Origin of the sequence: Burkholderia sp. Bp8986, from assembly GCF_003854225.1 — a bacterium.
In the GTDB taxonomy this organism is placed as follows: Bacteria; Pseudomonadota; Gammaproteobacteria; order Burkholderiales; family Burkholderiaceae; genus Burkholderia.
The window spans coordinates 113,679-225,356 of the sequence record NZ_QTQM01000004.1 but is presented as its reverse complement, the minus strand read 5'-3'; the positions used below and the strand labels follow the sequence as shown (position 1 = coordinate 225,356).

Sequence of the window (111,678 nt, the reverse complement as noted above, 5' to 3'; positions counted from 1 at the left end):
GCAACGTTCTTCCAGGGCAGCAATGTCGGCCTGACGACCGCGCTCGCGGTGCTGCGCAGCGGCTTCGTGCTGGTCGGCAACGTGCCGGCACCGGACGGCAAGACCGTGGTCCCCCCGGGCTCGCTGCTCGTCATCGGTCCGCAAGGCAATCTCGTCACGCAACTGTCGAGCACCACACTGCTCGACGGACCGTGGGACATGACCGTGATCGACCGCGGCCAGCGCGTGACCGCGTTCGTGTCGAACGTGCTGAACGGGACGGTCGCACGGATCGAGCTGATGATCGGCAGCGACGGCGTCAGGATGCTGCCGGGCTCGCAGATCATCGCATCGGGCTACGTGAACCGGACCGATCCCGCTGCGCTCGTCGTCGGCCCGACCGGCCTCGCGTACGATCCCGACATCGACGTCCTGTATGTCGCCTCGACCGGCGACAACGCGGTGTTCGCGATCCAGAATGCCGCGACGACGAATCGCAACGGCGGCGTCGGACGGATGATCTACTTCGATGCGGCGCACCTGCACGGCCCGCTCGCGCTGGCGCTCGCGCCGAACGGCCATCTCGTGACCGCGAACGGCGACGCGGTCAACCCCGACCCGCTGCAACCGAGCGAGATCGTCGAATTCACGGTGGACGGGCGCTTCGTCGCGCAGATGCAGGTCGATACCGTGCCGGGCGCGGCATTCGGGCTCGCGTTCGGGCGCGGCAGCAAAGGCCAGCCGGAATTCGCGGCCGTCGACGACAACACGAATACCGCGACGGTCTGGACACTGCGTTCGGACAACGGCAACGCACAATGACGCATCACGCGAACGGGCCGCGTGCGGCCCGTTCGAACCTGCGCGATCGACACATGCGATTCGCAGACGCCGGGCACCATGCCGCCTGACCGACGCCGCCCGGCGTCACCCGCCCCAACGATTGCCACCGCTCGCGCGAACCTGCGACACTGCCGGATCGTTGCCATCGTTGCCGGCCGACACGCCACCGAGGACGCTCGCGCATGACGATCCCCCTCAAATCGCTGATCCTGCGCGGTGCCGCCGTCGCGCTCGCCGCCGCGCTCGGCTACACCGGCTACATGCTGTCGCGGCTCGCGCCGATCGCGACGGGCTATGCCGCGAAGGCGCTGTGTTCGGGCGTGTTCGTGTCGGGCCGTCCGGCCGCGTCGGTGATCGACGTCGACATCATGGCCGGCGTGCATCCGCTGCTGAAGCTGGTGCGTCCGTCGATCGATCCCGAGCATCATCGCGCCGTCGCGACCTTCGCCGGATTCGCGCAACGCGAGGCGGACTTCCGGCCCGGGCTCGGCTGCACGCTCGCGCTCGGACCGTCGCCCGGCGGGCTGCCGGCCGCGCTGCCGCCCGTCCCCGATCCGCCGCCCGCGCACGAAGCGGCGCCGGCCGCACCGCCCGCCGGCATCGACGCACGCAAGCTGCAGGCCGCGCTCGACCGCGCGTTCGACGAACCCGATCCGGCGCGGCCGCGGCGCACCCGCGCGGTCGTCGTGATGTGGCGCGGCCAGGTGATCGCCGAACGCTATGCGCCCGGCTTCGCGGCCGACACGCCGCTGCCCGGCTGGTCGATGACGAAGACCGTGACGGCCGCGCTGGCCGGCATGCTCGTCGCGCAGCACAAGCTGTCGCCGGACGCGTCGGCGCTGCTGCCCGAATGGCGCGACAGCGGCGATCCGCGCGCGGCGATCACGCTCGACGAGCTGCTGCGGATGACGAGCGGCCTGCAATTCAACGAGGACTACGACGACCCGCTGTCCGACGTCGCCGTGATGCTGTTCACGCAGCCGGACACCGCGCGTTTCGCGTCGGCCATGCCGCTCGCCGCGCAGCCCGGCACGCAGTGGTACTACTCGAGCGGCACGAGCGCGATCGTCGCGCGCGTGATGCGCGAGGCGATGGGCGGCACCGAAGGCGACTACCTCGCGTTTCCGCGCCGCGCGCTGTTCGCGCCGCTCGGCATGCGCAGCGCGGTGTTCGAGCCCGATGCGGCCGGCACGCTCGGCAGCGCGTCGTTCATGTATGCAAGCGCGCGCGACTGGGCGCGCTTCGGGGAGCTTCTGCGGCAGGACGGGGTGTGGGACGGGCAGCGGCTGCTGCCGCAAGGCTGGGTGCGCTACCTGACGCGCGCGACGCCGCTGTCGACGCGCCAGGAATTCGGCGCGCATCTGTGGGTGAAGGTGCCGGAGCCGTTCAACGATCGCGATGCGCACGCGAGCCCGCTGCCCGTCGACGCGTTTCATGCGGTCGGCCATGAAGGCCAGTTCGTGAGCGTGGTGCCGAGTCGCGAGCTGGTGGTCGTGCGGCTCGGGCTGTCGCGGCCGGAATCCGCATGGAATCACGAGGCGTTTCTCGCGCGCGTGCTCGAGGCCGTACCGGCATCGGGCTCGTGACGGCCGCGGCGCGGCGGCGCTGCGGCGGCAAATCACGCCGCCGCGCCGCGCGCGACATGCGATGCGTTACGGGTTCGCGCTGCCCGCGTACTGCTGGAAACCTTCGCGCGTCGCCAGGCGCTCGATGTAGCGCTTCACTGCCGGGAAATCCGGATGCTCGAACGGCGTGCCGAACCAGCGGTTCACCGACAGGCCGATCGGAATGTCCGCGAGCGTGAAGTGGTCGCCGGCCACGAACGCGCCGGTCGCTTCGAGCTGCGCGTTCAGTATCTGCATGTGCTTCGTCCAGCCCGCGATCGACTGCGCGATCGCCGCCGGGTCCTGGTGATCCGGCGACTTGCGCACGAGGCCGAGGAACGCGCCGACCCACGAGCGGTTCAGGTCCGTGCCCTGCCAGTCGATCCACTGATCGACCCGCGCGCGCGCCTGCGGCTCGGCCGGATAGAGCGCGTCGCCGCCATAGCGGTTCGCGAGATAGCGGATGATCGTGTTCGACTCCCACAATACGAAGTCGTCGTCCTTGATGACCGGCACGAGGCCGTTCGGATTCAGCGCGAGGTAGGCCGGGTCGTTGGTCGTGCGAAAGCCCGCGCCCCAGTCTTCCTGTTCGAACGGCAGGTTCAGTTCGGTGCACAGCCACAGCACCTTGCGGACGTTGATGGACGGGATCTTGCCGAGGATGTGCAGCATGCAGGCTCCTTGTGAGGTCGAATGCGAAGCGTTCGGGAGGCGCGACACGGCCCGGACGCGCTCCCGTCGAAGTTATACACGAGCCCGCGAGAATCGACAGCGCGTCAGGCGAAATCGCCGTTGCAGGCCGCGCTGCCTCGCTCACATCGGCTTGAGCACCATCAGGAAATAAACGCTCAGCATCGCGAAGAACGCCGGATAGCCGAGCAGCTCCCAGCGCTTCGCATAGCGCCAGTACCGTTCCGGCAGCGCGGCATCGCCGTTCGCATGCGCGAGCTTCGCCATCGCGGCCAGTTCGATCTGCAGCCATACGACCGGCAGCCAGCACGCGCCCGCGACCGCATACAGCACGATCGACGCGACCAGCCACGGCGTCGTCCACGGCCAGCCGGCCGTATGCGCGAGCCACAGCCCGGATGCGGGCTGGAACAGCACGGCCGGCGTCGTGAACCACCAGTCCGCGCGCACGACGAGGCGCGACACGGCGGCGATCGCCGGCACCGAGCGCGTGCGGTTCGCGAAGAATAGATAGAACGCGGTGCCGAAACCCGTGCCGACCATCAGCACCGAGGACAGGATATGCAGCGTCTTGATCACGAGATAGGTGTTCATGCGTGTTCTTCTTCTGAAAAGAGGATCAACAGGATCGCCAGAATCGGCACGTTCTTGAGCACGGGGCCGAACGGCTCGGCGAGCAGGCCGGGCATCGTGACCGCGATGACGGCCGAATACGCGACGATCAGCGCGCCCTGCGCGGCCCACAGCCGGCGGGACGGCGCGACGACGGTCGCCACGCCGAACGCGAAGTCAAGCGCGCAGGCCGCGTAGAGCGCGATCAGCGCGGGCAAGCCAGTCAGGTGCGCGCGGGCGAGCATCGCGAGGCTGTCGTGCCGCGGATGGATGAACGCGCTGACGATGGCCGTCCAGATCCAGACGATCGCGAGCGCGCCCAGCAGCAGCGGCCGCCGCCACATCGCGAGCGCGTCGCGGCGCAGCGCGGCCGCGTCCGCGCCGATGAAATGCCGCAGCCCGCGCGGCGGCCGGCCGAGCACGGCCGCGAGCGCCGCGGGGTCGCCGGTGTTGCCGCCGCGCAGCATCGTCCACGTGTCGCGGGTCAGCATCGCGCCCGGCAGCGCGCCGAGCAGCGCGGCCGCCGCCCCGACCAGCGGGCCCGGCAGCGCGATGCGCGCCGCCGGCGGGAAGCCCAGCGCGGCGCGATAGACGCTCAGCATCTCGCGATACTCGACTTCGTCGCCGCCGACCGCGTCGATGACCGGGTTGCCGGCCGCCGGCGCATCGACGAGCCGCGCGACGAGTTCGGCGAGATCGTCGATGTGCACGGGGCGCAGCCGCTGATGGCCGCCCGCCGGCAATACGTGCACGGGCAGGCTCGCGAGCATCCGGAAGAACCGTGCCGACGTGCCGGAAGCGCCGTAGACGAGCGCCGGGCGCACGATCCGGTAATCGAGCGGCAGCGTCCGCAGGAAGGTGTCGGCTGCGTATTTGCTGGCGAAATACGGCGTGTCGCCGCGCTCGACGCCCAGCGCCGAGATCTGGATCACGCGTCGCACGCGGGCACGACAGCACGCGGTGAAGAGCGCGCAGGGCGCCGCGCGATGCACGGCGTCGAACGTCGCGTCACGCCGGTCCGCAAGGATCCCGACCGCATTGATCACCACGTCGACGCCGTCGAGCCGGGCGAGCCACGCATCGGGATCGACGTCCTTCGTGAAGTCGATCGCGACGTCGTGCGGACCGACCGCATGCCGCACGCCGCGCAGCACGCGATGGCCGCCGGCTTCGAGCCGCGCGCCCAGCGCCCGCCCGATGAAGCCGTTCGCGCCACAGACGAGGATGTTCATGTCGCACTCCGCGGTGCGGCATGCCGGCGGGTCGATCGCGATACCCTGTCCATTTTCGTCCTTTACCTACAGTTATTTCTGTAAATACAGAAATTTCAATTTCAAAAAAAGCGGGCTGCGTGCCCGCACGTCCGGTACCGCTTACTTCGACGACTTGCGCCTGACCGTCTGGCTGATCTTCGCGCCGATGCCGAGCGCCTTCATCAGCGTGTCGGGCTTGAGCCGCAGCATCTCGTCCGACCAGGTCGTGAGCGTCTCGACGAACTGCAGCGTGTCGCGGATGCGCTGTTCGGTTTCGCGGCTCTCGTCGGCGATCTCCGGGCTCGTCAGGCAATCGCGCAGCACCGTGAGCGTCGGTTCGATCTCGCGCTGCCGCCGCCCTTCGACGATCAGCTTGAACAGTTCCCAGATGTCGGTCGACGTCTCGAAGTGGTCGCGCCGGTCGCCCAGCACGTGCACGACCTTCGCGAGCCGCCATGCCTGCAGTTCCTTCAGGCTCGTGCTGACGTTGGAACGCGCGACGTTGAGCGTCTCGGCGATCTCGTCGGCCGCAACCGGCCGGCCGGCCAGGTACAGCAGCGCGTGAATCTGCGAGACGGTGCGGTTGACGCCCCAGCGCGAGCCCATTTCGCCCCAGTGGAGGATGAATCGTTCGGCAATCGGTGTGAGTTCCATGTCGGGGAATTTAGTTTTTTCAGTTATTTCTGTCAAGAGAGAAATAGCGGGCGGCGACGCGAATGGCTGCCTCGACCGTCCCGCCCGCGGGCGACTGCGACCGCGGCCACGGCTCACCTTTCCCGCCGTTGCGCCCGCTTCCATTACAATGCGCGGGATTTTTCCGATTTCAGGCCGTCCGCGCCTTTCTGACTAGAGGTTCTCCCATGATCATCAAACCGCGCGTGCGTGGCTTCATCTGCGTGACGACTCATCCGGTCGGCTGCGAAGCCAACGTCAAGGAACAGATCGACTACGTGACTTCGCACGGCCCGATCGCCAACGGTCCGAAGAAGGTGCTCGTGATCGGCGCGTCGACGGGCTACGGCCTCGCCGCCCGGATCTCGGCCGCATTCGGCTCGGGCGCGGACACGCTGGGCGTGTTCTTCGAGCGCGCCGGCAGCGAGACGAAGCCGGGCACCGCCGGCTGGTACAACAGCGCCGCGTTCGAGAAATTCGCCGCCGAAAAGGGGCTCTATGCGCGCAGCATCAACGGCGACGCCTTCTCCGACAAGGTCAAGCAGATCACGATCGACACCATCAAGCAGGATCTCGGCAAGGTCGACCTGGTCGTCTACAGCCTCGCGGCACCGCGCCGCACGCACCCGAAGACGGGCGAAACGATCAGCTCGACGCTGAAGCCGGTCGGCAAGTCGGTCACGTTCCGCGGCCTCGACACCGACAAGGAAGTGATCCGCGAAGTGTCGCTCGAGCCGGCGACGCAGGAAGAGATCGACGGCACCGTCGCCGTGATGGGCGGCGAGGACTGGCAGATGTGGATTGACGCGCTCGATGAAGCCGGCGTGCTGGCCGACGGCGCGAAGACGACCGCGTTCACGTATCTCGGCGAGCAGATCACGCACGACATCTACTGGAACGGCTCGATCGGCGAAGCGAAGAAGGATCTCGACAAGAAGGTGCTGTCGATCCGCGACAAGCTGGCCGCGCATGGCGGCGACGCGCGCGTGTCGGTGCTGAAGGCCGTCGTCACGCAGGCGAGCTCGGCGATCCCGATGATGCCGCTCTACCTGTCGCTGCTGTTCAAGGTGATGAAGGAAAAGGGCACGCACGAAGGCTGCATCGAGCAGGTGTACGGGCTCCTGAAGGACAGCCTGTACGGCGCGACGCCGCACATCGACGAGGAAGGCCGCCTGCGCGCGGACTACAAGGAGCTCGACCCGCAAGTGCAGGACAAGGTCGTCGCGATGTGGGACAAGGTCACCAACGAGAACCTGTACGAAATGACCGACTTCGCGGGCTACAAGACGGAATTCCTGCGCCTGTTCGGCTTTGAGATCGCCGGCGTCGACTACGACGCGGACGTGAACCCGGACGTGAAGATCCCGGGCATCATCGACACGACGGTCTGACGAAACGCCCCGCCGCCGCGCTCATCGAGCGGGCGGCGGGGTCGCGTTGCCGGCCGCGTCAACGCGGCGCCGGCTCCTCCAGATAGACGCCCGACGACAGCGTGGCCTTCACCTGCCGCGTGAACTCGTCGGTCGACACTTCCTCCTCCCCTGCTTCGATTGCCTCGTAGGCCTGGCGCACGACGTCGGCCGGCGTGGCCTTCGGCACGTCGAGGCCGGCCGTCAGGTCGGTATCGATGAACCCCGCATGCAGCCCGACGACCTGCGTATGCTGTTCGCGCAGCGAATGCCGCAGCCCGTTGGTCAGCGCCCACGCGGCCGACTTCGACACGCCGTAGCCCGACAGGATCGGCCGGTTCACCCAGCTCGCGACCGACAGCACGTTCAGGATCGCGCCGCCGCCGTGGCCGGCCAGCGTTCCCGCGAAGGCGCGCGACATCGCCAGCATTCCGAACACGTTGGTTTCGAAGTGATCGCGCAACGCGTCGAGCGCGCCGTCGTCGGTCAGGCTGCCGAGTCGCGCGATGCCCGCGTTGTTGATCAGCAGCGTGACGTCGCGCGCGATATCGGCGGCCGCGGCGACCGTCGCCGGATCGGTCACGTCGAGCCTCACGGGCACCACGCCCGGCAGCGTCACGCTGGCCGGATCGCGCGCGCCCGCATAGACCTTGCGCGCCCCGCGTTCGAGCGCCTGCTTCGCGAACTCGCGGCCGAGCCCGCGGTTCGCGCCCGTGACGAACACCACTGCACCTTCGATCTTCATGCTCGTTCCTTTCGGAGAAAGGATCCCGCTCGCGCCGGTTCGCCGCGCGCCCGGGATCCGGTGATAAACCACGCCGCCATCGCGGACCGAACCGTTGCTCCGCCGGTGCCGTGCCGGAAGCCGGGCAGTCCGCCGCCCACGCCACGCCGCACCGGGACCGATATCCATCCGTGCCGCGCCGGTCGCTTCGCTTCATTCGCGAAGTCGGCTACACTCGATGTCAATGTCGATCACCATTGTCTTTGCGGTGCATTGTGTCAGCGCGATTCCGACACGTCAATGGCGATCACCATTGTGTTTTTCAATCGACGCAATTGCCGGAATGAGGGAGGGATCGATGGGCGTCTCGAGACAACAGGCCGCCGAAAACCGCAACGCGATCGTCGCGGCCGCCGAGCGGCTGTTCCGGGTGCGCGGTGTCGACGCGGTGGGGTTGACGGAGCTGATGAAGGAAGCCGGCTTCACGCAAGGCGGCTTCTACAACCACTTCAAATCGAAGGATGCGCTGGTCGCCGCGGTGATGGAGAAAGCGATCCAGGACCGCGCGGATTCACCGAACGCCGGCAGCGTCGCGAAGCAGGCGACGGCGTACCTGTCGGCCGCGCATCGCGACAACGTCGAAGCCGGTTGCCCGCTGTCGGGTTTCGCGGGCGATGCGCCCCGGCTGACCGACGCGGCGCGCGCGTGCTACGCGCACGGCGTCGCCGCGTATCTCGACCGGCTGGAACGGATGGTGGCCGCCGAAGGCCCGGCCGCGGCGGACACGCGCCGCGACGCGATCGCCGTCTTCAGCCAGATGGTCGGTGCGCTCGTGCTGTCGCGCGCGATCGCCGGCACCGATCCGGCGCTGGCCGACGAGATCCTCGACGCGGGTCGGCGCACGCTCGGCGCGCAGCCCGACGATCCGGCCGTACCGGCGTAGCGGCACGACGGGCGCCGGTCGCGCGCGATCGCTATTGGACGGCCCTCGCGGCGTCCCACAACGGCCGCTGGCCGAGCGCCGCATGCCACGCTGCGAATTGCGTGCGCCACGACTCGAACGGCTCCTTCAGCGGATGACGCGGATCGTCGCTCAACGCATACGCCATCCCCTCGATCAGCCAGCGCGGCTTGGTGGCGACCGCGAGGTTGCCGAGCACTTCGGCCTGCCGGTGGTGGATCAGCTCGTGGGCAAGAAAGTAGGTCTGCCAGCCGCGCGGCGCGACGACCACGCCGAAATCCCCGAGCGTCAGTGCCGCGCGTTCGCCGAGACCGAACTGGTCGGCGCACGCGCGCGTCGAGCAGAACACGACGCGCGGCGCGTCGCGAAACGGGCCGACGGCCGCGGCCGCGCGCGCGTAGCCGTCGCGATAGAGCTGCTGCGCGATGCCGAGCTTCGCGGCATCGTCGGTGCAGATGTCCGCGCTCGGGCATGACACGCCGGGCAGCAGCGCGGGCGCGACGACGCGCAGCGGCTTGACGAGCGCGTAGGCGGCGATCGGCACCGCGACGAGCAGGCCCGTGAGGGCGAAGGCGATACGGGAGCGTTTCATCGAGGCGGCAATTCCGTTGGCGTGGCGGTGAGGTGTTCCAGCACGAATATATCGGAGCCGCGGCGGCGCCGGCCGGCTTTTCCGGTTCGCCCGGCGCTGCGCCGCCGCGCATGCGCGCCGGTCGCGACCCGGATCATGGAATGCCGCCGTGCGGTCGCACCCCGCGCAACGTCGGCGAAGCCCGGCAACACGACGCCCGGCCCGGTCGGCGGGTGTTACCTCCCCATCATCCTAAGCGACGAAAATTCTCGTTGCATTGCCTATACTTAGCCGCATGGCTAACTTTGAACCCGGCATCACCGACGTATTCCAGGCGCTCGCCGATCCGACGCGCTGCGCGATCGTCAGCGCGCTCGGCAACGGCGTGCGGACCGTTTCGGAACTGGCCGCGCCGTTCGACATGGCGCTGCCGTCGCTGATGAAGCATGTCGCGGTGCTCGAGCGCAGCGGCCTCGTCACGACCCGGAAAACCGGCCGCGCGCGCACCTGCGAGCTGGTCGGCGGCCGGCTGGCCGAAGCCGAGCAGTGGCTCGCCGCGCAGCGCGCACTGTGGGAAGCGCGCGCCGATCGCCTGGTGGAATTCGTCGAACGCCGCCACCAGGAGGAGCACGCGCATGTCAACCCACCACGTCGACCCCGCCGAAGCTCATGACCTCGTCATCACACGCACGCTGCATGCGCCGCGCCAGGCGCTCTGGCGCGCGTGGACCGATCCCGAACTGCTGAAGGAATGGTGGTGCCCGAAACCGTGGACCACCGAAGTCCGCGCGTTCGACCTGCGCCCGGGCGGCGCCTTCCACACGTTCATGCGCGGCCCCGACGGCGGCACGAGCGACAACCCCGGGTGCTTCCTCGACATCGTGCCGGAAGCGCGCATCGCGTTCACGTCGATGCTCGCGGGCGGCTGGCGGCCGCAGGTGCCGTGGCTGGGCTTCACGGCGATCATCACGATGGCGGATGACGCCGCCGGTTGCCGCTACGAGGCACGCGTGATGCATCCCGACGCCGCGACGCGCGAGCGTCACGAGGCACTCGGCTTCTTCGAGGGCTGGAACACCTGCATCACGCAGCTCGACGAATTCGCGTCCGCATTGCGCTGAATCCGCACGTGCGCGGGCCATTGCATGCCGCCGCGCGCGCGCCTAGGATTCCTGAAGGAAGCGTGACGACACGCCGGCATCCGGCGTGCACCGTCGCGCGCGCTCCGCGGGAGGCCACATGCTGCAGATGCACACGCATTCGACCCGGGTCAGCCGGCACCTGAACGCACCGCGCGGGCGCGTCTACCGCGCGCTGCTCGATCCGCACGCCGTCGAACAATGGAAGGTGCCGGACGGCATGACGTGCCGAGTGCTCGCCTACGACGCGCGCGAAGGCGGCGCGCTGCGCGTGTCGCTGACCTACGACGAACCGTCGGACGGCACCGGCAAGACCACCGCGCACACCGACACCTATCACGGCCGCTTCGTGACGCTCGTGCCCGACGAACGGATCGTCGAAATCGACGTGTTCGAAACCGACGATCCGATGCTGCGCGGCGCGATGACGATCACGATCACGCTGTCCGACGAAGCTGGCGGCACACGCGTCGACGCGGTGCACGACGGTGTGCCGCCAGGCGTGCCGGCGGCCGACAACGAGACCGGCTGGCGCATGGCGCTCGCCCGGCTGGCGGCGCTGGTCGAGACGGGCTAGCAGCGCGACGCGACGTGCTCGGTATGCGTCAACCGAGCCGGTACGCGTGCGAGACGGTCCCGCGGAACAGCGCATCGCGCTCGTCCGGGCTCGCGTGTGCGGCCAGCCGCTTGAACGCGTTCCAGCCGTTCACGTACGAATACGAGCCCTTGTCGACCGGAAAATTGCTCTCGAACATGCAGCGCTTCGCGCCGAACGCCTCGATGCACGTGAGCATCCACGGCTTCCACGCGGCGGCGAGCTGTTCGGACGACGGCGGCCGCGCGCCCTTCTCGAAATCGAACCCGTTGATCCGCATGCCGAGGCCCCCGACCTTCACGAATACGTTCGGCAGCCGCGCGAGTTCGCGCATCGATGCCGACCAGCGCTGGAAGACTTCCGGCCGCTGGTCCGCGTAGCTCGCGATCCGCACGACGCCGCCGCAGTGATTGACGACGATCCGCGTGTCGGGGTTCGCCTTCGCCAGATCGAACAGCTCGGGCAATTGAGGAAAGAACAGCCACGCGTCGTACGATAGTCCGAGCGGCGCGAGCTGCGCGACGCCGGCCCGGTACGCGGGGTCGAGCAACAGCCCGCGCGGCACCGCCGACAACGGGTTGGCGAGCGTCGGATCGGCATCCCAGGTACTCAGGTGTCGAACGCCGCGAAAGCGTCCGCGCCCCGCGTCGACGTGCGCTTCGAGCACGTCGCGCACGCGCTCGCCGAGCCGCAGGTCCGCGTGCCCGACGATGCCTTTCGCGACGGCCGGGCCGCTGCGTTGCAGCGGCTCCGTCACGCCGGCGACGTAGGCCGTCTCGCCGACCGGCTTCAGTTCGGCCGGGCCCGCGTCGCGATAGCGCGTCAGCGCCTGCATGTAGACGGATGCCTGGACGTTGTGGCCGGATCGCGCGTCCTGCAGATAGTCGTCGAGCATGTAGATCCAGCCCGGCCGCTCGTAGAAGTGATGATGCGCATCGACGATCGGCAGATCCGGATCGAGTGCGGGTTCGAGCGCAGATGCGAGCCAGTCGCTTCGCACTGCGAGATAGTTGCCTTGGGTCGTCATGCGGGAAGGTCCGTTTTCAGCCGGCGCGCGCGTATCGGCCCATGCAGGGAGCGCGAGCGATGCGGCGGCCGCACCGAGCAACCGGCGTCGTTTGATCGAAATGGTCGCATCCATGTCATTCGCTCCGGTCGAATGCGTACAGCGACAGCGTGAGCAGCGTCGTGATCGCCAGCACGATCGCGAGGCCGAGCATCCCGGCCGTGAAGGTGCCGAAGCCGTCCTTCAGGTAGCCGACGAGATAAGGGCCCGCGAATCCGCCGAGCGCGCCGATCGAATTGATCAGCGCGAGCCCGCCGGCCGCCGCCTGGCCGGACAGGAAGCGCGAGGGCAGCGTATAGAAGATCGTGCGACCGGCAATCGTGCCAATCAGCGCGAGCGTGATGCCGACGAGTGCGGGCCCGAGCGTCAGGAAGTGGGTCGACACGCCGAGCGCCACCGCGCCGATGGCCAGCCCGATCGCCAGGTTCGCGACCGGGCCGCCGCGCCGGTCCACCCGCTTCGCCCACCACAGCAGCGCGACGGTCGCGAAGAAGTACGGCACCGCGGAAAGCCAGCCCGTCTGCATCGTCGACATGCCGTGTGCCTTGAGCATCTGCGGCAACCAGATGCCGATCCCGTAAGAACCCATCGTGAAGCCGAACGAGATCAGCGCGAGCACGTACACGCGCACGTCGCGCAGCGCGACGCCGAAGTGCTTCTTGCGGCCGGCGGCCGCGCCTTCGCGCTCGAACGCGCGCTGCAGCGCGGCACGCTCGTCGCTCGACAGCCACGCGGCATCTGCGGGCGAATCGGACAGCAGCTTCAGCACGAGAAAGCCGAGCGCGCACGCGGGCAGCCCTTCGACGATGAACATCCACTTCCAGCCCGCAAGGCCGAGCACGCCGTCGAGCTGCAGCAGCCACGTCGACAACGGGCCGCCGATCAGCGACGACAGTGGTGTCGACACGGTGAACCACGCCAGCACCCGCGTGCGGTAACTCGCCGGAAACCACACGGCGAGGAAAAAGATCACGCCCGGAAAGAAGCCCGCTTCGCCGATGCCGAGCAGCAGCCGGATCGCATAGAAACTCGTCGGCCCGGTCGCGAGCGCGGTCGCGGCCGCCATCAGCCCCCACGTGATCATGATGCGCGCGAGCCAGCGCCGCGCGCCGAAGCGGTACAGCGCGAGATTGCTCGGCACCTCGAACACGCAGTAGCCCGCGAACATGATCCCCGCGCCCCAGCCGAACTGCGTCGCGGTCAAGCCGAGGTCGCGGTTCATGGTCAGCGCCGCGAACCCGACGCTCGTGCGGTCGAGGTAGTTGAAGAAGTACGCGAGCGCGAGCAGCGGAATGAAACGCCACGCGGCCTTGCGCACGGCCCGTTGCTCGATCGACGCGTCGGTTTCGCGATCGGCGGCCAGCGCCGGGGAAGCGGATGTCATGGTTGTCTCCGTGGATGCGGCGCTCCTCGCCCGCGCGATCGCACGGGCAGGACGCCTTTTGTTCGTTCGATGGATCGCGGCGGCGCTACGCGCTCGCTACTTCGTTCGGCGAAGGCGTATCGGCCGCCACGCCCGGCGGTTGGCCGTCCGCGCCGTGTCCGTGCGACCCGGCAACGACGCCGGCTGCGATCAGCGCCCGGGCCTCGTCCGGCGTATAGCCGAGTTCGCCGAGCAACGCGCACGTGTCCTGACCGAGCGCGGGCGGCGCCGCGCGCAGCCGCAGGCGCTCGCCCGCGAGCGTGAGCGGCAGCAGCGCGGTGCGCGTGTCGACCGGCCGGCCGGCGCTGCTCGCGTCGGCCGGCAGCGTCACGGCTTCGAGCCCGCCCGTCGCGAGCAGATGCGGATCGTCGAACAGGTCCTGCGGCTTCGTGATCGGCGCATACGGCAGGCCGATCGATTCGAAGATCGCGCCGATCTCCGCGGCCGAATGCGCGGCGAGCCGCGCACGCAGTTCGGGCAGCAGCCACTCGCGGGCCTGCACGCGCAAGTTATTGGTTGCAAGACGCGCATCGTCCTTCAGCGCGGCGAGGCCGAATGCATCGCAGAACAGCGCCCATTGCGTGTCCGATACGACCGCGAGAAAGATCTGCTCGCCGTCCTTCACCGAAAACACGTCATAGACCGCCCACGCGGAAATGCGGCTCGGCATCGGCGACGCGGCCTGCCCCGTCACCGCGAACTGCATCATGTGCTGCGCGACGAGGAACACGTTGTTCTCGAACAGCGAACTCTGCACTTGCTGGCCGCGGCCGGTGCGTTCGCGCTGTGCGAGCGCGGCCATCGCGCCGATCGCGCCGAACATCCCGCCCATGATGTCGTTCACGCTCGAGCCCGCACGCAACGGCCGGCCTTCGGGGCCCGTCATGTACGCGAGACCGCCCATCATCTGCACCACTTCGTCGAGCGCGGTGCGATGTTCGTACGGCCCCGGCAGGAAACCCTTGTGCGACACGTACACCAGGCGCGGATTCAGCGCGGACAACGCGGCATGGCCGAGACCCAGCCGATCCATCGTGCCGCTCTTGAAGTTCTCGCTGAACACGTCCGCCGTCGCGACGAGCCGCCGCACGATCTCGAGCCCGCGCGGATCCTTCACGTCGACCGCGAGGCTCTTCTTGTTGCGGTTGAACATCCCGAAGAAGCCCGCGCCGGAACCGCGCAGCGCACGCGTGCTGTCGCCCGCGATCGGTTCGATCTTGATGACTTCCGCGCCGAGATCGGCGAGCAGCATGCCGCAGGTCGGGCCCATCACCATGTGCGTCATCTCGATCACGCGCACGCCTTCGTACGGCAGCGCCGCAGCCGGTTGGCGATCGTTCATTGCGCGACTCCCGTCAGGCAACCTTCCGGCTGGGCCGCCGACGGCGCACGGCCGTCCGCGTAACGGAATCCCTTCGGCAGCCCCGCGTCCGGCACGTGGCCGTACAGCGGCTCGGCAGGCAGCGCCGCGTGCAGGATCGCGCGCGCGGCGAGCAGCGCATCGGCGTCGATGCCCGTGTCGATCCCCATCGACTCCAGCAGGAACACGAGATCCTCGGTGACGATGTTGCCGGTCGCGCCCGGTGCATACGGGCAGCCGCCGAGACCGCCCTGGCTCGCGTCGATCGTCGTCACGCCGGCGTCGAGCGCCGCGACGACGTTGGCGAGCCCCTGCCCGCGGGTGTTGTGGAAGTGCGCGCCGCCCGCCTTGTCGCCGACTTCGCGTTGCAGGCGCTGGAACAGCCGGCGCACCTGCACCGGATTCGCATAGCCGCTCGTATCGGACAGACCGATCTCGTCGACCCCGCATTCGGCCATCGCAGCCGCCATCGCGATCGTCTCGTCGTCGGAGACAGCGCCGGCGATCGTGCAGCCGAACGCGACCGACACGCCGGCCTCGATCTGCACCGACGGAAACCGCGCATCGCGCAGCGCGACGATCGCGCGCACCTCGTCGATCATCTGCGCCGGCGTCTTGCGGATGTTCGCCAGCGAGTGCGCCTCGGTCACCGAGACCGGCAACGTCAGCTTGTGGACGCCCGCCTCGAACGCGCTTTCGGCGCCGCGCAGGTTCGGCGCGAGCGCGGCGACGTGCAGCCCGGGGATCGTCAGCGCATGCGCGACGACTTCCCGCACGTCGGCCATCTGCGGCAACAGCCGCGCGGGCACGAACGACCCGACCTCGATCTCGCGCAGGCCGGCCGCGGCGAGCGCGGTGATCCAGCGCAACTTGTCGGCCGTCTGCATCACGGCCTTGATGCTCTGCAGGCCGTCTCGCGGCCCGACCTCGCTGACCAGCACCTCTGGGTACCCGGAAACGCTCATTCGACACCTCATGGTTCTATCTAAAAGAACATCGTTCTGTTTGACGGAACTTTAGAGGCGCGTCGAATCGGCTGTAAGCGGGGTATACCCGTGAAATTGCGATTTTCTGGAACTTGTGTTCTATCAGGCAGAACGATATAGTGGATCGACCGTCACCCAAGGACCTGCAAGCCGTGCCTCCGACCTCGCTCCCCGCAGAACCCACCGGCACCGCCCCCGACTCGTCGGCCGACGCCTCCAGCGGCGTCGCCGTCCTCGATCGCGCGTTCGCGATCCTCCATGCCTTCGGGCAAACCGACGACCGGCTGTCGCTCGCGGAACTGTCGCGCCGCACCGGGCTGTACAAGAGCACGATCCTGCGCCTGCTCGCCGCGCTCGAGCACGGCGGCTTCATGCGCAAGCTCGACGACGGCCAGTACGCGGTCGGACACGAGCCGTTGCGGCTCGCCGCGCTGTATCAGCGCTCGTTCCGGGTCGGTCCGGTCGTCGAACCGTTGCTCGAGACGCTGAGCCGCGAACTCGGCGAAACGGCGTCGTTCTACGTGCGCCACGGCGAGATGCGCTCGGTGCTCTACCGCGTCGAACCCGCGCGCACGGTGCGCGTGTCGATCCGGGTCGGCGAGGAGTTTCCGGTTCACCAGGGGGCGTCCGGGAAGGTGCTGCTCGCGTTCACCGACCCGCACGATGCGCGCTGGAACGACATACGCGAACAGTTGTGGGCCGCGTCGTACGGCGAGCGCGACCCGGAGACGGCTTCGGCGTCCGTGCCGGTGTTCGGCGCGGCCGGCGATTGCGTCGGCGCGCTCACGGTGTCCGGGCCGAAATCGCGGCTGGCCGCCGCGCCGGCGATGGCCGCGGCGCTCGCGCTGCTGTTGCCGCTCGCGCAGAAGGCGACCGTCGCGCTCGGTGGCGCCGGCGCGCGCTACGACGCGCAGGCCGTGCGCGACAGTCTCGCGCGCTTCACCGCGGCCGCGGACGAACCCGCGCAGCCCTAGCCGGCACGCGCGTCCGGCGACGCGGCAGCGCAAACGCCGGCCGCATGCGACACTGGCCGCTGCCGCATGCAGCGCGCCGCCCGCCGGCGCGGCACATGCCACTGCCGTCCGGACACGCACAAGGGAACCCACGATGAACGCCCCGCGCACCGCCACCTGGTATTTCGATTTCGTCTCGCCGTTCGCCTACCTGCAGCAGGAACGGTTCGACGAGTTGCCGCCGGCTGCCGCCTACGAGCCGAAACCGATCGTGCTCGGCGCCGTGCTCACGCACTGGGGCCAGAAAGCGCCGGCCGAGATCGCGGCGAAGCGCATCTTCACCTATCGCCACGCGCAGTACCGCGCGGACAAGCTCGGCATTCCATTCCGGATGCCGCCCGCGCATCCGTTCAACCCGATCCGGCCGCTGCGTCTCGCGCTCGCGATGGGCAACACGCCCGATGCGATCCGGCGAATCTTCCGGCACATCTGGCGCGACGGCCAGGACGTATCGACGCCAGAGGGTTTCGCCGCGCTGTGCGAGGCGGTGGGCTTTCCGGAAGGCGTGACGGCCGTCGACGCGCAAGCGGTGAAGGACGCGCTGCGCGCGAACACCGATCAGGCGATCGCACATAGCGTGTTCGGCGTGCCGACCTTCGAACTCGATGGCGACCTGTTCTGGGGCGACGATGCGACCGACATGTTCGTCGATTGCGCGACGTCCCGCGCGTGGCTCGACTCGCCCGAAGTGCGCCGCATCAGCGCGCTGCCCGAAGGCATCCGGCGCGGCTGACGGCGCGCCTCGGCGCTGGCGGCTCACGTGTCGCGTCGTTCGACGCGCAGCCGCCTCGACGCGGTGCTGTTCTCGGCATGTTCATCGGGATGACGAGCGGCGCCGCGCTCGGCGGTTCGTTGCTCGCGCAACTTGACCGGCATGCGGTGATCGCGCCGGCGCCGACAACGTCGCCACCGGCACTGGCCGTGTGCACGTGGCGCCGTCGATTTTCGGCAGTGCGATTGCACGGCAGGCGGGTCCGCAGGGCTTGCCCGCCTTTTCTTTTATTTTCGATCGGTGCTGTGCGGCCCCGCGCGGCACGGCCGATTCGTGCGAGAGACAGCCGGCATTCGTTCATCCGATGCAATACTCGGAACGCGTCGCCGGATTGCGCAGTTCAACCGATTATTTTTTCGCGCGCGCCCGGCCCCCGCGCGCAATCATCGGATCATTTCTCACGGCCGCACCGCACGGCCCTCCCGAATCCGGCCCCATCGGCAAAGTAGATTTTCTCAGGGGATTCCCGGTATTTTTTCCCATTTTCTTCGAAATTACCGGTGACATACTTGCCCCCCATTGCGCTCCGGTGCGAGCGCGCTTCCTGATCCCTGCCGGTCGCATGTCCTGTGCTGCGTGTCCGCCGGGGTCGCAGAACATGAACAATTTCGACACCACGATCCAGATCTTCCTCACCCACATTACGTTCGGACCGCTGATGAATCATGCGATCCGCGTGATCGCCGGCCTCTATACGTTCAAGGGCTTCGTCCTGATCCCCGTGCTGTGCTGGCTGTGGTTCCAGCCGGGACCGCAGCGCGAACGGCAACGCGAGCTGGTCATCGCGACGGTCGCGAGCGGGCTCGTCGCGCTCGCGTTCGGCCGGTTGCTCGCGAAAGTCCTGCCGTTCCGCGTGCGGCCGATCTACAACCCCGACCTGCACCTGCACTTCCCGTCCGAGGAATTGCGTGCGGCCACGCTGCAGGCCTGGAGTTCGTTTCCGAGCGATCACGCGATGCTGTGGATGGCGATCGCGACGGGCATCTTCATCATCGCGCGACGCGCCGGCGTGTTCTCGCTGCTGTACGCGGTCGTGTTCATCTGCGTGCCGCGCGCGTATCTCGGCTATCACTACCCCACCGACCTGATCGCCGGTGCCGCGATCGGCATCGCGCTCGCGTGGCTGCTGACGCGCGATGCGATTCGATCGCGCTTCGCGCCGCAGGTGCTGGAGGCGATCCGGCGCTTCCCCGCGCCGGCCTATACGCTCGCGTTCCTGCTGTGCTTCGAGCTGATCACGCAGTTCGACGAACTGCTGACGCTCGCGCAGTCGGTCAAGCATACGGCGATGTAACGGGACGGCGCCGCCATGCATCCGCTGCTGTCGACACGACGCCCGGGCACACGCTGCCGGCCCTGCGCGGCGGCATCGCGCCCGGCGCGCGCCGCCGTCCGGATCGTCGCCGCCGCGGCGACGGCGGCCGCGCACGTCAGTCGTGGTCGGGCGCCCCGAGCGGGAAGAACGCGCGATACGGCCGCGCTTCGTCGACCGCACGCGCGAACGACGGCCGCGCAAGCAGCCGCCGGCGATATGCGATCACGTTCGCGAACGACGGATCGATCCGGTGCGTCCAGTCCGCGTAGAACAGGAACGGCGCCGCGCCGCAGTCGGCGAGGCTGAAGCGGTCGCCGGCCGCCCATTCGCGATCGGCCATCGTGCGATCCAGCCATGCGTACGACGTTTCGAGCATCGCGCGCGCATCGGCGACACCCCGCGCATCGCGCTCGTGTTCCGGCCGCAACGCATCGAACACGACCTTCTGCTGCGGGGTCGCGACATAGTTGTCGAAGAAACGATCCATCATCCGCACTTCCAGCGCCGCGCGCCGGTCGTCGGGCACCAGCCGCGCGGGGCCCGGGTGGTAGAGATCGAGATACTCGATGATGATCGTCGCCTCGATCACGGTACGGCCCGCGTCGACGAGCACCGGGAAGCGCTTCAGCGGCCACAGCGCGGCCAGTTCCTGCATCGGCTTCGGATCGTCGTGCGCGAGCACGCGATAGTCGAACGGCGTGCCGTTCTCGTACAGCGCGGTCAGCACCTTCTGGCAATAGGACGAAAAGGGATGGGCGTAAAGCGTCGGCGTCATCGCGGGTCTCTCGGGGTTTCGGCGCCGCGTCATGCAGCGCCACGTGATCGGATACCTTGACGACGAACGGCGCCGGGCCGAATCGACACCGGGCCGAACATTTTTTTCCGTTGCGCGGCATCGCGCCGCTACGACCGGCCATCCATCACGACGCGGCCTTCGCCGCGCCAGCGCAGCATCCCGCCGCCGAGGTTCGCGACGGCATCGAAGCCGGCCTTCAGCAGGATCACGGTCGCCTGCGCGGAGCGGCCGCCCGCGCGGCACACGGTCACGATCGGCCGGTCGCGCGCGAGTTCGCCGGTGCGCGCGGCCAGTTCGCCGAGCGGAATCGGCGTCGCGCCCGGCAGGTGGCCGAGCGGGCCGGTGAATTCGTCCGGCTCGCGCACGTCGACGACCTGCACCGCCGGCAGGTGATCCTCGAGCCACTGCGGATCGATTTCCCAGAATCCGGCGAACGTATAGACGAGCGGCGCCCAGTCGGGCGCCGCCTGCACGTCGGGCGCATTCGCGGCGAGTCCGCACTGCAGATTCGCGGGCACCGCGACGTCGATCTGGCGCGGATGCGCGAGCCCGAGGTTGCGCATGTAGCCCGCGAAATCGTCCTCGCTGAGATCGCCGCCGAGGCGCGGATTGAAACGCCGCTCCTCGCCGACGCTCGTGACCGTGAGCCCGCGATAGTCGTGCGCGGGATACAGCAGGCATGCGGCCGGCAGCGTGAAAAGCCGGCCGTGCACCGCGCGATACAGCGCGCGCGGGTCACCCTGCTGGAAGTCGGTACGGCCGGTGCCGCGAATCAGCAGGCAGTCGCCGGTAAACGCCATCGATTCATCGTCGAGCACGAGGCTGATGCAGCCGCTCGTGTGGCCCGGCGTCGCGCACACGGTCAGGTAGCGCGGGCCGAATGCGCAGCGATCGCCGTCGTTCAGGTAGCGGTCGGCGCCCTGCGCGCCGCTCGCGGCCGAAATCGCGATCGCGCTGCCGGTGCGCTGCTTCAGCAGCCACGCACCCGTCACGTGATCGGCGTGCACGTGCGTATCGACGGTCGCGACGAGCCGCAGCCCGAGCTCGTCGAGCAGCGCCGCATCGCGGCGCACCTGCTCGAACACCGGGTCGATCAGCAGCGCCTCGCGCGATGGGCGGTCGGCGAGCAGGTACGTGTAGGTCGACGATTGCGGGTCGAAGAGTTGCCGGAAGATCATCGCGAAGTCGCTCCGTCGGCTGGGCGTGTCGGTCGGGTGAAGGGTGCGGGTCGTGCAACCCGCACCGCGTGTGGCGCCGGCTCGCGGCGCACACGTTCATACAGCGTAGTTCAAAACACGCGCGCCACCGGCGTCGTTGCACGCGGCGAGACGTCACGCCGCATCCGGTCCGTCGCGCGTGCTGCCTTACACTACCGCCTGTTCTCGTCTTACGTTCACAAGAATTGCGTCGACATGTCTCTGACGATCGATCCGAAGCAAGCCGCCGCGCTGCTGGCCGTCGCCGACACCGGCAGCTTCGAGCAGGCCGCCGTGCGCCTGCACGTGACCGCGTCCGCCGTCACGCAACGGGTCCGCGCGCTGGAGGCGAGCCTCGGCGCGCCGCTCGTGCTGCGCACGCGGCCGTGCCGGCCGACGGCGGCCGGGCAGCGCGTGCTGCAGCACCTGCGCCGCGTCGCGCTGTTGCAGGCCGACCTGCAAAGCACGCTCGCGACCGAGCGCGAATCGCCGATCTCGGTCACGATCGCGCTGAACTCCGACAGCCTCGGCACCTGGTTCCTGCCCGCATTGACGTCGGTGCTCGCGGGCGATCGCATCCTGTTCGAGCTGATCGTCGAGGACCAGGACCACACGTTCGCGCTGCTCGAAAGCGGGATGGCCGTCGGCTGCGTGACGACCGAGCCGAAGCCGATGCGCGGCTGCGTCGCGACTCCGCTCGGCACGATGCGCTACCGGCTGCTCGCGGCCGCCGCGTTCGCGCTGCGCTGGTTTCCGCGCGGCCTGAACCGCACGGGCGCGCGCCATGCGCCGGTCGTCGCGTATTCGCGGCGCGACACGCTGCAGTCCTCGTTCCTGAAGGAGAAGTTCGGGTTGCCCGAAGGCGCGTATCCGTGCCACTACGTGCCGGGCACGCACGCGCATTTCGCGGCGGTGCGGCACGGGCTCGGCTACGCGATGGTGCCGGAACCGCTGCTCGGCGGCGCACCGCTCGACGCGCAGGGGCTCGTCGATCTCGCGCCGCTGCATCCGACCGACATCACGCTGTACTGGCACGCATGGACCGTGCAATCGCCGACGATGGCGTCGCTGTCCGCACGGGTGGTCGAAGCGGCGCGCCGGTTGCTCGCGCCGCTGCCGTGACGAACGGGTGATCGACACCGCCGGCGCGGCACGTCGCGCGGCATGCGTGGCCAAGAGAAACGCCGCCGCGCCGCCTATACTTTTTCCATCGGCCCCGCGAACGCGCCGCGCGGCCGATCACGCACATCCGGCCGTTCCCTTTCCCGTGAGGAGAACATCATGCCCCGCCGCTATATCGATTGCCGCGAGTTTCCCAGCGCGATGAATTGCTCGGTCGCAATTTCCGCCGACTCCGACGACGAACTGCTGGAGGCCGCCGTGCAACACGCGGTCTCGGTGCACCAGCACACCGACAGCGCCGAACTGCGCACGCAACTGAAAACACTGTTCCGCGACGGCACGCCGCCCGCCGACATGCTCCGGCAAGCGTAACCCGCCGGCACGCCAGATATCGACAAACGGGCTGCATCGCCGCCCCCGTCGCCTCCCTGCTCCTGCTTCGCGCCACGACGCGCCGGCGCCCCCGCCGGCCGGCGCACTCGGCTTTAAGTACGCCGCTGCGCGAAATACGCGCCGACCGCATCGATGAAGGTATCGATGTCCGCGCGCGACACGTCGCAGTGCGTGACGAAGCGCGACGCGTACAGCATCTGCGTGAGGATCCCGCGCGCCTTGAGCCATGCCTCGAGCGGCGCGCAATCGGCTTCGGGGAATTGCGCGAACACCATGTTCGTCGCATGCGACAGCACCTTCACCGGCTCGATGCGCGCGAGGCCTGCCGCGAGATGCGCGGCGTTCGCGTGATCGTCGGCCAGCCGCTCGACATTGTGGTCGAGCGCATACAGGCAGGCCGCCGCGAGAATGCCAGACTGCCGCATCCCGCCGCCCAGCACCTTGCGCCAGCGCTGCGCGCGCTCGACCAGCGCGCGATTGCCGACCAGCACCGAACCGACCGGCGCGCCGAGCCCTTTCGAGAAGCAGATCGACACGGTATCGAACGGCGCGCACAGTTCCGCGATCGGACGGCCCGACGCGACGGCCGCATTGCACACGCGCGCGCCGTCGAGGTGCGTGGCCAGCCCGCGGCTGCGCGCGAGCGCGACGGCTTCCTGCACATAGCCGTCCGGCAACACCTGGCCGCCGATCGTGTTTTCGAGCGCGAGCAGGCGCGTGCGGGCGAAGTGATTGTCGAGCGGCTTGATCGCCGCGGCGATCTTCGCGAGCGGCAGCGTGCCGTCGGGCGCGTTCTCGATCGGCTGCGGCTGGATGCTGCCGAGCACGGCCGCGCCGCCGCCTTCGTACTTGTAGGTGTGCGCGAGCTGGCCGACGATGTATTCGTCGCCGCGTTCGCAATGGGCCATCAGCGCGGCGAGGTTGCTCTGCGTGCCGCTCGGGAAGAACAGGCCGGCTTCCTTGCCGGCCCGCTCGGCCGCGACCGCCTGCAGGCGCAGCACGGTCGGGTCGTCGCCCCATACGTCGTCGCCGACTTCGGCGGCAGTCATCGCGGCCAGCATCGCCTGGCTCGGACGTGTTACGGTATCGCTGCGTAAATCGATCATCTTCGTGCCCTGAGTGAACGCGGACCGGTACCGATGCGCCCGGCCCTGCCGAAACGAGACTCAGAGTGTACGCAATTCGCGCAGCGCTTGCCGATGCTTCGCGCCGGGCGAAAGCCACGTGACCGGGCGCCGCAGGTGCACGATCCGGATACAACCGGCACGACGCGACGCGGTCCACGCCGGCGCGGCATCGTCAACAACGCGGCGGCGGCCGGACACCCGGCATCGGCATAGGCATAGGCCGCGCGTGCCAACGCGCGGCACCTTCGCGCACGCCGCATCGTTCCCGTGATGCGACGCGCCATATTGCCGCACGTGCGGCAGACCGCCACGCCACGGTCGCCTGCGGCGCGCGCCGCGATCTTGATACGAATCAACGATTTATCTCGAAACCGCGCGCGCCGGGCTGGACATCTGCGACGAGTTGGCGCATTTCGCGGCGCAACATCGCGGCACATACTCCAGCCAACCCCGATGCCCCCTCTGGCCGGGGTCCGCCGGCACCCCGCCGGCGGGTATCGTCAAGCCTCGGTCAACTGGTATGGACACCGCATTTTCGGCCCTCGATCTGGCCCGCCTGCAATTCGCGTTCACCGTCTCCTTTCACATCGTCTTCCCGGCGCTGAGCATCGGCCTCGCCAGCTTCATCGCCGTGCTCGAATATCGCTGGCTGAAGACCGGCAAGCAGTACTACAAGACACTCTGCCTGTTCTGGTCGAAGATCTTCGCGGTCGCGTTCGGAATGGGCGTGGTTTCCGGCGTCGTGATGAGCTATCAGTTCGGCACCAACTGGTCGGGCTTCTCGAGCTTCGCCGGCTCGGTCACCGGCCCGCTGCTGATGTACGAGGTGATGACGGCGTTCTTCCTCGAAGCCGGCTTCCTCGGCATCATGCTGTTCGGCTGGAACCGCGTCAGCCCGCGCGCGCACTTCGGCGCGACGCTGATGGTCGCGATCGGCACGCTGATCTCGACGTTCTGGATCCTCGCGTCGAACAGCTGGATGCAGACGCCGCAAGGTTTCGAGATCGTCGACGGCCGCATCGTGCCGACCGACTGGTTCGCGATCGTCTTCAACCCGTCGTTCCCGTACCGCCTGTTCCACATGGCGATCGCCGCGTTCATCGTCGCCGCGCTGGTGGTGGCCGCGACGGGCGCGTGGCACCTGCTGAAGGGCCGCCGCGACAAGGGCGTGAAGAAGATGTTCTCGATGGCGCTGTGGCTGCTGCTGGTGCTCGCGCCGCTGCAGGCCGTGATCGGCGACCAGCACGGCATCAACACGCTGAAGCACCAGCCCGCGAAGATCGCCGCGATCGAAGGGCTGTGGGAAACCGAAAAGGGCGGCACGGCGCTCAACCTGTTCGGCATTCCGGACATGAAGGCCGAAACGACCCGCTACGCGGTCCAGGTGCCGCACCTCGGCAGCCTGATCCTCACGCACAGCTGGGACGGCGAGATCCGCGGGCTGAAGGAATTCCGCCCCGAGGATCGGCCGAACTCGACGGTCGTGTTCTGGAGCTTCCGGATCATGGTCGGCCTCGGCTTCGCGATGATCGGCCTCGCCGCGCTCGCGTGGCTGCTGCGCCGCCGCGGCAGCCTGTATGAATCGAAGTGGTTCCAGCGCTTCGCGCTCGTGATGGGCCCGACCGGCTTCGTATCGCTGCTCGCGGGCTGGGTGACGACCGAAGCGGGCCGCCAGCCGTGGGTCGTGTATGGCGTGATGCGCACCGCGCAGGCCGTGTCGCCGCTGTCGGTGCAGCAGGTCAGCCTGTCGATGATGACGTTCGTGATCGTCTACTTCCTCGTGTTCGGCACCGGCGTGTACTACATGCTGAAGCTGATGAAGGCCGGCCCCGCGCTGCCCGACGTCAAGCACGACGCGCGGCACGGCGAGCCCGACACGCGCCCCGATCACACCGCGCGCCGCCCGATGTCGGCCGTCGACGAGCTGATCGAGACCGTCTGAGCCCCCCACTTTCGCAAACGAGAAAACCTATGGACGTCACCGTAATCTGGGCCGCGATCATCGCATTGGGGCTCTTCATGTACGTCGTGCTCGACGGCTTCGACCTCGGCATCGGCATCGTCTTCCCGTTCTTCCCGGACGAGAAGGAACGCGACCTGATGATGAACACCGTCGCGCCCGTGTGGGACGGCAACGAGACGTGGCTCGTGCTCGGCGGCGCCGGGCTGTTCGCGGTGTTCCCGATCGTCTATTCGACGGTGCTGTCGGCGCTGTACCTGCCGCTGATCTTCATGCTGGTGTGCCTGATCTTCCGCGGCGTGTCGTTCGAGATCCGCGCGAAGGCGCGGCGCACGAAGCAGCTGTGGGATCTCGCGTTCATCGGCGGCTCGGCCGGCGCGACGCTGTTCCAGGGGATCGCGCTCGGCGCGTTCCTGCAGGGCATCGACGTGAAGGACGGCGTGTACGCCGGCGGCGCATTCGACTGGCTCACGCCGTTCAGCCTGCTGACGGGCCTCGGGTTGATCGTCACGTACGCGCTGCTCGGCTGCTGCTGGCTCGTCGCGAAGACGGAAGGCGACCTGCAGCGGCGCCTGCATCGCGTCGTGTGGCCGCTGACCGTCGTGCTGCTCGGCTTCATCGCGGTCGTCAGCCTGTGGACGCCGCTGCAGGATCCGGCGGTCGCGCAGCGCTGGTTCGATTCGGGGCTGTTCTGGCGCCTGCTGCCGGTGCCGTTCCTGGTCGCCGGGTGCGCGGTGTGGATGCGTCGCGCGGTACGCAACCGGCACGACATGACGCCGTTCGTGCTCGCGCTGGCACTCGTGCTGCTCGGCTACGTCGGCCTGCTCGTCACGATGTTCCCGTATGCGATTCCTCAGACGATGACGATCTGGGAAGCGGCGGCGCCGCGGTCGAGCCAGACCTTCACGCTGGTCGGCGCAGCGGTTATCCTCCCGATCATCATCGCCTACACGACGATGGGTTACTGGGTATTCCGAGGCAAGGTGCGCCATGAAGACCAGCATTACTACCACCACTGATCCCGCCGCCCGCCGGCCCGACGCGCCGCGGCCGCGGATGCGCGGCTGGATGTGGTTCGTCGTCCTGTGGGCGGGCGGCGTGCTCGGCGCCGTCACGCTCGGCTATGCGTTCAAGATCTTCATGAACCTGACGCTGTTCGCGGTGAAGTAAAAGGCAGCGCGCCGGCCGGGCGATCGCGTCACGCGCGCGGCCCGGGCGCGGCGCGCATCGATCGCCCGATGGATGCGTGATCCGCTGCCTCTTCCTCCGCGTGCGTTATTGCGGCGCCCGCCGCACGACGCCGAGCTTCAATCCCAGCATGCCGAATATGCGGTTCATCGTCTGAACCGTCCCGTCGCTGCGGCCCTGCTCGATATCCTGAATCGTCTTTGTCGACACACCGGCGAGCTTCGCCATTTCGGCGCTCGTCAGCCGCATCGTCTGCTTCAGATGACGCACGGATTCGCGCAGCGACCACTCGGGATGCGCGAGAACGTCCTCGATCGCTTGCCGGCGCAACGCGAGCTGATCGGGAAGCGACATCGCGTTATAGCGTTTGTCCATCGTGTCGCCCTCGCCTAGCGCAGTGCATCCAGTTCGCGGGCGAGCCGCTCGATGCCCGGTTTCAGGAAAGCATGCACATCGTGCTCCAGTCCGAGATCGACACCCCGATCGGCGATCTCCTGCAAGCGCGGCGCCATTGCGTGCAGCCGTGCCCGCAATGCGTCGCGATCCAGCGCGGCATGCGCCTCCCCCGCCTGCGGCTCGCTCGACCGGACAACCGCATCGAGTACCCGCGCCCAGTCTGGCTGACCACCGTCATTTCCTTCCCAGCGGATGCGCCGTGCGATGCCGTCGGGATGCAGATACATCGGTGCGAAGTCGTACAGCGGCGTCAACGCAACGCGTCCATCGAAGTCGCGTTGCAATGCCGTGTTCCGTGCATGATTGTCTTTGTTCCCCAACGCGAGATTCGCGACGTCGCGGCACAGATACTCGGCCACCTCGGCTTGAGGATCCGTGCATCGGCGCACGAGATGCCCGCACACCTCGTCGTGACTCGGCACGACGCCGAAGCCGGCTTTTCCGGTCAGCGACGCAATACTTTCCTGAGCGAACCGGACAACGCTGCCACCAACGCGCGCGCGATCGAACCGCGGAATGAATAGCGACCGATCGCGCAGCGTCAGCGGCGCATGCACCCGCAATCCAAGACGCTGGGCCAATGCCATGTAGGGCGCTTCGTGACGAAGGATTTGTGCAAGACGCTCGTTCGTGCCACGTCCGAACTTGACGATGTAGTGCGCGACCGCGCGCGCATCGGGCAGCGTGTGATCGAGATAGAGCAGTCCGTCGTCGGCACGGGTCAGCAGCAGCTTCGGCCACTCGCCCTGCACACCCGAGGAGCCCGCGACGAAGAATCCATGTTCGGCGAGGTATTCGCTGAATGCGTCTCCGCGTGCGACAACGTCATCGTCGGTAAATCCTTGCCGCGGCCCCTGGCGCTCGGCGAGCCACTGCGCGGCTTCCTTGATCCGCAGATTGCCGATCGAGTTACCGGCTCCCGCGAGCAGCAACGGCCAGTCGGCACGCTCCTCGGCTGTTTCCGGCAGATCGAGGCGGCGCAACAACTCCTGACGGCCGAAGCCTTGCGGCAGCAAATCGATCAGGAAAATCGGCCAATGGGGCGTCACCAGTGGCTCGAGATCGACCGGAAAACCGCATGCCATCGCGTGCGCATCGCGGGCGAATTGATGTCGAACGATCCATTCGACGTCGTAACCCGTATAGGCACGACTGCGCCAGCTCTCGTCAGGCTCGCCGAAAAGGGTGACGACGCCGACGTCGCGCCAAATACCATCGGCGTGGAGCTGGATCGTGCAGGAAGCGTTCATTTCAGCAGAAATCTATACAAATCGCGCCGTTCATCGTAGCTGAATTATATAAATTTCTACCGAAATAGAAATCGAGCCCCTTGAACTCCGGAAGCAGCGGTCGAGGGAAACTGCCGCCGCTTACCGCCGCTCGCGCAGCGCCGCCTCGATCTTGCGATCGGTCTTGTACTGGCTCAGCGCATACACCGACCAGATCGCGGCCGGCAGCCAGCCGATGATCGTGAGCTGCAGGATCAGGCAGATCACGCCGGCGATCGGGCGGCCGATCGTGAAAAACTGGAACCACGGCAGCAAGAGGGCAAGCAGCAGACGCATCGGATTTCCTTTTCGCATCGTTGAAGAACAGCGTACGCGGCCAATATGGCGCGTCACGCACCCCATTTCAAGCCGGCGCGCCTGGCACGCAGCCGACGCTCCGCGCCGGAACGTCCGCACCGCACCACCTTCTTCACCCGCCGGCCGCAGAAAAAAACGGCCCTCGCATCGCGCGAGAGCCGTATCGGAATCGCTGGAGAAGGTACCGCGCCGCGCCCGGAACATGTGCCGCATGCCGCTCCGCACGCGCGTCCGCGTGTTCCCGTCAGCCGGGATGCCGACCTACGCCGAACCGGACAGCCACTGCGCGACCCGCGCGACGAGCAAGTCCGCTTCGTCGAAACGCTCGACGCCCGCGACCTGCGGCGCGTCGCAGATCGCGAACACCGGCTTGCCCCATTGCAGCCCCAGCGCGATTTCGGACAGCGTGCCGAGACCGCCGCCGACCGCGATCAGGCACAGCGACGCGCGTGCGATCAGCGCATTGCGCGTGATGCCGAGCCCGGTCGGCAGCGCGACCGACAGGTACGGATTCGCGTCCCGCGCATCGTTCTCGGGCAGCAGCCCGATCGCGCATCCGCCCGCGGCCCGCGCGCCGCGCGCCGCGGCCTCCATCACACCCTGCTTGCCGCCGCCGACGATCGCGATGCCCGTCCCCGCGATCGCGTGCGCGATCCGCTCGGCGACGGCGAGCTGCGCGTCGGTCGCGTCGCGCGGCCCGATCACGCCGACCGGCATCCGGTGCCGGCGTGCGCCGCGCTGTCGCTGTGCGAGCTGCGCCAGCGCGCCGCGCGTGTCGTCCGACCATTCAATGACGTCGTTGCCGTGCAAGTCCTTCCCCCAGTGCAAGAACGCAGGTGCAAAGCGCCGTCAGCACGATCGACAGTACGGCGGCCTGCGAGAAATCGGTCTGTCCGTCGGACAGCTTCAGGTACATCAGCAGCGGCAGGATGTTGACCTGCGTGCCGGCCAGCGCGAGCGCCGTGCCGTACGTGCCGAGCGCGATCGCACCAACGAGGCACCACGCCGACGCGATCGACGGCCACAGCTCGCGCCACGCGACGTCGAACCACGCGCGCCACGGCCGGGCACCGAGCGTCAGCGCCGCCTCGAGCGGCCGCCGGTCGAGATTCGCGAGCGCCGGGTAGAGCATCAGCGCGACGCGCGGGATCAGGTAGTACGCGTAGGCGAACGCGAGCCCCGGCGTCGTGTAGATCGCGCCGCCGACCACGGTCGGGTCCGCGCCGAGCGACGCCAGCAGCATCGTCACGAAGCCGGCGCGGCCGAACACGAGGATGAAGCCGTACGCGATCACGAGGCCGGAGAAGGCAAGCGGCACGCCGAGCAGCGCGAGCGACCAGCGGCGCCGCGCCGGCGACTGCCCGGCCAGCACGAACGCGACCGGCACGCCGACGGCGACCGACAGCGTGCCGGCGCCGATCGCGAGCGCCAGCGAGCGCACGATCGCGTCGGCGACGAGCGGATCGCCGAACACCGCGGCGAACGCACGGCCGCCGCCGTCGAACGCGGCGCCGACGAGCGCGGCGAGCGGCAGCACGAAGCACACCGCGAACAGCCCGGCCGCCGGCACCGCGCCGTAGCGGCGCAGGACGCCGCGCTGCATGGACGAAACCCGCATCGCGCGCCCCTTACTTGCCGAGCGTGGCCTGCGACCAGAGCTGGTCGACTTCGGCCTTGTGCGCCGCGGCCTTCGCGACGTCGAGCGGACGCACCTGCGGCGCGTTCGGCAGCTTCGCGGCGACATCCTGCGCCACCGGCGTGCCGGGTACGGCCGGACGCACGAAACCCTGCGCGAACAACCCCTGCCCAACGTCGCTCATCACGAGGTTGAGCCACAGCTGCGCGGCGGCCGGATTCGGGCCGTTCTTCACGAGACTCATCGCGTACGGCGCCGACACGCTGCCGTCCTGCGGAATCACGACTTCGGCCGCGTCACCCATGCCGTCCGCGTACTTGGCCTTGAGCCCGTCGTTCTCGTAGCCGATCAGGACCGGAATCTCGCCCTTGACGAATTTCGCGTACGGCGTCGTCCCCTCGACGCGCAGCACGTTGCCCGCCTGCTTCAGCTTGCCGAAGAAATCCGCGCCCGGCTTCGGGTTGTCGACGCTGCCGCCGTTCGCATAGGCGGCGGCGAACACGGCGACCTGCCCCTGCCCGGTCGAGCGCGGATCGAGATAGACGACCGCATTGCGATATTCGGGCTTCAGCAGGTCCGACCAGCGCTGCGGCACGTTCTTCACGAGCTTCTTGTTGACGAGCAGCGCGATGTTCAGCGAATGCACCGCGAACCAGCGGCCGTCGGCCGCGCGGAACACCGTGGGCAGCTTGTCGAAATTGACCGGCTTGAACGGCGCGACGACGTCCTTGGCCGTCGCATCGAGCGCCGACGCCGCGAAGTAGTACGCCGTGTCGGCCTGCGGGCGGCGTCGCGACTTGTCGAGCGCGACGACCGTGGCCGCCGAGCCGATGTCGTTGTACGTGATCTCGACCTTCGGGTAGCGCTTGCGGAATTCGGCGAACAGCGACTTCCAGTTCGCCCATTCCGGGCCCGTGTCGAACGACACGACGAGCCCTTCGTCGGCGGCCTTCTCGTACAGCGCGTCCTCGCCGGGATACAGCGGCGCGGCATGGGCCAGCGCCGGCGCGAGGGTCGCGAACGCGCAGAGCGCCAGCAGGCGGCGGCGCGTCGCATGAAGGAAATGGCGGCGTGCAGACATCGTGATTCTCCGTTGAATGAATGGGTCGCCCGCGCTCACGCGGCGGGCAGCACGAGCAGATGGCGCGGCTCGATCGACACGCAGCGCGCGGGCAGCTCGCGCCCTTCGCCGAGCAGTGCGTCGGTCGCGCCGGCCGGTACGAAGTCGAAGCGCTGTGTCGCGCCGAAGTAGCGCACCTCGCCGACCCGGCCGTCGATGCGGTTCGCGACGGACTCGGGCGGATCGGGCTGCAGGTGTTCCGGCCGGATCAGCACCTCGACCGGGTCGCCCGGCCGGTGCGCACCCGTATCCGCGCGCAGCGTCGTGAACCGCACGTCGACCGCGCCATGCGCGAGCACGCGGCCGCGCAGCAGCGTCGAATGGCCGACGAACCGCGCGACCTGCGCGGTCGCCGGACACTCGTACAGGTCGCGCGGGGTGCCGGCCTGCAGCATGCGTCCGCCGTCGACGATCGCCACGCGATCGGCCATGCTGAGCGCTTCGTCCTGGTCGTGCGTGACGAGCAGCGTCGTCGCGCCGCATGCGCGCTGCAGCGCGCGGATCTCGTCGCGCAGCTGGTGGCGAATGCCGGCGTCGAGCGCCGCAAGCGGCTCGTCGAGCAGCAGCAGTTTCGGTTCGATCACGAGCGCGCGAGCCAGCGCGACGCGCTGCTGCTGCCCCCCGGACAGCAGCGCCGTGCTGCGTCCGGCCTGCGCGGCGAGGCCGACGCGTTCGAGCATCTCGAGCGCGCGGCGGCGGCGCGGTGCCGCGGCCATGCCGCGCATCTTCAGGCCGTAGGCGACGTTGTCGACGACCGACAGGTTCGGAAACAGCGCGTAGTGCTGGAACACCATTCCGACCTCGCGCTGCCACACCGGCACGCCGGCCATGTCGCGGCCGCCGATCGCGATACGGCCGTCGTACCCGTCGAGCAGGCCGGCGGCGAGGCGCAGCAGCGTAGATTTGCCGGAGCCGCTGCGGCCCATCACGGCGAGCAGTTCGCCCTGGGCCGCGGACAGCGTGACCGCGTCGACGCCGTGACGGGCGCCCGGATACTGGAAGCTGACGTTTTCGAAATCGAGACTCATGACGGTTTCACTTCAGGCGTGGCACGGTGAGGACGGAGGCGAGCGTCGCGAGCACGGCAAGGACGAGCAGCACGACGGTGGCCGCGCAGGCCATCCCGGACGCGCCGTAGAACGCCTGCAGCAGCACGATCGGATAGTTGCGGTAACGGAAGCCCGCGATCAGGTTCGAGATCTGGAATTCGCCGATCGACAGCGCGGCGACCATCACGAGGCCGGAAAACAGGCTGTGCCGCAGGTTCGGCAGCACGATCGTGAAGAACTGGCGCAGCGGCGTCGCACCGAGCGTCGCCGCGCACGCCTCGAGATGCGCGAGCCCCAGGTGGCGCAGGTCGCTCAGCAGCGTCTGCAGCAGGTACGGCAGCGTCAGCATCGCGTGCGCGGCGATCATCAGCGGCAGCGTGCCGAGCCACGGCAGCGCATCGCCGCTGAAGATCGCGATGTAGCCGAACCCGAGTGTCAGCGCCGGCACCGCGATCGGCATCAGCATCACGATGCGCGCCGCGAAGCCGCGGCCGGCCAGTGCGCGGTGATGCAGCGCATAGGCGAGCGGCAGCGCCAGCACGGCATTGATCGCGCAGCAGGCGAGCGCGACGACGAGGCTCGTGCCGAATGCGCGGGTGAAGCTGCGATTCGCGGCCAGGTCCGCGAACCAGTGCGACGTGATGCCGGTCGGCAGCAGCGTGTTCGTCCACGACTGGCCGACCGAGCCGATCAGCAGCAGCACGATCGGCAACGCGAGGTACAGCCCGAAGACCGCGACGAGCGCCTGCAGCAGCAGGCGTCCCGCGATCGCGCGCGGCCGTTTGTTACGACGAATCGGAATAGCTTCGGCAAGGGCCGGAGCGGCTGGCGGATGCATGGCGAATCTCGCTTACGGACACGGAACGGGTCACGCAACGCCCGCCGGGCAGGGCCGGCACGCGTTGTCATGACGGCCGCAGTGTGCGGATCCGACATGGCATCGTCATGAAAAAAACGTACAACGCCCGCATCGATCTGTGCGCGCAAGGAATAGTTCGCCGTGAAGCACCTGTTTCCCAACGTCGCGGAGCTGCACGCGTTCGCGACTTCCGTGAAGTACCTGAACTTCTCGTATGCGGCGCGCGAGCTCGGCCTGACGCCGAGCGCGGTCAGCCGGCAGATCGCGAATCTCGAGACGCTGTTCGGGGTGAAGCTGTTCGTGCGCGAGGGGCGCAATCTCGCGCTCACGCGGGCCGGGCAGGTTTATCACGCACGCGTGATCGGCCCGCTGCGCGAGATCGGCAACGCGTCGATCGAATTGCTGAGCGCGCGCGAGGACAGCGACCTGCTGACGATCGCAAGCGTGCCGACCTTCACGACGAAGTGGCTGGTGCCGCGCCTCGCGCGCTTTCTGGCCGGCGCGCCGGACGTCACGCTGAGTTTTCGCCGCCATCTCGCGCACGGCGACGTGTTTCCGTTCGGACTCGACGCGGCGATACGCTATGGCGACGGCGCATGGGAAGGCGTCCGCTGCGATTACCTGGACGGCCGCACGTTCGTGCCGGTCTGTTCCCGCGAATTCGCGGCACGACATGCGCTGCGCACGCCCGCCGACACGGCCGCCGCGCCGCGGCTCGTGCATGAGCAGGCGGAAATCGCGTGGTCCCTCTGGGCGGAACGCCATCGCGTCGCCCGGATGAACGCGCTGGCCGGGCCGCGCTTCGAACAGTATTCCGTGCTGATCCAGGCCGCGCAAGCCGGGCTCGGGCTCGCGCTCGTGCCGCGCTTCCTGATCGTCGACACGCTCGCGAGCGGCGCGCTCGTCGAACCGTTCGACGCGCCCGTCGACGTCGACGCGCAGGGGCACTACCTGTGCTATGCGCCGGAGCGCCTGGAGACGAGCGCCGCGTTGCGGCGCTTCAGGGAATGGATCCTCGGCGCATGCGCGGAGCGCTGAGCGTGCCCGGCATGGCCGGGCACGCCCGGACGGCACGGCGGCGCCGGTAACACGGCGCCGTGCCGCCCGTCCCGTTGCGTCAGTGGTCGATGCCGAGCCCCGGCAGCACGTGCGTGTTCTCGGCCACGACCGCGTGCAGCAGCTTCGGTTCGGCGCCGAGCAGCCCGAGGATCGTCGGCGCGACCTGCTTCGTGCCGACCACATCGCTCACGGTACGCGCACGATGGAGGCCCGGGTACGACACGAGCAGGCCGAGGTGGCTGTCGTCCGGCGCGTTGCCGCCGTGTTCCTCGTCCTTCTTCGTGCTCGACGTGTAGATCACGCCCGGATTCGGCTGGACGATGATGTCCGGCGTGCGGCCGTTGGCCGGATCGCCGAACCGGTCGGCCAGCGCCGCGCCGTACAGGATGGATGCCTGCGGGCCGTCGGCGCAGATCCCCGGCGCGTTGCAGCCGAGGTTCGCCTTCAGCGTCTGCACCACGGCCGTGCGCTGGCTGCGGTCGCGCAGCCAGATCAGGCCGACGTCGTCGGTCTGCACGAAGCCCGTGCCGACCAGGCCCGAGCCGTCGTTCAGGTTGCCCGTCGTCGTGTTGTTCTGGCCGAAGTTGCCGTTCGGGTCGAGATAGCCGTTCGCTTCGAGCAGCTTCGTCAGCGTGTCGCCGTTCTTCACGAGCTTCGTGTGATCGGTCGGCGACTGGCCGTGCTTCGCCGTGACGATCACGGCCGTCGACGTGTACAGGTTGCGCTGCTTCAGCTCGGCGACGATGCGGCCGATCGAGTTGTCGACGTACGTGATCGCGTTCGCGACCTGGCCGTTCGGCGTGAAGTTCGCGTCGAGGTAGCCGCCGCCCTTCGCGACCGGCGCCTTCTGCGCGACGCTCAGCGTCTGGAAGTTGGCGCCGAACAGCGTCGGCACCGGCGCGTTCTTCGTGCCCGTCGAATCGCGGCCGTCGATCTGGTTGACCAGCGCCTGCACGTGCAGGTTGTCGAAGCGCGCCGTGTGCGAATAGACGTCGGTGTAGGCCGTGTTCGTCGCCGGGTCGATCGAGTTGATCTCGGTGCGCATCAGATCGTCGACGCCGGTGCCCGACGGGCCGTTCAGCCAGTCGTAGCCCCACGCGTGCTTGTCCGCCCACGCGGTGTAGGCGTTCGGCACGCCGGCCTTGACGGCCTCGAACACCGTGTTGGTCTTCACGTAGTTGTGCGGATAGACCGGCACGCACTGGCCGTCGACCTTCGCATGCGGAATCGCCTGCGGATTGAATGCGCCGCCGCCGTCGAGGTGCACGAGCGCGCCGCCGTTGAACGCATCGATGCCGGTCGTCTCGTCGAACACGACGTTCCAGCCCTGCTTGCCCGAGCAGGTCGTGTCGCTCGGCGCGTACAGGTTGCGGTCGTACGACACGTCGTAGAACAGGCCGGCCGTCTTCGGCGAGCCGCCCGTCACGAGCGCGGCGAGCCCCGGGAACGAGTCCGACAGGCCGGGCGTGTAGGCGTTCGTGTACGTGACGCCGCTTTGTGCGAGCACGGCGAGGTTCGGACACGTGTTCGCGCCGATGCAGCGTGCGAGATCCTGCTCGTGCAGGCCGTCGACGCTGATCAGCAGCACGTGCTTCACGACGCGCCGGCCGTGGCCGGCGTCATCGCCCTGGCTGTTGCCGTCCTGCTGCGCCGCGTAGGCGCCGGCGCTTGCGAGCGCCAGCGCGCCCGCCACCATCACCGCCATTTTTCGTTGCTTAGCGAACCTGGAAATCATCACCCCACCTCATCGATTGACGTTGAACTGCGTGACCTGCCATCAGGCGCGCAAAATATCGCCGCGCCGTGGGGCGCTCGCGTGAAGCGGGGCTTTCTGTTTTCTGTCAAACGTAACCAATCGCAAGTGACACGACGCGGTCGCAAAACGAGGCGACCCGGCGCACGCCGCGACGTGTGCGCGCGAGGTTCGCACCGGATCGGTGCATCGGGCGCGCCGTCGCCAGCCGCGCGAATTTTTTTCACGCTTGGCGTATGACTATTGGCGTGTGATAAAGGGTTTTCCCTGACCCGGAGCACGAGTATGTCGACCCTGGAAGCTCTCCGGTTCGTGCTGGACGATGCACGCACCCCCGAAATCATTCGCCACCACGTCGTCGACGCGCTGCAGTACGCGTTGCGCAACTACGGCCAGGTGTTCACCGCGAAGGAAGTCGAATGGCTCACGCATTGGGACGATGCGCGCCTGCCGCTGGCCGCGAGGAAGGAACTGGACAAGCGCGAACCGGCGATCGAGGTGCGCTGACGGGAAGCGCGCCGCCGCGCCCGATTGCCGATCGGACGCGGCGGCGGCGGATGAGGGCGTAACGCTTACTGCAGTCCGAAGTCGACGCGCGTCGTCGCGCCCTTGTCCTCGATGCCCTTCGCATCGAGCTTCGGCGCCACGACGAACATGCGGCTCGCATCGATCTTGCCGTCGAGGTACTGGCGCACGGCCTGCGCGCGCTGCTGCGCGAGCGCACGCAGCGCGTTGTCGTCGGCCGGCGCGTGATCGGCGAGCGCCTGCTTCATGTCCGCATCGGGCAGCGTCTTCTGCAGGCCGATCAGGTTGCGCGGCTTCTTGAAGTCGGCGTCCTTGTACGCGCGCGTCAGGTACTTGGTGTACTCGGCCGGTTCGACCTTCACCGACATCGGATCGATGCTCTCGCCCTGGCCGACCACGTCCTTCAGCTTCTGCTGGCGAACCAGCCGTTCGACGTACGCGTCGCGCAGCCCCGGCGTGTCCTTCGCCGGATCGACGCGGCCGATCAGGTCCAGCCGGATCGACGGCTTCTCGGTCAGCATCTTCACGACGGTATCGAGCTTCTTCTGCTGCGCGTCGGTCAGCTCGTACGCGCCCGGCGCGAACTCGACGTAGCCGAGATCCTCGCCGCCGCTGCCGCCGAACGCATTCGCGAGCAGCGTGAACGGCGACGTGACGGCCTTCGCGATCAGGTTCAGCACCGCGCGCCAGATCAGCCCGCCGACGCTGAACTCCGGATTCGACAGCGAGCCCGACACCGGCAGGTTCACGTCGATCTGGCCGCGCGTGTTCTTCAGGAGCGAGATCGCGAGCTTCACCGGCAGCTTGGTCGCCGTGTCGTTTTCGACGTGATCGCCGAACGTGAGCTGATCGATGAAGATGTGGTTGTTCGCCTGAAGCTGGTCGTTCGCGAGCTGGTAGTGCAGGTCGACGTTGAGCTTGCCCTTCGTGATCGGGTAGCCGGCGTACTTCGCCGAATACGGCGTCAGGTTGGTCAGCTCGATGTCGTGCGCGGTCGCCGTGAGATCCAGCGCGGGCTTGTCGATCAGCGGGTTCACCGAGCCCTTGATCGAGATCGGTCCGTTGCCCGCGAGGTTCGCGGCGACGTCGACTGGCGCGGACGTCGTCGAGTCCGTGCCGAACGCGCCGACCGTCCCCTTGATCGCGACCAGGTTCGCCGTGTAGTTCGGCTTGATGAAGTTGTCGGTGTAGGTCACGCGGCCGTCCTGCAGCAGGAGCTCGCCGAAATGCATGCGCACCGGATTCTGCGGCGGCGGCGCGGCCTTCACGACGACCGGCGCCGATGCGGCGGCCGGCGCCGACGCCTGCTGCGCGGCCGCGGCCGACGAGGCCTGCGCGGCGGCGGCCGGCGGCGTCATGCCCGGCGACAGCGGCACCGGTTCGGGCTTGCTCGCGTCGCGCGTCAGCGACTGCGCGGGGCCCGTCTCCTTCGCGACGACGTCCTTCAGGTTCAGCCGACCCTGCGCATCGAGCAGCACGCGGCCGTAGAAGTTCGAGAACGTCACGCGCGCGGCGTCGACGTCGGTGCCCTTCTCGTCGTGGTTCACCTTCAGGTTCGACAGCGCGAGCGAGCGCCAGCCGGCGAACGGGTCGGACGTCGCCTTGTCGAGCATCCGCACGTCGACCAGCGCGACATCGCCGCGATAGGTCGCGCGCGGCGTGTCCTTCACCTGCGCGAACGTCAGGTTGCCCTGCGCGTTGAGCAGCGCGCTCGCGATGGTCGCGTTCAGCGCGCTGCCGAAGTACGGCTCGAACGCGGCCGCGTCGAGGCGGTTGCCGTTGATCTTCAGGCCGAGCTTCAGCGGCTGCGCGGTCACGTCGCCCGACACGTTCACCGAGCCCTTGCGGTTCAGCGTCGCCTTCAGCTGCACCGGGAGCGGCTTCGTCAGGTCGTCGCTGATCTTCTGCACCGACAGGTCGAGCGGCTTGATCGCGAGCTTCACCGGGCGCGGCGTCGACAGGTCCGTGAAGTTCGCGGACGATTCCTTCACGTTCAGCGCGTCGATCCGGTAATGCCACGACGGCGCGGCCGCCGCGGCCTTGCGCGCGACCGTGCGCCTGGGCACCGCCGCCTGCGCGGGTTCGGCCAGCGCCGCCAGGTCGATCTTGCCGTCCTTCAGGCGCTTCACGTCGAGCGCGAGCCCGGTCGCGTCGACGCTCGCGATTTCCGCGCTGCGCGCGGCGACGTCGACCTTCGTGATCTTCGCGCTCGCGTCGGGCAGCACGATCGCGGGCGCCTTCGCGTCCGGCGTCGCGAGCTTCAGCGACTTCAGGCTCACCGTGCTGTCGGCGACCTGCGCGTCGAGCGGCGTCTTGCCCCAGTCGGCCTTCGCGTTGACGCTCGCGCCGAGCGTGCCGTCGAGCACGCGCGCGCGGGTCGCCTCGCCGAGATACGGCTGCAGCGCCGGCAGCGCGAGCGCATCGACCGTCAGCTTCGTGTCGGCCTGCTTCGCCGCCAGGCTGAACGCGCCTTCGGCCTTCAGGTCGCCGCCGCGCGACAACGACGTCGACAACGTGTATTTCGCGGGCGTCTTGCCCTGCAGCGTGAAGCCGTCGAGCGTCGCGGCCAGCTTCGTCAGCGACAGCGCGGTCGGCGTCGCCGGCACGCGGTCGTCGACGTTGATCGTGCCGCCGTCGATCGCGAAATGACGGATCGTCAGATCGAGCGGCGGCGCTTCCTTCGCGACGGCTTCGGCCTTCGCGCCGCTCGCGGCGGCGACGGCGGCGGCTTCGCTCGATGCGGCGGCACCCGATGCGGCAGCGGCCGACGAGGCGGCGGCCGGCTTGCCGGCGGCCGCCTTCGGCGCGGCAGACGGCTGGCCGGCGAGCTTCTCGACGTTCAGCACGCCCTGCTTGTCGCGCGCCAGGTCGACGACCGGCTGGTCGAGCCGGATCTCGTCGAAATGCAGCACGTTGCGCAGCGGCTCGAGACCGGCGGCCGCGACGTGCACGCCGCGCGCGGCGAACAGCGGCGCGGACGCGCGGTCGGTCACCTTCGCGTCGTTGAGATCGACGGTGCCCGACACGCGCAGCGCGGGTGTGTCGCCGCTCATCACGAAGTTCAGCTTCAGGTCGCTGCTCAGGAGGCCGCTCGTGACGATCACCGGCAGCTTCGCCGGCGCGTACGAAATCAGCTTCGGCACGTCGAGCCGGTCGAACGTCAGCGCGACTTCCGACTCGCGCGACTGCGCAAACGGCTTCGTCCTGCCGTCGATCGCGATCGGGCTGCCGTCGAACCGCGCGCGCAGCTTCGGCTGCACGAAGATGTCGGTCTTCGACGGCAGCGTCGCGATGAACGGGATGCCGAGCATCCAGTTGTCGACCACGTGCTTTTCGTTCAGCAGGCGGTCGTCGAAGTCGATCCGGCCGTCGTTGACCTGGATGTTCGACACCGAGAAAAGTGTCGGCTTGCTTTCGGGTTTGGACGGCGTCGAGAACTTCTCGATCAGGTCGGTGAAGTTGAAGCGCTGCGCGTCGTAACGGACGATATGGAAGCGCGGCGAGTCGACGCGCACTTCGTTGACGATCGGCGCGCCGCGGAACAGCGACGACCACGACGGCCTGACGACGAGCTTGCCGATGTCGATGAAGTCGCCCTGGCCGCCGCGCTCGCCGACGTGCACGCCGTCGGCTTCGAGGTTCAGCGTGTACGGGTTCAGCGCGACGCGCCGGACCGAGGACGGCCGGCCGAGCTGCTGGCTCAGTTGCTGTTCGGCGATGTGGCGGATCAGCGGCGGCGCCGCGAAGAACCCGAGCAGTCCGAATAAAACGAGGAAGATCAGCACGCCGAGGCCGATACGCCGGGTCCGGCGCGAGCGTGCAACGCCGCCGAGGGCATGGAGGGTCGAGGGTACGGTTTCTTTGTCTGCGCTTGCCATGCTTGGATGCCTCGGGAATGGATGCCTGGCCGCGCCGGAAAACCGGCACGGCCGTGCACGCTATCCCGAAAGTATAGGCTCAGGTGGTAACGGAACGACGTTCGGGCGCGGCCGCCGCGCCCGCGGATCGGACAGCGGCGGCGCCCGTCGGTTCATTTCCGGACGACGACGGGCGGCATCCACGAGCCGTCGCTCGCTTGCGGCTTCGGCGCGTACAGCCGCAGCGCGAGCGCGAAATCGGTGCGCGGCGCCGGCAGCCAGTTGGCCGCATGCGTGCCGCCCGGCGATGCCGACACGACCACGTCGATCGAGCCGTCGTGGTTGCGGCGCAGCCGGTCGCGGTCGCCGAGCGAGCGGCGCGCCGAGCCGACGTCGGGCAGCGCACCGTTCGTCGCGTACGGCGTGAGCGTCCAGAACCCGCGCACCGGCGGCAGCGCGCCCGGCGCGAAGTGCAGCACGTAGCGGTTCGCGCCGTTCAGCGCATGGCCGTCGCTGTCGACGCGCACGAACGCGAGCGTTTCGTCGTCGCGCGTCGCGGTGCCGAACTGCGTGTAGGCCGCGTACGCGCGCAGCGTGTAATCCTGACCGTACTTGCCGGCCGTGTCGCCGATCCAGCTCCAGCCGTTCGCGTTGAGCAGGTTCGACGGCGGTGTCGCGAGCCGCGCGCGCGCCTCGGCGACGCCGGCCGTCGCGGCGTTCAGGCGATCGCCCGTCCACAGCACCGGGTAGCCGGCCGTCACGCCGATGTCCTTCAGCTGTTCTTGCGCGTGCGCATCGTCGGCCGGTGCCGGGTTGTCCTGCAGCGCCTGCGCGAAGCGCGTGAAGAACGCCTTCGGGTCGAGCGCGGCCACCTGCTCGGCCGGCGTGCCGCCGCTCGCCGCTTCCGACGGCGCGCTGCCCGCATGGACCGCGACCGACGCGCCGCGCGCGCTGCCCGTATAGACGGACAGCGGCACCACGCGGATCGTCCGCTGCAGTTTCTTCACGTTCGTGAGGTCGCGCCCGCCGCTCGTCTGCAGCCGCACTTCGAGCCACGCATTGGCCGACGGCACGTCGATCCGCAATGCGCCCTTCGGCAGCGTGCCTTGCCAGTCCTTCGCGGCGAAGGCAATCGTTTGCGCTCGCACGGCGCCGCGAGCGCCACGCGCCGCCACGCTCGACGCCGACCACAGCACGTTCGTCCACATGTCGAGCGCGCGCGCATCCCAGTAACGGCCGCGGGTGTCCGGCAGCGTCACGATTACCGGCTCGGCGCCGACGTCGAGCCAGCCGGTCGAGTCGAGCGTGTCGACGCCCGGCAGCGGCGGGTTCAGCGCGCCGACGGGCGGCAGCGCCTGCGCGTGACGCAGCGTGTTGAGCGGCGCCTGGCCCGGCTGAGCGCCGTCGCCGCCCGTCGCGGCTTCCTTCGCGACGTCCATCAGCACGAGCGGATACGCGTATACATAAGAGTCGGCCACTTCGGCGCGCATCCAGCCGGTTTTCCGCTGGATCGCATCCGGTTGCGACGCGCATCCTGCCAGCAGCATCGCCAGGGCCAGCGACGCGCCTGCCGCGCGCCGCAGAGAAATTGATTCTCGTAGGTTTTCAATCATTGAGTACTGGCCGAATATCGTTCTTGTCAGTCAACGCCTTGTTCGACTCACGATCGGCGAAGGCAAGGCACCCCAGCCTGCCCGGTCGCCGCTTCGCCGGGCGGACGCTGATGTCAGGCCGGTATCATAGCGCCTGAGGGCATCCCCCAATATGCCGAATAACGGGCGCAGCAGTAGCCGGCCTGTCGTCAGCCTGAATCTCCGCTGATCCGGCCCCTTGTACGAAGCGGTCCGCCGCCTGCGCTGGCCGGGCATGACAGGCGAGAATGCGTTGGCCGTCGACACGATCCTGTATTGCATCCCCCCTTGACCTTCCCATCATGGGAATGTTGATACTGACATCACTCGCGGCTCGATCCGCGCTCCTGGGGAATCCGACATGACTGAACCACTCGCCTCCGCAGCCCTGCAAACGGTCGAACTGACCGTCGACGGCATGCATTGCGGCGGCTGCACCGGCCGTGTGCAACGTGCGCTGGCTGCGGTGCCGGGCGTCGTCGAGGCCGCGGTCGATCTCGACGCGCATGCGGCCACGGTCACCGCGCATGATGCGGTCACGCCGGCGCAGCTCGTCGACGCGGTCGGCGCCGCCGGCTATCGCGCTGCCGTGCGCGAAGCGACGGGCGCAGCCGTGGGGGCCTCGCCCGCGGGGCACGCGACGCGCGTCGCAGCACTGCCGGTAACGGCAACGCCCGCCACCGCCACCGCCACCGCCACCACGATCGAACTCGATATCGACGGCATGACCTGCGCGTCGTGCGTGTCGCGCGTGGAGAAAGCACTCGCGAAAGTGCCGGGCGTCACGCGCGCAACGGTCAACCTCGCGACCGAACGCGCGACGGTCGACGCCGCAGCGGACGTTTCCGCGTCGCAACTGGCGGATGCCGTCAGGCAGGCCGGCTATGGTGCGACGCCGCTCGCGCCGGATACCGCCGCCCTCCCTGCCCCGTCCGCGTCTCCGGCATCCGCCAGCCTCGAACTCGCCATCGACGGGATGACCTGCGCGTCATGCGTGTCGCGCGTCGAAAAGGCGCTGGAGAAGGTGCCGGGCGTCACGCATGCGTCGGTCAATCTCGCGACCGAACGCGCATCGGTGCATGGCGCCGGCGCGCTCGACGCCGCCACGCTGATCGCGGCGGTCACGACGGCCGGCTATCGGGCGTCGCTCGCCGCCTCGCCGGACGTGGGCGCCTCGACCGACGCCACCGCCCGCGCCGGCAGCGGCGCCGCCGCGCAAGCCCCCGACGCCCGCAAGCAACGCGAAGCGATCCGCGAGCGCAATCTCGTGATCGGCTCGGCCGTGCTGAGCGCGCCGCTCGTCGTGCCGATGCTCGTCGCGCCGTTCGGTTTCGACGCGATGCTGCCCGGCTGGCTGCAGCTCGTGCTCGCGTCGATCGTCCAGTTCGGCTTCGGCGCGCGCTTCTACCGCGCTGCCTGGCATGCGGTGAAGGCACGCACGGGCAACATGGACCTGCTCGTCGCACTCGGCACGTCGGCCGCGTTCGGCCTGAGCCTGTGGATGCTGCTGCGCGACCCCGCGCACCCCGGCCACCTGTATTTCGAGGCATCGGCCGTCATCGTCACGCTGGTGCGCTTCGGCAAATGGCTCGAAGCGCGCGCGAAACGCCAGACGACGGAGGCGATCCGCGCACTGAACGCACTGCGCCCGGACCGTGCGCGCGTCGTCGAGCACGGCGTCGAACGCGACGTGCCGCTCGCGCAGGTGCGCGTCGGCACGACCGTCAGCATCCGTCCCGGCGAGCGTGTGCCCGTCGATGGCCGGATCGTGTCGGGCCGCTCGCACGTTGACGAATCGCTGATCACCGGTGAAAGCCTGCCGGTGCCGAAGGACGACGGCGACCCGGTCACGGCCGGGTCGATCAACGGCGAAGGCGCGCTCGTCGTCGAAACCACCGCGATCGGCGCGGAAACAACGCTCGCACGCATCATCCGCCTCGTCGAATCCGCCCAGGCGGAGAAAGCGCCGATCCAGCGGCTCGTGGATCGCGTCAGCGAAGTGTTCGTGCCGGCGATCCTCGGCATCGCCGTGCTGACGCTGATCGGCTGGCTGATCGCCGGCGCCGGCACCGAAACGGCGATCCTCAACGCGGTCGCGGTGCTCGTCATCGCGTGCCCGTGCGCGCTCGGCCTCGCGACGCCCGCGGCGATCATGGCCGGCACCGGCGTCGCGGCCCGCCACGGCGTGCTGATCAAGGACGCCCAGGCGCTCGAACTCGCGCAGCGTACCACCGTGATCGCGTTCGACAAGACCGGCACGCTGACCGAAGGCAAGCCATCCGTGACGGCGTTCGACGCCGTCGGCATCCCGCGCGAGCAGGCGCTCGCGCTCGCGGCCGCGGTCCAGCGGCAAAGCGATCACCCGCTCGCGCGCGCGGTGGTCGCCGCACACGATGCTGACATCCTGGCTCGCGGCGGCGGCGGCGCGGGTTCGGCCGAGATCGTCGCGGCCGATGCGCGCGCGGTGGCCGGACGCGGCGTCGAAGCGCGTGTCGACGGGCAGCTTCTCGCACTCGGCAGCACCCGCTGGCGCGACGAACTCGGTATCGTCGTGCCGCCCGAACTCGACGCGCGTGCCGCGGAACTCGAACGCGCGGGCAACACGATTTCGTGGCTGATGCGCGCCGATGCGCCGCGTGCGCTGCTCGCGCTGATCGCGTTCGGCGACACCGTGAAGCCCGGCGCGCGCGACGCGGTCGCGGCCCTGTCGGCACGGGGCGTCGCGAGCGTGCTCGTGACGGGCGACAACCGCGGCAGCGCCACGGCCGTCGCGGCGACGCTCGGGATCGGCGAAGTGCATGCGCAGGTGCTGCCCGACGACAAGGCACGCGTGGTGGCCGAACTGAAGCGGACGCACGGCGGAATCGTCGCGATGGTCGGCGACGGGATCAACGACGCGCCCGCGCTCGCCGCGGCCGATGTCGGCATCGCGATGGCCACCGGCACCGACGTCGCGATGCACACGGCCGGCATCACGCTGATGCGCGGCGACCCGGCGCTCGTCGCCGATGCGATCGACATCTCGAAGCGGACGTACCGGAAGATCCAGCAGAACCTGTTCTGGGCGTTCGTCTACAACCTGATCGGCGTGCCGCTCGCGGCGCTCGGCTGGTTGAATCCGGTGATCGCGGGGGCAGCGATGGCGTTTTCCAGCGTCAGCGTCGTGACGAATGCGTTGCTGCTGAGGAGATGGAAAGGGCGGGCGCGATGAGCCGGCGCGGCGCGAAAACGGGCGGGACTGCAACCCGCACGCTCGCCGCCGCGCGCAGGATTCAACGGCTTCGACGAATCCAGAAACAATACGCGCCGATCGCGACCAGCATTGCGCCATCGACAATACCCAGCAACGGGAGCGGATTCGTCCACTTGTCCATATTGGTCGTCCGCGCGTAGTAGGGTGGTCCGTCGCCGTATGCCTCTTCGAGATTGATCGCGTTGAACGCAAAAACGAGCAGGATCGAAATCAGCAGCGCCACACCAATCAAGATATGCAACGGGCGTTTTCGCATGTCAGTATTGAATCGTCAGTGGAACGTAGCACTCGGGCGCGTCCTTCGTCGCCGCCTCGATGTCTCGAACGAAATTTTCCATTCCGGAATGAAGATTGATGCATCCGGCAGATCCCGCGTTCGTGCCACCATGGATGAAGAATCCACCGCGACCGAACGCTCGGGTTCCGGGCATGACATGAATGGTCAGTCGGTGATCGCCCCATGCTGCGTATGAGTACGCCAAACTGTTGGCCCGCTCATCATAGGATCCACACGGGATTTCGGTTGCCATGCCGGCTGGGGGGCCCCGCGTTCAAAAGGCCAAATCGGACTCGCAGGCCCATCCAGAGCGCACCACGGCCCGCGTGTGCGCTGACGTGAAATCGTGTCGAAACGAAAACGTTGCGCCTGCGGTGTCGAATCTTCGTCGTTAGCCAGAGACGACCGGCTTGATCAGCGTCGTCGTGATCGGCGCGAAGCCGCACGCCCGATACAGCGCACGGGCAGCCGTGTTGTGATTGAACACCGACAACCCGATCTCGGTGACGCCATGGCGGCGTGCCTCGGCCTCCAGCGCATCGAGCGCGCGCGTGGCCCAGCCCTGGCGGCGCCGGGACGGGACGATGTCGAGGTCGTAGATGAACAGCGTGCGGTTCGGCCCTTCGGGCACGATCGCGTACCAGAGATCGCCGACCGTGTCGCCGCTGGCAGCGTCGATCAGTTGGACGAGTGTCTGGCCGGAAGTGAGCAGGCCGTCAGGCAGCAGCGTATCGAAGCAGGCGCGGGCGCGGCTCGCCGCGTCGTCGGCCGCATTCTGCCCGGACGACACGAGATCGCGCGCGTAGCCGTCGATGGCGCGCGTGCGGTATGCGTGGAATTCACCGGCCGTCATCGGCCGCATCTGCAGCATGGCCCGGGTGTCGCGAGGGAAGTCGGACTTCCAGTGTAGCGGGACGGTCACACCGGCGCGCGATGCGACGGCGGAAAGCGGGCAGGCAGTTGCAGCGAGCGCTGCGCCGGATCAGCGGATCAGCGGATCAGCGGATCAGCGGATCAGCGGATCAGCGGATCAGCGGATCAGCGACGGTACAGGACGATCGGCACGAGGTTCGCACGACGCACGCGCTCGGCTTCGGCGCGACGCGCAGCGTACGAATATTCCGCGTCGAGCGGCAGGTGCGGGGAGACGAACAGGTCGTCGATCTTTTGCAGCAGGGCAAGAATGAAGCTCATGTGAGACTCCTGACAGATGGCGCTAGGGTTTTCCCTTAGACGGACTTCATTCTAAGGGTTTTCCCTGAACTCTGCCAGCGCGCCGCATCAGTTTGCCGCACCCGTGCAACCGCCAACGGTCGGTCTCCCGCGACGCGCCTTGCCAGGCCGGGGTTTGCAGGTAGGGTCGGACGATTTAGTGCGTTCGACGCACGCGCTTCGCGGCCGCCGCCTCGCGGTTCGCATTGCGTTGCAGCCGGTCGACCTGTGACAGCATCGCTTCGTGGTGTTCCGCGAGCGTCATCAGCGTTGCCTGCTGCGTCGACAGATCGGCAGCCAGCCGGTCGATCCGCTGTTGCCGGGCATCCAGTTCCTGCTTCAGGTGCGCGATCTGCCGTGTTTGCAGCACCAGTGCGGTGAGCCCCGCGAACACGACGATCGCCAGTGCCAGCAGCAGCCGGTTGACGCGACGCATCTCGCGATCGGCCGCCTGCTTCATGCCGGCCGTGTCGGCCTGCAGGGTGGCGAGCCGATCCGACAGCGGGCGCAGATGCGTGTCGGGATCGAAGGCTGGCCCGCTCGACGCGGCCGGTTGCGCGCGATCCGCCGACGGCTTCGTCACGAACGACGCCGCGGACGCCACCGGCTGCACGACCGGCGAGGCCGGCGCTGGGGCTGCTCGCGCAGCATCACGGGTACTCGCGGCAATCGCGGCAGCGACCGGCCCGGCCGGTTCGGCGGTCGCTTGCGGTTCGGCGGACGGCGGAGTGTGCTGCGCCGGAGGCGCCTCCGCCCCGGCGCCGACAGCCGCTGCTCCCGGCACACTACGCACCGCTGGCGCTGCCGCTTCGCGCGTGCCGGCAGTCGCACGTCGCTTGCCGCCGGAGGATGCGCGACGCCCCTTCGTGGTCTCGCCGGGCGCCCGCGCCGCGTCATCGTGTGTGACCGGCACGGCGGCACCTTCGGCCTCCCCGCCCGCTTTCACGAGACGATCGGCGATGGCCGCATCGACCGCACCACCCACCGCATCGGCATTCGCGGTCGAACGATCGGCGCTCGTCCCGGCCGCGCCGCCGGCTTCCGACACGCTGCCGGCCTTCATCTGGCCGCCGCCCGTTGCCGGCTCACCAGCTGCGCGCGCGCCGCCACCATCGGACAGCCGCGCCCCGCCAGGTTTCGTCGTGTCTGCAGCGGGCGCGGGCACGACATCGGCATCGACCGCATCGCCGTTTCCACGCGTCGAAGCAGACTCCGTCGTCGTCGCGACGTCGGGAGCCGGCTCGGCCGTATCGGCAGCGGCGCCCGGCGTCGCGAATCCATCCAGCGTCGCCTGCCGAGCGGCGTCCTCGCCGTCCGCAACGGCGGCCACCGTCTCGGCGTCCGCCACCGCGTCATCACGCGAGACGGCCGGCGCACGCGCAGCCGGCTCGCGCACCGGATCGCCGAACAGGTCGAGCGTGTGTTCGTCCCGCGGCGCATCGCCGCCCGCGTTGCCGGACCGCGCGGTTGCCTTGGCGGCGGTGTCTGCCGCGGCCGCGGCGGAACGCGGGCGCGAACGGGCCGATGAACGGTCGGAGCGGGAATGGGAACGGGAGCGAGGCACGGAAACGGATTCGGTCATGGAGTCGGATTGCAGGCCCGCGAGCGCGGAACCGAAGGTCGAACGGAATCAGTGACCGGCCATTGTCGCATGACCGATCGCCGATCCGGCCGATCGGATGCCGTCTATTCGTCGCCCGGCAAGCCGCCGCCTTGCTCGAATCGCGTCACGCACGACAGCCCGCGCAGCTTGTCGCAGATCGCGCGGTATTCGAGATCCGACACGCGCCCGAGCGCGATGCGCACCTCGTCGTGCTCGCCCGTGTCGTCGGCGCGCTGCACGATGAATTGCTTCACGCGCGCGCTGTCGGGGCCGAGCGCCGCGTGCAGCGAATCGAACGTCAGCGCGCCGCTCACCACCGTCAGCGCGAGCTGGCGCCGCTGCCGCACCGTGAAGTAGCGCCGCTCGAGCGGCTTGATGCCGGCCAGGATGATCAGGATGATGAGCGTCGCGGCAATCGCCGCGATGTACAGGCCGCCGCCCACCGCGAGGCCGATCGCGGCGACCGACCACAGGCTCGCGGCCGTCGTCAGCCCGCGCACGATCTCGCCGCGCAGCAGGATCGAGCCCGCGCCGAGAAAACCGATCCCCGATACCACCTGCGCGGCGATCCGCGACGGATCGAGCACGACGTGGTCGCTGCTGCCCAGCACATCGGCGAAACCGAATGCCGATACGATCATGATGAGCGTCGAACCGACACAGACCAGCATGTGCGTGCGCAGGCCGGCCGCCCAGGAAAGGCGCTCGCGCTCGATGCCGATGACGCTGCCGAGCGCAGCCGCGAGAACCAGCCGCATCACGAGTTCCAGGTTGCCGAGCATCCGATTTCTCTCCTTTTTTGGCGTCGGCCGCGCGGAATGTTTTATCCTTGGCCCCGGCCGCGCCGATCCTCCGGGCCGCGCCGACACGTTTCGATCCAAGCGCATAACCCCGTCATGTCCGTTTCCGACTCCGCTTCCGCCCAGGCCGCCCAGCTGCGCCGTCATTTCGCGCACGTCGTCTTGCCGATCTGGCAGGGTTCAGGGTTCGACCACACGCTGCGGCTACCGTTCGAGGCCGTCGACCCGGCCAGCCATGCACCGCTGCCCGTCACCCGTTATCGCGCCATGGCCTGCGCGCGGCAGCTGTTCGTGTTCGCGCAGGCCGGCAACATCGCGCACGCGGCCACGCTGTTCGATTCGCTGTGCGGCCGCTTCCGCGACCCGCGCCACGGCGGCTGGTTCTACAGCGTCGACGCGCAAGGCGCGCCGCTCGACACGACCAAGGACCTCTATACGCACGCGTTCGTCGTGTTCGCGTGTGCCGCGTGGCATGCGGCGTCGGGCGACGCCGCGGCACGCGCGGCCGCCGAGGACACCGCCGCGCTGATCCAGGACCGCTTCGCGCCGCAGCCGGGCGACGCGCTGCTCGACGCCGCGCGTCACGCCGATTTCTCGTCGTCGGGCAGCGGCGCGCTGCAAAACCCGCTGATGCACCTGACCGAAGCGTGGCTCGCGGCCGCCGATGCGTTCGGCGACGCGGCGTTCGACGATGCGCTCGCGCGCACCGCGCAGGCCGTCGAACGCACGTTCGTCGATACCGCGACCGGCTGCGTCGCCGAGCTGCCGCTCGGGGCGGCCGACAACCGCTTCGAGCCCGGCCATCAGTTCGAGTGGTTCTATCTGGTCGACGCGGCCGGCGCGCGCCTCGCGCAAACCGGGCTGCCCGGCGCACTCGCGCGCGCGTTCGCGTTCGCCGAGCAGCACGGGGTCGATCCGCAGACGGGCGCCGTGTGCGCGGCGGTCGACGCACGAGGCGCATGCCTCGACGGCACGCAGCGGATCTGGGCGCAGACCGAATACCTGCGCGCGCTCGCGACGCACGGCGGCACGCCGGCGTCCGCGCCGCTCGCGCGGCAGATCGAGCGCTTCGCCGCGCGCTTCCTGCATCCGCGCGGCTGGTTCGAGTGCAAGACGGCCGACGGGCAGGTGTCGCGCGCCGACATGCCGTCGACGACGCCCTACCACCTCGCGACCGCTTACGCGGCGCTGCCCGCCGTTTCGTAACCGGCGTCGGCCGGCGACGGCGACCCGCGCTCGTCGCGAACCCCGCGAGCCGCGCGCGCGTCGCCCAGTTCGAACACCGACACCGCCTGCATCAGGTGCGCGGTCTGGTCGTTCAGCGACGCAGCCGCCGCCGCGACTTCCTCCACCAGTGCCGCGTTCTGCTGCGTCAGCTGGTCCATCTGCGTGACGGCCTGGTTGACCTGCTCGATGCCGACGGTCTGCTCGACCGACGCGGCCGTGATCTCCGACATCGTCTGCACGACCCGCGTGATCGACGCCGAAACCGTCCGCATCGCGTCGCCGGCCCGTTCGACGAGTTCCGAGCCGCCGTCGATCTGCGCGACCGACTCCTCGATCAGCGCCTTGATCTCCTTCGCCGATTGCGCGCTGCGCTGCGCGAGCGAGCGCACTTCGCCCGCGACCACCGCGAAGCCGCGGCCCTGCTCGCCGGCCCGCGCGGCTTCGACCGCCGCGTTCAGCGCGAGGATGTTGGTCTGGAAGGCGATGCCGTCGATCACCGAAATGATCTCCGCGATCCGCCCGGAGCTCTGGGCGATGCCGCGCATCCGGTCGATCACGCTGTCGACCACGCCGCCGCCGTGGCGCGTCGCGTCGAGCGCCGCGTCGGCCAGCGCGCTGGCCGCACGTGCGCTGTCGGTGTTCTGGCGCACCGTCGCGGTCAGTTCCTCCATGCTCGCGGCGGTTTCCTCGAGCGACGCAGCCTGCGTGCCCGTGCGCGCGGACAGGTCCGCGTTGCCGCCGGCGATCTCGCCCGCGCCGAGGTGGATCGCGTCGGACGCGTGACGCACGGTGCGCACGGTGTCCGCGATGCTCGCCTGCATCGCGGCGAGGCCGCGCAGCATCCGGTCGATCTCGAACACGCCGCCCGCCCGCACGGCTTCGTCGAGCCGGCCCTGCGCGATCCGCTCGAAATGGCGGCCGGCTTCGTCCAGCGGCGCGACCACCGCGCGCCGCGCGGCCGCGTAGATGGCCGCGCTCGCCACGAGCATCGCCACGAGCAGCACGATGCCGACCCACTTGAACCACTGCATCCCGCTGTCGATCGTGGCGAGCGCGTCGCGGCTCGACGCGCCGCCGTAGTCGGCGAAGCGGTGCAGTTCGGCGAGGTACGCGTCCTGGAAGCCTTGGGTCGGCTGGTCGAGGAACGCCTGGATGTTGTCGGCATCGAGGAACTGCACGAGTTCGCCCAGCGCGCCGCGCAGCGCGCGATAGCGCTCGGCGAGCGCGGCGACGCGCGCGCGGTTCGTCGCGTCGACGGCCTGTGCGGCCGTCAGCGCGGCGAACGCCTTGTCCGCTTCGCCGAGCGAAGCGCTGGCATGACGGATGATCTCGTCGGGCTTCGGGCCGCCGCGCACCATCCGCGTGCCGGCGCGCGACAGGTTCACGCGGGCGTCGAGCAGGCGCTCGGTCGCCTGGCTGGCCGCGTCGACCTGCGCGATCGCGACGTTCGACAGATCGTCGACGCCGCTGCGCGTCGACGCGAGCGCCCAGAAGCCGAGCGCCTCGATCGCGAACAGAAAGAGGCAAAACACGGTCAACACGCCGAGCAGACCCGACGCGAGCTTGATTTTTCCGAACATGGGGGAGATTCCTGGAGAGCCGACGATGAAGCAATGCCCCGGCATTAGCGGCATTTCTTCGTCGGACTTTAGGAACATCCGGCGAGAGGCGCCCGGCCAGTGCCCGCCATTCCCGTCGAATCGCCGGCAAACGAGGACAATGCGCGCGTTCGACGCAATCATCACGTCGCATCGCGCCGGCATCTGCGCGAAATGCGGACGAATTTCCTTGCTTATCCGCGGCCCCCTTCCTAGAGTTCAGCGCAAGCGGACACGCATTGGGGAAGTCGATGACGGACATCACGGACCACGCGCGCGGCGCATTGCGCGCGCAACCGTTCAGCATGCTGCTGGGCACGGAGCTGATGCATATCGGCGACAACGAAGTGTCGCTGTGCCTGCCCGTGCGGGAAGAACTGCGGCAGCAGCACGGCTTCGTGCACGGCGGCGTGATCGGCTATCTCGCCGACAACGCGCTGACGTTCGCCGGCGCGCTGGTGCTCGGACCGCGCGTCATCACCGCCGAATACAAGATCAACTACCTGCGGCCGGCCGTGAACGGCACGCTCGTTGCGCGCGCGAAGGTCGTCTACGCGGGCCGGCACCAGGCGACCTGCCAGTGTCATGTGTTCGTCATCGACGGGGACCACGAGCGGCTCGTCGCGATCGCGCAAGGCACGATCAACCGCGTCGGAGACGGCAAGATGCCGGATGCGCGGGAGGAGACGGCGTGACGGGCGCCGCCGGCCGGCTCGATGAGATAAGCCGCGAAACGCCGAAGCCGCAACGCGTGTCGCGCTAGCGTTTCATCGCAGCGAGATAGACGGCATCGCGCTCGCGACGCCCCACAGCGACCACCAGCACCACAACCTCCGCCTCGCGCACTTCGTACACGAGGCGATAGCCGACACTGCGTAGCTTGATCTTGTAGCGGTCCGGATGACCGTGCAGTTTCGCCGAAGGAATGCGCGGATTTTCGAGCCGTTCGGCAATTCTCGCCTTGAACTGATCGCGAACGGTGCGATCGAGCTTCTTCCACTCCTTCAATGCAGGTTCGAGAAAGGCGAGCTCAAAGGTCATTCAGGTTGACCTTGACGACTTTCCCCTTGGCGCGTGAATCGGCGAGCGCGTTGTCTTCAATATCTTCGAGACGTTCGACCATCGCCTCCCATGTCTTCGCCGGGATGCAATAGAACGCGGGTTCGTTGTGATTCAGGATCGCGACCGGGAAGCCCTCGCCCGCCGCCACGGTTCCCATCGGGTTCCGCTTCAGCTCCGAAACGCTCGCCGTCACGCTGGCCAGAATGGTGTGGGGCATGCTCGCTCCTGGTTCGATTGAATTTTTATTGTACCTTATTTAGCACCAAATTTAGCCCCATCCTGAATGCTCTACGGACCACACCAGGTTTGCTCCCGAACCGTGAGGTTCGACGCGCTACTCGGCCCCATCGCCCGCCAGTGGCAAAAAACGCGGCGCCACACGCGCCCGCACGTTCCCGTTCTCGTCAGTTCGATAGATCCCGCGCGCCGCATTGTGCGGATGCTCCAGCGCGTCGGCCACGCTCAGCACCGGCGCAAAGCATGCGTCCGTCCCTTCGAGCAGCGCGCGCCAGTGCGCGGACGGCTGCTGTGCGAACACCTCCGCGAAACGCGCCTTCAGCGCCGGCCAGCGCGCCCGATCGTACTGCGACGCCGGATCGACATCGCTCAACCCGAGCCGCTCGACCAGCAACGCATAGAACGGCGGCTCGAGCGCGCCGATCGTCACGCATTCGCCGTCCTCGCAGCGATACACGTCGTAGAACGGCGCATCGTGGAAGAGGCTCGGCTGCGCGCCATCGAGCTGCCCGTTCGCGCGTGCCCACAACGCGAGCGAGCCGAGCATCGACACGATGTCGACGATCGCGCCGTCGACCACGCGCCCCGGGCCGCCGCCGCGCACGTCGAACAGCGCGCAGACGATCCCGAACGCGAGCCCGAGCGCGCCGCCCGCATCGCCGACGACGGTCGGCGGCACGCCGGGCCGGCCGTCGCGCGGTGCCGACAGCGACAGCAGCCCCGTCAGCGCGACGTAGTTCAGGTCGTGCCCGGCGGCCGTCGCGAGCGGTCCGTCCTGGCCCCAGCCCGTCATGCGTCCATACACGAGCTTCGGGTTGTGGCGCGCGCAATCGTCGGGCCCGAGGCCGAGGCGCTCCATCACGCCGGGCCGCAGCCCTTCGATCAGCGCGTCGGCCTGCGCGATCAGCGCGAGCGCCGCGTCGCGGCCCGCCGGCGTCTTCAGATCGAGCTCGACGATCGTCTTGCCTTCGCGCAGCAGGTCGCCGTCGCGGCCCTGCAGCGCGTTCGGTGCGCTGGTGCGGCCGGCCGGACGTGCGATCAGCGTGATGCGCGCGCCCATCCCGGCGAGCATCCAGCCCGCGAGCGGGCCGGGGCCGAGGCCTTCGAATTCGACGATGTGGACGCCGGAAAGCGGCGCATCAAGCGACATGCGATTCTCCTGTCGATCCACGTTAGCGCTTTAGCGCTTACGTGGATCCCATGCTTCGCGGTCGATCCACGTTAGCGCTTTAGCGCTTACGTGGATCCCATGCTTCGCGGTCGATCCACGTTAGCGCTTTAGCGCTTACGTGGGTCCCATGCTTCGCGGTCGATCCGCGTTAGCGCTTTAGTGCTCACGTGGGTCCCACGCTTTGGGATCGATCTGCGATGACTCACGCCAGCGCGGATCCGTGCATCACGACCGGAGTGCGCTTCCGCGCACCGGTACGGTCACCGATCCCACGCGTTGAATAGCGAATTGCCTTCGTCACGCATGCGCCAAACGAAAAAATCCCTGCGCAGCGGGTCCGCTTCGCAGGGATCGGTCCGGTTCAGCGCTGCAGGGTTGCACGCACGAACCGCGGCATGCTCAGAACGCATCCCCCGGCACCCGCACCCAGCCTTCCATCAGCACGCGCGCGCTGCGGCTCATGATCGCCTTCGTGACGGTCCATTCGCCGTTCTCGAGCTGCGCTTCTGCGCCGACGCGCAGCGTGCCCGACGGATGCCCGAAGCGCACCGCGTTGCGTTCGCCGCCGCCCGCCGCAAGGTTGACGAGCGTGCCGGGAATCGCCGCGGCCGTGCCGATCGCGACCGCCGCCGTGCCCATCATCGCGTGGTGCAGCTTGCCCATCGACATCGCCCGCACCAGCAGGTCGACGTCGCCCGCATTCACGCGCTTGCCGCTCGACGCGACATAGTCGGCCGGCTTCGCGACGAACGCGACCTTCGGCGTGTGCTGCCGCGTCGCGATCTCGTCGAGCGTGTCGATCAGGCCCATGCGCAGCGCGCCGTGCGCGCGGATCGTCTCGAACTTCTCGAGCGCCTTCGGGTCGCCGTTGATCGCGTCCTGCAGCTCCGTGCCCGTATAGCCGATCGCCTCCGCCTCGACGAAGATGGTCGGAATCCCCGCATTGATCATCGTCGCCTTCAGCGTGCCGATGCCCGGCACGGCGAGGTCGTCGACCAGGTTGCCGGTCGGGAACATCGAGCCGCCCGCGCCCTCTTCGTCGGCGGCCGGGTCCATGAACTCGAGCTGCACTTCGGCGGCCGGGAACGTGACGCCGTCCAGCTCGAAATCGCCCGTCTCCTGCACCGCGCCATTTGTGATCGGCACGTGCGCGACGATCGTCTTGCCGATGTTCGCCTGCCAGATCCGCACGGTCGCGACGCCGTCGCGCGGCACGCGCGACGCATCGACGAGGCCGCCGCTGATCGCGAACGGGCCGACCGCCGCCGACAGGTTGCCGCAGTTGCCGGTCCAGTCGACGAACGCGCGGTCGATCGCGACCTGCCCGAACAGGTAGTCGACATCATGCCCCGGCCGCGTGCTCTTCGACACGATCACCGTCTTGCTGGTGGACGACGTCGCGCCGCCCATCCCGTCGATCTGCTTGCCGTACGGATCGGGGCTGCCGATCACGCGCAAGAGCAGCGCGTCGCGCGCGGCGCCCGGCGCCTGCGCGGCGTCCGGCAGGTCCTGCAGCCGGAAGAACACGCCCTTGCTGGTGCCGCCGCGCATGTAGGTCGCGGGAATCCTGATTTGAGGAATGTGAGCCATGTTTGCGTTGTCCCTGTATGACCCGGTCAAGCCGCCTGCGACGATTCGAGGAAGTCCTGCGCGAAACGCTGCAGCACGCCGCCCGCGTCGTAGATCGACACTTCCTCGGCCGTATCGAGCCGGCACGTCACCGGCACCTCGACGCGCTCGCCGTTCTTGCGGTGAATCACCAGCGTGAGATCGGCACGCGGCGTACGCTCGCCGATCACGTCGAAGGTCTCGGTGCCGTCGATGCCGAGCGTCGTGCGGTTCGTGCCCGGCTTGAACTCGAGCGGCAGCACGCCCATCCCGATCAGGTTCGTGCGGTGGATCCGCTCGAAGCCTTCGGCGACGATCGCCTCGACGCCCGCGAGCCGCACGCCCTTCGCGGCCCAGTCGCGCGACGAGCCCTGGCCGTAGTCGGCGCCCGCGATCACGATCAGCGGCTGCTTGCGATTCATGTACGTCTCGATCGCTTCCCACATCCGCATGACCTTGCCTTCCGGCTCGACGCGCGCGAGCGAGCCCTTCTTCACCGCGCCGTCGACGACCGCCATCTCGTTGATCAGCGTCGGGTTCGCGAAGGTCGCGCGCTGCGCGGTCAGGTGGTCTCCCCGGTGCGTCGCGTACGAGTTGAAGTCTTCTTCAGGCAGGCCCATCTTCGCGAGGTATTCGCCGGCCGCGCTGTTCGCGAGGATCGCGTTCGATGGCGACAGGTGGTCGGTCGTGATATTGTCGCCGAGCACCGCGAGCGGGCGCATGCCCTTGAGCGTGCGCTCGCCGGCCAGCGCGCCTTCCCAATACGGCGGGCGGCGGATGTACGTGCTCTGCGCGCGCCAGTCGTACAGCGGCGCCGCGCGCTCGCCCGCATCGGCCGCGCGCGCGAACATCGGTTCGTAGACCTTGCGGAATTGCTCGGGCTTCACGCTCGATGCGACGATCGCATCGATCTCCTCGTCGGTCGGCCAGATGTCCTTCAGCGTGACGGGCTTGCCGTCCTGGTCGTGGCCCAGCACGTCCTTCTCGATGTCGAAGCGGATCGTGCCGGCGATCGCATACGCGACGACGAGCGGCGGCGACGCGAGGAACGCCTGCTTCGCATACGGGTGGATACGGCCGTCGAAGTTGCGGTTGCCCGACAGCACGGCCGTCGCGTACAGGTCGCGCTCGACGATCTCCTGCTGGATCTTCGGATCGAGCGCGCCCGACATCCCGTTGCAGGTCGTGCACGCGAACGCGACGATGCCGAAGCCGAGCTTCTCGAGCTCCGGCAGCAGGTTCGCTTCTTCCAGATACAGCTCGACCGCCTTCGAGCCCGGCGCGAGCGAGCTCTTCACCCACGGCTTGCGCGTGAGGCCGCGCGCGTTCGCGTTGCGCGCGAGCAAGGCGGCCGCGATCACGTTGCGCGGGTTGCTGGTGTTCGTGCAGCTCGTGATCGCGGCGATGATCACCGCGCCGTCAGGCATCTCGCCCGCCTTCTCTTCCCACTGGCCGGCGATCCCGCGCGCGGCGAGGTCGGACGTCGGCAGCCGCTTGTGCGGGTTCGACGGGCCGGCCATGTTGCGCACCACGCTCGACAGGTCGAACGTCAGCGTGCGCTCGTACTGCGCATCGTTCAGCGTATCGGCCCACAGGCCCGCCGCCTTCGCGTAGGTCTCGACCAGCTTCACCTGCTCGTCGCTGCGGCCGGTGAGGCGCAGGTAGTCGGTCGTCTGGCCGTCGATGAAGAACATCGCGGCCGTCGCGCCATATTCGGGCGCCATGTTCGAGATCGTCGCGCGATCGCCAAGCGTGAGGCTCGCGGCGCCTTCGCCACGGAATTCCAGATACGCGCCGACCACCTTTTCCTTGCGCAGGAACTCGGTCAGCGCGAGCACCACGTCGGTCGCGGTGATGCCGGGCTGGCGCTTGCCGGTCAGCTCGACGCCGACGATGTCGGGCAGGCGCATCCACGACGCGCGGCCCAGCATCACGTTCTCCGCTTCCAGCCCGCCCACGCCGATCGCGATCACGCCGAGCGCGTCGACGTGCGGCGTGTGGCTGTCGGTGCCGACGCAGGTGTCCGGGAACGCGACGCCGTCCTGCGCCTGGATCACCGGCGACATCTTCTCGAGGTTGATCTGGTGCATGATGCCGTTGCCCGGCGGGATCACGTCGACGTTCTCGAACGACCGCTTGGTCCATTCGATGAAGTGGAAGCGATCCTCGTTGCGGCGATCCTCGATCGCGCGGTTCTTCGCGAACGCGTCCGGATCGAAGCCGCCGCACTCGACGGCGAGCGAGTGGTCGACGATCAGCTGCACGGGCACGACCGGGTTCACCTTGGCCGGGTCGCCGCCGCGCTCGGCGATCGCGTCGCGCAGGCCCGCGAGGTCGACGAGCGCCGTCTGGCCGAGGATGTCGTGGCACACCACGCGCGCCGGGAACCACGGGAAGTCGCGTTCGCGCTTGCGCTCGATGATCTGCTTCAGCGAATCGGCGAGGATCGCCGGATCGCAGCGGCGCACGAGGTTTTCGGCGAGCACGCGCGACGTGTACGGCAGCGTGTCGTATGCGCCGGGAGCGATCGCTTCGACCGCGGCACGCGCGTCGAAGTAGTCCAGCGACGTGCCGGGCAGGGGTTTGCGGTTGGCGGTATTCATGATGTGGGGCGGAATTCGGGGTAAGACGTTGCGCGCGCGCCGGCGGCCCGCATCACGGGCGCCGGCGCGCGCGGCCGAAGATCAGCGCTTCTCGATCGGCACGAACTGCAGGTCTTCCGGACCCGTGTAGTTCGCGCTCGGGCGGATGATCTTGTTGTCGACGCGCTGCTCGATGATGTGCGCGCTCCAGCCGGACGTGCGCGAGATCACGAACAGCGGCGTGAACATCGCGGTCGGCACGCCCATCATGTGATACGACACCGCGCTGAACCAGTCGAGGTTCGGGAACATCTTCTTCGCGTCCCACATCACCGATTCCAGGCGCTCGGCGATGCTGTACAGCTTCAGGTCGCCCGCTTCCTTCGACAGCTTGTGCGCGACGCCCTTGATCACCTTGTTGCGCGGATCGGAGATCGTGTAGACCGGGTGGCCGAAACCGATCACGACTTCCTTGTTCTCGACGCGGCGGCGGATGTCGGCTTCGGCGTCGTCCGGCGAGCTGTAGCGGCTCTGGATTTCGTACGCGACTTCGTTCGCGCCGCCGTGCTTCGGACCGCGCAGCGCGCCGATCGCGCCGGTGATCGCCGAATAGATGTCCGAGCCCGTGCCCGCGATCACACGGCCGGTGAACGTCGACGCGTTGAATTCGTGCTCCGCGTACAGGATCAGCGACGTGTGCATCGCCTCGACCCACGACTTCGACGGCGTCTTGCCGTGCAGCAGGTGCAGGAAGTGGCCGCCGATCGAGTCGTCGTCGGTTTCCGTCTCGATGCGCTTGCCGTTGTGCGAGAAGTGATACCAGTAAAGCAGCATCGAGCCGAGCGACGCCATCAGGCGGTCGGCGATGTCGCGCGCGCCCGGCAGGTTGTGATCGTCCTTCTCCGGCAGCACGGTGCCGAGCACCGACACGCCGGTGCGCATCACGTCCATCGGATGAGCCGACGCCGGGATCTGCTCGAGCGCGGCCTTCAGCGCGCTCGGCAGGCCGCGCAGCGCGCGCAGCTTGGTCTTGTACGCGGCGAGTTCGGTCAGGTTCGGCAGCGTGCCGTGCACGAGCAGGTGCGCGATTTCCTCGAATTCGCACGATTCGGCGACGTCGAGAATGTCGTAGCCGCGGTAGTGCAGGTCGTTGCCGGTCTTGCCGACCGTGCACAGCGCCGTGTTGCCGGCCGTCACGCCCGACAGCGCCACCGACTTCTTCGGCTTGAATGCGCCTGCGGCGGCCGGTGCTGCTGCGTCTTTCGTCTCGCTCATGTTTCCGTTCTCCAATGGGTATCTGGGGTGTCACGTCGGCCGGGCGCCGCGCTCGTGCGCGCGGCCCGGCTTCATGCAAAGCGTTCCGGGAACCGTGTCCCGGCGCGCGGGCCGCGTTACTTCTTGCCCTGCGCGAACAGTTCGTCGAGCTTCTGCTCGTACGCGTGATAGCCGAGGAAGTCGTACAGCTCGGCGCGGGTCTGCATGGTCGGCACCGCCGCCTTCTGCGTGCCGTCGCGGCGCAGCGTCTCGTAGAAATTCAGCGCGGCCTTGTTCATCGCGCGATACGCGCCGCAGCAGTACAGCGCGATGTCGACGTTCGCCTCGCGCAGCTCGTCGAGTGTGAACAGCGGCGTCGAGCCGAACTCGGTCAGGTTCGCGAGGATCGGCACCTTCACCGCGGCCTTGAAGCGGCGATAGTCGTCGAGCGTCTTCATCGCTTCCGGGAAGATCATGTCCGCGCCGGCTTCCACGTAGGCGATCGCGCGCTCGATCGCGGCGTCGATCCCTTCTGCAGCGGCCGCGTCGGTGCGGGCCATGATCACGAACTGGTCGTCGGTGCGCGCGTCGACCGCGGCCTTCACGCGATCGACCATTTCGTCGGTCGGCACGACTTCCTTGCCCGGACGGTGGCCGCAGCGCTTCTGGCCGACCTGGTCCTCGAGGTGCACGGCCGCGACACCGGCCTTGATGAACGAACGGACCGTGCGCGCGATGTTGAACGCGCCGCCCCAGCCCGTATCGATGTCGACGAGCAGCGGCAGGTCGGTCGCGTTGGTGATCCGGTTCGCGTCGATGAGCACGTCTTCCATCGTGCTGATGCCGAGATCGGGAATGCCGAGCGAATTCGCGGCGACGCCGCCGCCCGACAGGTACACGGCCTTGAAGCCGACGGCCTGCGCCATCTTGGCTGCGTACGCGGTGATCGCGCCGACCACCTGCAGCGGCTGTTCGGCCGCGACTGCCGCGCGGAATTTCGCGCCGGCGCTCTGAAGATGCGTGTTGCTCATGAACGGCCTCCTGAAGGAATGACCATGAACAGCAAGGACCGGGCCAGCTCGTGAATCGGGGCTAACCCACTGATTCTTAAGCAACCGGCACGGGCGAGGCAGCGCCCGATGATTTCATTTCAGCAATTTCATGTTTCAAAAATGAAATCGCGCGCGCATAATCGGTCGCCATGGACCTCTCCTCGACCAAGCCCGTCGGCCCGGCCGACCGCACGGTGCGTCCGCGCATCTGGGCGATGGGCATCAGCCGCCTGCGCGACCTGTTTCGCGAGATCGCCGGCGAATTCGACGAACGCGCCGACGTGCGCATCGTCACGCGCGCGTACGAAGACGCATTGAGCGCGATCGCGGAGGCCGGCACCGCGCGCCCCGACGTGATCGTCGCGGCCGGCTCGAACGGCGGCTTCCTGAAAACGCGTGCGCAGGTGCCGGTCGTGGTCGTGTCGCCGACCGGCTTCGACGTGATGCAGGCGCTCGCGCGCGCGCGGCGCGACGCGTCGCGGATCGCGCTCGTCAGCGCCGGCGAGACGCCGCCCGAAGTGCGCCGCTTCGTCGCCGCCTACGGCCTCGACGTGCAGTTTGCGTCATATCAGTCCGCGCAGGAAGCGGAAGCCTGCGTGCACGACCTGCACGACCGCGGCATCGAGACGATCGTCGGCCCCGGCCTCGTCACCGATCTCGCGGCGAGCGCCGGCATGGGCGCGGTGTTCCTGTATTCGCACGCGTCGGTGCGCAAGGCGGTCGAGACGGCGCTCGAGGTCGCGTACGCGACGCACGCCGAGGCGTTTCGCCGCCAGCGGCTCGACAACCTGCTGCAGCACCTGCGCGACGGCGTGGTCGCGCTCGACGCGCGCGGCCACGTCGAAGCCATCAACGAGCGGCTCGCGTCGGCGCTCGGGGTCGAACCCGCGGCGGCCGTCGGCCGCGCGCTCGTCGACCTGCGCCCGGAACTGCGCACGCTGCGCGGCGAGGACGGCGACGCGCTCGCGACCGTGCGCGGTGTGCGCTACGTCGTGCATCGCGGGCCGCTCGTCGATCGCGGCGTCACGTCGGGCAGCGTGCTGACGTTCCAGGAATCGCGCGCGGTCGAACGGCTCGACCGCGCGCTGCGTTCGCAGCCGAACACGCAGCAGTTCGCGGCGCGCTACACGCTCGACGACGTGGTCGGCGCGTCCGCGCCGATGGCGCGCGTGCGCGATCTCGTGCGCCGCTACGCGAAATCCGATGCGACCGTGCTCGTGCTCGGCGAAAGCGGCACCGGCAAGGAAATGATCGCGCAGAGCCTGCACGCGCTGTCGGTGCGGCGCAGCTATCCGTTCGTCGCGATCAACTGCGGCGCGTTTCCGGAGGCGCTGCTCGAGAGCGAGCTGTTCGGTTACGAGGAAGGCGCGTTCACCGGCGCGCGGCGCGGTGGCAAGACCGGGCTGTTCGAGGCCGCGCACCGCGGCACGCTGTTTCTCGACGAGATCGGCGAGATGCCGCCGTCGCTGCAAAGCCGGCTGCTGCGCGTGCTGCAGGAGCGCGAGGTGATCCGTCTCGGCTCGACAGAGCCGATCCGCATCGACGTGCGCGTGATCGCCGCGACGCACCGGCCGCTGCTCGCGGCCGTCGAGGCCGGCACGTTCCGCGCGGACCTGTATTACCGGCTCAACATCCTGAACGTCGGCCTGCCGCCGCTGCGCGAGCGCGCCGCCGACATTCCGGCGCTCGCGGCCACGCTGCTCGTGCAGGCCGCGCGGCGCGAGCCGCGGCTGGCCGAACGCGTGCGCGAGGCCGACGATGCGATGCGCGTGCTCGGCGCGACGCAGGCGACGCTCGCGCGCTACCGCTGGCCCGGCAACGTGCGGGAACTGCAGAACGTGATCGAGCGGATCGCGGTGGAACTGGCCGAGGAGGTCGACGAGCACGATCCGGGTGCTGCGTGCGCGGCACTCGCGCCCGATGCGCTGCAGGCGATCGCACCCGAGCTGTTCGCGGCGCCGCCCGATGCGGCCGATGCCGACGCCACCGACGCGCAGACGCTCCACGCGCGCCGCCGTCGCGCGGAAGCCGACGAGATCCGCGCGGTGCTCGATGCGTGCGGCGGCGATCGCGATCGCGCGTGCGCGATGCTCGGCATCAGCAAGACGACGCTGTGGCGGAAGCTGTCGGCGAAATAGGTTCGGGCGGGATGGGCGCGATCGACGCGTGACGCACCGGGACGCGCGCTGCCGTCAATCGGCCTTGTGATAGTGGCGGTACGCCTTCGCGCGATTGCCGCAGGACGACATCGAGCACCAGCGGCGGCTGCCGTTCTTGCTGTCGTCGATGAACAGCCACTGGCATGCGTCGTTCGCGCAGCGCTTGACCTTCGCGAGGCGCGCGCCGCCCAGCAGATCGGTCGCCGACCACAGCACCGGGCTCAGCAGCCCCGCGAGCGTCGCGCCCGCTGCCCCGATCCGCCACGCGTAACCGCCGTCGATCCGCGCGAGCGCGACGCGCGGCGCCGCTTCCGCCAGAAAACCGCCCAGCAGCGCGAGATCGTCGGCTTGCGGCTCGCGCCGCTCGGCCTGCGCGTGAAAGAGCCGGTACAACGCCTCGCGCAGCGCGAGCGCGCGCGTCAGCATCGCCGGCGCGTCCTCCTTCTCGTTCTCTTGTGCTCGTGCGCGACACGCGTCGGCCAGGCCGGCCGGCACGCCAGCCTGCTCGCGGCACCACGTGAACAGGTCGTCCAGCGTGCCGAAGGTTTCGGTCGGCACGTCGGCGCCACGCCAGTACAGCGTGTTCGCGAAATCGATGCTCAGCGTTTCGGACGGCGCCGGAACCAGGCAGTCCGTCGTGACGGAAGGTTGCGTTTTGCTCATGACGCGATCGTATCTAACCACCATGCCGGTTGACAAGCATCCGGACGCTTCCTAACATAACCAGCATGGTGGTTAAAAGCCGGTTTGCTGCTGTGATGTCCCCTCTTTAGTTCAAGGAGCCACAGATGATCGATCGTTTTTCGCACGACGTTGTCCACACCGGCCGCAGCCGCGCATTCCACGACAGCATGCTCGGCGCGCTTCGTCACAAGCGGATGGCCTGGTGGTTATAAACAGGTTTGCTGCACTGATGCCCCCCTTCAGTTCAAGGAGCCACAGATGATCGATCACCTTTCGTTCGGCGTTGCCCACATCGACCGCAGCCGCGCGTTCTACGACAGCACGCTCGGCGCGCTCGGCTACAAGCGGCTGTACAGCGACGACGGATCCCTCGGCTACGGCACCAGCGAACCGGTGCTGTGGTTGCAGCACGCGGCACGTCCGGTCGTCGCCGATCCCGATTCAGGGTTGCACCTGTCGTTTCGCGCGGCGTCGCCGGTGGAAGTCGATGCGTTCTACCGCGCCGCGCTGCAGCACGGCGGACAGGACAACGGCGGGCCGGGCAAACGCGAGCACTACGGCCCCGGCTATTACGCGGCGTTCGTCATCGATCCCGACGGGTATCGCCTCGAAGCCCATTGCGAGCTGGGCAACGTCGTCTGATCCGCCGAGTCCCAACGCGGATGAACGACAAGGGCCCGGTTCCGCGTCATGCGGAACCGGGCCCTTGTCTTTGTTGCACCGGGGTCGGCGTTCGACTCGCGTCGGTCGCCGCCGGCGATCCGGCGACGGGTCCGGCGGCGCTGGCGGATAGCCAGCCGGTTACGTCCGCCAGCCTCGCCCGCGCCGCGCGAGCGCTCACTGCGCGTTGCGCGTGCTCTGTAACTGCTCGCCGAGCCCCGCGATCCCGAGGCGCACCGTCTGACCCGCCTTCAGGAACACCGGCGACGGCTTGATGCCCATCCCGACGCCCGGCGGCGTACCGGTCGTGATCACGTCGCCCGGTTGCAGCGTCATGCAGGTCGACAGGTAGGCGATCAGTTGCGCGACGGTGAACACCATCGTGCGCGTGTTGCCGTTCTGATAGCGGTGGCCGTCGATCTCGAGCCACAGGTCGAGGCGCTGCGGATCGGGCACCTCGTCGCGCGTGACGAGCCACGGGCCGATCGGGCCGAACGTGTCGAAGCCCTTGCCCTTGTCCCACTGGCCGCCGCGCTCGATCTGCCACTCGCGCTCGGACACGTCGTTGACGACGCAGTAGCCGGCGACGTAATCCAGCGCGCGCGCTTCGTCGACGTCCTTGCACGTCGCGCCGATCACGACGCCCAGTTCGACTTCCCAGTCCGTCTTCACGGAGCCCTTCGGGATGTCGATGCCGTCGTTCGGGCCGCAGATCGAACTGGTCCACTTGCCGAACACCACGGGTTCCTTCGGCACCGGCATGCCGGCTTCGGCTGCGTGATCGGCATAGTTGAGACCAATGCCGATGAACTTGCCGACGCGCCCGACGCAGGCGCCGATGCGCGGCTCGCCGGAGACGAGCGGCAGCGTGGCCGGGTCGATCGCGCGCAGGCGCGCGAGACCGGCGTCGGACAGCGCGTCGCCGGCAAGATCCGGCACGTGCGCGGACAGGTCGCGAATCCGGCCGTCCGCGTCGAGAATACCGGGCTTTTCCTGGCCCGACGGGCCATAGCGAAGCAGTTTCATCGTGCTCAACCTCTGTTGTCGAATGTGACAGGATACCGGCCGACGCGGCCGCTGACGGCCACGCGCCGGACTGAATGCCGATCGTCGATGACGCGCGTCGGCCCCCGAATCCGGCAGGCCAATCGACACGCGAGGCTCGCGCAGGCGCAGCGATCGCGGCGCCGCACCGGGTGCGACGCGCATCGAGCGGGCGGCCGCCGGTCTGCGCATCGGCGACGACGGCCCGGCATCCGCGCCATGTGCCGGCCGGTGCCGGTCGGCTTCACGCGCGGCCGCACCGTCGCTGGCCCGCCGCTCTTTGTACCATCGGCGGCCCGCCGTGAAATGGCGCGCGACGGATACCGACTATTGGTGCGCCTGCGGAGATTGCACAGCAGCATCGGGGCCGCCGAACCATCCGGCTTTACGCCCAATGCCGCGGTCCTTCGATACCGAAAGATGAATGTCGAATATTTCTTACGACCCTGTCATCGGGAACGGCACGTGATCCGTTCTTGCTGGACAACGATCGGCAAAAAGACGCCGCATTGCACACTGAACGTTTATTGTCAGGCTCGTCCGGACGGCAGTCACATCCGCATGCGGCTTCGCGAATCTGCGTGCAAACCGGCCAGCGTGCGTCGCCAACCGATTGGTCATTCCCGGACTTCCTACCATGACGCAAACGACCAATAACCCGCTCCCCGGCAGCGACGCACGGGCGTCGATGGGCGCAGCCGACCGCTATCGCGCACCCGCCCTCGACAAGGGGCTCGACATTCTCGAACTCCTGTCGGAACAAAAGGAAGGACTCACCCGCACCGAAATCACGAAGGAGCTCGGCCGCAACGCGAGCGAGATCTACCGGATGCTCGAACGTCTCGTCGCGCGCCGCTACGTGATGCGCTCGAGCGGCGGCGACCGTTACACGCTCAGCCTGAAACTGTTCGCGCTCGCGCACCGCCATCCGCCGATGAACCGGCTGATCGCCGAGGCCTTGCCGCTGATGCAGCGCTTCGCCGATGCGGCCGAACAGTCGTGCCATCTGACCGTCTACGATCGCGGCAACCTGCTCGTGATCGCACAGGTGGACGGCCCCGGCCCGTGGGGCGTGTCGGTGCGGCTCGGCTCGCGCGTCGGGCTTGCCGATACGGCGTCGGGACGCGTGATGCTGTCGTTCCAGGGTACCGAGCAGCGCGCGCACATGCTGGTCGAGCATCGCAAGGTCAAGGGTGAAACGCCGATGAACGAGCAGGAACTCGCGCACGCGTGCCAGTCCATTCGCCAGTCCGGCTACGTGCGCCAGGACAGCCGCCAGGCATACGGCGTCACCGACCTGAGCGCGCCGATCCTCGGCCCGGCCGGCCATGCGATCGCGGTGCTGACCTGCCCATACATGCGCCGGATCGACGCGCACATGGCGCCGTCCGTGGAGGTGGTCGTCGCAAGACTGCGCGATACGGCAGGCCAGTTGTCGATGTGCCGCGCGGAGACTTGCTGATTGTTGTCGAGCGGGCGACCGGGTTGAAATTGGTCGGGCGAGCGGGCGGGCGCGGCGGGCGGTCGTTCGGTCAGCGGGTCGGGCAGGCCGGTGCGACGCCGCCCACGCGGTATGCGATGTGCGCCGGTCGCGCAGGCGTTCGTACCGGCATTCCGCAGACCGTTTCCGGATGCGCGGACGCCGCGCTACGCTAGAATAGCGGCCCTCTCAAAAACTACGGCGGCCGGCTGTCGCGGCCGTCGTATCCGATGGATGTCATGGCCAAACTTCTGAACGATCAAGAATTCCAGCGTTTCTCCGAACTTCAGCAGAAGCAGGCGAGCTTCACGATCACGTCCGAGGAAGCGGACGAGCTGCGCGACATCGTCGCGCGCGCGCAGAAGAAGCGCGACGATCGCGCCGCAGCGATGCGGGCGATCGAAAACTACATCGAGCAGTTCGACATCACGCCCGACGAACTCTTTTCGCCCGAGCAGATCGGCGACGCCGCACGTACCTACGGCCTCATCACGGCCACCAAGAAGGAACGCACGCTGCCGCCGTCGATCACGTTCAACGGCAAGCCGTACCAATGGACCAAGACGCTTCCGGACGACGTGCGCAGCGCGCTGTTCGATGCATTCACGTCCGGCGAATCGGTCAAGCGCTTCATCGCGATGCCGAAGGACATCGCGCGTTGCGCGCTGACGATCGCCCGCCTCGAGCGCGAAACCGGCGGCATCTATGCCGACGCGCACCTCGAAGAACTCGCGATTTCGCGTGAGCAGGTGAACGACGCGGCATCGAAACTCGCTGCATAAACGCTGCCGCGGGCACGGTTCATGCGTGCCCGCACCGGTGCGGACGCCGGCAACAGCCGGCGCCGCGCCAGCCGGAGCACTGCGTTCGCAAGCTCCCGAAAAGTCTCACCGAAGCGTCCCGTAAACGCTCACCCAGACATCCCGGAAAAGCTCACCTGAAGCCCCCGGAGATGCTCACCAACCCCTTCCCGAACGTTCTCACCGACGCCTCCCGGAGATGCTCACCGGGCCCTCCCGGAAAGGCTCACCAGGGCTTCCCGCAAGGGCTCACCGGCAGATCCCCGGAAAGGCTCACCGAGCGCTCCCGTATCGGCTCACTCGACAGCTCCCGGAAAAGCTCACTCGTGGCTCCCGAAAAGTCTCACCTTTGCTCTGTTTCCGATCCTGCGCATGCGAAATGCCGGCGTTCATGCGCTCGACCATGACACCCCGGAACCGGTGATACGCGGAGGTCATCGGCACAAGCAACGCGCCCGCCGCGGATGCCGTGACTCGACGCGTTCGCCGTTTCCCGCCGGTCACCGAGCGACTGTCGTACCGATCCGCGCAATCGAGCGAACCAGTCGAACGATCGGCATGCCGAACGTCGACGAATTCGCTCGGCAGTGCCTGTACACCATCGACATCATGCATGCCGTACCGACTCTGCACGATGCCGCCGGACGTGCGAGCATGCTCACCCACGCGATTACGGTTGCAGCTTCATCCTGAACCCCACCACGCCGGGTTCCTCCGTCGTCGACACGGCGAAGCCGCACGCCTTCGCCAGCGAGATCATCGCGGTGTTCTCGCGCAGCGCCTCGCCGATCATCCATCCGGTGCCGCGCGATCGCGCATAGTCGATGATGCGGGTCATCATCAGCCGCCCGAGCCCCTTGCCCTTCTGATCGGGCCGCACGGCGATCGCGAACTCCGCCGTCTCGTTGTCGGGATCGGTAACCGCACGCGCCACCGCGAGCGTGTGCGACCGGCCCGACACGTCGGTGAACGACACGATGAAGGCCATCTCGCGGTCGTAGTCGATCTGCGTCATGCGCGCGACTTGCGAATGATCGAAGCTGCGCACCGCGCCGAAGAACCGCATCCGCAGATCGTCCGGCGTCATCGCGCCGAGCAGTTCGTTGTGTGCTTCCTCGTCTTCCGGACGGATCGGACGGATCGTCACGGTCTCGCCGCGCCATTCGAGCGTCTGCTCGAGATGGCGCGGATACGGCATGATCGCGAGCCGGCTGCGCCCGGCCGCCACCGTGATGCGCGGCGCGACCACGTATGCCCGATCGGACAGCACGCGCAGCGTGACTGACATCGCGACGACTTCGAGCACGTCGCAAACGACTTGCGACAGTGCCGTCAGCGCATCGAGCGTGGGTTCGACGGGCGTGCGGCGCGCATATGGCGAACGCTCCATCACCGCGCGGGCGAGCACCGTATTCAACGGCGGCAGCCCGTACACGACGAACGGCGCCGATACGCCATCCGCCGGCGGCACGGCATAACGGAACACCGGGCCGAAGTTCGAATCGTCGTACATGTCGACCGTGACGTCGACGATTCTGGCGCCGGCCGATTCGTCGGCCGGTGAATCGGCCGGCTCGCCGTGCAGGCCGAAGTGGGAGAGCCAATGCAACGCCGCTTCGCCGGCCAGTTCATGCTCGCCGGCCTCGACCATCCGTCGCGCCTCGGCCTGCGCGGACGCAACGCACTCGGCCGGCTGCGGCGGCGTGCCCTCGGGCGTCTGCATCAGCAACTGCCGCCCGAGGTTGTAGTCGACGAGCCGTGCGTACGCGCGCGCAAGCCGCTGCGGCGTGGTGTGCACGGGAATGCCGTTCGCGTGCAGCGCGTCGCGCGTCGCCGCGTCGACCGCACCGAAGAAACACGCGAGGATGCCGCGGTACGCGTACTGCCGCGATTCGATCAGCGTGCGCGCGACCGCGTCGGCCGGCGCGCTGTGAGACGTCGAATGCACGACGAACAGCGTGCCCGTTTGCGGAAACGGCGCGAGCGCCTTGATGGCGGCGCCGAAATGTTCGGGACGCGCATCGTCGCCGAGCGTCAGCGGATTGCCGGGCGCGGCCAGATGCGGCAGCGCGGCCGCGACCGCCGACGTGGCCGCCGCGGGCCAGTCGGCCAGCACGTCGCGCACCTCCGCGACCGCATCGACCGCGAGTTTCGCGACGCCTGCGTCGCTCGTCACGAGCGTCGCCGCGCCACGCGCGGTGACGCGCCCGACGCCGAGCGTCTCGATCTCGTCGAGCAGATCGTCGAGCGCATCGACACGCACCAACCCCGCGCGCTGGAACGCCGCCGTGTAAAGCGCGTCGCCGGGATCGGCGCGCCCGGTGCGCAGCGCGAGCACCGGCTTGTTGCGCGCCGCTGCCCGCGCAGCCGACATGAACTTGCGCGCGGCGCACACGGTGTCGAGTTCCAGCAGGATCGCGCGCGTGCCGGGATCGCTGGCGAGGTAGTCGAGCACGTCGCCCGCGTCGACGTCGGCTTCACGGCCCAGCGCGACGACATGCGAAAAACCGAGGCCTCGCGCATCGGCCCAGCCGAGTACCGCGTTCGTCAGCGCGTTCGATTGCGACACCCACGCGACGCCGCCCGATCGTGCCGTATAGGCCGGCGCGCCGAAATGCGCATGCCGCGCGGGCGACAGCACGCCGAGACTGCCGGGCCCGACGATTCGGAGCACGAACGGCTTCGCGGCCTTGAGCGTGCGATCGAGCGCGGCGCGATCGGCGTCGGTGCGCGCCTCGCCGACGATCACCGCGACGCGCGTGCCGATCTCGCCGAGCTTGCGCACGATGCCGGCCCACGTGACAGGCGGCGTGCAGATCACGGCGACCGACGGCGGCGCGGGCAGCCGGTCGACGTCGGCCACGACCGAGTGCCCGTTCAGCTCGCGATGCTTCGGATTGACGGGCCACACGGGCCCCTCGAACGCGCCGTCGAGCACGCGCGCCCACACCATCGCGCCGATACTGCCCGCGCGCGACGATGCACCGACGACCGCGACGGACCTGGGCTGGAACAAGGCATCGAGATGGCGGACGGTCACATCGGCTCCATACGGTAACGAAAGACGACCCGACCGGCACACGGGCACGGATGGCCGTGCACCGGTCGACGCGAACTCCAAGCATAGGCGAACCCGATGCGGCTGCCTATATGCCGAACGGCCGACTGTGCGACGCGCATCAATGCCCGCAACATGGGCCGGTCGCCGACGCCTTCGCACGACGGAATGGGCGAAGGCGACACGATGCGGTCATTCGGCCGTCACTTCAAAGGTGAGGATTTACAGGAACCATGGTGAGCAAGTTCGGGAATTGCACGGCGCAATGCGCCAATGCGCGAGAGGTGAAGGCAATCGGCGACACATCAGCACCGCGGCGATCGACAACACCAATGCGCGCATGCCGCGTAATTGCGGGGTTGTTTACCGGAATTCGCGGCGATATCCGGTCGAATCGCGGTGAATTCGCAAAACGGAATCCGTCAATCGCGCGGCATTGGCGTTCAATTCGCGGTTTCAAGTCGTGCTGTCGCCACCCAAAAACAAAACGGTGCGACGGCCGCATGGCCGTTCGCACCGTCAGTCAGCGCACGAAAGGTGAGGATTTTCGGGAGTCAGTCCTTGATCAGGAAACGCGCGCGGTTCTTGCCGAGCCATGCCGGCGCACGCCCGCGGCCACTCCACGTTTCGCCCGTCTTCGGATTCAGGTACTTCGGCGGCAACGGACGCTTCGGTTTCGCGGTGGCAGCAGTGCCGATCGGCCGGAAACCGAGCTCTTCCGCGGTAATGTCGAACTCCTCGATTTTCGCCCGAATGGCGGCAATCGCATCGGCAATCGCCTTTTCGCGTTCCTTGTCGATCTTTTGCTGAAGTCTTTCGAGCTGCGCTGTCAGTTGCCTGTAGGTCGCCATATTGGATGGGACTCCGTGAGTGTTATTCATGAAAAATAGCCGACTCCAAGCGAATGGAAAAGCGCTTCACCCGATTATGGTCTCCTTATCCAGGCATATCGGGATCAATAGCCGCTTTTCCTCTTGCATGCGAAGAGAAGATTTCGCACGGCGTCATCGGTCGATTGCTGGAGGACGTCGTATTCCCCATTGCAGATGGCGCGGGCATTGTCCGTGCAATTGCTCCAGTCGCTGCCGGTGCACTGCACCTGCGTAGTCGGGCGCCCGTCAGAAGTGAACAGCGGCGCCCCACCGCCGCAGCCGCCGAGCCCCGCAACCAGGGCCAACAATCCGGCCCGACGCCAATGCGTTCGAGGCCACCGACAGACCGACGCAAGCATGTGATTCATTGTTCTTTCCGTCAACCGATTTTTGAATGCCGCGAGTATGCCACGCACCGTCGTCACACGTTCAGTCCCGCGCTCGGTCCGGCGTCCGGTCCGGGCGTCCCCGCGTCTTGTACGGCACGGCCCGGTGCGGATCGTCGGTGATGCGAACGAACACCTGCTCGACGTCGGGGAGCGCGCCGAGTTCGCGCGCCAGCGCCTCCCGATCGAATGCCGGATCGGCGCACCCTTCGACATAGATGAAGCGCCGCTGCACGGTGATCCACAGGCTCGTGCCCTGCAGACGATCGGTGCCCGCGAAATGCGCTTTCGCCGCCTCGGCGATCGGCGCGTCATACATATAGGAATTCGGTTTCGTGCAGCGGTGAGCGAGCCAGCAGGTGGTCCCGCGCTCGGCGCGGTAATGCGCGTCGTCCGTCATCTCGGCACGCGTCATCCACGGGCCGAGCGGCAGCGGGCATTCCGCGAAGCCCCGCGACAACGCGACGAACGGATCGTTGTACCAGTTGCGCCGCACCGCAGGCGAATCCTCGTCGCCCGACTGAGCGAACGAGGACGTCGCCGCCAGTATGGCCAGCCATCCGGCCATGCCGATTCGCTTCATCGTTGTCTCCTGTCAGGCACATCACCGGTGCCGTTCGTCATGTCCGGGCGCATCGGCCACCGCTTGCTACCGCTCGATCCCGAGCGCCGCGAGTTTCTTGTAGAGCGTCGCCCGGCCAATGCCGATGCGGGCGGCCGCTTCCACGACCTTCCCGTCGCAGGCCGCGAGCGCGTCGATCAGGAACTGGCGCTCCCACGCGGCCAATGCATCGGCATACGAAACGACCGGCACGCCAACGGCACCCGATGCGTCGCCCGCGTCTCGGCCGAGCGGCAACGGAACAGCCCGCGTGCCCGCCGGCACGCTGTCCGGCGCCACGCGCACTGGCCCGAGAAACGGCGCGAGCGCACCCGCATCGATCACCGAGCGATCCGACAGCATCAGCGCGCGCTCGAGCGTGTTGCGCAACTCGCGCACATTGCCGGGCCACGGGTACGCGCACAGCATCCGCAGCGCATCGTCGGTCAGTTCGCAGTGCGCGGCACGGCCGTGCTGCGCGGCGAGTTCCTCGAGCGTCGCATAGACGAGCGCCGCGATGTCGGACGCGCGCTCGCGCAAGGGCGGCGCGTGAATCGTCAGCACGTTGAGCCGGTAATAGAGATCCGCGCGAAAGCGGCCGGCCTCGACCAGCGCGGGCAGGTCGGCCGACGTCGCGGCGATGATCCGCACGTCGGCGCGCACGATCCGGTTCGAGCCGACCGGTTCGAACTCCTTGTCCTGCAGCACACGCAGCAGCTTGCCCTGCAGCGGCAACGGCATGTCGCCGATCTCGTCGAGAAACAGCGTGCCGCGATCGGCCAGTTCGAACTTGCCGACGCGTCCCTTGCGGTCGGCGCCGGTATACGCGCCCGGCGCCGCGCCGAAGAATTCGGTTTCGAGCAGCGTGTCGGGAATCGCCGCGACGTTGACGGTCACGAGCGGCTGGAGCGCGCGCGCCGACGCCGCGTGGATCGCATGCGCGAGCAGTTCCTTGCCGGTCCCCGTCTCGCCGAGCAGCAGCACCGGCGAATCGACCTGTGCCGCGCGCCGCGCCTGCCGCTTGGTTTCGAGGCTTGCGGCGCTCGTGCCGACGAAGCTCGCGAACGTGTATTTCGCGCGGCGCGCCTGCGCGAGCGAACGCTGCGTCGCGATCAGTTGCTGCTGAAGCTGCGCGTAACGGGAAAAGATCGGCGTGAGCGTCTTCAACTGGTCGAACAGCGCGAAGCCGATCGCGCCGACCGTCTCGCCCGCCTCGTTCTTCAACGGCAGGCGCGTGACGACGAGCGGCTCGCGGCCCGTCTCCATGATGTCGAGCAGGATCGGCTGTCCGGTCGACACGACCTCGCGCATCAGGCTGTTCGGAATCACCGCCTCGCAGTCGAGGCCGACCGCCTGCTGCGGATCGGCGAACCCGAAGCGCGCCGCATAACGCTCGTTCATCCACACGACGCGCGCGTCGCGATCGACGACCACCGTGCCCGCACTCGAATCCTCGAAGGTCCGAAACAGCGACTCGGCGGCGCGCAGCAGCACGTCGCCGTAATTGACGGGCAGGCGCGCCCAGTCGTTCATCATCGTGTCGTCGTCTCCGCATATGCTTGGCCGGATGTCTCCGGAACGGGACGCAGTATCTCATTTTGGAGACACGCCGGAATGCCTTGTCCGGGAAAGCCCTGCCCGATTCGATGGGCTATCCCGACGGCCAAAGCGTCTCCGGATGGAGACGATTTATGTAGAATCTTCAGACATTGGCCGGCGCGGGCCCGCCGGCCTGCCCCGGACCCATGTCCGGCGGCGCAATGCGGCCGATGGCACGAAATCTGCAAGAACCTGGGCCGGTCCGCGGCGCGCTCCGCGATCGAACAACAACCAAAGCCATTCCAAGCTATTAGGAGACTCCCTTGTCTTTCGTGATCGTCCTCGCCGCGCTGGCGTTCCTGATGTTCGCCGCGTATCGCGGCTACAGCGTGATCCTGTTCGCGCCGATCGCCGCGCTCGGCGCAGTCCTGCTGATCGAACCCGCCGCCGTCGCACCGGTCTTCTCCGGCATCTTCATGGAGAAGATGGTCGGCTTCGTCAAACTGTATTTCCCGGTATTCATGCTCGGCGCCGTGTTCGGCAAGGTGATCGAACTGTCCGGGTTCTCCGAGTCGATCGTGCACGCCGCGATCCGCTACATCGGCCGCTCGCGCGCGAATGCGGTGATCGTCGCGGTGTGCGCGCTGCTCACCTATGGCGGCGTGTCGCTGTTCGTCGTGGTGTTCGCGGTGTACCCGTTCGCGGCCGAGCTCTATCGCCAGAGCAACATTCCGAAGCGGCTGATGCCCGGCGCGATCGCGCTCGGCGCGTTCTCGTTCACGATGGATTCGCTGCCCGGCACGCCGCAGATCCAGAACATCATCCCGACCACGTTCTTCAAGACGACCGCCTGGGCCGCACCCGCACTCGGCACGATCGGCTCGCTGTTCATCATCGTCGTCGGCCTCGCGTACCTGGAATGGCGCCGCCGTTCGGCGATGGCGAAGGGCGAAGGCTACGGCACGTCGCTCGTCAACGAGCCGGAGCGCGTCGAAGCGACGGCACTGCCGAATCCGGCGCTGGCGATCCTGCCGCTGCTCCTCGTCGGCGCGTCGAACTTCACGTTCACGAAGCTGATTCCGCAGTGGTACGGCGCAGCGTCGTACACGGTCGCGCCGGACGTGCTGCCCGGCGTGCACACGCCGGTCACGACGTCGATCAAGACCGTCGTCGCGATCTGGTCGGTCGAGGCTGCGCTGCTGCTCGGCATCGTGCTGGTCGTCCTGACCGCGTTCAAGCGCGTCAGCGACCGCTTCGCGGCCGGTTCGAAGGCCGCCGTCGGCGGGGCGCTGCTCGCCGCGATGAATACCGCGTCGGAATACGGTTTCGGTGGCGTGATCGCCGCGCTGCCGGGCTTCCTCGTCGTCAGCGACGCGCTGAAGAGCATTCCGAACCCGCTCGTGAACGCGGCCGTGTCGGTCAGCTCGCTCGCAGGCATCACCGGGTCGGCGTCGGGCGGCATGAGCATCGCGCTCGCCGCGATGTCGGACCTGTTCATCAAGGGCGCGCAGGCCGCCAACATTCCGATGGAGGTGCTGCACCGGGTCGTCGCGATGGCCAGCGGCGGCATGGACACGCTGCCGCACAACGGCGCCGTCATCACGCTGCTCGCGGTCACGGGCCTCACGCACCGCGAGTCGTATCGCGACATCTTCGCGGTCACCGTGATCAAGACGCTCGCGGTGTTCTTCGTGATCGCCGTGTACTACACGACGGGCCTCGTGTAAGCGCCCGCATCGGGCGGCGTTCCGAGCGCCGCCCAACCCTGCCGGCCGCATCGACGCGGCCGGCGCGCCTTCCTCCCTCCGCGTGTTCCCGGCTGTTCGACCGGTCCGGCATTGCCGCAGCGGCACCACGGCGCGATGCTTGTCGCGACGCGCCGCATCTTCCCGATACCTCCGCTTGCAAACCAGCACGGATCGCCGGGATTCCCATCCGACACTTCGTCCCCGACCGACCGGAATCGCTCGACGCCACATTGCGGTGCAGACCGGACGGCCTGTCGCCCGTCACGTGCCGCCATCCGGGCCGTCCGCTCCACCGTTCATTGTTTCCGGCAGCAGAACACTGCGTTGGGAGCGATCGCATTTTTCCCGCGCGTGGTCGGGCCTACACTGCTTTCAACCGCCGCCGCTTCGTCAAACGAAGTCCGGCCGCCCAGCTGGAAACATGGAGGTCACGATCATGAAGCGCCTGATTCACGCAGTTGCCGTTGCCCTGGCTATATCCGCCCCGCTCGCCGCGCAAGCGCAGTCGAACCCGCCGCTCACGCGCGCGCAGGTCCGCGCCGAAGTGAAGGCGCTCAAGCAGGCCGGCTTCCAGCCGAGCGACTGGTTCTATCCGGCCAGCATCGTTTCCGCCGAAGCGAAGATCGCCCGCCAGCAAGGTGCCGGATATGGCAACGACCGCGGTGCATCACCGGAGTCGGCCCGGTAATCGCCGCAACGACGCGGCCGTCCCGCCCGACCGCTCCGTCGCGAGCCGTCACGCCTTCACCGGCTCGATCAGTTTCGCGCATGCCGCTGCCTGCGGGTCGCCCGCCGGCAGCTTCGCGCACACTCCGTCGAACTGCTTCACGACCGATCTGACCGACGCATCGTGCGCGCCGCCGCCGCGCCAGCGATTCAGCTGCGTGACGACCTTGGTCAGCGCACGCAGGTTCGCCCCATAAAACGCATCCTTGGTCTTGCCGGCCTGCGCGAGCACGCTCGCGGCGATCGCTTCTATCCGCGCCGAATCGTCCGGCGCCAGCGCGACCGCATTCGCGAAATAGGTCGCGCCCCAGCGCAGCTTGGTCGCCGGTCCGCTCGCCGAGTCGTACGCCTTGCGGTACCAGTCGAGCGCCGCGGCCTTGTCGCCGCGCGCCTTCGCATTCGCGGCCAACCCCGACATGAAGTAGTACGGCGTCGCCGAACGCGGCAACTCGGCCTTCAGCAAGACGTCGGATTCGTCGTACAGCCCAGCGTCGGTCAGCGTGTCCGCCGCTTCGCTGACGAGCGCCTGCCGCTCGTACGCGTTCGCGGCGCCCTGCACCGATGCGGCAATCTGCTTGCGCGCGGTATCGACCAGCGCCGGCGCGGCGAGCGGCGCGCCGGCGTGCGCGTCGTTGCGCGCGAGCAGCACGCGGCCGTGCAGCGCCATCAGCCGGTCGATCGACGACAGCGTCGAATCGGTCGACAGGCGCGCGAGCGCCGTGTCGTACGCGTCGCGCAGCGTCGTGCGCTGCGCGGCGTCGCCGCCGAGGTATGCGACCACGCGCGCGGGCGCCGCGACCAGCACGTCCGAATCCGCCCGCGCCAGCGCCGGTTCGCGCAGCACCGCGCGCAGCGCGTCGGCGAGCGCCGCCTTGTCGAGCGCGCCGGCCTGTGCGGGATCGTCCGATGCCGCCACCACCGCCGACTTCAGCGCGAAGCGCGCGGCGTCCGCCTTCGCGCCGGCGGCACGCGCACGTTGCGACAGCGTCTGCAGCGTCAACGCGACACGATCGGCCGGCACCGGCAGCGCGCCGTCGGTGTCCCAGGAATAGTCGGCCAGCAGATGCCATTCGGCCGGCGTCAGCGCCGCGCCGTTGTTCAGCGCGGTCGAGAGCGTCTGCCGCACCGGATGCGCGGCCGTCATCCCGAGCGACAGCGCCTGCATGTAGCGCTCGAGATCGGCCTCGCCCGGCAGCCGCGTCACTTCGGTGCCGTCCGGACGGAACAGGATCATCGTCGGATAGCCGTGCACCTTGAAGCGCTCGCCGAGCTTCTGCGCGCTTTCGGTATCGCCGTCGAGATACACGGGCACGAAGAACGACGAGCGAGCCTTGAATGCCTGCTGGCTGAAGATCGTCGACTTCACCTGGTTGCACGACGGGCACCATACGGCACCCCAGTACAGCAGCAGCGGCTTGCCGGTGCGCTTCGCGAGCGCGAACGCGGCATCGACGTCGCCCTGCTGCCAAGCGATGCCGGGCGGCAGATGCGCGCCGCCGCTCGACGGGCCCGATACGGGAGCGCCCTGCGGCGCGTTGGTGGCAAACGCCGCACCCGCGGCGGCGAACAGGCAGGCTGCAGTCAGGTTACGGAGGACGGTTTTCATCAAGGCGGGTTCCGTTGAAAGAGACGGTTGCGGATAGCGGCGTCGCGCGACGGCGGAACCGGTACGCTGCGACGGCCGGCCCATGCGCACGAAACGGCGAAGCGAAAACACGACGAAGCGATGCAACAACGAAGGGCATCGACGGATGGCACCACGCATGCCGGCATCGGCCGTGGGCATCGCGTAGGGATCACGCAGGCATCGACGCGAAAGGCCCCGACCAGCCGCTGCATGCGCACACCGCGCAGCAGTACCAACTGCGGCGACCACAGCGACCGGCAAATCATTCGACGATACGATTCGCGCGGCCGGTTGAAAACGAATGAATTCTCGAATGGATATGAAGTGTGGCGTCGCCGACGTGCGCGCCTGGGCGGTCGACGCGACCACCCACTGCGCTGCATGCGGCGCTGCATTGACTGCCGTCGGTCGCTGCACGCGATCGGGTACACGGAGGCAGGCACGACAAGGCGCACGGCATGGCCAATACATGCACATGCCGCGGCCGATGCAACGACGCGCCGGCCCGCACGCGCTTCAGCACGCGTCCATCACTGCCGCCCCTTGATCCGCGCCATCTGAAACACCGATGCATACGCACCGTCGCGCAGCGCATAGTCCGGCGCCTCGCCTTCTATCCGGAAGCCGTGCTTTTCGTACAGTGCGATCGCCGCCGGGTTGTCGATGAAACCGACAGCGACGCCAGCTTCTCCCGCCGCGTGGCCGGCCGCGTCGAAACGGGCCGCCACTCGGTCAGCGACCCGGCGATGGGCCTCGCCGACCGCTTCTGACGGCACCCGCGCCTCCCGGCCGCGCACCGGCCGGGCGCCGGGCGCGGATCGGTCCGATCCGGCCAAAACGCCCGCCCGGCGCGGCTCAAACATCAGAAGGATGGCCGGTGCAGCCCTCATTCAGGGACCACGAAAATGCTCCGTGTTGTGGCCCATTCGCGTTAAACTTCGTCAAGCTGCATTCAACAACGACATCTTCGCCAACCTGGCACACACGATACGAGGATAGGTTCGATGCGCACTACCGGCTCATCCGGGGCAATGACCCTGCTCACCGAACATGACCCGGCCGACGGCCGCGAACTGCGCTCGCTCCGGCTCGAATCGACCGACGACGGCAAGAGCGTGCTGCTGATCGACATCGACGAGCGCAAGCCCGGCATTCACCGCGAGGTTCGCTACGAGATCACGCCGGCCGAGCTGATCGCGGCGATCCGCTCGCATGGCGCCGAACTGCCTGGCGAAAACCACGGCGCCGCCTCGCTCGTCCGCACCCCTACCCCTTCGTGATGTCGACCGGTGAGCCGCGCACAACGCACCGGCTCACCGATCCGCCCGCATCACCCTGCCGCCGTCAGGCGCTTTGCGTCATTCCCCGCCGTCCGCTTGAAAATGGCCGATAATCGGCCCATCTTCGTACCTTCCACACGCGCTTCCTTTTCGGCCAGCCGTCATGCTCCGTGACCTCGTCGCCCAATACGGGCCGCTTCTCGTCTTCGCCAACGTGCTCGCGGCGGCCATCGGCCTGCCCGTACCGGCGATGCCGACGCTCGTGCTGTTCGGCGCGATGGCCGCGATGAATCCGGCGATGATCGGCTCGCAGCTCCTGACGGTGCTGGCGCTGTCGGTGCTCGGCGCGCTGATCGGCGACACCGTGTGGTACGTCGCCGGGCGGCGCTACGGCGGCACGACGCTGAAGACGATCTGCCGGCTGTCGCTGTCGCGCGACACCTGCGTGAAGAAGACCGAACGATTCTTCGGCCGCTACGGCGTGCGCGTGCTCGCGGTCGCCCGCTTCATTCCCGGGCTGTCGCTCGTGTCGGTGCCGATGGCCGGCGCACTCGGCACGCGCTATCGCACGTTCGCCGGCTACGACGCGCTCGGCGCCGCGCTGTGGACGATCGTCGGCCTCCTCGCGGGGCTCGTGTTCTATCGGCAGATCGACTGGCTGTTCGCCGGCGCGAGCCGGCTCGGCCGCGCGGTACTGCTGGTGATCGTCGCACTGCTGGCCGTCTACGCGGCCGTGCGCTGGATGCGCCGCCGCGCGCTGATCCGCCAGCTCGCGACTGCGCGGATCGGCGTCGACGAGCTCGAAGAACTGCTGCGCGATGCGGCCGCGCCGGTGGTGCTCGACGTGCGTTCGCCCGAACACCGCAAGCTCGACCCGTTCACGATTCCCGGCGCGCAGTTCGCGGACGAACGGCACATCGAGGACATCGTCGCGCGCTATCCGTTCTCACAGAAGTTCGTCGTGTATTGCTCGTGCCCGAACGAAGTGACGGCCGCGCTGATGGCCAAGCGCCTGCTCGACGCAGGCTTCACCGATGCGCTGCCGCTGCGCGGCGGCCTCGACGCCTGGCGCGACACGGGCCGCCAGCTCACGTCGCTGGTGGAGGACATGCCCGCCGCGAACGATCCGGTGGCGGGGTTGCACAAGCCGGCCTGATCGAACGGGTCGCAGGCCGGCCGCGCGAGACGAAAACGACTGAAGGGGACGTTGCGTCCCCCCTTCGATCAGAACGCGTGCAGCGGCACGTTCACGACCAGGCGGTACTCCTTGTTGGTCGCGTCCGCGGTGTGCGTGGAACCGGTGTGCCACATCGCGATGAACGTGACCTTCGTGTCCTTCAGCTTGCCGCTCTGGAACGTGTACGACGGGATGAAGCCGAACTCGTGGTGACGGCCCTGCACCGGCGCGCCGTTGCTCCAGTAGATGCTCGACTTGCTCGGATCGTTCGCAGCCCCTGCGCTGCCGTCCGCGCCCCAGCCCGTCACGCCCCAGACCATCGCCTTGAAGCCCGGCAGGCCCGCTTCCTTGCCGTAGAACGTGTAACGCAGCTGCAGCGACTTTTCGTGCGGCGCGTTGTAGTCGACGTCCATCGAGTTGGTCAGGAAGATGCCGTTCGTTTCGTTCAGGTAGTCGAAGAACTGGTCGCCGAGCACCTGCTGATAACCGAGCAGCAGTTCGTGCGGGCCGTGCTGCGCAGCCACCGACAGGCTGTACGCGTTGTTGTTGATCTTGCCCTGCAGCGCGTCGCCCGTGTCGTGCGTCGAGTAAACGTTACCAAAGCCGGTCCACTTGATCGACTTCGTATCGCCGATGCTGTGCTTCACCGACGCGTAGTACTGGTGCCACACGTCGTCGGCCTGGTTGGCGTACAGCGCGACTTCGCCGTCCGGCGAATAGTCCCACGTGCCGCCGACGTAGGTCAGGCGATTGATGCGCGTGCCGCCGTATTGCGTCGTGAGGTTGGTGAGCGTCGTGTGGCCGCGCGCATCGGTCTTCGTGAAGCTGCCGGCCTCGAGCATCACGTTCTTGAATTCGTTGCTGACGATCGTCGCGCCGAGGAACGTCGGCGGCAGCGCGCGGTTGTCGTGCTGTTCCATGAACGGGTTGTCGACGGCCTGCAGCCCGTACTTGACCACCGTGTTCGAGATGCGCGCCTTCACGTCGTAGATGCCCGGATAGGCCCATGCGAGCTGGTTCGAACCGCCGCCGCCCTTCGCGATGTGCACCATGCTGCCCGCGCCGGCACCGCCGTCGAGCTTCAGCGCCGCATACAGCGACGCGTCGAAGCCGATGCCGATCAGGCCGGTCGTGTAGCCCGACTCGAAGTTCGCCATCGCGCCCTGGACCCACGCGTGACGGTGCGGCCCGCCCTTGTTGTCGAGCGTGTCCGCATAGTTGCGGAACAGGAAATTCAGGTGGCTGTCGGCAATGAAGCCGTTCGACTTCGACTGTGCCGAAGGCTCGTCGGGCGGCGTGACGGCCTGGGTCGCCTCGGCGTTGATAATGGCGTTCGGGGTCGTTGCCTGCGCAACCGACGTGCCTGTGCCGGCGGACGGCGCCGCCTGCGCGACCGTCAGCGGTGCGGGGGCCGCGTCGTCGGCGTATGCCACGCCGCTCAGCGATACGCCGGCAAGCGCCGGCAAGCCCCATGCAAGCAGCATCTTCGATGCCGTCCCGATCGTCTTTTGCTTGTTCATCGTCATTCTCGTCTTGTGTTGATGTCGTCCACGCCGGTTGCGATCCGCTTCCAGCCCCCCGGCGAGCCCGGTTAAGGACGCGCCTTTACCCGCGGCGCGAAGATCATTCGCGCCGCACCCTACCCCTGTTGACCTGCCTGGTTATGTTTGCTGCGTCACTTCACGCCGCCACGCCCGCCCGGATGCACGCGACACGCGCCGGCGAGCCCTGCCGCACTTCCGGCAGCGGCACGTCCTGCGCGCACGCGTCGATCGCGACCGGGCAGCGCGTGCGGAACGCGCAGCCGGACGGCGGGTTGAGCGGCGACGGCATCTCGCCCGCCAGCAGCATCGGACGGCGAGCACGCTCGCGCGCCGGCTCCGGCGTCGGCGCCGCATCGAGCAGCGCCTTCGTGTACGGGTGCTGCGGCACGCCGTACACGTCATGCCGCGTGCCGAACTCCATCACGCGGCCGAGATACATCACGAGCACGCGCTGGCTGATGGCCTTCACCACCGCCAGGTCGTGCGCGACGAAAAGATAGGACAACGACAGTTCGCGTTGCAGGTCGCGCAGCAGGTTCACGATCTGCGCCTGGATCGACACGTCGAGTGCCGATACGGGCTCGTCGCAGATCACGAGCTTCGGCTCGCCGATCAGCGCGCGCGCGATGCCGACGCGCTGGCACTGTCCGCCGGAGAACTCGTGCGGATAGCGCAGCAGGTGATGTGCGTTCAGGCCGACACGTTCGAGCATCGTGACCACGCGGCGCCGCACTTCGGCGCGGCCGAGGCCCGCGTGGTGCGTGACGAGCGGCTCCGCGACGATCTGTTCGATCGTCATGCGCGGATCGAGCGACGCGAGCGGATCCTGGAAGATCATCTGCACTTCGCGGCGCATCGCGGTGCCGCGCAGGTGATCGGGCGCGACGGCTTCGCCGCGCCAGCGCACCGTGCCGGCCGTCATCGGCACGAGGCCGATCAGCGCGCGCGCGAGCGTCGACTTCCCGCAGCCCGACTCGCCGACGAGTCCGACCGTCTCGCCGCGCTTCACGTCGAACGACACGCCGTCGACCGCGCGCAGCGTGCCCTTCGGCGACCACGGATAGCCGCCGAGCGGCACGCGGAAATGCACCTTCAGATCGTCGACGGACAGCAGCGTATCGCTCGTCGTGCCCGTCGCGCCGGCATTGCGGCGTTCATCGACGCTCATCGCAGACCTCCCGTCAGATCGGCCAGCGGCCGGTGGCACGCGCGCACCGCGCCCGCCGCGCCATAGGTTTCGAGCGCGGGGCGTGCGGTACCGCAGCGCGCCTCCGCATACGTGCAGCGTTTCGCGAACGCGCAGCCGGCCGGCGCGGTGCCGGGCATCGGCGGATTGCCAGGAATCGCGACGAGCGGCGCGTCGTCGGCGTCGGTCAGGCGCGGCAGCGCGTTGAGCAGGCCGATCGTGTACGGATGCGACGGCGCCGCGAAGATCGAGTCGGCCGGCGCGTATTCGACGGTGCGGCCCGCATACATGACCATCACGTCGTCCGCGAGGCCCGCGACCACGCCCATGTCGTGCGTGATCAGCACGATCGCGGTGCCGCGCTCGCGGTTCAGCTCGCGCAGCAGGTCGATGATCTGCGCCTGCACGGTCACGTCGAGCGCGGTGGTCGGCTCGTCGGCGATCAGGATTTCCGGCTCGGACAGGAGCGCCATCGCGATCATCACGCGCTGGCGCATGCCGCCGGAAAACTCGTGCGGATACATGCGGATGCGGCGCGCGGCGTCGGGAATGCGCACCGACTCGAGCGCCTCGATCGCGCGCTTCGTCGCTTCCTTGCGCGACAGCTTGCGATGCAGCTGCAGCGTCTCGGTCATCTGCCGCTCGATCGTCAGGAACGGATTGAGCGACGTCATCGGATCCTGGAAGATCATCGCGATCCGGTCGCCGCGCACCGCGTTCAGCGCACGCGTATCCATCTCGAGCAGGTTGTCGCCGCGATAGCGCGCGGCACCCGTCGTCGCGCCGTTGCCGGCCAGCAGGCCGAGCAGCGCCATCACGGTCTGGCTCTTGCCCGAGCCCGATTCGCCGACGATGCCGAGCGTCTTGCCGGCTTCGAGCGAGAACGACACGCCGCTCACGGCGTCGATCGGCGGTGCGTCCTTGCGCGAGAACCGCACGCCGAGGTTTTCTACTTCCAACAGAGCAGCCATCTTCAGCGATCCTTCGGGTCGAGCGCGTCACGCAGGCCGTCGCCAACGAAGTTCACGCAGTAGAGCGTCACGCACAGCATGACGGCCGGTGCCAGCAGCAGCCACGGCATCGATTCCAGTTTCTGCGCGCCGTCCTGGATCAGCACGCCCCAGCTCGTCATCGGTTCCTGCACGCCGAGGCCGAGGAACGACAGCACCGATTCGGTCAGCACGATGTTCGGCACCGACACGGTCGCGTACACGACGACCACGCCGAGCAGGTTCGGCACGACGTGGCGCAGCACGATCGACGCCGGCGACACGCCGATCGCGCGCGCCGCGTCGACGAACTCGCGATTGCGCAGCGACAGCGTCTGGCCGCGCACGACGCGCGCCATGTCGATCCACGAGAACGCGCTGATGGTCAGCACGACCAGCATGAACGAGCGGCCGAACAGGGTCATCATCAGGATCGCGATCAGCAGGTACGGGATCGCGTACATCATGTCGACGACGCGCATCATCGCGGAGTCGACCCGCCCGCCCGCGAAGCCGGCGGTCGCGCCCCACGCCACGCCGAACAGGCCGGACACCAGCGTGCCGAGCAGGCCGACCTCGATCGACACGCGGCCGCCGATCAGCGTGCGCACGAGCAGGTCGCGGCCGAGCTCGTCGGTGCCGAACCAGTGCTGGTTCGCGAGCGTCGGCGCGAGGCTGATCGAGCCCCAGTCGCTCGCGGCGGGATCGGCCGCGAGCAGCCACGGACCGACGAAACATGCGAGCGTGATCAGCGCGAGCAGCACGAGGCTGAACACGGCCGCCCGGTTGTGAAGGAAGCGCGCGAACGCGAGCGCGAGCGGCGAGCGCGAACGCGGCGGCGAGTCGGTCTGCACAGGCAGACTGACGACGGGAGTAGTCGGAGTCATCGCAGTGCCTCGCTCAATAACGGATGCGCGGATCGAGCCATGCGTACGCGAGGTCGACCAGCAGGTTGAACAGCACGGCACAGACGGTCGTCAGCACGACGAGGCCGAGCACCAGCGTGTAGTCGCGGTTGATCGCGCCGTTCACGACGAGCTGCCCGAGCCCGGGCAGCGCGAACACCGATTCGGTGACGACGGCCGCCGTGATCGACGTGATGCAGACCGTGCCGAACAGCGACACGACCGGCATCAGCGCGGGCTTGAGCGCGTGGCGCAGCACGATCGTCGAGCCCGGCAGGCCCTTCGCGCGCGCGGTGCGGATGAAGTTGCTCGACAGCGTCTCGATCATCGAGCCGCGCATCACGCGCGCGAGCAGCGACACGTTGATGAAGGTCAGCAGCACGATCGGCAGCAGCCGGTACTGCCAGCCGCCGTCGCCCCAGCCGCCGGCCGGCAGCCAGCCGTTGCCGGCGGAGGTCTTCAGCAGGATCGCGAAGATCCACACCAGCACCGGGCCGAGCACGAACGGCGGCACGACGTTGCCGAAGTTGCCGATCAGCATCACGAAGCGGTCGATCACGCTGTCGCGGCGCACGGCCGCGACAGTGCCGAGCAGCACGCCGAACCCGATCGAGAGCGGGATCGAGATGCCGCCCACGCCGAGACTCACGGGCAGCGCCTTCTTCACGAGATCGTTCACCGACCAGTCGACGTAGCGGAACGACGGGCCGAGATCGCCGTGCAGCAGCGAACCGAGATACAGCAGGTACTGCTTCCACAGCGGCTCGTCGAGGTGGTACTTCGCGTTCAGGTTCGCGAGCGTCGCCGCGGACAGCTGCTTCTCCGTATCGAACGGACCGCCGGGCGTGAAGTGCAGCAGCAGGTAGCAGACGGTGATGACGGCGAGAATCGTCGGCACCGCCCACAACGTGCGTCTCAATGCGTAGGCCAGCATGATCGCTCCACTCAGTGCTTGATCAGGTACATGTCCTGCGAAGCACGCATGTCGATCACGTTCTTCAGCGAGTAGCCGCCCACGTAGGGCTTCACGAGCCGGTCCGCGGAATACTGGAACAGCGGCACCATCGGCGTGTCGTTCATCGCCGCGTCGTGCGCCTGCGTGAGCAGCGTGGCGCGCGCATTGTCGTCGAGCTTCTGGTTGCCTTCGTCGACGAGCGTGTCGGCCTGCTTGTTGCAGTAGCCGACGGTATTCTGCGAGCTGCCGCAGCGGATCAGGTCGAAGAAGGTCATCGCGTCGTTGTAGTCGGCGAACCAGCCGTCGCGCGCGATCTGCACCTTGCCGTCATGCCGCTCCTTCATCAGCACCTTGAACTCGACGTTCTCGAGCTTCGTGTCGATGCCGAGCTTCGTGCGCCATTCCGATGCGGTGAACAGCGCGACCTTCTTGTGCAGGTCGTTGGTGTTGTACGTGAGCGTGAACGACAGCGGCTTCGCATCGGAGAAGCCGGCCTGCTTCAGCAGGTCCTTCGCGGTCGCGACGCGCTTGGCCATCGGCCACGACGCCCATTCCGGCGTGAACGGGTGCACGCCCTTCGTGCCGTTCGGCATCAGGCCGTACATCGGCTTCTCGCCCGCCTGCGTGAGCTTCGACGTCAGCACGTCGCGATCGATCACCATCGACAGCGCCTGGCGCACGCGCTTGTCCTTCAGCGCCGCGTCGCTGTTGTTCAGGTAGTAGTAGTAGGTCGCGAGCTGCAGGCCCGGGCGCAGTTCGCCGCCGAACTGCTTGCTGACCTGCTGGAAGATGCCCGACGGGATCGAGTAGCTGTAGTCGATCTGGCCGGCCTGGTACATGCGCATCGCCGTTTCGTCGCTTTCGATCGGCAGGTACGTGACCTTGTTGATCACGACCTTCGGCGCGTTCCAGTACTTCGCGTCCTTCGAGATCACGATGCGGTTGTTCGGCTGCCAGTCGACGAGCTGGTACGCGCCGTTGCTGACGATGTTGCCGGGACGCGTCCATGCGTCGCCGAACTTCGCGACGGTGTCCTTGTTCACCGGCGCGAGCGGCACCATCGCGGTCAGTTCGGGGAAGAACGCGACCGGCACGTCGGTCGTCACTTCCAGCGTGTACGGGTCGACCGCGCGCACGCCGAGCGTCGTCGGCGCGGCCTTGCCGGCGATGATGTCCTTCGAGTTCTTCACGAACTCGACGAGGATCGTGTACTTCGAGCCCGTCTTCGGGTCGACGAGGCGCTGCCACGAGTACACGAAATCGGCGGCCGTCACGGGCTGGCCGTTGCTCCACTTCGCATCGTGGCGCAGCTTGAAGATCCAGGTCTGCGGCGTCTTGCGCTCCCACGACTGCGCGACACCCGGCACGACCTGGCCGGCCGCGTCGATGCGGGCAAGCCCTTCGAACAGGTCGAGGCCGATCGTGTTGCCGGTCCACGATTCGATGTGCGCCGGGTCGAGCGACTCGACTTCGGCGGGCACCTGGCGCGTCAGGTCCTGTTGAGGAGCGAGCGTGACGTTCGACGGAACGGTAACGGCGTGGGCGACGGGCGTCGTCAGGGCGAGCGCGGCCAGCACGGCCGACATGGCATGCAAGGATTTCATCGTGGCAGTCTTGAGAAAGTTGTTCGGCGAGCGATGCGCGGCGGATGCCGCGGTTACGCGTGAGACGCTGACGGGTACAGCGATTGAGGAGGCCCGTGATTCTCGTATTGCATCTTAGTATTCCTTACGTTTCTTTCGACAGGCATTCCGTCTTGGAAACGAAGGAATACCTGTGCGTTAGAACAGCCGCGGCGTACCGACCCAGACCACCACCGACTCGACCTTCGCGGTGTTGACCCAGCTGTGCGGGACCGTCGACTGATAGTGCGAACTGTCACCGGCCTGCAGGACGAACGTCTTGCCTTCCAGCGTCAGCGACACTTCCCCTTCAATCACATACAGGAATTCCTCTCCTGCATGGGTCGTCACCTCCGACCGCTTCTGCCCCGGCGGCATCCGCACGAGGATCGCCTCGAGCTGACGCCCTTCGGTCACGTTGGTCAGCCTCGCGAACAGGTTCGCCGAATCGGCGAATCCGAAGAAGCGCAACTGATCGCCTCTGCAGACCGAGCGTTCCTCGCTCGGCGTATCCACGAAGTACTGCACCGTCACGCCGAGCGCCTGTGCGATACCGGCCAGCGACGTCAGTGACGGCGACGCGAGCCCGCGTTCGACTTGAGACAGAAACGGCTTCGAAATCCCCGCGGCGGTAGCGGTGTCGTCGAGCGTGCGCTTGAGTCGTTGGCGCAACGCGCGAATCTTGCTGCCGAGTGCGGCAGCGTCTGCCGCTCGCGAGTTTTCAGTGGGGGGAACCATAGCAGGCCGAAAAGTGGTCGTCAAAAAATGTTTGATGGAAAGTAACTAAGTTAATACGAGATAGCTTAATCTTCGGGTTCGCACACGTCTTCGGTGTTGAGCCCGGTGCACTAAACAGGGCACGAAGCGGGCGAAACGACGCGCTATCTTGCCAGACTCGCCGGCTTCACAGGCAAGCTGCAAGCGGCTCTCCGGGAATTTTCGGAGAACGGGCGCGAAGCTTACAAATAGATGATGAGACAAATTTTCCTGAAAGCTGCTGCCATATCGGGAGTTTCCCTGAGTGGCGCGGACCTGACGCACCGGACCGGCAAACGTTACCACTCGCGCGCCGGTCGGGGCCTCGCACCGCCTTATCGGGCGGAGTCCGACCCCGGCCCGGGCTAACCCGCCCGACTGCTCCATCGCCGACGCAAAGCCTACCCGGCCACCGTGCTCCGGCGCCAGTTCGACCCCAAGGCGACGCGCGATCCGCGCCGTCCGTTTCAAACGAGATTGATGATGCACGCACCTGTTTCACAGACCCGTTCGTTTACGACGGTCTTCCTCATCGAAATGTGGGAGCGCTTCGGCTACTACGGTATGGCCGCGCTCCTGGTCCTCTTCATGGTCGACCGGCTCGGTTTCACCGACAGCCATGCGAACCTGACCTGGGGCGCATTTACCGCGCTCGTCTACGCGTCGCCGTCGATCGGCGGCTGGATCGGCGACAAGGTGCTCGGCGCCCGTCGCACGATGATCATCGGCGCGGCCGTGCTGTGCGCCGGCTACCTGATGCTGGCGATCCCGAACGACGCGCTGGCGTACATGTACGCATCGCTCGGCGTGATCGTCGTCGGCAACGGCCTGTTCAAGGCCAACGCGGCGAACCTCGTGCGCCGCATCTACGAAGGCGACGATGCGCGCATCGACAGCGCGTTCACGATCTACTACATGGCGGTCAACATCGGCTCGACCGTGTCGATGCTCGCGACGCCGTGGATCAAGGATCACTGGGGCTGGCACACCGCGTTCGCGGTCTGCTGCGCCGGCATGCTGCTCGCGATCCTGAACTTCATGCTGATGCACCGCACGCTCGCGCACATCGGCTCGCAGCCCGACGACGAACCGATCCGCTGGAAGCGCCTCGGCGGCGTGGCGGCGGGCGGCGTGGCGCTCGCGCTGGTCACGCTGTACGTGCTGCAGCACAAGCAGCTCGCGGTCGCGAGCGTATGGACGGCGGCGTTCGCGATCCTCGCGATCTTCGCGTACATGATCGCGAAGTCGGAGCGTTCGGAACGCGCGGGCCTGATCGCGGCGCTCGTGCTGATCGGCCAGGTGATCCTGTTCTTCATCTTCTACGTGCAGATGTCGACATCGCTCACGCTGTTCGCGCTGCGCAACGTCGATCCGCGCTTCATCCTGTTCGGCACGACGCTGTTCACGTGGAGCGCCGCGCAGTTCCAGGCGCTGAACCCGATCTGGATCATGATGCTGAGCCCGGTGCTCGTGTGGGTCTACAACGCGTTCTCGAAGAGCGGCCGTGACCTGCCGGTCGCCGCGAAGTATGCGTTCGGCTTCGGCGCGGTAGCCGCCGGCTACCTGGTGTTCACGATCAGCGGCCGCTACGCGGTGGACGGCCGCGTGTCGTCGTGGTTCATGGTGTGGGGCTACGGCCTCTACTCGCTCGGCGAGCTGCTGGTGAGCGGCCTCGGCCTCGCGATGATCGCCCGCTACGTGCCGGCGCGCATGAGCGGCTTCATGATGGGCGCGTATTTCGTCGCGACGGGTGTGTCGCAGTATCTGGGCAGCGTCGTCGCGAACTTCGCGCAGATGCCGTCGCACGACCTGCCGGCCACCGAATCGCTGCCGCTGTACCTGTCGCTGTTCGAGAAGCTCGGCTGGCTCGCCGCGATCGGCATGCTGCTCGCCCTGCTGCTGCTGCCGATGATGAACCGCCTGTCGCGCCAGCATCAGCGCTGCGCGGAAGAGCGCCGCGAGGAAGAAGCGGTGCAGGCGCAGGCGATGGCCTCGGCGCAGTAAGTACTATCCCTCGGCGTGCGGCGTGCACGCCACATTCTCCCGCCAGCGCGGCCAGCACGTCCTACACTGGTTGCAACGGCGCATCCGCTCCGTCGTGATGCGCACTGGCGGGAGAAGATCATGAAAAACAAGACGACTCGGCTCTTGAGGATACTGTCGGACATCCGGCACGCGCAGCGCTGCACCACATTGCGCGCCGCCCGGGCCGCGGCCGAAGCCGATGCGGTGCTCGCGCAGCAGGACGATCCGAAGTCCGACGAACGCGACGACGCCGAATCCGACGACGCGACCGTCGTCCCCCGCTCCCGTATCGGCTCACCTCACTGAGCGCACAGCGCGGCACGTTGCGTGCCGCCTGTGCGTTTTCCCGCACCGTTCACGCGGCCGCGCCGCGCCGGCGTGCGAACCACGTTCCCGAACCGGCCACCGCCATCATCAGCCCGACCGCGCATGCGTCGGCCGCGAGGCCCACGCCGATATGCCGCAGCTCGGCGCCGTTCGTGACCGGATGCAGCAGCGAATCGATGACGAGCGAGATCGCCGCGCCCGCGACGAAGCAGATCAGGCCGCGCCGGCCGACCGCGACGACCGGCCGCACGGCCCGCGCAATGCGCGCGATCCAGCCGTAGCGCACGCAGTCGGCCATCAGCCAGGCAATCGCCGCGAAGCTCACGATGCGCGGCAGCGCGAGATCGCGCTTGAGAATACCTTCCGGCAACGGCAGCCCCGAGAACAGCTTGTAGCTCGCACAACCGAGCACGATCGCGCACGCGACGCCGGTCGCCGCGGCGCTCCAGCGCCCGAGCGCGACGTACCGGTAGAAAGGCTGGCAGCGGGCGAGCACGCCGGCGACGAACATCAGCTGCCACGCGAACGGGTTGAAGTTCCAGCGGAACGCATCGGTGTCCAGCAGCTCGGGGCCGAGCCAGCCCGCCGCGAGCCACGACGTCGCGCCGAACGCGACGAGGAGCCACGGATGGCGGCGCGCGAACGGCACGATCACCGGCGACGCGAGCGCGAACAGCACGTACATCGGCAGCACCGACGCGAGATACGGCTGGCGCTGGAACGTGAGCAGTTCGGCGAGCCCCGTGAGCGGCGACGCGAGCATCACGCTGACGTCGTCGAGCGCGAGGTTCGGCGTGTCGATCCCGTAATGGTCGAGCACGGCGGACACGACGAGCATCAGCGTCGACGTCGCGAGAAACGCGCGGTAGATCTGCATCGCGCGGCGCACGAACCGCCGCTGCGCCGCGCGCGCGCCGTGCCGGTCGGCGATCGCGCCGTACGCGCTCGCGGTCGCGAAGCCGCCGAGGAACACGAACACCTCGGCCGCATCGCACAGCGCGAATGCATGGAGCGTCACGCGCGACAGCACGCTCGCGCCGATGTGATCGACGACGATCATCAGCAGCACGATGCCGCGGAAGAAATCGACTTCGATCAGGCGCGCGCTACAGGTCGGCGGCATCGGGACCGCAGGCGGCATGTTCAACGACATGGCCGCACCTGCACGACGACGGTGCGGCATGCACCGAAGGAGGATTCGGAAGGGAGAAGGCGAACGCGATCGGCGGCGCTACGCGTATGCTCGTATCGCGCCAACCCGGCCGGCCCGGCACGGAAATGACCGTTCATGGAAAAGCCGCATACGAAGAAGAGGCGGTCAGATCAGTCTAGCGGCCGGTCGGGGGATACCCTAAGTAACAAAGTGCAACGGAATCTTCTGTTCGATTACAGGCGTGACATCGGCGATGCAACGCTGGCGAGGCCGCCAGCCAGACGTCAGCTGCACATCAGCGCGATGCCGGTTCGACGCCGGAATCGTGGGACGCGACGCAAGCAATGCGCGCTGCGCGGCACGTTCGTTGCCGCCGTCGCGCGGCCGGGCGGCGATGCTCAGCCGCGCGCGGGCAAGCGCCGCATGAGCATCGCGCTGTGCCACGCGGTCAATGCGACGGCCGCCCAGATCGGCCCGTACGTCGCGAGCTGCGCGACGCTCAGCGTCTCGCCGAGCAGCAGCAGCGACACCGCGACGAGCAGCACCGGTTCGACGTAGCCGAGGATCCCGAACAGCGCCATCGGCAGCATCCGGCTCGCCTTCAGGTAGCTCGCGAGCGCGAGCGTGCTGAGCACGCCGAGCCCCGGCAGCAGCACGGCCCACAGCCGCGGATGGCTGGCGACCGGCGTCGCGCTCGCCGACACCATCGCGAACGCGACCGGACACAGCAGCACGATCTCGAGCGCGAACGCGGCCAGCGAATCGGCATTGATCCGGCGGCGCAGCACGAAATACGGCGGATAGCCGAGCGCGACGACGAGCGTCGGCCACGCGAACGCGCGCGTCGCCCATACCTCGTGCGCGACGCCGAGCGCCGCGCATGCGACCGCCGCCCATTGCAGCGGATCGAGCCGTTCGTGATAGTAGAAGCGGCCGACGAGCACCATCGTCAGCGGCAGCAGGAAATAGCCGAGCGACACTTCGAGCATGCGTCCGTGCAGCGGCGCCCACAGGAACAGCCACAGCTGCAGGCCGAGCAACGCCGCGCTCGCGGGCAGCGCGACCAGCAGGCGCCGGTCGCGCACGCCGCGCCGCACGAGTTCGACGAGCGCCGGCCAGCGGCCGCGCAGCGCGATCAGTGCGAGCGCGCCCGGCGCGGTCCACAGGATGCGCCACGCGAAGATGTCGAGCCCCGTGAGCGGCGCGAGCAGTTTCGCGTAGGCGGACATCAGCGCGAACAGCGTCGACGCCATCACCGACAGCGCGATGCCGCGCCCGGCCTCCGGATACCCCGTCATGTTGTTTTAGCCTTGCGCGTTACTGCTGCTGGAAGCGCTCGAAGCGCTTTTCGACGTGGCGCTCCTCGAACGTCACCTCGGTCACGCGCGCGGACGGCGGCCCGTGGCGCAGCCACGCGAGCATCCGGTCGATCTGCGCGCCCGGGCCCTGGATCATCGCCTCGACGCTGCCGTCCTCGAGATTCGCGACCCAGCCGCGCAGCTTCAGCGCATGCGCCTCGCGCACCGTCGCGTGACGGAAACCGACGCCCTGCACGACGCCGCGCACCCGCACGTAGTAGGTCTCGATCCGTTCGTCCAGTTCATTGCGGCTCATCGCGTCGCCCTCCCGTCGTGCAATCCATTCAAGCCCGGCATTGTAGTCGCGTCGGCCGCTTCGCACACGGGCCCGGCGGGCCGGCTCGGCGCCGTCGCCAGTGCAGCCGCCCGCGCGAGCACGCAACTGCGGGTTTGCTGCCCGGCGATGCGTGCGTGCCGGAGGACGGCGCTCGCGTCGCCGGGCGCGCCGACCACGTACAATCTCGCCGACGCACAACCGCCGCGCCGCCCGCGCGCGGCCCTGAAGGAAACGCATGACTGATACTTCCCGCGATCTCGTTCTCGTCACCGGCGCGTCCGGTTTCGTCGGCTCGGCCGTCGCACGCATCGCGCAGCAAAAAGGCTATGCGGTGCGCGTGCTGGTGCGCCCGACCAGCCCGCGCACGAACGTCGCGGATCTCGACGCCGAGATCGTCACCGGCGACATGCGCGACGAGACGTCGATGCGCGCCGCGCTGCGCGGCGTGCGCTACCTGCTGCACGTGGCGGCCGACTACCGGCTGTGGGCGCCGGACCCGCACGAGATCGAGCGCGCGAACCTCGAAGGCGCGGTCGCGACGATGCGCGCGGCGCGCGCCGAAGGCGTCGAACGGATCGTCTACACGAGCAGCGTCGCGACGCTGAAGGTCACAAGCGCCGGCGATCCGTCCGACGAGAACCGGCCGCTCACCGCCGAGCAGGCGATCGGCGTGTACAAGCGCAGCAAGGTGCTGGCCGAGCGCGCGGTCGAGCGGATGATCGCCGACGAAGGGCTGCCGGCCGTGATCGTCAACCCGTCGACGCCGATCGGCCCGCGCGACGTGAAGCCGACGCCGACCGGCCGCATCATCGTCGAGGCCGCGCTCGGCAAGATTCCCGCGTTCGTCGATACCGGCCTGAACCTGGTGCACGTCGACGACGTCGCGCACGGCCACTTCCTCGCGCTCGAGCGCGGCCGGATCGGCGAGCGCTACATCCTCGGCGGCGAGAACCTGCCGCTGCAGCAGATGCTGGCCGACATCGCGCAGATGACGGGCCGCAAGGCGCCGACGATCGCGCTGCCGCGCTGGCCGCTCTACCCGCTCGCCGTCGGTGCGGAGGCCGTCGCGAAGTTCACGAAGAAAGAGCCGTTCGTGACCGTCGACGGGCTGCGGATGTCGAAGAACAAGATGTATTTCACGTCCGCGAAGGCCGAGCGCGAGCTCGGCTACCGCGCGCGTCCGTACCGCGAAGGACTGCGTGACGCGCTCGACTGGTTCGGCTCGGCGGGCTACCTGAAGTAACACAAAGCGGCGTATTTCACGCCGCTTTGCGCACTTTGTTACACGTCGCTGACGGACCGGCACCGGCGCAGCGGTTAAAATCGCGGGTCTTACGCAGAGAAGACACGCATGAACCTGAACGAACAGATCGATTCGCTCAACGCGGGCGTCGATCAGCTCCTCCACGATCACCACGCCGCGCAGCAGGCGGCACGCAGCGCGGAAGCGTTCGCGCGCGCCGCCGCGGCGGAAGCCCAGGCCGCCGCCGCACGTCACGCCGCCGCGGAAGCCGAAGCACAGGCCGCCGCGCAGCGCCACACGGCCGCGGCCGCCGACGCCGATGCCGCGCAGCAGCGCCACGCCGACGCCACCGCCGCGGCCGAAGCCGCCGCCCAACGCCACACCGAAGCCGCTGCGCAGGCCGAGGCCGCCGTCCAGCGGCACGCCGAAGCGACCGCGCTGACCGAGGCGCTCGCGCAGCGCCACGCGGATGCCGAAGCCGCGTCGCAGCGTCATGCGGCCGCGATCGCCGAAGCCGAGGCCGCCGCGCAGCGTCATCACGCCGCCGCGACCGAAGCGGACGCGGCCGCGCAGCGTCATGCGGCGGCCGCCGCGGAAGCCGAAGCCGCCGCGAAGCGCCATGCGGAGGCGACCGCCGCAGCCGAGGCCGCGACGCAGCGCCACGCGGCCGCGATCGCCGAGGCCGAGGCACTCGCGCAGCGTCACACGCAGGCGATCGCCGAAGCGGAAGCGGCTGCGCAACGCCATGTCGAGGCAACCGCCGAAGCCGAAGCGATCACGCAGCGTCACGCCGAAGCGATCGCGCAAGCCGACGCGGCCGCGCAACGCCATGCGGAGGCGACTGCCGAGGCCGAGGCCGTCGCGCAGCGCCATACCGAAGCGATCGCGCAGGCCGAAGCGGCCGCCGAGCGTCACGCGAAGGCGATCGCCGACGCGGAAGCGCTGGTCGAAGCCGTCGTGAAGGACGCCGCGACGAACGCGGCAGCTTTGGCCACCGAGCCGGCCGTCGCGGCTGACGTGGTCGAACCGGCCATCGGGTCCGCCGTTGAGCCGATGACGAACGCCACCGCGCCGGCTGCCGCCGATGAAGTCGCCGCTGCGGCGGCCGACGCGATCACCGACGTCGTCGCGACCACCGCCGCCGACACCGCGATCGAAGTCGCGCCCGCGGCCGAAGCAGCCGCCGACGCCCCCGCGGACAAGGCGACGCTGCACGTCGCGCGCCCGTCGCAGAACGAACTGACGCTGACCGTCAACGGCCAGTCGATCACGTTGCACCCGGAACAGCTGGGCCAGCTGATCGAGGAACTCGCGCATGCGCGCGCGTCGATGCAGCCGGAACCGCCGCCGGGCATCCCGGCCGGCTGGCGCTTCGTGACGACGAAGAACCCGATGATGGCCGTGCAGAAGCAGTCGAACGGCGATCGTCTGCTGGTCGCGCGCCACACCGGCTACGGCTGGGTGCCGTTCACGTTCTCGCCGGACGTCGTGATCCAGATGTACATGATGCTGACGCAGCGGTAAGCACGCGCGCAGCGGCGACCGGACGTCGGCCGGAAAGCAAACAGCCCGAATCGGCTCACGTCGATTCGGGCTGTCTGTTTTCAGCAATCCGGTGGTCCTGACGGCCGGCATCCGCCGGCCCGCTTCAGCGCTCCACCGGCGCCTGCACCCGCGCCTTCCACTGACCACCCTTGCCGCGCCAGTAGCGCCACGCGGACGCGAACGTCGCGCCGACGTAGAACAGCGCGACGAGCGGCAGCGCGGGCGCCCACAGCGGCGAGCGCCGGTAATAGCGCAGCATCGGCGCATACGCGGTGCACATCGACGCCCATGCCAGCCACGCCGGCCAGGCCCGCGCGCCGTATGCGAGCGCGGCCACAGGCGGCACGAGATAGATGATCGTCATCCCGAGCAGCGTGCCGGCGAGCAGCAGCGGCGAATAATGGAGCTGCGTGAACGCGGTGCGCGCGATCATGTTCCAGATGTCGCGCCAGCTGTCGTACGGACGCAGCGACACGCTGCGCTCGGCAAGGTCGAGCCGGATCGGATGCCGGCCGCTGCCGCGATGCTTGATCTGCGCGGCGAGGCTGCAGTCGTCGATCAGCGCGCCGCGGATCGATTCGATGCCGCCGGCCTCTTCCAGCGCGCTGCGCTTGACCAGCATGCAGCCGCCCGCGGCGCCGGCCGTCCGGTTGCGCGGATTGTTGATCCACGAGAACGGATAGAGCTTCGCGAAGAAGAACACGAACGCCGGGATCAGCGCCTTTTCCCAGAACGAATCGCAGCGCAGCCGCACCATCAGCGACACGAGATCGCGCTGTTCGGCCTGCGCGCGCGTGACGAGCTGGGCCACCGCGTCGGGCGGATGGCCGATGTCGGCATCCGTCAGCAGCAGATAGTCGGCCGGCAGCCCGAGCGTGCGCACCGCGGCGATGCCCTGCGACTGCGCCCACACCTTGCCCGACCAGCCGGCCGGCAGCGGCTTCGCGGCGAGCACGGTCAGGCGGTCGGCGCGGTTGATCGCGAGCGCGGCCGCGCGGGCTGCGGCGGCGGTGCCGTCGTCGCTGTGGTCGTCGACAATGATCAGATGAAAGTCGCCCGGATAATCCTGCTCGAGCAGCGACGTCGCCGCTTGCGCGATCACGTCGACCTCGTTGCGCGCCGGCACGACCGCGACGACGGCCGGCCAGCCGGCCTCGGCCGCGGCGCCACGCGCTTCCGGCGGCAGGGCCCGCGCGGGCCGCGCGCGCCAGAAGCCGCCGCGCGCGACCAGCAGCACGATCCAGATCAGCAGCGACAGGCCGGACACCAGGAAGGTAATCGCCAGCATCATCGGCACGCCTCCTGCCGGACGCCGGCGCCAGCAGCCCCGGATCGTTCGATCTCAATCAGGGTCGGAGTGAAAACACCCTTGACCGCACCGGCGGCAGGGCAATACGCGTAAGAATCGACGGTCATCGAATGGCCTTGAAATGAGCGCGACGCCGGGCAGCCGGACGGGCTGCCCGCGAAACCGCGCAGTTTACCGGGTTCCGCGCGCGCGAGCGCCGACGCGGCGCTGCGGCGGATGCAACACGGCCGATACAGCACCAGAGCAAGGACGGCCCGATAGGGTTAAAATGCGCGATTAATTCGGGGTTCCGGGGCCTGGCCTGGCCGGTTCGTTCCTGCCTTCATAACATCAAGCCGGGGCGAGCGAGCGGTGCCAGCTCTTCGAACCCGGCGTCTGTCGTCGGAGTTCGCTCACTTATGCGAGTCATCCTTGCCCAGCCCCGCGGCTTTTGTGCGGGGGTTGTCCGCGCGATCGAGATCGTCGATCGCGCGCTGCAACAGCACGGCGCGCCCGTCTATGTGCGTCATGAGATCGTGCATAACCGGCACGTCGTCGAAAACCTGCGTAATAAAGGGGCTCGATTCGTCGAGGAGCTCGACGAGGTGCCGCACGGCGCCGTGGCGATCTTCAGCGCGCACGGGGTCGCCCAGACGGTCGAACGCGACGCGGAAACGCGCGGGCTCGACGTGCTGGACGCCACCTGCCCGCTCGTCACGAAAGTGCACGTGCAGGGCCGCCAGTACGTCGCGGCGGGCCGCCGGCTGATCCTGATCGGCCATGCGGGCCATCCGGAAGTCGAGGGCACGATCGGCCAGATCCCGGCCGAGGTGATCCTCGTGCAGAGCGAGGCCGAAGTCGATACGCTGACGCTGCCGGTCGACACACCGGTCGCGTACGTCACGCAGACGACGCTGTCGGTCGACGACACGCGCGGCATCATCGAAGCGCTGCAGCGCCGGTTTACCGACATCGTCGGCCCGGACACGCGCGACATCTGCTACGCGACGCAAAACCGCCAGGCCGCCGTGCGCGAGCTGAGCGGCCAGGTCGACGTGCTGCTGGTCGTCGGTGCGACGAACAGCTCGAACTCGAACCGCCTGCGCGAGATCGGCACCGAAAGCGGTGTACCGAGCTATCTCGTCGCCGACGGCTCGGAAGTGAAGGCCGAATGGTTCGCGGGCGTGCAGACGGTCGGCCTGACCGCCGGCGCGTCGGCACCCGAGGAAATGGTCGAGGATGTAATTGGCGCGCTGCGCGCGCTGGGGCCCGTCGATGTCACGACGATGGCGGGCCGTGAGGAAAAAGTCGAATTCAAGTTGCCGGCGAAGCTTACGCAAGCTGTCGCCCGCGAAGTTTAAGGAGGACATCTCTTGTCTATTCCGCTGCTCCAGCAAGTCCGCGTCGGCGCATACATCATGCGCCAACACCTGTCCGGCAACAAACGCTATCCGCTCGCGCTGATGCTCGAGCCGCTGTTCCGCTGCAACCTCGCCTGTAACGGCTGCGGCAAGATCGATTATCCGGACCCGATCCTGAACCAGCGCCTGTCCGTCGAGGAATGCCTGGAAGCCGTCGACGAGTGCGGCGCGCCCATCGTGTCGATCGCCGGCGGCGAGCCGCTGCTCCACAAGGAGATGCCGGAGATCGTCAAGGGCATCATGAAGCGCAAGAAGTTCGTGTACCTGTGCACGAACGCGCTCCTGATGGAAAAGAAGATGGACGACTACGAGCCGAATCCGTACTTCGTCTGGTCGGTCCACCTCGACGGCGACAAGGAAATGCACGACCATTCCGTGTCGCAGGACGGCGTGTACGACAAGGCGGTCGCGGCCATCAAGGAAGCGAAGCGCCGCGGCTTCCGCGTGAACATCAACTGCACGCTGTTCAACGATGCGATCCCCGAGCGCGTCGCGAAGTTCTTCGATACGCTGGGGCCGATCGGCGTCGACGGCATCACCGTGTCGCCGGGCTATGCGTACGAGCGCGCGCCGGATCAGCAGCACTTCCTGAACCGCGACAAGACGAAGAACCTGTTCCGCGAAATCCTGAAGCGCGGCGAAGGCGGCAAGCGCTGGTCGTTCAGCCAGTCGTCGCTGTTCCTCGACTTCCTGGCCGGCAACCAGACGTACAAGTGCACGCCGTGGGGCAACCCGGCGCGTACCGTGTTCGGCTGGCAGAAGCCGTGCTATCTGGTCGGCGAAGGTTACGTGAAGACCTTCAAGGAACTGATGGAAGACACGAACTGGGACAACTACGGCGTCGGCAACTACGAGAAGTGCGCGGACTGCATGGTCCACTGCGGCTTCGAAGCCACCGCCGTGATGGACACGATCGCGCATCCGCTGAAGGCGTTCGCCGTGAGCCGGAAGGGCATCAAGACCGAAGGCGCGTTCGCGCCGGACATCTCGATCGCGAAGCAGCGTCCGGCCGAGTACGTGTTCTCGCGCCACGTCGAGATCAAGCTCGAGGAAATCCAGCGCGCCGGCAAGGGCAAGCTGCAGAAGCCGGCCAAGCCGGCAACGGCGGCTTAAGCGCGTGTCGCCATGCGGAGGTTCGCGCCTCCGCATCGGCCGGCATCGAAGAAGCGCCACGGAGTTCGCTCCGTGGCGCTTTTGTTTTGTCGGGCTTGGGTTGTGTCGGCGTTCGTGCGGGGAGCGGCGCGCATCCGCGCACGCATGAGCGGGCGAACGCCGCTCGCCTAGTGTCTCGACTCCGCGGCCGCGATCAATTGCCATGCCGTCGGGCCGGGGTCGAGCAGCGGGTCGGACGGCGGATCGAGATCGTGCCGATGCTCGTCGTCGGACGGCAGCGTCTGCCGCTTCGCAATGCCGATCTCGTCGCCGCATACGGTGCATCGATAGATGCCCGCGATCGTCACTTCGCTGCCCGGCGGCAGGTTCTCGCTGAATGCGCGGCCGCTTCCGCACGTGAAGTAGCCGCCGATCCTGTATAGCGCCATCGCTCCTCCTGATCGAAACGGATGCGTTCACGCCGACACGTACGATCATCGCCCACGCGACGATGGATCGTCATCGACCGAACCCGTCCGGTTCCCGTCATGACATTAGACGGCGAGCGTCGGCGTCGGGGAATGGGACAGGTATGAAACATCGCGCGGCGCCGGTCGCGTCGACGATGCTCAATGCAGAACGGCCGGTTCCCGCATCTTCGCCGCGGCTTGCGCGACGAGGGCCGGCTGGTCGGCCGACGCGAACGCACTGACGTGACGCCACAGCTCGGCGAGCCGGTGCCGCGTGAGCGTCGCGACGCATGCGTCGTTCGCGGCGAGGATGCGCTCGAGCACCGCGCATTCGTCGTCGTGCAGCGTCCATGCGCCGCTTTCCGCCGCGCGCGCGACGCTCGCGTCCAGCACGCGCTCCGCATCGACGCACAGGTCGATGCTCGCGTCCGCCGATACCGCGTCGTCGAGCGCGAGGAACACCAGGTAGACGCTCGTGCGCAACCGCATCAGCAACGTTTCGCTGCCGTGCTCGCCACGCAGCGCGACGAGCGCCATGTGGCATTTCAGCGAGATGTCGCGCACATGCGCGGGCGGCAACGGCAGCAGCCATTCGCGCGTCAGCGGCGGATGGCGACGGCTTTTCCGGACGGCCTTCATGATCCGCTCTCGCTGGCGGCAACGTCGTCCGCGTCGAAGCGCGGCAACCCGGTGCGGCACGCGACTGCGCCGGGGCGCGCGGCGCGATGGCCGTTCGCGCGGCGCCGCGCAGCGTACGGATCGTCACGCCGCCGCGTCGCGCACGCGCGCGGCAGCCGGCGGATCGTCGACGTGCGCCACGCGTCGGCGAGTCGGTTCGCGCATGCCATGCTCGTCTCCCGCATCAGAACGTGTTCTCGCCTTTCAGGTAGTACGCGGTCTTCACGAAGAACGCCTTTACCGGATGGCCGCTCTGCGCGGCGCTGGCCGCCCGCGCTTCCATCGCGGCCTTCTCGTCGCGCGAGCGGTCGGGCACCGGGTTCCGTACGCGTTCGAGCGCACGCTGCATCGCGAGCGGATAGTTCTGGTTGCCGGCCGTCGTCGCGCGATAGCCGGCGCGCGTCATCTGCATCAGTTGCGCGTCGGTTTCGGCACGCGCCGCGGACCAGGTCAACGGCGCGACGTTCGACTGCCGCTCGGTGTCGACGGACTGCGCGAAGCTCGCGGCGGGCAGCGCGACAAGCGCGCCGGACAGCACTGCAAGGGAAACAACGGATCGCATCATGGCCTCCAGATGGTTGCGTCCGCATCGATCTTCGATGTCGATGCGGTGAAACCATCGTATGTCGCGCGGCCGCGCGCTTGAATAGCCGATTCCGCAATTGATATTTTCGGCACTGACGGCCGGCGCGTGGCGCGCGCGACTCGCCAATGCCGCCCGAGTGGAATTTCTTTATTTCATTCAACGACCTGATCGCGTTTTTGCAGACGATTCGATGCGGTGCGCGAATCGCTTTTGCCATTTTCGAAATGACGTATTGCCGAAGCGATTTCGCTCGGAGCCCGCGCCGGCCGGGCTTGCGGCACGATGCCGCGCATGCCGGCCCGCGCGGGAAATACCTCAACGAACCCGCCGGTTTCTTTGACGCGCAACCATTCTTCACGCCGATTTATCGCTTCGCGACAAGACGTGTCCGACAAGGACGCGCGATAATTGCCCATCGCGCCGCAAGTGACGGCGCTCATGCCTTCCCTATTCCTCTCACGAGTCCCGTCATGGCTGATATCGATTCCACCGCGATCAACAGTTGGCACGCACACGTCTACTTCGACGCCGCCAGCCGCGACGCGGCCTGGGCGTTTCGCCTCGTCGTCGAAGAACGGTTCGGCGCGATCATCGAGCTCGGCCGCTTTCACGAACGCCTCGTGGGCCCTCATCCGGCCTGGTCGTACCAGATCGCATTCGACGCCACGCGGTTCGACACCATCGTGCCGTGGCTCGTGCTGAATCACGGCGCGCTCGACATCTTCCTGCATCCGAATACCAACGACGAACTGCGCGACCATCGCGACAGCGCGGTGTGGATCGGCAAGTCGCATGAACTGAATCTCGGCGCGCTGGGGGGCTGACACGAACGGCGGAACGCGGTTGCGGTTGCGCTCGGCGCACGCAACATCCACGTTTCGGCCTGCGGTGAAACGTCCGGCAGCGTTGAATCAATACAGTGGTGCCGTTATCCACGCTTGCCGGAACCCGCCATGACCCACGCCGACACCGATGGGCACCGCATCCATCGAGACTGGCACGCCGCCGTCGTCGCACGCGACCTCGATGCGCTGATGTCGCTGTACGCGGACGACGCGATCCTCGAAACGCCGCTGATCGTCGCCACGCTGCCCGATCACGGCTCGGGCGTGCTGCACGGCAAGCCCGCGATCGGCGCGTTCTTCGCGGCAGGGCTGCGCAATCCGGGCAACCGGCTCGGACGCTGGTACCGCACGGGCCGGTTCTTTTCGAACGGCAAGCAACTCACGTGGGAATATCCGCGCGAAACGCCGGACGGCGATCAGGTCGATCTCGTCGAGGTGATGGATCTGCGCGACGGGCTGATCGCGCATCATCGCGTCTACTGGGGATGGGTCGGGTTCAACACGCTGCGCAACGTCGCGCCACCGGCCGGTCGCACCTGACGCCGACGACCGCGAAGAATGAGCGGTGCGCCTGCTCCGGCTGACACGGCCGCAGCCGCATGCGGCTGCGCCTTCGCCGGCGTCCCGCGTCGCTCACGCGACATACATCGCGACACTGACGAACTGGCACAGGCTGCCGGCCAGCACGAAAAGGTGCCAGATACCGTGCCCGTGGCGGATGCGTTCGTCGTTGATGAAGAAGTAGATCCCGGCGCTGTAGATGACGCCGCCGGCCACGAGCCATGCGGTACCCACCGGCGGCAACGCATGGATCAGCGGGCGGATCGCGACGAGCGCGAGCCAGCCCATCAGCACGTACAGGATCATCGACACGATGCGCGTGCGCCGTCCGAGCGTGAGCTCCTGCACGATCCCGAACGCGGCGAGCCCCCAGCTCACGCCGAACAGCGACCAGCCCCACGGGCCGCGCAGCGTGACGAGCGTGAACGGCGTGTAGCTGCCCGCGATCAGCAGATAGATCGCCGAATGGTCACACTTCTGCAGGATCGCCTTGAGCCGCGGGTTGCGCACGCTGTGATACGCGGTCGAGATCCCGTACAACAGGATCAGCATCGCGCCGTACACGCTGAAGCTCACGATCTTGTAAGGATCGCGGTCGAGCGCACCCATCGTCACCAGCGCGACCAGCCCTGCCACCGACAACACCGCGCCGACGAGATGGGAAATGCTGTTGAAACGCTCACCGACATGCACGACGGGTTCTCCTGCGCGGATTCATCGGAAAAAAGTAGAGCCCTATGATACCGGCGGCCGGATCAAGCCGCGCTGAAGCGGGCCAACCGCCGCAACCACGACAGGCAGCAAACATGCCCGCCCCGGCCCGCCAAATAAAAAGCGCCGCGAATGCCTTCGCGGCGCTTCCTGGTCCGTCACCGGACTGCCCTTGGTGGTGCCCTTACCGGCCGGCTTCGCCGGCCCGCTTCAGCAACACTTCCCTGCCCCCGACCCGTACCGCGCATTCTGACGCTCGCGGAAGAATTCCTCATACGTCATCGGCTCGCGGTCCGGATGGGTGTCGCGCATGTGCGCGACGTAGGTGTCGTAGTCGGGCAGGCCGACCATCAGCCGCAACGCCTGCCCGAGGTAACGCCCCGCGCTGCGCAGGTCGCTGCCCAGATCGCTGAACATCGCGGCCTCCCTTTAACGTCCGCTGCCGAGCGCCTGCGCGGCCGGCATCGCTTCGTACGGCGTCTCGCGCACGGTCGGCTTCGACTCGCGGCGCGCGCGCAGCACGGCGAGCAGCCCGTACCCCGCGATCGCCACGACGACGAAGATGAACAGGCCGGCCAGCGCCGCATCGATGTAGTCATTGAAGATGATCCGCTGCATCTGCGCGATCGACTTCGCCGGCGCGAGCACCTTGCCTTCGTCCACCGCGGCCTGCAGCTTCGCCGCGTGCGCGAGGAAGCTGACCTTCGGGTTCGCATCGAAGATCTTCTGCCAGCCGGCCGTCAGCGTGCAGATCAACAGCCATGCGGTCGGCACGATCGTCACCCACGCGTAGCGCTCGCGCTTCATCTTGAACAGCACGACGGTGCCGAGCACCAGCGCGATCGCGGCGAGCATCTGGTTCGAGATGCCGAACAGCGGCCACAGCGTGTTGATGCCGCCGAGCGGATCGACCACGCCCTGGTACAGGAAGTAGCCCCACGCGGCCACGCACAGCGCGGTGGCGACCAGGTTCGCGGGCAGCGACTCGGTGCGCTTGAGCGCCGGGTGGAACGTGCCGAGCAGGTCCTGCAGCATGAAGCGGCCCGCGCGCGTGCCGGCGTCGACCGCCGTCAGGATGAACAGCGCCTCGAACAGGATCGCGAAGTGATACCAGAACGCCATCATCGCTTCGCCGCCGATCACCTGGTGCAGGATGTGCGCCATGCCGACGGCCAGCGTCGGCGCGCCGCCCGCACGCGCGATGATCGTCGTTTCGCCGACGGCCTTGGCGGTCTGCGTCAGCATGTCGGGCGTCAGCACGAAACCCCATTGCGTGACCGTGTTCGCGACGGCTTCCGGCGTCGAGCCGAGCACGGCGGCCGGCGCGTTCATCGCGAAGTAGATGCCCGGCTCGATCACGCACGCGGCGACCAGCGCCATGATCGCGACGAACGATTCCATCAGCATCGCGCCGTAACCGATGAAGCGCGCGTTGGTTTCGTTGTCGATCAGCTTCGGCGTCGTGCCCGACGAGATCAGCGCATGGAAGCCCGACACCGCGCCGCACGCGATCGTGATGAACAGGAACGGGAACAGGTTGCCCGACCACACCGGGCCCGTGCCGTCGACGAACTTCGTCAACGCGGGCATCTTCAGTTCCGGCGCGACGACCAGGATGCCGATCGCGAGGCCGAGGATCGTGCCGATCTTCAGGAACGTCGACAGGTAGTCGCGCGGCGCGAGCAGCAGCCACACCGGCAGCACCGATGCGACGAAACCGTAGCCGATCAGGATCCACGTGAGCTGCGTGCCGCTGAACGTGAACCATGCGGCGAGCGCCGGCGAATCGTGCACGGTCTGGCCAAACGCGATCGACGCCATCAGCAGCACGAAGCCGATGATCGACACTTCGCCGATGCGGCCCGGACGGATGTAGCGCGTGTAGACGCCCATGAACAGCGCGATCGGAATCGTCGCGGCGACGGTGAACGTGCCCCACGGGGAATTCGTCAGCGCCTTCACGACGATCAGCGCGAGCACCGCGAGGATGATCACCATGATCAGGAACGCGCCGAACAGCGCGATCACGCCGGGCACCGTGCCGAGCTCCATCTTGACGAGGTCGCCGAGCGAGCGGCCGTCGCGGCGCGTCGAGATGAACAGCACGATGAAGTCCTGCACCGCGCCGGCGAACACGACGCCGGCCAGGATCCACAGCATGCCGGGCGTGTAGCCCATCTGCGCGGCGAGCACGGGGCCGACGAGCGGCCCGGCGCCGGCGATCGCGGCGAAGTGATGGCCGAACAGCACGTACTTGTTGGTCGGTACGTAGTCGAGGCCGTCGTTGTGCCGGACGGCCGGCGTCATCCGCAGCCCGTCGAGCTGCATGACCTTGCTGGCGATGAAACGGCTGTAGAAGCGATATGCGATCAGATATACGCAGACTGCGGCGATCACGATCCACAGCGCGCTGACGCGTTCGCCGTGCGCGAGTGCGATCGTCCCGAACGCGAATGCGCCGAGCAGCGCGACGGCGATCCATAGCAGGGTACTGGAAGCCCGATTCATGGCGTCTCCTGGTCTCCAATGTGGTTTTGAGTGGATCCGGCCAGGCGCCGAACCCGCGTGACGTCGATGCGTCGTGCCGCGTCTCGTGGATGCCGCGGCGATGGGCCGTAGTATTCCGCGCGACAGGGGCAGCTTACAAGCGCACAACTACGTATGCGGGGCTACGTAGAATTACGTAGACCGAGCGTGGGCGCGCGACGCGCCCGAGATGGATCGACGCGCGACGCGACGTGGCGCGGCCCGGCGCGCGGCCGGCCGGGCATGGCAGGTCGCGCGCCGGGCCGCGTGGATCAGTGCTTGTCGTCGGCCTTCTTCGGCTTCGGCGGCGACGGCACCTTCGCGTACTGGAATGCCGGCGTGGCCTTCAGCGCGTCCTTCGTCGCGCCCGGCAGGTAGATGTTGCCGTTGCGCACGTCGAGCGACGCGATCGGCACCGCGACGTCATGTGCGGCCACGCCGAGGAAGCCGCCGGCCGACACGATCGCCGCCGACACCGAGCCGTCCGGCGCGACGATCAGGTCGCGCACCGTGCCGACTTTCTGGTTCGCGTCGTTGTACACGGCCTTGCCGAGCACGCTCTTCTTCACGCTCCAGCCTTCGAGCAGCGCCTGCGATTGCTCGACGGTCACGCTGAGCGGCTGCGCGCCGGCGATCTGCGCGTGCGCGCTGACGCTCGATGCGAGGACGGTTGCCGCGATGAGGGTCTTGTAGAACTTCATGTATTGCACTCCGGTTCGGTTGTTGTTGATTCCGGGAGCGAAGCGACGCGGGCGCAACGGCTGATCGGTGAGCGCCCCGCGCTTCGTCGGTCGCGTGGCGGCCAGCCGCGCTGCCACTGCGTGTGTGCATGACGGACCGGCGTGGCCGGACCGCAGCGTGCAACACGGCTTCATGGTAGCGGCATTCGCCGGATCGTGCGTTCGGAGTGCGACGTGACAGGCGGGGCGACACGGATGAAGATCAATGTCCGTGCGGACAGGACGTGCGCGCCGCGGCATGTCGATCGGGAGAACGTCGGAGACGGGCATCCGGTCGTCACCGGCGCACGGACCGTGCAGCGGACGTCCCCGGCCCCGCCACGCAGTCACACCGCCTCACGCGTTGCGCGAATACACCCTGCGATGCCGCACCGCCTCCGCCAGCACGTCGAGCACCGGCTCCGTCTGCGTCCAGCTCAGGCACGCATCGGTGATCGACACGCCGTACTGCAGCGGCACGCCCGGCTTCAGATCCTGGCGCCCGGCCTCGAGATGGCTCTCGACCATCACGCCGACGATCCGGTGCTCGCCCTGCGACAGCTGCCGCGCGAGATCCTGCGCGACCTCGATCTGCCGCTCGTGCGACTTGTTGGAATTCGCGTGCGAGCAATCGACCATCACCTGCTCGCGCAACCCGCTCTTGCGCAGCACCGCGCAGCTCGCCTCGACGTGCTCGGCGTCGTAGTTCGGCCCGTTCTTGCCGCCGCGCAGGATCACGTGCGCGTCGTCGTTGCCGCGCGTCTCGAAGATCGCGGCCATCCCCATCTTCGTCATCCCCATGAACGCATGGCTCGCGCGCGCGGCGACGATCGCGTCCGACGCGACCTGCACGCCGCCGTCGGTGCCGTTCTTGAAACCGATCGGACAGCTCAGCCCCGATGCCAGCTGACGATGGCTCTGGCTCTCGGTCGTGCGCGCACCGATCGCGCCCCACGCGATCAGGTCCGCGATGTACTGCGGGCTCAGCAGGTCGAGGAATTCGGTCGACGCAGGCAGGCCGAGCGCGTTGATGTCGAGCAGCAGTTGCCGCGCCGCGCGCAGCCCTTCGTTGATGCGGAAGCTGCCGTCGAGGCGCGGATCGTTGATGTAGCCCTTCCAGCCGACCGTCGTGCGCGGCTTCTCGAAGTACACGCGCATCGTGATCAGCAGGTCGTCCTTCAGCGCATCGGCGGCGGCCTTCAGGCGGCGGGCGTACTCGAGCGCCTGGTCGTGATCGTGGATCGAGCACGGGCCGACGACGAGCAGCAGCCGGTCGTCGCGGCCGTGCAGGATGTCGCCGATCGCGCGGCGCGTGTCCTCGACGAGCGTCTGCGTGGCGGCCGGCACCGGCAGTTCATCCTGCAGCAGCGCCGGCGAGATCAGCGGACGCACGGCGCCGATGCGGACGTCGTCGATACGCGTGGTGTCCTGCGTCGCGTCGGCACTGCCTACCTCGCGATCATGGGAAGGATTGTCGAGGTTCTGCATGGTGATTCTCCGGGGGACGTCTGGAATAAGGTGCAGGCTCGATTATGGCACTCGCGCAAGGCGGCAGCGAGGCGCGGCGGGGGCATGCGATCGGCGTCAAGAGGCCGGGCGAAAGAACGGCGATCCGCAACGGATCGCCCGGGCATTCGGCGCGTTGCGCCGATGCCGCGCGTTTCGGGCGCGCGCCTGCCGACGTTTCCGGGCCTGTCGACAGGGCTTCATGGAACGGGCTTCATGCAAGCGCCGCCGGTCGCCAGCCGCAACGCGACCCGGGGCGCCGGCCGTTCGGCCGAGTGGTCGCGTGTGGCCGACGTACCGTACGATCATCGCTGTCCGCTGCCGATGACGCCTCGCCTTCTGCGCAGGCGGCACGACGCACCACCTGTCTGTGATTGATCGTACGCAACATGACCCGACACGCCACGATGACCGTATCCGAACTGCTCAGCGCCATCCGCCAGCCCTACGCCGACCTGCTCGCACAAGCGGCAGCGCAACCGGCGGCCGTCGTCGAACCGGCCTACCGGAAAGCCGACGGCACGCTGGCCACCGAAGGCCCGCTCGCACTGCCGTGCCGCGCCGACATCGTTCACACCGAAGGCGAATCGGCCGGCCAGCCGGCAATGGTCGACTCGACCACGCAACTGGACTTCGAACCGTTCGCGTTCGAACTCGAAACGGCGGCCGTGTCGATCCGGCCGTTCGTGTGGGACTGGGCGACGATCGAAGCCGACGGCATCGGCGAGGCCGCGGCCACCGACGCGTTCAGGACATGGTTCTTCGCGTGGTTCGACGCCGACGACGCAGGCGAGCCGGCCGAGGACGGCCTGCACGGCATCGTTCACTATCTGTCGGAACCGGCGGGCACGGAGCAAGGATGGCGCGTCAATGCGGACCTGGGCTCGGCGCCGGGCGCGGCCGTCGAGGATCTGCTGTTCCGGCTCGTCGACGCGGGTGCCACGCGAATCAGCATCGGCTGAATCGCTTCTCCATCCGCGACTCCCATGCGCGCCGGTGTCGAGTTGGCTCGGGCGGGCAATCAGCCGGCGTCGCCCGGGGTATCGACGTCGATCCCGAGTTCGGTCGCCATCCGCTGCACGAGTGCGTTCAGCCGCGCCACTTCATCCGCAAGCCGCTTCTGCTCGGCCTTGAGCGCCTCGAACTCCGACGGCGGAACGGAATCCGCGCCGCCGCCCGCGTCCGCACCGGCGTAGTCGGCGACGTTCACCTCGCCGCACATCAGGTGCATCCAGCGGTTCTCGCGCGCACCGGGCGCGCGCGGCAGCCGGACGACCAGCGGCTGCGCACGCGCCGCGAGTTCGTCGAGGAACGCCTCGACCGACGAGATGTCCGCGAAGCCGTGCAGGCGTGCGCTGTTCAGGCGCAGTTCGGCGGCCGTCTGCGGGCCGCGCAGCAGCAGGATCGTCAGCAGCGCGATCGCCTGGCTCGGAATCCCGAGCACGCGGTTCACGTTGTGCTCGAAACGCGGCACGCGGCTGCTGCTGCCCTCCATCACGAGGCTCAGCTGCTTGAGCCCGTCGAGCGCGGTCGTGACTTCGTCCTCGCTGACGTTCATCACCGGCGAGCGCGCGGTTTTCTGGTTGCAGCCCGCGGTCAGCGCATTCAGCGACAACGGATAGGTGTCCGGCACCGTGTGCTGCTTCTCGACGAGCACCCCGAGAATGCGGGCCTCGAGGGGCGTGAGTTCGCGCAGGGCGCGTGGCGTGGGCATGTCCGGCGTGGTGTTCATGGATGGCGTCGCAGCGTGCAGCGGGTGAAGGGAAACGGTCGCGGCCCGTCCGGCGTCGCGAACGGGCGAGCCATATGATAGCTCGCGACGTGAGGCCCGGCGCCACTCGCCGCCGCGGCGCGCGCACTTGCCGCGGCCGGTTTTCGTCCAACGGTTCGGCCGTGCGGCGGCGCACAACGACGCCTGCGTTCGGCCGCACGAACGCATGCTCCGCGCTCACGCGCGGCGTCGTCCCTCGTTTGCGCGTCGCGCAGGCCGGCGCTACGATATGCGTACACCCGGACGCGCGGCGCTCGGCCGGATTCGTCCGCCAGGTCAATACCGCGCATCGCCCGTCCCGCACGCCGTGCCGCCCCGCCTGCGCGCCGCGCCTGTCAACACGCTTCAACCGTTCACTCGTTCACCGCCATGATCGCCTCCTCTCTCGCGCCGCACGTGCGCGCCATCGTCACCGGACACACGCGCGGCCTCGGCGCGTCGCTTGCCGAACAATTGCTGCAGGAAGGCATCGCCGTGCTCGGCGTATCGCGCAGCCGTCATCCGTCGCTCGCCGCGCAGGCCGGCGACCGTTTCGCCGAAAT

General features: G+C 68.2%; 106 protein-coding genes and 2 pseudogenes (2 of these 108 running past the window's edge). 40 read left to right on the top strand and 68 right to left on the bottom strand.

Translation table 11 applies throughout. The annotated features are described in order from the left end of the window. A protein-coding gene (locus DID99_RS06580; RefSeq protein WP_185733740.1) for a hypothetical protein crosses the window boundary here: on the top strand, positions 1-801 show its 3' portion. Its footprint begins 387 nt before the window's first position; only the last 801 of its 1,188 coding nucleotides appear in the window; the start codon falls outside the window, past its left edge; it ends in the stop codon at positions 799-801. Between the two features lie 203 nt (positions 802-1,004). Next, positions 1,005-2,408, top strand: a complete 1,404-nt coding sequence (locus tag DID99_RS06575; RefSeq protein ID WP_124666355.1) for a serine hydrolase — start codon at positions 1,005-1,007, stop codon at positions 2,406-2,408. A gap of 66 nt (positions 2,409-2,474) precedes the next feature. Here the strand turns inward: DID99_RS06575 and DID99_RS06570 are convergent, their stop codons facing one another. The 4 genes from DID99_RS06570 to DID99_RS06555 form a co-directional block, all read right to left on the bottom strand. Further along, complete coding sequence (locus DID99_RS06570; RefSeq protein ID WP_124666354.1) at positions 2,475-3,098, bottom strand: glutathione S-transferase family protein; 624 nt, start codon at positions 3,096-3,098, stop codon at positions 2,475-2,477. A gap of 141 nt (positions 3,099-3,239) precedes the next feature. Further along, positions 3,240-3,710, bottom strand: a complete 471-nt coding sequence (locus DID99_RS06565; RefSeq protein ID WP_124666353.1) for a DUF2269 domain-containing protein — start codon at positions 3,708-3,710, stop codon at positions 3,240-3,242. Next, positions 3,707-4,960 carry an SDR family oxidoreductase gene (locus tag DID99_RS06560; protein ID WP_124666352.1) on the bottom strand — a complete coding sequence of 418 codons (1,254 nt, stop codon included), beginning with the start codon at positions 4,958-4,960 and terminating at the stop codon, positions 3,707-3,709. Before DID99_RS06560 ends, DID99_RS06565 begins: the two co-directional genes overlap by 4 nt. 141 nt (positions 4,961-5,101) lie before the next feature. Beyond that, entirely contained in the window at positions 5,102-5,635 is a 534-nt protein-coding gene (locus DID99_RS06555; protein WP_006760784.1) for a GbsR/MarR family transcriptional regulator, read from the bottom strand. Between the two features lie 206 nt (positions 5,636-5,841). Here DID99_RS06555 and fabV point away from each other — a divergent pair, with 206 nt between their 5' ends. Beyond that, positions 5,842-7,044, top strand: a complete 1,203-nt coding sequence (fabV, locus tag DID99_RS06550; protein WP_124529225.1) for an enoyl-ACP reductase FabV — start codon at positions 5,842-5,844, stop codon at positions 7,042-7,044. Between the two features lie 58 nt (positions 7,045-7,102). Here fabV and DID99_RS06545 read toward each other — a convergent pair whose 3' ends face one another. Beyond that, on the bottom strand, positions 7,103-7,807 hold the full coding sequence (locus DID99_RS06545; protein ID WP_044848517.1) for an SDR family oxidoreductase: 705 nt from the start codon (positions 7,805-7,807) through the stop codon (positions 7,103-7,105). A 337-nt stretch (positions 7,808-8,144) separates the two neighbouring features. Here DID99_RS06545 and DID99_RS06540 point away from each other — a divergent pair, with 337 nt between their 5' ends. Further along, positions 8,145-8,729 (top strand): TetR/AcrR family transcriptional regulator, encoded by a 585-nt coding sequence (locus DID99_RS06540; RefSeq protein WP_124486103.1) that lies wholly within the window; start codon positions 8,145-8,147, stop codon positions 8,727-8,729. A gap of 31 nt (positions 8,730-8,760) precedes the next feature. Here DID99_RS06540 and DID99_RS06535 read toward each other — a convergent pair whose 3' ends face one another. Next, positions 8,761-9,339 carry a hypothetical protein gene (locus DID99_RS06535; protein ID WP_124666351.1) on the bottom strand — a complete coding sequence of 193 codons (579 nt, stop codon included), beginning with the start codon at positions 9,337-9,339 and terminating at the stop codon, positions 8,761-8,763. Between the two features lie 274 nt (positions 9,340-9,613). On the opposite strand from DID99_RS06535, the gene DID99_RS06530 reads away from it, so the two are divergent. From DID99_RS06530 to DID99_RS06520, 3 genes are all read left to right on the top strand, one after another. After that, the gene (locus DID99_RS06530) at positions 9,614-9,991 is read left to right on the top strand and encodes a helix-turn-helix transcriptional regulator (protein WP_124666350.1); all 378 of its coding nucleotides are present in this window, start codon (positions 9,614-9,616) and stop codon (positions 9,989-9,991) included. Beyond that, complete coding sequence (locus tag DID99_RS06525) at positions 9,954-10,439, top strand: SRPBCC family protein (protein ID WP_124666349.1); 486 nt, start codon at positions 9,954-9,956, stop codon at positions 10,437-10,439. The genes DID99_RS06530 and DID99_RS06525 overlap by 38 nt, the downstream gene beginning before the upstream one ends. 118 nt (positions 10,440-10,557) lie before the next feature. Continuing rightward, on the top strand, positions 10,558-11,034 hold the full coding sequence (locus DID99_RS06520; protein ID WP_124666348.1) for an SRPBCC family protein: 477 nt from the start codon (positions 10,558-10,560) through the stop codon (positions 11,032-11,034). A gap of 28 nt (positions 11,035-11,062) precedes the next feature. Here the strand turns inward: DID99_RS06520 and DID99_RS06515 are convergent, their stop codons facing one another. The 4 genes from DID99_RS06515 to DID99_RS06500 all read right to left on the bottom strand — a co-directional run bounded on the left by DID99_RS06515 (position 11,063) and on the right by DID99_RS06500 (position 15,866). Then, positions 11,063-12,193 (bottom strand): amidohydrolase, encoded by a 1,131-nt coding sequence (locus DID99_RS06515; protein WP_124666347.1) that lies wholly within the window; start codon positions 12,191-12,193, stop codon positions 11,063-11,065. A gap of 1 nt (position 12,194) precedes the next feature. Then, on the bottom strand, positions 12,195-13,502 hold the full coding sequence (locus DID99_RS06510) for an MFS transporter (RefSeq protein WP_124666346.1): 1,308 nt from the start codon (positions 13,500-13,502) through the stop codon (positions 12,195-12,197). Between the two features lie 85 nt (positions 13,503-13,587). Then, positions 13,588-14,883: a CaiB/BaiF CoA-transferase family protein gene (locus DID99_RS06505; protein ID WP_124666345.1), complete on the bottom strand. Its 1,296-nt coding sequence runs from the start codon at positions 14,881-14,883 to the stop codon at positions 13,588-13,590. Beyond that, positions 14,880-15,866, bottom strand: a complete 987-nt coding sequence (locus DID99_RS06500) for a hydroxymethylglutaryl-CoA lyase (protein WP_124666344.1) — start codon at positions 15,864-15,866, stop codon at positions 14,880-14,882. The genes DID99_RS06505 and DID99_RS06500 overlap by 4 nt, the downstream gene beginning before the upstream one ends. Before the next feature lie 173 nt (positions 15,867-16,039). On the opposite strand from DID99_RS06500, the gene DID99_RS06495 reads away from it, so the two are divergent. From DID99_RS06495 to DID99_RS06480, 4 genes and pseudogenes are all read left to right on the top strand, one after another. Further along, entirely contained in the window at positions 16,040-16,861 is an 822-nt protein-coding gene (locus tag DID99_RS06495) for an IclR family transcriptional regulator (protein ID WP_124666343.1), read from the top strand. A gap of 133 nt (positions 16,862-16,994) precedes the next feature. Continuing rightward, positions 16,995-17,633 carry a 2-hydroxychromene-2-carboxylate isomerase gene (locus tag DID99_RS06490; RefSeq protein ID WP_124666342.1) on the top strand — a complete coding sequence of 213 codons (639 nt, stop codon included), beginning with the start codon at positions 16,995-16,997 and terminating at the stop codon, positions 17,631-17,633. A 39-nt stretch (positions 17,634-17,672) separates the two neighbouring features. Next, positions 17,673-17,839 (top strand): annotated as a pseudogene (locus tag DID99_RS38460) (MFS transporter); the annotation flags it as partial. 431 nt (positions 17,840-18,270) lie between these two features. Next, positions 18,271-18,966, top strand: a complete 696-nt coding sequence (locus tag DID99_RS06480; protein ID WP_044848504.1) for a phosphatase PAP2 family protein — start codon at positions 18,271-18,273, stop codon at positions 18,964-18,966. A 136-nt stretch (positions 18,967-19,102) separates the two neighbouring features. Here DID99_RS06480 and DID99_RS06475 read toward each other — a convergent pair whose 3' ends face one another. Both DID99_RS06475 and DID99_RS06470 read right to left on the bottom strand, forming a co-directional pair. Further along, on the bottom strand, positions 19,103-19,762 hold the full coding sequence (locus DID99_RS06475) for a glutathione S-transferase family protein (protein ID WP_124666341.1): 660 nt from the start codon (positions 19,760-19,762) through the stop codon (positions 19,103-19,105). A gap of 128 nt (positions 19,763-19,890) precedes the next feature. Continuing rightward, positions 19,891-20,961 carry an MBL fold metallo-hydrolase gene (locus DID99_RS06470; RefSeq protein ID WP_124666340.1) on the bottom strand — a complete coding sequence of 357 codons (1,071 nt, stop codon included), beginning with the start codon at positions 20,959-20,961 and terminating at the stop codon, positions 19,891-19,893. Between the two features lie 234 nt (positions 20,962-21,195). Here DID99_RS06470 and DID99_RS06465 point away from each other — a divergent pair, with 234 nt between their 5' ends. Next, a complete protein-coding gene (locus DID99_RS06465) occupies positions 21,196-22,101 on the top strand; it encodes an HTH-type transcriptional regulator ArgP (protein WP_124666339.1) in 906 nt (301 codons plus the stop codon). A gap of 159 nt (positions 22,102-22,260) precedes the next feature. Beyond that, the gene (locus tag DID99_RS06460; protein ID WP_044848500.1) at positions 22,261-22,473 is read left to right on the top strand and encodes a DUF1059 domain-containing protein; all 213 of its coding nucleotides are present in this window, start codon (positions 22,261-22,263) and stop codon (positions 22,471-22,473) included. Between the two features lie 113 nt (positions 22,474-22,586). On the opposite strand, the gene ltaE is transcribed toward DID99_RS06460, so the two are convergent. Next, positions 22,587-23,600: a low-specificity L-threonine aldolase gene (ltaE, locus tag DID99_RS06455; protein WP_044848499.1), complete on the bottom strand. Its 1,014-nt coding sequence runs from the start codon at positions 23,598-23,600 to the stop codon at positions 22,587-22,589. Positions 23,601-24,141: 541 nt separating this feature from the next. Here ltaE and DID99_RS06450 point away from each other — a divergent pair. The 3 genes from DID99_RS06450 to DID99_RS06440 are packed head-to-tail and all read left to right on the top strand — an operon-like array spanning position 24,142 to position 26,751. Beyond that, on the top strand, positions 24,142-25,563 hold the full coding sequence (locus tag DID99_RS06450; RefSeq protein WP_124666338.1) for a cytochrome ubiquinol oxidase subunit I: 1,422 nt from the start codon (positions 24,142-24,144) through the stop codon (positions 25,561-25,563). A 29-nt stretch (positions 25,564-25,592) separates the two neighbouring features. Continuing rightward, entirely contained in the window at positions 25,593-26,600 is a 1,008-nt protein-coding gene (gene cydB / locus DID99_RS06445; protein ID WP_124486089.1) for a cytochrome d ubiquinol oxidase subunit II, read from the top strand. After that, a complete protein-coding gene (locus DID99_RS06440) occupies positions 26,572-26,751 on the top strand; it encodes a hypothetical protein (RefSeq protein ID WP_044848496.1) in 180 nt (59 codons plus the stop codon). Before cydB ends, DID99_RS06440 begins: the two co-directional genes overlap by 29 nt. Before the next feature lie 105 nt (positions 26,752-26,856). Here the strand turns inward: DID99_RS06440 and DID99_RS06435 are convergent, their stop codons facing one another. From DID99_RS06435 to DID99_RS06400, 8 genes are all read right to left on the bottom strand, one after another. Then, a complete protein-coding gene (locus tag DID99_RS06435; protein WP_044848495.1) occupies positions 26,857-27,144 on the bottom strand; it encodes a helix-turn-helix domain-containing protein in 288 nt (95 codons plus the stop codon). Positions 27,145-27,158: 14 nt separating this feature from the next. Next, entirely contained in the window at positions 27,159-28,475 is a 1,317-nt protein-coding gene (locus DID99_RS06430; protein ID WP_124666337.1) for a type II toxin-antitoxin system HipA family toxin, read from the bottom strand. Between the two features lie 120 nt (positions 28,476-28,595). Beyond that, on the bottom strand, positions 28,596-28,790 hold the full coding sequence (locus DID99_RS06425; RefSeq protein WP_044848494.1) for a YqaE/Pmp3 family membrane protein: 195 nt from the start codon (positions 28,788-28,790) through the stop codon (positions 28,596-28,598). Positions 28,791-29,072: 282 nt separating this feature from the next. Further along, positions 29,073-29,528 (bottom strand): TIGR00725 family protein, encoded by a 456-nt coding sequence (locus DID99_RS06420; RefSeq protein WP_124666398.1) that lies wholly within the window; start codon positions 29,526-29,528, stop codon positions 29,073-29,075. Between the two features lie 70 nt (positions 29,529-29,598). Continuing rightward, the gene (locus tag DID99_RS06415) at positions 29,599-30,429 is read right to left on the bottom strand and encodes an ABC transporter permease (RefSeq protein WP_124666336.1); all 831 of its coding nucleotides are present in this window, start codon (positions 30,427-30,429) and stop codon (positions 29,599-29,601) included. Positions 30,430-30,439: 10 nt separating this feature from the next. Continuing rightward, positions 30,440-31,528: an extracellular solute-binding protein gene (locus tag DID99_RS06410; protein ID WP_124486086.1), complete on the bottom strand. Its 1,089-nt coding sequence runs from the start codon at positions 31,526-31,528 to the stop codon at positions 30,440-30,442. 35 nt (positions 31,529-31,563) lie between these two features. After that, positions 31,564-32,595 carry an ABC transporter ATP-binding protein gene (locus tag DID99_RS06405; protein WP_124666335.1) on the bottom strand — a complete coding sequence of 344 codons (1,032 nt, stop codon included), beginning with the start codon at positions 32,593-32,595 and terminating at the stop codon, positions 31,564-31,566. A gap of 7 nt (positions 32,596-32,602) precedes the next feature. Next, a complete protein-coding gene (locus DID99_RS06400; protein WP_124666334.1) occupies positions 32,603-33,454 on the bottom strand; it encodes an ABC transporter permease in 852 nt (283 codons plus the stop codon). A gap of 162 nt (positions 33,455-33,616) precedes the next feature. Here DID99_RS06400 and DID99_RS06395 point away from each other — a divergent pair, with 162 nt between their 5' ends. Beyond that, a complete protein-coding gene (locus DID99_RS06395) occupies positions 33,617-34,513 on the top strand; it encodes a LysR family transcriptional regulator (RefSeq protein ID WP_044845028.1) in 897 nt (298 codons plus the stop codon). 79 nt (positions 34,514-34,592) lie between these two features. Here the strand turns inward: DID99_RS06395 and DID99_RS06390 are convergent, their stop codons facing one another. Further along, a complete protein-coding gene (locus tag DID99_RS06390) occupies positions 34,593-36,269 on the bottom strand; it encodes an alkaline phosphatase family protein (RefSeq protein WP_124666333.1) in 1,677 nt (558 codons plus the stop codon). A 303-nt stretch (positions 36,270-36,572) separates the two neighbouring features. Between DID99_RS06390 and DID99_RS06380 the strand changes: the two genes are divergently transcribed. Continuing rightward, positions 36,573-36,794 (top strand): hypothetical protein, encoded by a 222-nt coding sequence (locus tag DID99_RS06380; RefSeq protein ID WP_185500307.1) that lies wholly within the window; start codon positions 36,573-36,575, stop codon positions 36,792-36,794. A 65-nt stretch (positions 36,795-36,859) separates the two neighbouring features. On the opposite strand, the gene DID99_RS06375 is transcribed toward DID99_RS06380, so the two are convergent. Together DID99_RS06375 and DID99_RS06370 are read right to left on the bottom strand one after the other, a co-directional pair. Further along, positions 36,860-40,690, bottom strand: a complete 3,831-nt coding sequence (locus tag DID99_RS06375; protein WP_124666332.1) for a DUF748 domain-containing protein — start codon at positions 40,688-40,690, stop codon at positions 36,860-36,862. Positions 40,691-40,842: 152 nt separating this feature from the next. Continuing rightward, a complete protein-coding gene (locus tag DID99_RS06370; RefSeq protein WP_124666331.1) occupies positions 40,843-42,282 on the bottom strand; it encodes a DUF1254 domain-containing protein in 1,440 nt (479 codons plus the stop codon). 379 nt (positions 42,283-42,661) lie between these two features. Here DID99_RS06370 and DID99_RS06365 point away from each other — a divergent pair, with 379 nt between their 5' ends. Beyond that, positions 42,662-45,511, top strand: coding sequence for a heavy metal translocating P-type ATPase (locus tag DID99_RS06365; protein WP_124666330.1), 2,850 nt, complete (start codon positions 42,662-42,664; stop codon positions 45,509-45,511). Positions 45,512-45,572: 61 nt separating this feature from the next. Here DID99_RS06365 and DID99_RS06360 read toward each other — a convergent pair whose 3' ends face one another. Next, a complete protein-coding gene (locus DID99_RS06360) occupies positions 45,573-45,809 on the bottom strand; it encodes a hypothetical protein (protein ID WP_124520069.1) in 237 nt (78 codons plus the stop codon). Here DID99_RS06360 and DID99_RS37145 point away from each other — a divergent pair. Further along, entirely contained in the window at positions 45,808-46,026 is a 219-nt protein-coding gene (locus DID99_RS37145; RefSeq protein ID WP_185702624.1) for a hypothetical protein, read from the top strand. The two genes, DID99_RS06360 and DID99_RS37145, sit on opposite strands and share 2 nt — an antisense overlap. A gap of 195 nt (positions 46,027-46,221) precedes the next feature. Here the strand turns inward: DID99_RS37145 and DID99_RS06350 are convergent, their stop codons facing one another. From DID99_RS06350 to DID99_RS06340, 4 genes are all read right to left on the bottom strand, one after another. Beyond that, positions 46,222-46,701: an N-acetyltransferase gene (locus tag DID99_RS06350; protein ID WP_124486078.1), complete on the bottom strand. Its 480-nt coding sequence runs from the start codon at positions 46,699-46,701 to the stop codon at positions 46,222-46,224. A 167-nt stretch (positions 46,702-46,868) separates the two neighbouring features. Then, complete coding sequence (locus DID99_RS37140; RefSeq protein WP_167359264.1) at positions 46,869-47,024, bottom strand: hypothetical protein; 156 nt, start codon at positions 47,022-47,024, stop codon at positions 46,869-46,871. 175 nt (positions 47,025-47,199) lie between these two features. Further along, positions 47,200-48,624: a flagellar hook-length control protein FliK gene (locus DID99_RS06345; protein WP_124666329.1), complete on the bottom strand. Its 1,425-nt coding sequence runs from the start codon at positions 48,622-48,624 to the stop codon at positions 47,200-47,202. 104 nt (positions 48,625-48,728) lie between these two features. After that, entirely contained in the window at positions 48,729-49,427 is a 699-nt protein-coding gene (locus DID99_RS06340) for an MgtC/SapB family protein (RefSeq protein ID WP_124666328.1), read from the bottom strand. Positions 49,428-49,541: 114 nt separating this feature from the next. Here DID99_RS06340 and DID99_RS06335 point away from each other — a divergent pair, with 114 nt between their 5' ends. Then, a complete protein-coding gene (locus tag DID99_RS06335; protein ID WP_124666327.1) occupies positions 49,542-50,651 on the top strand; it encodes an AGE family epimerase/isomerase in 1,110 nt (369 codons plus the stop codon). On the opposite strand, the gene DID99_RS06330 is transcribed toward DID99_RS06335, so the two are convergent. After that, complete coding sequence (locus DID99_RS06330) at positions 50,624-52,252, bottom strand: methyl-accepting chemotaxis protein (protein WP_124666326.1); 1,629 nt, start codon at positions 52,250-52,252, stop codon at positions 50,624-50,626. The genes DID99_RS06335 and DID99_RS06330 overlap by 28 nt on opposite strands. 269 nt (positions 52,253-52,521) lie before the next feature. Between DID99_RS06330 and DID99_RS06325 the strand changes: the two genes are divergently transcribed. After that, positions 52,522-52,965, top strand: coding sequence for a PaaI family thioesterase (locus DID99_RS06325; protein ID WP_044845017.1), 444 nt, complete (start codon positions 52,522-52,524; stop codon positions 52,963-52,965). A 64-nt stretch (positions 52,966-53,029) separates the two neighbouring features. Here the strand turns inward: DID99_RS06325 and DID99_RS06320 are convergent, their stop codons facing one another. From DID99_RS06320 to prpB, 7 genes are all read right to left on the bottom strand, one after another. Further along, entirely contained in the window at positions 53,030-53,311 is a 282-nt protein-coding gene (locus DID99_RS06320) for a type II toxin-antitoxin system RelE/ParE family toxin (protein WP_124529171.1), read from the bottom strand. Then, on the bottom strand, positions 53,301-53,549 hold the full coding sequence (locus DID99_RS06315; RefSeq protein WP_124529169.1) for a type II toxin-antitoxin system Phd/YefM family antitoxin: 249 nt from the start codon (positions 53,547-53,549) through the stop codon (positions 53,301-53,303). Before DID99_RS06315 ends, DID99_RS06320 begins: the two co-directional genes overlap by 11 nt. Before the next feature lie 117 nt (positions 53,550-53,666). After that, a complete protein-coding gene (locus DID99_RS06310) occupies positions 53,667-54,719 on the bottom strand; it encodes a CaiB/BaiF CoA-transferase family protein (RefSeq protein ID WP_124666325.1) in 1,053 nt (350 codons plus the stop codon). A 420-nt stretch (positions 54,720-55,139) separates the two neighbouring features. Then, the gene (prpF, locus tag DID99_RS06305) at positions 55,140-56,330 is read right to left on the bottom strand and encodes a 2-methylaconitate cis-trans isomerase PrpF (protein ID WP_044845013.1); all 1,191 of its coding nucleotides are present in this window, start codon (positions 56,328-56,330) and stop codon (positions 55,140-55,142) included. A gap of 26 nt (positions 56,331-56,356) precedes the next feature. Then, positions 56,357-58,951 carry a Fe/S-dependent 2-methylisocitrate dehydratase AcnD gene (gene acnD, locus DID99_RS06300; protein ID WP_124666324.1) on the bottom strand — a complete coding sequence of 865 codons (2,595 nt, stop codon included), beginning with the start codon at positions 58,949-58,951 and terminating at the stop codon, positions 56,357-56,359. Positions 58,952-59,032: 81 nt separating this feature from the next. Continuing rightward, positions 59,033-60,205: a 2-methylcitrate synthase gene (gene prpC / locus DID99_RS06295; protein WP_124666323.1), complete on the bottom strand. Its 1,173-nt coding sequence runs from the start codon at positions 60,203-60,205 to the stop codon at positions 59,033-59,035. 116 nt (positions 60,206-60,321) lie between these two features. Beyond that, positions 60,322-61,215, bottom strand: coding sequence for a methylisocitrate lyase (gene prpB, locus DID99_RS06290; RefSeq protein WP_044845010.1), 894 nt, complete (start codon positions 61,213-61,215; stop codon positions 60,322-60,324). 170 nt (positions 61,216-61,385) lie between these two features. Here prpB and prpR point away from each other — a divergent pair, with 170 nt between their 5' ends. Beyond that, complete coding sequence (gene prpR / locus DID99_RS06285) at positions 61,386-63,374, top strand: propionate catabolism operon regulatory protein PrpR (protein WP_124520246.1); 1,989 nt, start codon at positions 61,386-61,388, stop codon at positions 63,372-63,374. A gap of 54 nt (positions 63,375-63,428) precedes the next feature. Here the strand turns inward: prpR and DID99_RS06280 are convergent, their stop codons facing one another. Beyond that, complete coding sequence (locus tag DID99_RS06280) at positions 63,429-64,082, bottom strand: ABATE domain-containing protein (RefSeq protein ID WP_124486058.1); 654 nt, start codon at positions 64,080-64,082, stop codon at positions 63,429-63,431. A 255-nt stretch (positions 64,083-64,337) separates the two neighbouring features. Here DID99_RS06280 and DID99_RS06275 point away from each other — a divergent pair, with 255 nt between their 5' ends. Next, a complete protein-coding gene (locus tag DID99_RS06275; protein WP_124486057.1) occupies positions 64,338-64,721 on the top strand; it encodes a VOC family protein in 384 nt (127 codons plus the stop codon). Positions 64,722-64,916: 195 nt separating this feature from the next. On the opposite strand, the gene DID99_RS06270 is transcribed toward DID99_RS06275, so the two are convergent. Beyond that, positions 64,917-65,765, bottom strand: coding sequence for an ureidoglycolate lyase (locus DID99_RS06270; protein WP_044845006.1), 849 nt, complete (start codon positions 65,763-65,765; stop codon positions 64,917-64,919). A gap of 655 nt (positions 65,766-66,420) precedes the next feature. On the opposite strand from DID99_RS06270, the gene DID99_RS06260 reads away from it, so the two are divergent. Both DID99_RS06260 and DID99_RS06255 read left to right on the top strand, forming a co-directional pair. Continuing rightward, on the top strand, positions 66,421-67,245 hold the full coding sequence (locus DID99_RS06260) for an IclR family transcriptional regulator (protein WP_185500306.1): 825 nt from the start codon (positions 66,421-66,423) through the stop codon (positions 67,243-67,245). A gap of 248 nt (positions 67,246-67,493) precedes the next feature. Beyond that, the gene (locus DID99_RS06255; protein WP_124520248.1) at positions 67,494-68,045 is read left to right on the top strand and encodes a hypothetical protein; all 552 of its coding nucleotides are present in this window, start codon (positions 67,494-67,496) and stop codon (positions 68,043-68,045) included. 688 nt (positions 68,046-68,733) lie between these two features. Here the strand turns inward: DID99_RS06255 and DID99_RS06250 are convergent. The 5 genes from DID99_RS06250 to DID99_RS06230 all read right to left on the bottom strand — a co-directional run bounded on the left by DID99_RS06250 (position 68,734) and on the right by DID99_RS06230 (position 74,516). Then, positions 68,734-71,103 (bottom strand): GNAT family N-acetyltransferase, encoded by a 2,370-nt coding sequence (locus DID99_RS06250; RefSeq protein WP_124666322.1) that lies wholly within the window; start codon positions 71,101-71,103, stop codon positions 68,734-68,736. A gap of 572 nt (positions 71,104-71,675) precedes the next feature. Continuing rightward, on the bottom strand, positions 71,676-71,972 hold the full coding sequence (locus DID99_RS06245; RefSeq protein ID WP_124520250.1) for an H-NS family nucleoid-associated regulatory protein: 297 nt from the start codon (positions 71,970-71,972) through the stop codon (positions 71,676-71,678). 104 nt (positions 71,973-72,076) lie between these two features. After that, entirely contained in the window at positions 72,077-72,361 is a 285-nt protein-coding gene (locus tag DID99_RS37775; protein WP_235879175.1) for a hypothetical protein, read from the bottom strand. A 61-nt stretch (positions 72,362-72,422) separates the two neighbouring features. Then, on the bottom strand, positions 72,423-72,962 hold the full coding sequence (locus tag DID99_RS06235; RefSeq protein ID WP_124486053.1) for a BON domain-containing protein: 540 nt from the start codon (positions 72,960-72,962) through the stop codon (positions 72,423-72,425). Between the two features lie 66 nt (positions 72,963-73,028). Beyond that, positions 73,029-74,516, bottom strand: coding sequence for a sigma-54-dependent Fis family transcriptional regulator (locus DID99_RS06230; protein ID WP_124520251.1), 1,488 nt, complete (start codon positions 74,514-74,516; stop codon positions 73,029-73,031). Between the two features lie 326 nt (positions 74,517-74,842). On the opposite strand from DID99_RS06230, the gene DID99_RS06220 reads away from it, so the two are divergent. Then, positions 74,843-76,246, top strand: coding sequence for a GntP family permease (locus DID99_RS06220; RefSeq protein ID WP_044845000.1), 1,404 nt, complete (start codon positions 74,843-74,845; stop codon positions 76,244-76,246). 457 nt (positions 76,247-76,703) lie between these two features. Next, the gene (locus tag DID99_RS06215) at positions 76,704-76,955 is read left to right on the top strand and encodes a DUF4148 domain-containing protein (RefSeq protein WP_124486051.1); all 252 of its coding nucleotides are present in this window, start codon (positions 76,704-76,706) and stop codon (positions 76,953-76,955) included. Positions 76,956-77,003: 48 nt separating this feature from the next. On the opposite strand, the gene DID99_RS06210 is transcribed toward DID99_RS06215, so the two are convergent. Both DID99_RS06210 and DID99_RS06205 read right to left on the bottom strand, forming a co-directional pair. Beyond that, positions 77,004-78,599 carry a thioredoxin family protein gene (locus DID99_RS06210; RefSeq protein WP_124486050.1) on the bottom strand — a complete coding sequence of 532 codons (1,596 nt, stop codon included), beginning with the start codon at positions 78,597-78,599 and terminating at the stop codon, positions 77,004-77,006. A gap of 551 nt (positions 78,600-79,150) precedes the next feature. Continuing rightward, a pseudogene (locus tag DID99_RS06205) lies at positions 79,151-79,288 on the bottom strand (GNAT family N-acetyltransferase); the annotation flags it as partial. Positions 79,289-79,624: 336 nt separating this feature from the next. Between DID99_RS06205 and DID99_RS06200 the strand changes: the two are divergent. Then, entirely contained in the window at positions 79,625-79,900 is a 276-nt protein-coding gene (locus tag DID99_RS06200) for a hypothetical protein (protein ID WP_044844996.1), read from the top strand. Positions 79,901-80,063: 163 nt separating this feature from the next. Next, a complete protein-coding gene (locus DID99_RS06190) occupies positions 80,064-81,056 on the top strand; it encodes a DedA family protein/thiosulfate sulfurtransferase GlpE (RefSeq protein WP_044844995.1) in 993 nt (330 codons plus the stop codon). Between the two features lie 68 nt (positions 81,057-81,124). Here the strand turns inward: DID99_RS06190 and DID99_RS06185 are convergent, their stop codons facing one another. The 7 genes from DID99_RS06185 to DID99_RS06155 form a co-directional block, all read right to left on the bottom strand. Continuing rightward, positions 81,125-82,597, bottom strand: a complete 1,473-nt coding sequence (locus DID99_RS06185) for an OprD family porin (protein ID WP_124486049.1) — start codon at positions 82,595-82,597, stop codon at positions 81,125-81,127. Positions 82,598-82,757: 160 nt separating this feature from the next. Next, complete coding sequence (locus tag DID99_RS06180) at positions 82,758-83,789, bottom strand: ABC transporter ATP-binding protein (protein ID WP_044844994.1); 1,032 nt, start codon at positions 83,787-83,789, stop codon at positions 82,758-82,760. Next, positions 83,786-84,778, bottom strand: a complete 993-nt coding sequence (locus tag DID99_RS06175) for an ABC transporter ATP-binding protein (RefSeq protein ID WP_044844993.1) — start codon at positions 84,776-84,778, stop codon at positions 83,786-83,788. The genes DID99_RS06180 and DID99_RS06175 overlap by 4 nt, the downstream gene beginning before the upstream one ends. A 2-nt stretch (positions 84,779-84,780) precedes the next feature. After that, complete coding sequence (locus DID99_RS06170; RefSeq protein WP_044844992.1) at positions 84,781-85,683, bottom strand: ABC transporter permease; 903 nt, start codon at positions 85,681-85,683, stop codon at positions 84,781-84,783. Positions 85,684-85,696: 13 nt separating this feature from the next. Then, a complete protein-coding gene (locus DID99_RS06165) occupies positions 85,697-86,635 on the bottom strand; it encodes an ABC transporter permease subunit (protein ID WP_124486048.1) in 939 nt (312 codons plus the stop codon). A gap of 11 nt (positions 86,636-86,646) precedes the next feature. Continuing rightward, entirely contained in the window at positions 86,647-88,260 is a 1,614-nt protein-coding gene (locus DID99_RS06160; RefSeq protein ID WP_124666321.1) for a peptide ABC transporter substrate-binding protein, read from the bottom strand. A gap of 177 nt (positions 88,261-88,437) precedes the next feature. Beyond that, positions 88,438-89,016 carry a cupin domain-containing protein gene (locus DID99_RS06155; protein WP_044844989.1) on the bottom strand — a complete coding sequence of 193 codons (579 nt, stop codon included), beginning with the start codon at positions 89,014-89,016 and terminating at the stop codon, positions 88,438-88,440. A 498-nt stretch (positions 89,017-89,514) separates the two neighbouring features. Between DID99_RS06155 and DID99_RS06145 the strand changes: the two genes are divergently transcribed. Beyond that, entirely contained in the window at positions 89,515-91,038 is a 1,524-nt protein-coding gene (locus tag DID99_RS06145; RefSeq protein ID WP_044844988.1) for a peptide MFS transporter, read from the top strand. Between the two features lie 120 nt (positions 91,039-91,158). Further along, positions 91,159-91,365 carry a hypothetical protein gene (locus DID99_RS06140; RefSeq protein ID WP_044844987.1) on the top strand — a complete coding sequence of 69 codons (207 nt, stop codon included), beginning with the start codon at positions 91,159-91,161 and terminating at the stop codon, positions 91,363-91,365. A 49-nt stretch (positions 91,366-91,414) separates the two neighbouring features. Here DID99_RS06140 and DID99_RS06135 read toward each other — a convergent pair whose 3' ends face one another. The 3 genes from DID99_RS06135 to DID99_RS06125 all read right to left on the bottom strand — a co-directional run bounded on the left by DID99_RS06135 (position 91,415) and on the right by DID99_RS06125 (position 94,153). Next, positions 91,415-92,539 carry an OpgC domain-containing protein gene (locus DID99_RS06135; RefSeq protein WP_124666320.1) on the bottom strand — a complete coding sequence of 375 codons (1,125 nt, stop codon included), beginning with the start codon at positions 92,537-92,539 and terminating at the stop codon, positions 91,415-91,417. 398 nt (positions 92,540-92,937) lie between these two features. Next, on the bottom strand, positions 92,938-93,837 hold the full coding sequence (gene rarD, locus DID99_RS06130) for an EamA family transporter RarD (RefSeq protein ID WP_124666319.1): 900 nt from the start codon (positions 93,835-93,837) through the stop codon (positions 92,938-92,940). A 19-nt stretch (positions 93,838-93,856) separates the two neighbouring features. After that, on the bottom strand, positions 93,857-94,153 hold the full coding sequence (locus DID99_RS06125) for an acylphosphatase (protein ID WP_124486044.1): 297 nt from the start codon (positions 94,151-94,153) through the stop codon (positions 93,857-93,859). A gap of 256 nt (positions 94,154-94,409) precedes the next feature. Between DID99_RS06125 and hpnA the strand changes: the two genes are divergently transcribed. Then, positions 94,410-95,417 carry a hopanoid-associated sugar epimerase gene (gene hpnA, locus DID99_RS06120; RefSeq protein WP_044844982.1) on the top strand — a complete coding sequence of 336 codons (1,008 nt, stop codon included), beginning with the start codon at positions 94,410-94,412 and terminating at the stop codon, positions 95,415-95,417. 108 nt (positions 95,418-95,525) lie between these two features. Further along, positions 95,526-96,941 carry a phage tail protein gene (locus DID99_RS06115; protein ID WP_124486043.1) on the top strand — a complete coding sequence of 472 codons (1,416 nt, stop codon included), beginning with the start codon at positions 95,526-95,528 and terminating at the stop codon, positions 96,939-96,941. 124 nt (positions 96,942-97,065) lie between these two features. Here the strand turns inward: DID99_RS06115 and DID99_RS06110 are convergent, their stop codons facing one another. Then, positions 97,066-98,253 (bottom strand): glycosyltransferase, encoded by a 1,188-nt coding sequence (locus tag DID99_RS06110; RefSeq protein WP_044845035.1) that lies wholly within the window; start codon positions 98,251-98,253, stop codon positions 97,066-97,068. Positions 98,254-98,669: 416 nt separating this feature from the next. On the opposite strand from DID99_RS06110, the gene ispH reads away from it, so the two are divergent. Next, on the top strand, positions 98,670-99,611 hold the full coding sequence (gene ispH, locus DID99_RS06100) for a 4-hydroxy-3-methylbut-2-enyl diphosphate reductase (protein ID WP_044844980.1): 942 nt from the start codon (positions 98,670-98,672) through the stop codon (positions 99,609-99,611). Between the two features lie 12 nt (positions 99,612-99,623). Beyond that, positions 99,624-100,784 (top strand): adenosyl-hopene transferase HpnH, encoded by a 1,161-nt coding sequence (gene hpnH, locus DID99_RS06095; protein ID WP_124529146.1) that lies wholly within the window; start codon positions 99,624-99,626, stop codon positions 100,782-100,784. A gap of 167 nt (positions 100,785-100,951) precedes the next feature. On the opposite strand, the gene DID99_RS06090 is transcribed toward hpnH, so the two are convergent. The 5 genes from DID99_RS06090 to DID99_RS06070 form a co-directional block, all read right to left on the bottom strand. Beyond that, positions 100,952-101,212, bottom strand: coding sequence for a hypothetical protein (locus tag DID99_RS06090; protein WP_124486042.1), 261 nt, complete (start codon positions 101,210-101,212; stop codon positions 100,952-100,954). Positions 101,213-101,392: 180 nt separating this feature from the next. Next, positions 101,393-101,872, bottom strand: a complete 480-nt coding sequence (locus DID99_RS06085) for a hypothetical protein (protein ID WP_124666318.1) — start codon at positions 101,870-101,872, stop codon at positions 101,393-101,395. After that, entirely contained in the window at positions 101,869-102,081 is a 213-nt protein-coding gene (locus DID99_RS06080) for a hypothetical protein (RefSeq protein ID WP_124666317.1), read from the bottom strand. The genes DID99_RS06085 and DID99_RS06080 overlap by 4 nt, the downstream gene beginning before the upstream one ends. Before the next feature lie 14 nt (positions 102,082-102,095). Continuing rightward, positions 102,096-102,473: a DUF4148 domain-containing protein gene (locus DID99_RS06075; RefSeq protein ID WP_124666395.1), complete on the bottom strand. Its 378-nt coding sequence runs from the start codon at positions 102,471-102,473 to the stop codon at positions 102,096-102,098. Between the two features lie 176 nt (positions 102,474-102,649). Continuing rightward, positions 102,650-102,937 carry a hypothetical protein gene (locus tag DID99_RS06070; RefSeq protein WP_124486038.1) on the bottom strand — a complete coding sequence of 96 codons (288 nt, stop codon included), beginning with the start codon at positions 102,935-102,937 and terminating at the stop codon, positions 102,650-102,652. Positions 102,938-102,967: 30 nt separating this feature from the next. Here DID99_RS06070 and DID99_RS06065 point away from each other — a divergent pair, with 30 nt between their 5' ends. Together DID99_RS06065 and DID99_RS06060 are read left to right on the top strand one after the other, a co-directional pair. Further along, a complete protein-coding gene (locus DID99_RS06065) occupies positions 102,968-103,321 on the top strand; it encodes a DOPA 4,5-dioxygenase family protein (RefSeq protein ID WP_044844975.1) in 354 nt (117 codons plus the stop codon). A gap of 129 nt (positions 103,322-103,450) precedes the next feature. After that, positions 103,451-103,882 (top strand): nuclear transport factor 2 family protein, encoded by a 432-nt coding sequence (locus DID99_RS06060; protein WP_124666316.1) that lies wholly within the window; start codon positions 103,451-103,453, stop codon positions 103,880-103,882. Positions 103,883-103,975: 93 nt separating this feature from the next. Here the strand turns inward: DID99_RS06060 and trhA are convergent, their stop codons facing one another. The 5 genes from trhA to DID99_RS06030 form a co-directional block, all read right to left on the bottom strand. Further along, positions 103,976-104,596, bottom strand: a complete 621-nt coding sequence (gene trhA, locus DID99_RS06055; RefSeq protein ID WP_044844973.1) for a PAQR family membrane homeostasis protein TrhA — start codon at positions 104,594-104,596, stop codon at positions 103,976-103,978. Between the two features lie 228 nt (positions 104,597-104,824). Further along, complete coding sequence (locus DID99_RS06050) at positions 104,825-105,031, bottom strand: YbdD/YjiX family protein (protein ID WP_006766647.1); 207 nt, start codon at positions 105,029-105,031, stop codon at positions 104,825-104,827. A 12-nt stretch (positions 105,032-105,043) separates the two neighbouring features. After that, the gene (locus tag DID99_RS06045; RefSeq protein WP_124520108.1) at positions 105,044-107,122 is read right to left on the bottom strand and encodes a carbon starvation CstA family protein; all 2,079 of its coding nucleotides are present in this window, start codon (positions 107,120-107,122) and stop codon (positions 105,044-105,046) included. Between the two features lie 290 nt (positions 107,123-107,412). Further along, positions 107,413-107,841, bottom strand: a complete 429-nt coding sequence (locus tag DID99_RS06040; RefSeq protein ID WP_124520109.1) for a PRC-barrel domain-containing protein — start codon at positions 107,839-107,841, stop codon at positions 107,413-107,415. A 375-nt stretch (positions 107,842-108,216) separates the two neighbouring features. Next, positions 108,217-109,347, bottom strand: a complete 1,131-nt coding sequence (locus tag DID99_RS06030; protein WP_014900794.1) for a 3-deoxy-7-phosphoheptulonate synthase — start codon at positions 109,345-109,347, stop codon at positions 108,217-108,219. 425 nt (positions 109,348-109,772) lie between these two features. Here DID99_RS06030 and DID99_RS06025 point away from each other — a divergent pair, with 425 nt between their 5' ends. Next, a complete protein-coding gene (locus DID99_RS06025) occupies positions 109,773-110,327 on the top strand; it encodes a hypothetical protein (RefSeq protein ID WP_124486034.1) in 555 nt (184 codons plus the stop codon). Between the two features lie 59 nt (positions 110,328-110,386). Here the strand turns inward: DID99_RS06025 and DID99_RS06020 are convergent, their stop codons facing one another. Continuing rightward, positions 110,387-111,097 carry a YceH family protein gene (locus DID99_RS06020; protein WP_124666315.1) on the bottom strand — a complete coding sequence of 237 codons (711 nt, stop codon included), beginning with the start codon at positions 111,095-111,097 and terminating at the stop codon, positions 110,387-110,389. Positions 111,098-111,505: 408 nt separating this feature from the next. Here DID99_RS06020 and DID99_RS06015 point away from each other — a divergent pair, with 408 nt between their 5' ends. After that, positions 111,506-111,678: the beginning of an SDR family oxidoreductase gene (locus tag DID99_RS06015; protein ID WP_124666314.1), read on the top strand. The gene runs 592 nt beyond the window's last position; the window shows 173 of its 765 coding nt (coding positions 1-173); it begins with the start codon at positions 111,506-111,508; its stop codon lies beyond the right edge, outside the window.

Bases quoted from the DNA above. Each gene is read 5' to 3' on its own strand.
- DID99_RS06330 (WP_124666326.1), bottom strand. From the start codon at position 52,252: ATGTTCGGAAAAATCAAGCTCGCGTCGGGTCTGCTCGGCGTGTTGACC.
- prpC (WP_124666323.1), bottom strand. From the start codon at position 60,205: ATGAGCGAGACGAAAGACGCAGCAGCACCGGCCGCCGCAGGCGCATTC.
- DID99_RS06210 (WP_124486050.1), bottom strand. From the start codon at position 78,599: ATGAAAACCGTCCTCCGTAACCTGACTGCAGCCTGCCTGTTCGCCGCC.
- DID99_RS06190 (WP_044844995.1), top strand. From the start codon at position 80,064: ATGCTCCGTGACCTCGTCGCCCAATACGGGCCGCTTCTCGTCTTCGCC.
- DID99_RS06245 (WP_124520250.1), bottom strand. From the start codon at position 71,972: ATGGCGACCTACAGGCAACTGACAGCGCAGCTCGAAAGACTTCAGCAA.
- DID99_RS06435 (WP_044848495.1), bottom strand. From the start codon at position 27,144: ATGGACAAACGCTATAACGCGATGTCGCTTCCCGATCAGCTCGCGTTG.
- DID99_RS06505 (WP_124666345.1), bottom strand. From the start codon at position 14,883: ATGAACGATCGCCAACCGGCTGCGGCGCTGCCGTACGAAGGCGTGCGC.
- DID99_RS06135 (WP_124666320.1), bottom strand. From the start codon at position 92,539: ATGTCGTTGAACATGCCGCCTGCGGTCCCGATGCCGCCGACCTGTAGC.
- DID99_RS06415 (WP_124666336.1), bottom strand. From the start codon at position 30,429: ATGCGGGTTTCGTCCATGCAGCGCGGCGTCCTGCGCCGCTACGGCGCG.
- DID99_RS06500 (WP_124666344.1), bottom strand. From the start codon at position 15,866: ATGAGCGTTTCCGGGTACCCAGAGGTGCTGGTCAGCGAGGTCGGGCCG.
- DID99_RS06390 (WP_124666333.1), bottom strand. From the start codon at position 36,269: ATGATTTCCAGGTTCGCTAAGCAACGAAAAATGGCGGTGATGGTGGCG.
- DID99_RS06215 (WP_124486051.1), top strand. From the start codon at position 76,704: ATGAAGCGCCTGATTCACGCAGTTGCCGTTGCCCTGGCTATATCCGCC.
- DID99_RS06045 (WP_124520108.1), bottom strand. From the start codon at position 107,122: ATGAATCGGGCTTCCAGTACCCTGCTATGGATCGCCGTCGCGCTGCTC.
- DID99_RS06145 (WP_044844988.1), top strand. From the start codon at position 89,515: ATGATGCACGCACCTGTTTCACAGACCCGTTCGTTTACGACGGTCTTC.
- DID99_RS06470 (WP_124666340.1), bottom strand. From the start codon at position 20,961: ATGATCTTCCGGCAACTCTTCGACCCGCAATCGTCGACCTACACGTAC.
- DID99_RS06025 (WP_124486034.1), top strand. From the start codon at position 109,773: ATGACCGTATCCGAACTGCTCAGCGCCATCCGCCAGCCCTACGCCGAC.
- DID99_RS06565 (WP_124666353.1), bottom strand. From the start codon at position 3,710: ATGAACACCTATCTCGTGATCAAGACGCTGCATATCCTGTCCTCGGTG.
- DID99_RS06070 (WP_124486038.1), bottom strand. From the start codon at position 102,937: ATGAGCGCCGTCACTTGCGGCGCGATGGGCAATTATCGCGCGTCCTTG.
- DID99_RS06160 (WP_124666321.1), bottom strand. From the start codon at position 88,260: ATGAAATCCTTGCATGCCATGTCGGCCGTGCTGGCCGCGCTCGCCCTG.
- DID99_RS06020 (WP_124666315.1), bottom strand. From the start codon at position 111,097: ATGAACACCACGCCGGACATGCCCACGCCACGCGCCCTGCGCGAACTC.
- hpnA (WP_044844982.1), top strand. From the start codon at position 94,410: ATGACTGATACTTCCCGCGATCTCGTTCTCGTCACCGGCGCGTCCGGT.
- DID99_RS06475 (WP_124666341.1), bottom strand. From the start codon at position 19,762: ATGACGCCGACGCTTTACGCCCATCCCTTTTCGTCCTATTGCCAGAAG.
- ispH (WP_044844980.1), top strand. From the start codon at position 98,670: ATGCGAGTCATCCTTGCCCAGCCCCGCGGCTTTTGTGCGGGGGTTGTC.
- DID99_RS37145 (WP_185702624.1), top strand. From the start codon at position 45,808: ATGTCAGTATTGAATCGTCAGTGGAACGTAGCACTCGGGCGCGTCCTT.
- DID99_RS06410 (WP_124486086.1), bottom strand. From the start codon at position 31,528: ATGTCTGCACGCCGCCATTTCCTTCATGCGACGCGCCGCCGCCTGCTG.
- DID99_RS06200 (WP_044844996.1), top strand. From the start codon at position 79,625: ATGCGCACTACCGGCTCATCCGGGGCAATGACCCTGCTCACCGAACAT.
- DID99_RS06540 (WP_124486103.1), top strand. From the start codon at position 8,145: ATGGGCGTCTCGAGACAACAGGCCGCCGAAAACCGCAACGCGATCGTC.
- DID99_RS06115 (WP_124486043.1), top strand. From the start codon at position 95,526: ATGAACCTGAACGAACAGATCGATTCGCTCAACGCGGGCGTCGATCAG.
- DID99_RS06080 (WP_124666317.1), bottom strand. From the start codon at position 102,081: ATGGCATGCGCGAACCGACTCGCCGACGCGTGGCGCACGTCGACGATC.
- DID99_RS06555 (WP_006760784.1), bottom strand. From the start codon at position 5,635: ATGGAACTCACACCGATTGCCGAACGATTCATCCTCCACTGGGGCGAA.
- DID99_RS06420 (WP_124666398.1), bottom strand. From the start codon at position 29,528: ATGCCGGTCGGCGTGATCGGGCCGCGCGACGCGACCGACGCGCAGCTC.
- DID99_RS06510 (WP_124666346.1), bottom strand. From the start codon at position 13,502: ATGACATCCGCTTCCCCGGCGCTGGCCGCCGATCGCGAAACCGACGCG.
- prpR (WP_124520246.1), top strand. From the start codon at position 61,386: ATGGACCTCTCCTCGACCAAGCCCGTCGGCCCGGCCGACCGCACGGTG.
- DID99_RS06260 (WP_185500306.1), top strand. From the start codon at position 66,421: ATGACGCAAACGACCAATAACCCGCTCCCCGGCAGCGACGCACGGGCG.
- cydB (WP_124486089.1), top strand. From the start codon at position 25,593: ATGGACGTCACCGTAATCTGGGCCGCGATCATCGCATTGGGGCTCTTC.
- DID99_RS06380 (WP_185500307.1), top strand. From the start codon at position 36,573: ATGTCGACCCTGGAAGCTCTCCGGTTCGTGCTGGACGATGCACGCACC.
- DID99_RS06060 (WP_124666316.1), top strand. From the start codon at position 103,451: ATGACCCACGCCGACACCGATGGGCACCGCATCCATCGAGACTGGCAC.
- DID99_RS06310 (WP_124666325.1), bottom strand. From the start codon at position 54,719: ATGTCGCTTGATGCGCCGCTTTCCGGCGTCCACATCGTCGAATTCGAA.
- DID99_RS06560 (WP_124666352.1), bottom strand. From the start codon at position 4,960: ATGAACATCCTCGTCTGTGGCGCGAACGGCTTCATCGGGCGGGCGCTG.
- DID99_RS06425 (WP_044848494.1), bottom strand. From the start codon at position 28,790: ATGCGTCTGCTGCTTGCCCTCTTGCTGCCGTGGTTCCAGTTTTTCACG.
- DID99_RS06365 (WP_124666330.1), top strand. From the start codon at position 42,662: ATGACTGAACCACTCGCCTCCGCAGCCCTGCAAACGGTCGAACTGACC.
- DID99_RS06075 (WP_124666395.1), bottom strand. From the start codon at position 102,473: ATGCGATCCGTTGTTTCCCTTGCAGTGCTGTCCGGCGCGCTTGTCGCG.
- DID99_RS06575 (WP_124666355.1), top strand. From the start codon at position 1,005: ATGACGATCCCCCTCAAATCGCTGATCCTGCGCGGTGCCGCCGTCGCG.
- DID99_RS06490 (WP_124666342.1), top strand. From the start codon at position 16,995: ATGAACGCCCCGCGCACCGCCACCTGGTATTTCGATTTCGTCTCGCCG.
- DID99_RS06315 (WP_124529169.1), bottom strand. From the start codon at position 53,549: ATGCCCCACACCATTCTGGCCAGCGTGACGGCGAGCGTTTCGGAGCTG.
- DID99_RS06235 (WP_124486053.1), bottom strand. From the start codon at position 72,962: ATGAAGCGAATCGGCATGGCCGGATGGCTGGCCATACTGGCGGCGACG.
- DID99_RS06230 (WP_124520251.1), bottom strand. From the start codon at position 74,516: ATGATGAACGACTGGGCGCGCCTGCCCGTCAATTACGGCGACGTGCTG.
- DID99_RS06440 (WP_044848496.1), top strand. From the start codon at position 26,572: ATGAAGACCAGCATTACTACCACCACTGATCCCGCCGCCCGCCGGCCC.
- DID99_RS06180 (WP_044844994.1), bottom strand. From the start codon at position 83,789: ATGAGCGTCGATGAACGCCGCAATGCCGGCGCGACGGGCACGACGAGC.
- DID99_RS06320 (WP_124529171.1), bottom strand. From the start codon at position 53,311: ATGACCTTTGAGCTCGCCTTTCTCGAACCTGCATTGAAGGAGTGGAAG.
- DID99_RS06375 (WP_124666332.1), bottom strand. From the start codon at position 40,690: ATGGCAAGCGCAGACAAAGAAACCGTACCCTCGACCCTCCATGCCCTC.
- ltaE (WP_044848499.1), bottom strand. From the start codon at position 23,600: ATGATCGATTTACGCAGCGATACCGTAACACGTCCGAGCCAGGCGATG.
- DID99_RS06170 (WP_044844992.1), bottom strand. From the start codon at position 85,683: ATGACTCCGACTACTCCCGTCGTCAGTCTGCCTGTGCAGACCGACTCG.
- DID99_RS06535 (WP_124666351.1), bottom strand. From the start codon at position 9,339: ATGAAACGCTCCCGTATCGCCTTCGCCCTCACGGGCCTGCTCGTCGCG.
- acnD (WP_124666324.1), bottom strand. From the start codon at position 58,951: ATGAATACCGCCAACCGCAAACCCCTGCCCGGCACGTCGCTGGACTAC.
- DID99_RS06450 (WP_124666338.1), top strand. From the start codon at position 24,142: ATGGACACCGCATTTTCGGCCCTCGATCTGGCCCGCCTGCAATTCGCG.
- DID99_RS06460 (WP_044848500.1), top strand. From the start codon at position 22,261: ATGCCCCGCCGCTATATCGATTGCCGCGAGTTTCCCAGCGCGATGAAT.
- DID99_RS06090 (WP_124486042.1), bottom strand. From the start codon at position 101,212: ATGGCGCTATACAGGATCGGCGGCTACTTCACGTGCGGAAGCGGCCGC.
- DID99_RS06345 (WP_124666329.1), bottom strand. From the start codon at position 48,624: ATGACCGAATCCGTTTCCGTGCCTCGCTCCCGTTCCCATTCCCGCTCC.
- DID99_RS06340 (WP_124666328.1), bottom strand. From the start codon at position 49,427: ATGCTCGGCAACCTGGAACTCGTGATGCGGCTGGTTCTCGCGGCTGCG.
- DID99_RS06040 (WP_124520109.1), bottom strand. From the start codon at position 107,841: ATGAAGTTCTACAAGACCCTCATCGCGGCAACCGTCCTCGCATCGAGC.
- DID99_RS06255 (WP_124520248.1), top strand. From the start codon at position 67,494: ATGGATGTCATGGCCAAACTTCTGAACGATCAAGAATTCCAGCGTTTC.
- DID99_RS06155 (WP_044844989.1), bottom strand. From the start codon at position 89,016: ATGGTTCCCCCCACTGAAAACTCGCGAGCGGCAGACGCTGCCGCACTC.
- DID99_RS06570 (WP_124666354.1), bottom strand. From the start codon at position 3,098: ATGCTGCACATCCTCGGCAAGATCCCGTCCATCAACGTCCGCAAGGTG.
- DID99_RS06480 (WP_044848504.1), top strand. From the start codon at position 18,271: ATGAACAATTTCGACACCACGATCCAGATCTTCCTCACCCACATTACG.
- DID99_RS06515 (WP_124666347.1), bottom strand. From the start codon at position 12,193: ATGGATGCGACCATTTCGATCAAACGACGCCGGTTGCTCGGTGCGGCC.
- DID99_RS06335 (WP_124666327.1), top strand. From the start codon at position 49,542: ATGTCCGTTTCCGACTCCGCTTCCGCCCAGGCCGCCCAGCTGCGCCGT.
- DID99_RS06175 (WP_044844993.1), bottom strand. From the start codon at position 84,778: ATGGCTGCTCTGTTGGAAGTAGAAAACCTCGGCGTGCGGTTCTCGCGC.
- fabV (WP_124529225.1), top strand. From the start codon at position 5,842: ATGATCATCAAACCGCGCGTGCGTGGCTTCATCTGCGTGACGACTCAT.
- DID99_RS06280 (WP_124486058.1), bottom strand. From the start codon at position 64,082: ATGGTGGTTAGATACGATCGCGTCATGAGCAAAACGCAACCTTCCGTC.
- DID99_RS37775 (WP_235879175.1), bottom strand. From the start codon at position 72,361: ATGAATCACATGCTTGCGTCGGTCTGTCGGTGGCCTCGAACGCATTGG.
- DID99_RS06065 (WP_044844975.1), top strand. From the start codon at position 102,968: ATGGCTGATATCGATTCCACCGCGATCAACAGTTGGCACGCACACGTC.
- DID99_RS06050 (WP_006766647.1), bottom strand. From the start codon at position 105,031: ATGTTCAGCGATCTGGGCAGCGACCTGCGCAGCGCGGGGCGTTACCTC.
- DID99_RS06350 (WP_124486078.1), bottom strand. From the start codon at position 46,701: ATGCTGCAGATGCGGCCGATGACGGCCGGTGAATTCCACGCATACCGC.
- DID99_RS06325 (WP_044845017.1), top strand. From the start codon at position 52,522: ATGACGGACATCACGGACCACGCGCGCGGCGCATTGCGCGCGCAACCG.
- DID99_RS06085 (WP_124666318.1), bottom strand. From the start codon at position 101,872: ATGAAGGCCGTCCGGAAAAGCCGTCGCCATCCGCCGCTGACGCGCGAA.
- rarD (WP_124666319.1), bottom strand. From the start codon at position 93,837: ATGACGGGGTATCCGGAGGCCGGGCGCGGCATCGCGCTGTCGGTGATG.
- DID99_RS06140 (WP_044844987.1), top strand. From the start codon at position 91,159: ATGAAAAACAAGACGACTCGGCTCTTGAGGATACTGTCGGACATCCGG.
- DID99_RS06545 (WP_044848517.1), bottom strand. From the start codon at position 7,807: ATGAAGATCGAAGGTGCAGTGGTGTTCGTCACGGGCGCGAACCGCGGG.
- DID99_RS06430 (WP_124666337.1), bottom strand. From the start codon at position 28,475: ATGAACGCTTCCTGCACGATCCAGCTCCACGCCGATGGTATTTGGCGC.
- DID99_RS06405 (WP_124666335.1), bottom strand. From the start codon at position 32,595: ATGAGTCTCGATTTCGAAAACGTCAGCTTCCAGTATCCGGGCGCCCGT.
- DID99_RS37140 (WP_167359264.1), bottom strand. From the start codon at position 47,024: ATGAGCTTCATTCTTGCCCTGCTGCAAAAGATCGACGACCTGTTCGTC.
- DID99_RS06520 (WP_124666348.1), top strand. From the start codon at position 10,558: ATGCTGCAGATGCACACGCATTCGACCCGGGTCAGCCGGCACCTGAAC.
- DID99_RS06270 (WP_044845006.1), bottom strand. From the start codon at position 65,765: ATGAAACTGCTTCGCTATGGCCCGTCGGGCCAGGAAAAGCCCGGTATT.
- DID99_RS06400 (WP_124666334.1), bottom strand. From the start codon at position 33,454: ATGCATCCGCCAGCCGCTCCGGCCCTTGCCGAAGCTATTCCGATTCGT.
- prpF (WP_044845013.1), bottom strand. From the start codon at position 56,330: ATGGCTCACATTCCTCAAATCAGGATTCCCGCGACCTACATGCGCGGC.
- prpB (WP_044845010.1), bottom strand. From the start codon at position 61,215: ATGAGCAACACGCATCTTCAGAGCGCCGGCGCGAAATTCCGCGCGGCA.
- DID99_RS06530 (WP_124666350.1), top strand. From the start codon at position 9,614: ATGGCTAACTTTGAACCCGGCATCACCGACGTATTCCAGGCGCTCGCC.
- DID99_RS06275 (WP_124486057.1), top strand. From the start codon at position 64,338: ATGATCGATCACCTTTCGTTCGGCGTTGCCCACATCGACCGCAGCCGC.
- DID99_RS06360 (WP_124520069.1), bottom strand. From the start codon at position 45,809: ATGCGAAAACGCCCGTTGCATATCTTGATTGGTGTGGCGCTGCTGATT.
- DID99_RS06125 (WP_124486044.1), bottom strand. From the start codon at position 94,153: ATGAGCCGCAATGAACTGGACGAACGGATCGAGACCTACTACGTGCGG.
- DID99_RS06465 (WP_124666339.1), top strand. From the start codon at position 21,196: ATGTCTCTGACGATCGATCCGAAGCAAGCCGCCGCGCTGCTGGCCGTC.
- DID99_RS06185 (WP_124486049.1), bottom strand. From the start codon at position 82,597: ATGAACAAGCAAAAGACGATCGGGACGGCATCGAAGATGCTGCTTGCA.
- DID99_RS06525 (WP_124666349.1), top strand. From the start codon at position 9,954: ATGTCAACCCACCACGTCGACCCCGCCGAAGCTCATGACCTCGTCATC.
- DID99_RS06110 (WP_044845035.1), bottom strand. From the start codon at position 98,253: ATGATGCTGGCGATTACCTTCCTGGTGTCCGGCCTGTCGCTGCTGATC.
- DID99_RS06030 (WP_014900794.1), bottom strand. From the start codon at position 109,347: ATGCAGAACCTCGACAATCCTTCCCATGATCGCGAGGTAGGCAGTGCC.
- DID99_RS06370 (WP_124666331.1), bottom strand. From the start codon at position 42,282: ATGATTGAAAACCTACGAGAATCAATTTCTCTGCGGCGCGCGGCAGGC.
- DID99_RS06165 (WP_124486048.1), bottom strand. From the start codon at position 86,635: ATGCTGGCCTACGCATTGAGACGCACGTTGTGGGCGGTGCCGACGATT.